The following is a 104,057-nucleotide window of genomic DNA, read 5'->3' as shown; positions in this document are numbered from 1 at the left end:
TGATCCCATCCCGAACTCAGAAGTGAAACAAGCCTGCGCCGATGGTAGTGTGGCACTTGCCCATGTGAGAGTAGGTCATCGTCAGACTCTTAATACCAAAAACCCCAGCTTCGTACGAGGCTGGGGTTTTTTCATTTCTGGGTGTCAGTCATAAGCTACTTCCAGTGTAAATAACCTCCCAGCCAGCCCGGGCTGCTGTTCTGGTGATTCAATGGTAGCGCACCGCCGTCGTCAATGGCGATGCACAGGGACCGAGCTTCGCTGTGGCCTGAATCACCTCAGTTGAACCATTCCTCGCTTACTGTGTTTGTTTCAGTAGCTTGTTCACCAGTGCTCTTAAAGCGGCTGGCTTAACGGGTTTATACAGAATCTGATAACCGCGATTAATCGCGTCTTCACGAACTTCTGGTGCCATATACCCGGTAATAAGTATTCCTGGGATCTGGGTTCCAAGCTCCGTTCGCACATTGTCCATCGCATCAAGACCGTTCTGGTTGTCATCGAGTTGGTAGTCGGCGAGGATGATATTCGGCTTGCGTCCTTCTAGTTTTTTTAGCGCCGTTTTCAAGCTCTCCGCAGCTGTAACATCACACTTCCAGTTACCCAACAGAGCAACCATGCCTTGCAGTATGGCAGAATCGTTGTCAATGCAGAGCACGTGCAGGCCTCCAAGGCTGGAAACGCGCCGTGATACTGGTTGGCTACGGCTTATCTCGGTGTGTGTTTTCTCCGCAGCAGTAAGGGGGACCGTTATGCCGAAAACGCTGCCTTTCCCCTGTGTTGATAGCACCGTTACCGGGTGATTAAGCATGCCGCTGATACGATCAACGATGGCTAGGCCTAATCCCAGTCCTTTTTTGTCTTGTCCATGCTGGAACCGACGAAACTCTTCAAAAATGTGGGTTAATTGATCCTCGGACATTCCGGGACCGGTGTCCCAAATCTCGATCCTGAGGTAGCCCCTTAGGCGGCGGCACCCCATTAGAATTCGGCCGCTATCGCAATACCTGATCGCATTAGACAGGAAGTTCTGAACGACCCGCCTGAGTAACTTTGCATCAGACCGAACCCAAGCCGAACTGGGCACCACATTGAGTTCGAGACCTTGGTCTTTGGCAATAGCAGAAAACTCGGTCGCAAGATGGCTCAGAAGGTCATTTACCGGAAACACGGTAATGTCGGGTTCCAAGGCGCCCGCATCGAGTTTTGATATGTCCAGCAACGTACTAATGATTTCTTCCGCAGCGCCCAGGGAGCTGTCGATGTGCTGAATCAGTTCGGACGTTTCGCCGTTTACCGCTTTTCCTGATAGGGCAGAGGTGAATAATCGAGCGGCATTTAGGGGTTGCAACAAATCGTGGCTGGCTGCGGCCAGAAAACGCGTCTTACTTTGGTTAGCCTGCTCTGCAACGGACTTGGCTTTGAGCATTTGCTCGTTAATTACTTGCAGTTCTTGTGTCCGTTCACGAACGCGCTGCTCGAGATAGATATTGGTTTCTTTTAGCGCCTGCTCGGTACGTCGCATTGGCGTGATGTCTTGGAAGGTCGTTACATAGCCGCCACCGGGGATGGGGCTGCCATCGATACGTATAACGGTGCCATCCGGGCGTTGACGCTCGTACGACATGGGTTCGCCTGCCCGCATACTGGTACAACGGCCCTCTATGATTTCATCAATACGACGAGCGGATAGGTTAGCGTTCATTAAGTTATAGCGTATCAGGTCTTCGACCGGACGACCGACCCTTATATAGCCTTTGGGGTAGCTGAAAAGCTCTTGGTAGCGTTGATTCCAGACAACTAATTGTTGCTGGTGATTGACGACTGACACACCCAAGCTGATGTTTTCTATGGCTGATTGCAGAAGTTCGCGGCTGAAGGTCATCGCCTGGGACGCTTCGTCCACGATGCTGACAACGTCTTCAATCTGCATGTCACGGCCGGTCAGGGTCGATTCAAGTACAACCCTAGCGGTGGATGCCCCAATAACCGAAGCCAGCTGTCGTTCAATGTATTTCCGCAGGTGGGTAGATGCTTCCCGGTGAGGGTAAAGTCGAATTGCGTTTCGGCGCTCGTAATTATGGAACACGCTTTCCGAGCGTTCCTCCCCCATAAAACGATCCGTCAGTGCCTGAAGGTCAGACACCAGCACTTCACCCTGCCAGCTGTGGTTGGCGGGGTTGTCATGTCGGGGATCAAATTCCTGGAAGAATGCGGCAAGCTGAATTTTTTCCCGAATACGTTGGCGGGTTATCACAGATAACAGTAAATAGGCTGCTGTATTGATTCCTAGACTCCACAGTATGCCGTGGGTCATCTGATCGAGTTCTGAACCAAATAGGGCTGTTGGCCGTGTCCAGCTCCAACCGAACAGGCCGTTGTTGATTAGTCCATCATCTATCCAGCCTGTAGAAACCAGTGCCGGTAATAGCAGGGTGTAACACCAAACGGAGAAGCCCAGGCCAAGCCCCCAGATAGCGCCTGTCGCATTACCTTGTCGCCATAGAATGCCACCGACTAGAGCGGGGCCGAACTGTGCGGCGGCGGCGAAAGATAGCAGCCCGAAAGCGGTCAGGCTGTAGTCTTGTCCCGCCATGCGATAAAAACCGTAGGCGGTTAACAAAACGACGAAGATAGCGACGCGCCGAATGGTTAGTAGCAGGTAGCTCAAGTCCGCTCGACGGTTCATCCTCGGTCTGAAGAATTTTAGAAGCCCGGGCATGATGATTTCGTTGCTTACCATCGTGGATATGGCAACCGAGCAGACAATCACCATCGCCGCTGCTGCAGAACCGCCTCCAAGAAAGGCGAGTATCGCAAGCCACTGCTGGCCGGCCATTATTGGCAGTTGCAGGATCACAACGTCGGGATTGGTACCCAGGCTGTCTGCATATAAAAGACCTGCTGCGGCAATCGGGATAACGAATGCGGTTGCGATGATCAAATACACCGGCATAGCCCATCGGGCAACATCGAAGTCTCGATGATCTGCGTTCTCAACCACCATGACGTGGAATTGCCGTGGCAGACAGATAATCGCCAGCATGGCTACCAGCGTTTGGGTGATGAACGCTGGTGCATCGAAGCTGCCGGTCGTGAGCGTTCCGATTAAGTCTGCATCGGCGGCTTTTTGGAATAAGTCGCCGAATCCATTAAACAATCCGTAGCCAACGAATAGCCCGACGGCGATGAACGCAACCAATTTAATCAACGATTCGAAGGCAATCGCCTGAATCATGCCTCGGTGATGTTCGGTAGATTCCAGGTGCCGGGTTCCAAATAGAACAGTAAATACGGCGAGGGTGAGGGTGATATACCATGCGGAATCGTTCCAGATCGTGCTGAGACCAGTCAGGGGGTGGCTATTATCTGACAAAACACTGAAACCAAGAGCGATCGCTTTGAGTTGTAAGGCTATGTAGGGCACGCTGCCGATCAGTGCGACTGCAGCAACCATGGCCGCCAGCAATTGGGACTTACCATACCGTGACGCGATGAAATCGGCGATTGAGGTACTGTTGTTGCGTTTGCTGATATGAATAATTCGGCGAAGCAACGGCGCAAAAAAGAGAAAAACCAGGAGCGGGCCGAGGTAAATCGACGCAAAGCCGAAGCCTTCCTGAGTAGCACGTCCCACAGCTCCGTAAAACGTCCAGGAGGTGAAATAAACCGCCAGAGAAAGGCTGTAGATATGTGTGCGGGCCAGAGTGTGGCGGTACAGCCTCGGATGCTTGTCGCCTGCCCAGGCAATGAAAAACAGCAGTGAAATGTAGGTGATCGATATTAAGACAAGCAGCCAGGCACTAATCATGTATTGCGTCTATCCAGTCAGATCTATCAGGCGCCACACACAGTGTTAAGTAGCGGATCGTTGATGTTGAGCCGTTTAAGGTTGTCCACCCGAGGGGTTCCATCGCTTGCCAAGGGGACTAGCTCTTGAGTTTGACAGTTGATCAGATGCACACGGTGGGAAACGGCATCCGTTACTGTTTGCTCAAACCGGTACAAGGTAAAGCGAACAATCTCGGCGTTCTCCGTATCCCGGGCAATGCTTTCGACATCTACTGCTGAAAATGCAGTGACGTAAGGAAACGCAAACGTCCATGGACGGAAGAATAATTGTTCCCGTTCAGTATCAACCACCACGGCTTCATCGGGCAATAGTGTTTGTTTGTGGTCGTACCAAGTGTATTCTCCGTAAACCAGATAACTCAGCATCCCGAGCCCTGCAAAAACCGGAATAATCCATCTGGGGGCTTTCTTAGCGGTGATGGCGCGAATGCCCAGTGCAATGCCAGCAGCGCCCAGGCCGCAAATAATCGTGGCCACAAAGTTCCAAAACATAAAACGGTATCCTCAATAAAGAACGGGCTTCCTCACTTGAGGAAGCCCGTTCGGTATCAACCTGTCATTATCAGTAACAAATCAGGTTGTCATGCAGTTCAGTGATCGTGGGCTGTACCGGCACCGCGAGGGTAACGGACGCTTTCAACCAATTCCTGAATTTCTACCGGCGGTTCAGCCGTCACTTTCGATACACTGAAGGCTACCGCAAAGTTAACGATTGCACCAATTGCACCAATAGACAGAGGGGAAATCCCCAGTACCCAGTTTTCAGGGGAGTCCGTCAGGGTGTTGGTGCCCGGAATGAACAGCCAGCCTTTGTAGGTGAAAATATACACCAAGGTAAAGGTTAGGCCCGCCAGCATGCCGGAAATTGCGCCCACATTATTTACCCGCTTGGAGAAGATGCCCATCATCAACGCGGGGAACAGTGAGGCTCCTGCTATCCCGAAGGCCAGCGCCACTACTTGAGCGGCGAAACCCGGGGGATTTGCGCCTAGCCATGTGGCAACCACAATCGCGACAGCCATTGAAATTCGGGCCGCGAGCAATTCGCCTTTATCGCTGATGTTGGGGTTAAGTCGGCCTTTGATTAAATCGTGACTCACAGCAGACGATATTGCCAGTAATAACCCGGCGGCAGTAGACAGTGCTGCAGCCAAACCGCCTGCGGCAATCAAGCCAATAACCCATCCCGGCAGGTTGGCAATTTCAGGGTTCGCCAAAACTAGGATGTCGTTGTTGACGACCAGTTCGTTGCCTGCCCAGCCACGCTCGGAAGCGGTAGCGGCGAAGTCTGCATTCTTATCGTTATACAGCTGGATACGGCCATCGCTGTTTTTATCTTCGTACGAGATCAGGCCAGTTTCTTCCCAGGTGGCAATCCAGCCAGGACGCTGATCGTATTCGATTGGCTGAGCCTGAGTGCCTTCAGGATAGATGGTCGTCATCAGGTTCAAGCGAGCCATGGACGCTACGGCTGGCGCCGTCAGATAAAGCAGAGCAATGAAGACCAGCGCCCAGCCGCCGGACCAACGCGCATCCGATACTTTGGGAACTGTGAAGAAGCGGATGATGACGTGTGGTAAGCCGGCGGTACCGATCATCAGTGACAGGGTGAACAACACCATGTTCAACTTGTTATCGACATCGGCGGTGTACTGGTTGAAGCCTAGATCGGTGATGACTTGATTCAGCTTCGTCAGTAACGGCAGGCCAGATTCGGTGTGAGTAGAAAACATACCGAGACCTGGAATCGGGTTGCCAGTCAGATGAAGGGAGATAAAGACCGCCGGAATGGTGTAGGCCACGATGAGCACACAGTACTGTGCGACTTGGGTGTATGTGATGCCTTTCATGCCACCGAGTACAGCGTAGATGAAGACGACAATAGCGGCGATAATCAAACCGTTGGTTGCTTCAACTTCCAAAAAGCGAGAAAAAGCGACACCTGCGCCCGCCATCTGGCCGATGACGTAAGTAACCGACGCAACAATCAAGCAAATAACAGCCACGAGGCGTGCATTGGCACTGTAATATCGGTCACCGATGAATTCCGGAACCGTGAACTTGCCGAACTTGCGCAAGTAAGGAGCCAGTAACATGGCCAGCAAAACGTACCCGCCGGTCCAGCCCATCAAGAACGTAGAGTTGGCGTAACCACCCGCAGCAATCAGGCCGGCCATGGAGATAAAGGAAGCCGCGGACATCCAGTCGGCGCCAATCGCCATACCGTTTGTAACAGGATGGACGCCGCCACCGGCAACGTAGAAGTCGCTGGTACTGCCGGCTTTTGCCCAAATGGCAATGCCGATGTAGATGAGGAAGGAACCCCCAACGAATAGCAAATTAATCGCAAATTGGCTCATGGGTGATTACTCCTCGTGTACGCCGAATTTTTCATCGATTTTGTTCATGCGCCATGCGTAGAAGAAAATCAGAATGATGAAAGTAATGATGGAACCTTGCTGGGCGAACCAGAAGCCTAGATCGGTACCACCTACTTCAATGCCGGCAAGCATTGGGCGTAGGAGAATTGCAGCGCCATATGAAACCGAAGCCCAGACGATCAGGCTTCCGAAGATTAGGCGAAGATTGGATTTCCAGTAGTTTTCAGCGTCGTAGCTATGTCCTGACATAAGCTCACTCCCATATTGTTTTTGTAAAGCTCGGCTGGCGATCTTTTTGGGTCATGCGGTTAGAGAATTTATTATTCATAGTGTTGTTCTCTGACTTGTTGTCGTTATCGACTTTACTCGTCAATGACATTATGGATATTGGCAAATGGTCTTATTAATTCGGCTACAAAGCCGCGCCGCGTCAGGCTTTTGGGCGGAGTGGGGCGGCGCTAAAATCTTTTCATTTTCTGTAAACGTCGTTGATAACGCAGCTTTTGAGAGAGATCTTTCAGTGTTTTTACGTCTAACCGCTTGGCCGCGTTAAGGGCGATCAAGGTGAGTTCGGCGGTTACCATCGCATCAGCAGCTGCGTGATGCCGTTCACTAACTTCCAGTCCGAAAAGGTCCGACCAATGATCCAGCCCCTTGCCTTTAGGATCCGCTTTCGGGAAAAAAGCAGGCATCAGTTCTGCAACGTCCATCCAAACGTGGGAGCGTGAGTAGCCGAGTTGGACTTTTAACGTTCGTTCAAGAAACCGTTTATCAAACTCGGCGTGATAGGCCAAGATCGGATCACCGTCCATCCATTCCAGCAGGTGCAGCAACGCTTCTTTTGTTTCCTGGCCCTGTGTGAGGGCTTCCGGGCCTATACCATGAATCAGCACGGTTTCACGGATGTCTAATTCAGGACGTCGAAGAATCAGATCGAACTGATCGTCCAGATGTATCGCGCCTTTCTCAATGGCCACCGCTCCAATGGCGATCACTTCATCCTTGGCCATGTTTAAACCGGTTGTTTCGAGGTCTAGAACGATCAGGCGAGAATGGAAAAGTTTTTGCTCTCCTACCGTTTTGGGTGTTGGCAGATTTTCCGTATCGATGGTTGTATCGGCGTTGCGTTCAGGAAAAAGCCAACGTTTAAAGTTCGAAAACATAGTGATGCCAAGCTCTATAATTGGTAAGCCAGTTCCAGCTTTTGCTGGAGCCGCTGGGCCTGACGAAAAGATTCCCTCAGGATACGCCGGTCGAGAGGGTTCAGGTCGTCCGGGTCAATGTAATTGGTGAGCGGTTCGTCATTGGCTAACATGTCCTGATGGGCTCGCATCCGTATTGCTTGAATCAGGCTGTAGGACTCTTTCCATGCACCGGCATCTTTGTCATCAAAAACGCCTTTTTTGGCGAGTTCACTCAGACGCTCAAGTGTGTTGGCTGCTTTGATCCCGTTCGCTAAGGCAAACACCCGGATGGATTCAACGAAAGGTGCCAAGCCTTGGCGTTTGAGATCCAGCACTTTCTTATTGTCGTCGTTCAGATAGCGGAAAGTGCGGAACATGGTAAGGGGCGGTTTGCGCTGAAGAGCGTTACCGGCCAACATTTTCTGAAACAGTGCGTTTTTCTGAATGCGTGCCAACACCTTGCTAAACAATCGCCTGAGCGGCTCCTCCGGTCCGAAAACCGCCCGCATGTCTAAAAAGATGGAAGAATAGACCAGGTTTTGAGGTGTGGATGCGTCGATAAAACGCTGAAACCAGTCGTCCCACTCCGCTTCACTGAGGCACAGCTTGGGATTGCTGGCCATAATATTGCCTTTGCACAATGTGAAGCCGCATTGAGCCAGTTCGTCATTGACCTTGCGGGCAAACGGCAATAGCTTTCCGCGGACTTGGTCTTCGGTCATGTCGTCGGGAGTATCGAACAAGATGCCATTGTCTTGATCGGTCAGAAGGGTCTGTTCCTGACGGCCCTCGCTGCCAAAGGTCAGCCAGGTGAAGGGGATTCCTGGGTCATTTTGCTTTAGATTTAGTTCTAGTACGCGGCGCACAGTAACATCGTTTAGCGTGGTGATGATTTTGACAACCTGACCAGAATCCGCGCCGTGGGCAAGCATAGTGTCAACCAGCCTAGACACATCATGGCGCAGGCTAATTAACGTGCTTAATTGTGGAGCCGTACTGATGGTTCGAGCCAGGTGCACCAAATCGACTCGCTGTAATGAAAACAGGTCACGTTCCGAAACCACACCGATTAAACGATTATTGTCATCCACCACGCACACGTGAGCAAAATGCCGTTCAGCCATCACCATGGCCGCGTCAAAGGCATCCTCAGTGGCGAGTAAGCGGCATGGCTCTGGTGTCATCACTTGGCTGATGGGCGCGCTGAGAGAGTCCACTCCCTCGGCAATCAACATGCGCAAATCTCTGAGCGTGAAGATACCGGTAGGTTGTTGACGATCGTCAGTGACCACTATGCTGCCGACATTGTTCTCATGCATCCGGGCAACGGCTTCGTTAACCGGAAGGTCCGCCGTACAAACGATCGGTGCGCGCAGTGCGTAACGCTCGAGTGGCGTGTCCAAACTGCTGCTAGAGCCTATGGATGCCATGGCTGTGGACTGAATGCGTTGGTTTACCTGATCGAGCAGGCTGCTCACACCGCGAAGACAAAAGTCCCGGAAGGGCTCGCTCTCTGCAAACAGGGTCACAAAAGCCGGCTGATCAATGCTTAAGCAAAAGGTGTCACCTGCTGCCCGGTGAAGCGTGCGGGTAGGGCGCTCGCCTATCAGTGCGGCAAGCGGAAAGCATTCACCTTTGCTGATTTCGAAGGTGGTTTCGGCACGATTATCCTTCTCACTGAAACGCTCGCCTCGAATACGACCTTGTTTAACCACCCAAAAATCTTTAACGACGCCACCATCGGGGGAAAGAACTTCTTCTCCATCACTGAAAAACGTCAGCTTTGCGTTCTCCGCGAAATGCGCCAGATGCGGATCGTCCATATTCGAAAAAGGCGCGTGTTCTCTCAAAAAAGTCATGATCGCGCGGGTGTTCTGAGGAAGCGTGGTGTCGGGACTGTCTGTTTTCATAAAGAGATCCATCGTGCCGTGCAGGGGTGGGTGCTTGCGCCGCCTCACCATTCTTATGGGCTGTTCGAAGTGTAGTTCAGTAACTGTAGACGACGCCCTACGATTTTCGTCCTATGTGATAACGAGCTTTGCTTTATGGGATCCCGGTGCAGTGATAGAGTTCCGTTACTCGTCAACGTGGATTCGTATGTGTTATGACCTCCAAAGATGAGCGCCTGGCTTTCCTAGAAGAAATGAAAGACGTGCGGCGCATACGTAAACCGAACCGTGCCGACGTCGTGGCACGCACGGAGCTTACTCCTGGGCATCTGATGCGCCAGCAAGCCGCGGTAGAGGCTCAGGTCCGTGATGTTAATCCCTTAACGGCTGACGTGGTCGAGCCGCTAACAGCGCACGATGTTTTAAGTTGGCAGCGGCCCGGGGTTCAGCATGGCGTGTTTAAAAAACTCAGGTTGGGGCAGTATCCCATCGAGGCTCGGCTTGATTTACACCGAATGACGGTCGAAGAGGCCCGAAAAGAGGTGTTCCAGTTCATCAATGAGTGCGTAAATTACGGGCTGCGTTCTGTCATCATTCTTCATGGTAAGGGAGAGCGCAACCCGGATGGCATTGCCCAACTAAAAAGTTATCTGGCGAAATGGTTGCCCGAGTTGGGCTCGGTACTGGCATTCCATTCGGCACAAAAACGGCATGGTGGAACCGGGGCTGCGTACGTGATGGTTCGCAAAAGCGACCACGAAAAACAGCAGAACAGAGAAGTGCATGGAGGCTCCTGAGCAGGCGTTGTGCGCCGACCAACGATTCCTTCATACATAAAGGTGGTAATAATGAACAAGCGTTCTTTTGCAATGGTGGCGATGATCGCGTTATTCACATTGGCGGGCTGTAAAGACCGCGTGATCTGGAATGACAACGGTAAAGTAGAAGAAGCGACCCAGGATCGTAAGGTTTGGGATTCCAACGGAAAAATGGATTCTGGGAATCGTGAAATCTGGGTGGATAAAAACGGTAACGAAGTCGTTAAATAACGGTTATCGACGGCCGGATTAAAATAATACGGGAGTGGAACATGGCGTTAAGCCTGACAGTAAATGGCCAGCACTATAGTTTGGACGTAGAACTCGATACCCCTTTGTTGTGGGTGCTGCGGGACGAGCTTAATTTAAAAGGAACCAAGTTTGGTTGTGGCGCCGGCTTGTGTGGCGCGTGTACGGTGCATGTTAACGGCCAACCAACTCGCTCCTGCTCCACGCCTGTTGAGTATTTGGATGGTGCCGAGATAACCACCATCGAAGGGTTGTCTGAAAACGGCGAGTTGCATCCGCTTCAAAAAGCATGGGTGGCCGAAGGTGTCCCGCAGTGCGGTTACTGCCAATCTGGCCAAATTATGACCGCTGCCCATTTTCTGGCGAACACATCATCCCCCTCTAGAGAAGACATTGTAACGGCTATGTCAGGTAATCTGTGCCGCTGTGGCACATACTCCCGCATTGTGGCTGCCGTTGAATCCGTTGTCGATGGCGTAGGCCATTTCGAGCCAGAGCAGGAGGAAGTCTGAAATGACGATGAATCGCCGTGACTTCATGAAAGTCAGTACTGCCGCGTCTGGCAGTCTGATGCTCGCTGTATCACTTCCCGGATGCTCGACCATCAAAACCGGTTTTGAAAAAGAAAGCGGACAATGGTCGCCCGACGTTTGGCTTGAGCTGACGACGAACGACGAAATTTTCTTCACGTTGGCACGAGTTGAAATGGGGCAGGGAACCTACACCGGTTTGACCACGCTGGTTGCCGAGGAGTTGGATGTCGATCCAGCCCGAATCAAAGTGAAGTTTGCGCCAGTCGCACCGGAATATCGCAACCCGTTGTATGGTTTGCAGGCTACAGGCGGAAGTACCAGTGTAGCCATTAGCTGGAAGCCACTGCGAGAAGCGGGTGCTTCGGCAAGACAAATGCTGGTAATGGCAGCTGCTCGTGTCTGGAAGGTAGACGACGCTGAGTGCAGTACTCAAGACGGTCGGGTTGTTCACCCCAATGGCATCGACTCGCTACGTTACGGCCAGTTGGTTGAGTTGGCGGACAAAGAGATTGTGCGTGGTGATGTTGCTTTGAAGCCACGCTCCGAATGGAAATACATCGGGCGCGAAGGCGGAAAGTTGGATAGCGAAGCCAAGGCAACCGGTAAAGCGGTTTATGGTATCGATGTTGAGTTGCCCGGGATGGTTTACGCGGTGATGACGCGTTGCCCGCGTTATGGGGGTAAAGCTACCGGTTTTAACCGGAGCGACGTGTTGGCGTGGCCGGGTGTGCTGGACGCTTTCATCACCGAACGCGGTGTTGCCGTGGTCGCCGATCGGTATTGGCGGGCGCGAAAGGCGCAGAATGCTTTGAAAGTTGACTGGGATTTCTCAGAAGCGATTGACTTAAATAACGATCAGGTCTTCGATAGCTATCGCGAGGCGGCCAACGAAGACGCGGGCGCTCAGGAACGGTCCGACGGTGATTTCGATGATGCCGTTGAAAGCGCTAGCCGTGTGGTTGAGGCGGAGTATGAGCAGCCCTATCTGGATCATGCTGCCATGGAACCCATGAACGCAACGGCTTGGTACCGTGATGGCAGCATGGAAGTTTGGGCATCGACCCAAGCTCCGGATTTGGCGCGTATCGCTGCAGCACGGCACTCAAGCCTGTCGCCGGGTGATGTCACCGTTCACACCACGTTTTTAGGTGGTGGTTTTGGACGACGTTTGACTCAGGATTATGTCGAAGAAGTTGCCATCGTTGCGTATAAGATCAAAAAGCCGGTTAAGTTGATCTGGTCTCGTGAAGAAGATGTGCGTCATGGCTTCTGGCGACCGGCGATGTTGCACCGAATGAAAGCCAGTTTCAAAGGTAATGAGTTAACCGGCTGGGATCACCAGATTGTTGGGCCTCAGATTCTTGATTGGTACGTTCGGAATGCTGCGCCGGCACAGTACCCTTGGGCACCCAAATTTCTATACGGAACCTTGGGCCGCGTGGGTTTGATGGCTGAAGGGGTTGCGACACCTAAAGACATGTCCGCGATTGAAGGTGCCATCGGGTACCCGTATCAGGTGGAGAACGTTAGTGTTCGCCATACTCATACAGATCCGGGTGTGCCGATTACGTGGTGGCGTTCTGTCGGGTACTCCCATAATGGTTTTGCGGTAGAAACCTTTATGGACGAGCTGGCTCACGAGGCCGGGCAAGAACCACTGCAGTTCCGAAGAAAGCTCCTCGCCAACGAGCCGCGTCATCGTGCAGTGCTTGATCGGGCAGCTGAACGGGCTGGATGGGGAACCCCGCTAGGCGAAGGCCGGGCCCGCGGTATATCCCTGTTCAAATCGTTCGGTACCTACGTTGCTCAAGTGGTTGAGGCGAGCATCGAGAACGGTGAAATCAAAGTTCATAAAGTTACCTGCAGTGTCGATTGTGGCCAGGTGGTGAACCCACGAGTGGTCCAAGACCAAATTTCCGGTGGTATCCTGTTTGGGCTTAGCGCTGCACTGTTCGGAGAAATTACCTTCAAGAACGGAGAAGTTCAGCAGAGCAACTTCCACGACTCGCGCGTGTTGCGTATGCACCAAGTGCCGGAAGTGGTGGTGGATATTGTGGATAGTGACGTTGAACCCACGGGTGTGGGTGAGCCGGGCGTACCAGCGGTGATTCCGGCGCTGGGTAATGCTCTGTTCGCGCTGACAGGAAAACGGCAGCGTAGGTTGCCGCTTACCGCAGGATAAAGCGGTTTGCCGGAGCGATCGGCCGCCCTATAATGGCGGCCGATATCCGCCCCGAAGGGCCAACTCTAACCGGGAGTGAGCCAATGTTTGATGTTACCCAATACGCCACAGCGGCTCAGGCTATTGTTGATGCCGGGCGTTTTCTTTACGACCGAGGCTGGTCACCTGCCACCAGCAGCAACTATTCCGCGCGTCTGGATCACGACCACGTTGCTATTACTGTCTCGGGACGGCATAAGGGTCAGCTCTCCACGAACGATGTCATGGTAGTGGACCTTAACGGAAACCCTGTCCAGAGCACGGCGAAATCCTCTGCTGAAACCCTCCTGCACACCGTTCTTTACCAAATCTATCCGGATGTCGGCGCTGTATTGCATACGCACTCCGTAAAGGCGACAGTATTAAGTCGATTGATTGAAGCCGGCGCGCCGTTCGAGGTGGAAGGGTATGAGCTGCAGAAGGCGTTTCCCGGCGTAGAGAGTCACGACGGCCGGTTGAGAATTCCAGTCTTTGAAAACACCCAGCATATTCCTGCGCTGGCGGAACGAACACGAGAGTGGTTCCAGCATCATCCGGAGCAGCCCGGTTATCTGATTCGGGGCCACGGTCTTTATACCTGGGGCGAGACTATGGCGGATTGCCTGCGTCATGTGGAAGCGTTTGAATTCCTTTTTGAATGTGAACTTGAAACTATGAGAGTCTGCCGATGACCACTCTGAGCATTTTCAACCAGAACCAGCCCGACACCGCTCATACGGTCACGTCTGACCCGGAAGTGATTCGCAGCGCTCTGAAGGAGCATGGTGTCCGCTTTGAGCGTTGGCCTACCCGTGATCTCTCGGCGGGCGCCGATCAAGAGCAAATTTTGGCGGTTTACGCCGATGAAATTAATCAGCTCAAACAAGAGAGCGGCTTCCAGACGGCCGACGTGGTTAGCCTAACTCCAGATCATCCCCAGAAGGCAGAATTCCGTAAAAAGTTTCTGGACGAGCACACCCACAGCGAAGACGAAGTGCGGTTTTTCGTACACGGCCAAGGGTTGTTCTATCTGCATTTTGACGATCAGATCTTCGCAGTGATGTGTCAGAAAAACGATCTGATCAGTGTGCCGAATGGCACCCGTCACTGGTTTGACATGGGGGCAGAGCCGGAATTCACCTGTATTCGCTTGTTCACCAATCCCGAAGGGTGGGTAGCCAGCTTTACCGGCGAAGACATTGCTACACGCATTCCAAGGTATGAGGCCTTGGCAGGAGTGACGGCATGATCCGCGTTATTTTGACCGACATCGAAGGCACCACCAGTTCGATTTCATTCGTACACGACGAGTTGTTTCCCTACGCCAGCAAACACCTGCCGGACTTCGTGCGGGAGCATCACCACACTACCCGCGCAGTATCTGAGCAGTTGGCGATCGTGGCAGAAAAAAGCGGAGTCGATAGTAAAGATGTCGAAGGGTTGATTGATGTTCTTCAAAACTGGATTGCCGAAGATCGTAAAGAAGGTTCCCTGAAGGCACTGCAAGGCATGATCTGGGAGCAAGGCTACCGAAGCGGCGAATTGAAAGGGCATATCTATCCGGATGCGGCGGACTATCTGCAGCGATGGCATGACCGTGGTTTGCGGCTTTTCGTGTATTCGTCCGGGTCGGTCAAAGCTCAAAAGCTGATTTTTGGTCACAGCAATGAAGGGGATTTTACCCCTTTCTTCTCCGGCTACTTTGACACCGCGGTGGGGGGCAAAAAAGAAGCTCAATCCTATCACAATATTTTGTCTGAACTTGGCGTTGACCCTAAGTCGGTGCTATTCCTGTCGGATGTGGAGGCCGAACTCGAAGCAGCTGAACAAGCGGGCTTGAAAACAGCCTGGCTGATCCGGGACGGTGACGTGCCCGATACCGATCGTTTTGCTGCCCGTGATTTTTCGGAGGTTGATGCACTCCTGCGCATACGTTAGGAGGTAGACATGATGCCCGGCGATAGAAGAAAACAATGGCTGATTCCGGGTGTTCTTCTTCTATTTTTGGCGGGTTGTAATCCGTTCACTGGAGCCGAACCGATGATGGAAGAGTACCTGAGCCGGCTGGCTCGGGTGCTCGATACCTCCGTTGCACCCCCGCCTTCAGATCTGCCCACCGCTACCACCCTGCCCAAACGCCGTGATCGTGTTCTCCACATTCCCGAGTTGGAGCTGGGCATGCTCGATTTTCTATCTCTGTATGGCTGTGAGCTCCAATACGTGGTGGGCGAAAGAAATTCGGTGATGGGCCGGGTTATGCAACCAATCAACCGATTACGGTATGAGATTCGTTTTATCCAAAGCGCCAAACGTTGTGTGCGACAGATTGACGACGAAGAGCTGCAGGCCACGCTGGAGCAGGCCATTGAAAGCAAGCATCAGACGCTACCGCTTGCGGTGTGGAATGCTACGTGGGGCACCGAAGAGATCGAAAAGCTGTTTACCTTGTCAAAGGGCTACTACCCCGTGGCGGTCGAGCAGAATTTGTTGACCGATCTCGCTCTGGACTTGGATCAGCTGAACCAGATGGTAAAAGCCTTGAACAACCAGCAGTTGGACGTGCCGTTGAATGATCTCGGGCAGATACACCAGCGCTGGCAAGCGCAGTTTCTGGCGGGGCAGGTGATTAACAGCGCCCGTTTGTTGATTGCGACGCTGAACTCGGGCACCGATACGCTGAAGACGAGGCTTGAAGAGCGGCCGCTGTGTTTGAACGGTAAGCCCAATAATCAATCCAACATCGTTCAGAGTTTCTTTTTCAAGGTGTATATCGGCGAGGTTCAGCCGTATATGAGTGGCGTTAGTCGGGCCCGAGACAGCTTAATTCGCGGTTTTTCCCGTTTGGCGGAACAGCAAAAGGCCGTGATGCCGGATACCTTTGAGCAATGGTATGACCGACACCTTTCCGAGGAAACAAGTGAAAGTCTATGGAAAGAGCTGGACCAAGCGATGATGCGTCATACTCGTCATTGGCAGGACTTGCTGGCCCAGTGTGGTCTGCGACCCGGAGCTTGATCAGCGCTGGCTTTCCGGCGTTACCCGAAGGATTTCTTCAACGGTGGTTTGTCCTGCCGCTACTTTCTGGGCGCCGCTTAATCTGAGTGATTTCATGCCCTCTTTGTAGGCGTCTCGCCTCAACGCTTCGAGCTCGCAGCGGTCATTTATCTGCCCGGTCAGATTATCTGACAGGGTCATGATTTCATACACTCCTGAACGGCCCATATATCCGGTGTTTCGGCACTCCAGGCAGCCCACCGGGTGGAAGAACTGCCGGGGCGCGGGGGCTTTCCATGGCCGGGTCAGAGTTTGCCAGGCTTGCTCGTCGGCTTCGCCCGGTTGTTTGCAGTGAGGACAAAGATTCCGGGTTAGGCGTTGTGCCATGACACCGAGCACCGTGGCTCGGATCAAGTAGGGTGGAATGCCCAATTCCATCAACCGGGTAATGGCGCTTGGTGCGTCATTGGTGTGCAGTGTCGAAAGCACCAAATGACCAGTCAGTGCGGCTTGTACTGCCATCTCGGCGGTTTCTAAATCCCGTATTTCACCAATCATGATGATATCAGGGTCTTGGCGTAGAAGGGCTCTTACGCCGTGAGCGAAAGTAAGGTCAATGTTGTTCTGTACCTGCATCTGATTGAAAGCTGGCTCGACCATTTCGATCGGGTCTTCGATGGTGCAGATATTCAGTTCCGGTGAGGCCAGCTGCTTCAAGGTAGAGTAAAGCGTTGTGGTTTTGCCAGAACCTGTTGGGCCGGTTACCAGCACAATGCCGTGAGGGCGTGACGTGATGCTGTGCCAGCGGCTGCGGTCTTCTTTACTGAAACCAAGCTGTTCAAACGATTTCAGTAGGACTTCCGGGTCAAAAATCCGCATCACCATTTTCTCGCCAAAGGCGGTGGGCATGGTGGCTAAGCGGAGTTCCACTTCTCGATTGTCCGGTTTTCGGGTTTTTATGCGTCCGTCCTGTGGGCGCCTTTTTTCGGCAACGTTCAGGCGGCCCAAAATTTTCAGGCGACTGGTAATGGCTGTGCCGACGTGCTCCGGAAATTCGTAAACATTGTGCAATACGCCATCGATGCGGAATCTTACCTGAGTGACGGCTCGCCGCGGTTCAATGTGAATATCCGATGCGCGTTGCTCGAAGGCGTATTGCAACAGCCAGTCGACAATTTTAACCACATGTTGGTCGTTGGCATCCGCGCTATCACTGGTGCCAAGGTCTAGTAGTTGTTCAAGGTTTTGGTTGCCGGCGGGCCCTGATTTCGCGCCGCCACTGGCTTTGCTGACAGAAGCTGCAAGCTGGTAAAACTCCACAGTGTATCGGCGGATGGCTTCCGGGTTGGCGACAACGCGTCGAATGTCTTTACGAACCGCTTGGCGAAGGTTGCTTTCCCATTCCCGTTTGAACGGCTCACTGCTGGCGATCACCACGTCGTCGTCGGTGATCTCGACCGCCAGAATGCCGTGGCGCTGAGCAAAGGCGTAAGACATGACTCGGGCAATGGCCGGAGTATCAATCTTAAGTGGATCTATGTGGTAGTAATCTTGCTGGCCCCAAGTTGCAAGCCAATGGGTTAAGCGGTCCAGATCCAGCGTACGGCCGTCGGTCTGGCTGCTCAGGCCGGCAATGGCAACCAGTTCCAGTGGGTGCCTGGGCGTTGTGTTCGTGCCCTCTGAGGCTGCCCCCAAATTTGCGGTGAGGACCTTTTCCGCATCTTGCTGACTGATTTCCTCGCTCTCAACCAGCGCAGTGCACACGTCTCTCAGGGTGAGCGTGCGATGGTGGGGCGGTGCTGGCATTGCGAGTGTTTGATCAGCCATCCTTTTTTGCCTCTCAAGTGGGGTGTATTAGGCGCTAACCGGGCGGTTCACCTTCAGGTGAATCATGGCAACCGTAAACAGCAGGAAGGTGAGTGCCGTCATGATGACCGGTCCGATAGCGCCTTCGCTAAGCCACGCTGAAACAACCGCTTGGGTGAAGTAGAAAATCAGCACAAACGACATCCAGATATAACTGCGGTTGTGGCCGCGGAATACGGGAACTATAAACGCCAGCAGAGGCAGCAGCTTGACCGAAAGCATCAGAACGATGGAAACCCCCTCAACCGGCGCCGGATAGAACGTTGTCAGAACCAGTGTAGCCAATACGGCAAGATAGAGCCCGCTGGTCACACGAGCGGTGGATTTGGCTTTGTCATTGTGAAGCATAAAAGGGTCCGAGTAGTTAACGTCGTTGACTGCGTCAGTCAGACAGTTTTTGAGCCAAGCGAGCCAGCCGTTCGCCGAATGCTTGGCATAGGATTCGTTCGTGTTCGCTGAGTGCTTGTTCTGCCCCTGTACCGGCCCAGTGGGAAGGTCCGTAGGGCGTTCCACCGGTGGTGGTTTCATTCAGCGCGTTTTCTGAGTAGGGCAGGCCGCACAGTACCATTCCATGGTGTAACAGAGGCAGCATCATTGTTAATAGAGTGGTTTCCTGCCCTCCATGCAGGCTGCCTGTTGAAGTAAAGGCGCCTCCCGGTTTGCCGGCTAACTTACCGTTCAGCCACAAATCTCCGGTGCCATCCAGAAAATGTTTGAGCGGTGCCGCCATGTTACCGAAACGGGTAGGGCTGCCCAGAGCCAAGCCGGAACAATTGGCCAGTTCTTCTCGCGTAGCATAGGGCGCGCCGGTGTCTGGCACGGCAGGTTGACTGGCCACCGTATCCGGAGAAACAGGGGGGACGGTGCGAATTTTCGCTTCCAGCCCGGTTACCCGGGAAACGCCGCGCCCGATTTGTTTGGCCATTTCAGCCGTTTGGCCATTTCGGCTGTAATAAAGAACGAGAATATAAGGGCTGAGATGGCTCATGCCTGGCTCCTGGAGAGGGCTCCGTTAAAGAATGTCGAGCACCGATTCTGGCGGTCGTCCGATGGCGGCTTTGTTGTTGGCTAGAACGATAGGGCGCTCGATAAGCTTGGGTGTGGCTATCATCGCTTGTACCAACTGCTCACGGGTCAACTCCGGGCTGTCTAAACTCTGCTCTTTGTATTCGGATTCCTTGGTGCGCATGAGCTCCCGGGGTTCACAGCCTAGCAGGTCAAGAATATGTAGTAGCTCTTGCTCTGTCGGAGGCGTCTCCAGGTAGCGTATAATCTCCGGTTCGATGCCTTTTTGCTGAAGCAGCTCAAGGGTCTGGCGTGATTTTGAGCACCGTGGGTTATGGAAAATGCGGGTTTGTTCTGTCATGGTCATGCTCGATTAACAGTCGTGATTACGGTCTAATTTGGGGCGTAGTCTAACAGGAGGAAATCCCTTGCAGTACCCTCGGTACTTGTCCATTCCACGAATCCCCTCGTCTTTATATCGCCCGCAATGGTTAGCGTTCTTGGCGCTGAGTGTAGGGTTGGCTCTGTCCGGTTGTAGCAAAGTGGAGATGGAAAAGGCCGATGGAACCCTTAAAAGCTGGGACAGTTATCGCGGGCAATGGGTGTTGGTGAATTATTGGGCTGAGTGGTGCAAGCCCTGTCTTGAAGAAATCCCTGAACTGAATCAGCTCGACAAAGCACCAGACATATCGGTGTTGGGAGTGAATTTCGATGGTGTAGAGGGTGAAACCCTGCAGGATCTCGGCGCACGAATGGGGATTGAGTACACCATGTTGGCGAAAGACCCCGCACCAGAATTTGGTTGGAATATACCGATGGCCCTTCCGGCTACTTTTGTGGTCAGCCCGGACGGCGATCTGATTGAAACTCGGTTCGGTCCGCAAACCGAAGATGACATTCGCACAGTGATCGGCAATTGAACATGGCAAATACTTTCGTACACCTGCGCGTACATTCTGAATATTCCATGGTGGATGGCCTGGTTCGGGTCAAGCCGCTGATCAATCGGGTGGCTGAGTTGGGGATGCCAGCCGTTGGACTTACCGAACAGTCCAACATGTGTTCGCTGGTTCGGTTTTACCAGGGAACCATGGGAGCAGGTATAAAACCGATCGTGGGCGCTGACCTGTGGTTGGAAAACCCGGATGAGCCCGAAAACCCGTTCCGCCTTACTTTGCTCGCGCGTGACAACGACGGCTACCTGCACCTAACGGAAATTATTTCCTTGGGCTATACCGAGGGGCAAAAATACGGCAAACCGATTGTTCGAAAAGAATGGTTGGAGGCTCGTGCTGGCGGCTTGATCGCTTTGTCGGGCGCAAAAATGGGTGACGTTGGAAAGGCATTGCTGGCGGAAAAACCGGATCTAGCCCGGGAGCGTGCGCAGTACTGGAAAAATTTGTACCCCGCTAGCTATTACCTGGAGTTGCAGCGTACCGACCGGGCCGGTGATGAAGATTGTTTGCACTTGAGTGTTGAACTGGCGGCTGAGATGGGGTTGCCAGTGGTAGCGACCAACGATGTGCACTTCCTGACCGCCGATGATTTTGAGGCGCACGAAGCTCGAGTGTGCATTGGTGAAAGTCGCACCTTGGACGATCCGAGACGGGATCGCCGGTTCAGTGACCGGCAGTACCTGCGAAGCGCCGAGGAAATGATCGAACTGTTTTCGGATATTCCCGAAGCGATCGAAAATACCGTCGAGATTGCTCGTCGCTGCTCGGTAAAAGTTCGACTGGGTGAGTACTTCCTGCCGAATTATCCGATCCCGGATGGCATGACCATGGATGACTACTTCCGCAAAGTGTCGGAAGAAGGTCTGGATATGCGTTTGGAATCCATCCTGAGCAAGGATGACCCGGACTACGATCAAAAGCGTGCCGCCTATGACGAACGCTTGAAGTTTGAACTCGACATTATCATCCAGATGGGGTTCCCGGGTTACTTCCTGATCGTTATGGACTTCATCAAGTGGGCCAAAAACAACGGGGTGCCCGTTGGGCCGGGTCGTGGTTCCGGTGCCGGCTCGCTGGTTGCTTATGTGTTGTTAATCACCGACCTGGATCCGCTTGAATACGATTTGCTGTTTGAGCGATTCCTGAACCCGGAGCGGGTATCCATGCCCGACTTCGACGTCGACTTCTGCATGGAAGGCCGGGACCGGGTCATTGAATACACCGCGCAGAAATACGGCCGTGAAGCGGTGTCCCAGATTATTACCTTCGGTACCATGGCTGCGAAGGCGGTGGTGCGAGACGTGGCGCGAGTTCAGGGTAAGTCCTATGGCCTGGCAGATAAGCTCTCCAAGCTGATTCCGTTCGAAGTAGGCATGACTCTGAATAAGGCCATCGAGCAGGAGCCCCAGCTTAAAGAGTTTCTGGAGCAAGACGAAGAAGCTCAGGAAATCTGGGAAATGGCGCTCAAGCTCGAGGGTGTTTGCCGGAACGCCGGTAAGCACGCCGGGGGTGTCGTCATCGCGCCCACCAAGATTACCGACTTTTCGCCCTTGTATTGCGATGACGAGGGCGGAAGCCTGGTCACCCAGTTCGATAAAGGTGACGTTGAAGAAGCCGGATTGGTGAAATTCGACTTCTTGGGTCTGCGGACTCTGACCATCATCAAATGGGCTCTGCACATGATCAACCCGCGCCGGGAAAAGCGCGGGGAGCCGGAACTCGATATAGCGACGATCCCTCTGGACGATAAAGCCTCGTTCGAAATGCTGAAGAAGGCTGAGACAACGGCCGTATTCCAGCTTGAATCACGAGGCATGAAAGATCTGATTCGGCGGCTGCAACCGGACTCGCTGGAAGACATGATCGCACTGGTAGCACTGTTCCGGCCTGGCCCGCTTCAATCTGGCATGGTTGACGACTTTATCGACCGGAAGCACGGCCGGCAGCCGATGTCCTACCCACATCCGGATTATCAATACGAAGGCCTGAAACCAGTATTGGAGCCCACTTACGGGGTTATCCTGTATCAGGAACAGGTCATGCAGATCGCCCAGGTCATGGCGGGATATACCCTGGGTGGCGCCGACATGCTTCGCCGAGCGATGGGTAAGAAAAAACCCGAGGAAATGGCCAAGCAGAAAGCGTTGTTTCTCGATGGTTGTGAAGAAAACGGCATCGACAAAGCGCTGGCTGAGAACATCTTCGACCTGGTTGAGAAATTTGCCGGCTATGGCTTTAACAAGTCTCACTCCGCAGCCTACGCCCTGGTGTCGTACCAGACATTATGGATGAAGGCCCATTACCCTGCTGAATTTATGGCAGCGGTACTGACAGCGGATATGCAGAACACCGACAAGGTGGTCACGCTGGTCGAAGAATGCCGGAATATGAAGCTCGACCTGCTGGTGCCGGACGTGAGTCGTTCTGAGTACACTTTTACTGTTAACGATGATGGCCAGGTCGTCTACGGGCTGGGTGCCATCAAAGGTTTGGGTGAAGGCCCTATTGAAAGCGTGGTTGCAGCAGCCAAAGAAGGGGGTCCGTTTCAGGATATCTTTGACTTCGCTCGCCGGGTTGATCTGAAGAAGGTTAACAAGCGTGCCATGGAGGCGTTGATTCGCGCCGGTGCGATGGACAAGCTCGGAGCGACTCGGGCTCAGCTTATGGCCAGCATTGATAAGGCTATACAGCAAGCTGGTCAACAATCTCGAAACGATGCTGTTGGCATGGTGGATATGTTCGGGGAAATGCTCGGTGGCGGAGATGACGAAGAGGTGTATGCCGACGTCGCTGGTGTCCGCGAATGGCCTGAAAAGCAGCGCCTTAAAGGTGAAAAAGACACGCTGGGCATTTATCTTACCGGCCACCCCTTCGATGAGTACGAAAAAGAGGTGCGCCGCTTTGTGCGTTCGTCGATTTCGGAGCTAAAACCCAACAAGTCCCCTCAACGAGTGGCGGGCTTGGTGGTGGCGCAGCGCACGATGAAGACTCGCACAGGTTCAACCATGTGCTTCATCACCTTAGACGATCGCAGTGCCCGAATTGAAGCGACCCTGTTTTCGGAAGCCTATTTTGAAAACAGGGAGTTGTTGCAGTCGGATCAAGTGATCGTGTTGGAAGGGCAGGTCAGCCACGACGATTACTCCGGGCAGATGAAGATGCGTGTGAGCTCGGTCACCGATGTGGCTACCGCGCGTCAGCAGTTCAGCCGAGGAATTCGATTAGCATTGCATGCTGATCAGTTGCAAAACGGTCTACTGGATAAAATAGATGACACGCTACGGCCGTTCCGTAACGACGGCAGCCCGGTATGGATTGAGTATAGTAGCGCAGAAGCCCGCACCCGCATTGAGCTAGGAGAATCTTGGCGTGTGCAGCCGGATGACGATCTTCTGTTTGAGCTGAAGCATTTGGTGGGCGACCAAGCTGTAGAACTGGTCTATGATTAAGACCAATGTCCGCTTTTGCTCCGCGGCAAGCACTGCTATCTTTGTCCCAAATTCTGGTTTGGGTGGGCATTTGCCCGCCTGGCAATCAAATGATGGAACATCATGAACCCTAATTACCTGGATTTCGAACAGCCGATCGCCGACCTTGAGGCCAAAATTGAAGAGCTTCGAATGGTTGGTAACGATACCGATATCAATATTACGGATGAGATCAGTCGCCTCAAAAAGAAGAGTGTTAGTCTGACCGAGAGTATTTTTTCTGATCTCAAACCCTGGGATGTAGCCCGCTTAGCTCGGCATCCTCGCCGGCCCTACACTCAGGATTATATCGATTTCATTTTTGATGATTTTGATGAGCTTCACGGCGATCGTCGCTACGCAGACGATCACGCCATCGTGGGCGGTACTGCTCGCTTGGGCAATCAGCCGGTCATGGTCATTGGGCACCAGAAAGGGCGAGAAGTGCGTGATAAAGTTAAGCGTAACTTTGGCATGCCTCGCCCGGAAGGTTATCGGAAAGCCTTGCGTCTGATGGAAATGGCAGAGCGGTTCAAAATGCCGATTTTGACGTTCATTGATACCCCGGGTGCCTATCCGGGCATCGGAGCCGAAGAACGCGGACAAAGTGAGGCTATCGCATTCAACCTGGCCGTGATGTCGAGGTTGAAAACGCCGATTATTTCCACGGTCATTGGTGAGGGCGGTTCCGGTGGAGCTCTCGCTATTGGCGTATGCGATCAGTTAAATATGTTGCAGTATTCAACCTACGCCGTTATCTCGCCGGAAGGCTGCGCTTCCATTCTTTGGAAGAGTGCTGAATATGCGTCACTAGCCGCAGAAGCCATGGGTGTGACCGCCGATCGACTAAAAGAGCTGGGTGTTGCCGACAACGTGATCGAAGAGCCGTTAGGGGGCGCGCACCGGAGCCCCGAAAATATGGCTGCAACGCTGAAAGTACAGCTGGAGGCGAGCTTGGCTGAGTTATGCCGTCTTCCTCTGGATGAGTTAACTGCACGCCGCTACGAGCGTTTGACCAAGTATGAAGGCGGGCGGTAATCCCGCCCGGCATGTTGATTGGCCGAAAGACCTACTTAGGCCACTTAACACGCTCCCCGAACATTCCCGTCTCTGGGTCGCCTTTAGCGGCGGTCTAGATTCGGCGTTGTTGCTCCACGTGGTGGCGTCCTGCCATTGCGATGTGACCGCGATACATATCAATCACCAACTGCAAACAAATCATCGGCAGACAGAGCAGTTTTGTCGCGATGTTTGTGAGCGTTTGGGTGTACCTATTGTGGTTGAGCCCGTTGATGTCGCGGTCTTCGATACAGGTGCTGGCGGTTTGGAAGAGGCCGCAAGAAACGCCCGCTATCAGGTTTTCGAGCGGCGCTTGGGCGATGGCGATTTGATCCTGATGGCTCACCATGGTGATGATCAGGCTGAAACAGTCTTGTTCCGGTTGCTGCGAGGTTCTGGAGTGAGGGGGCTTGCCGGAATGCCGGCAAGCCGCACCTTGGGGCGGGGGAGCTTGTATCGGCCATGGTTGGCGGTTGGTCGTGACCGGCTGCAAGACGTGGCTGGTAGTGCAGGGCTGCGCTGGGTCGAAGACCCGAGCAATATTAGCCAAGCGTATGATCGCAACTTTCTCCGCCATGCGATCATACCCGATCTCAAAAAACGTTGGCCGAGTTTGCTGAAGCGAATGGGGCACAGTGCCGGTGCATGCAGGGAAAGCGCAGAGTTAAATCAGCGCTTAGCTGAGTTGCACTGGCAGTCTTGTTCATATAACGGTCGGCTGATCTTGGCTGAGTTACGAGAGCTGAGCGCACTCGAACAGCGAAATCTGGTGCGTTGGTGGCTGCAATTGCGTCGTTTCAAAGTACCCGCGAACGCGAGTTTGGATCAAGGTCTTGCGGATCTGTTGAGCGCGGCAGAGGATCGTGCGCCGGAAATACGAGGTGTCGGATTTAGTCTGCGCCGGTATCGAGACTATCTCTATCTCGTGCCCGATGTAATGGTACCGGAGCGGCCAATCAGTCTTTCCCCGAATAAAGTGTCGGTATGGGGAGGTTGGGAGCTCAGCTTGATACCGGATTCTCCCGCAATTACCTCAAAGAATCCCCCGCCGCCAATACGGGTATCTACGAGGCAGGGCGGAGAGCGGGTGAGATTTCACCCCGAAGGTCCCTCTCGAGCGCTGAAAACGTGGCTTCAAGAACAAGGCGTTCCTTCTTGGGAAAGAGCCTTGCTGCCCTTGGTTTTCAGGCAGCGTAGCGAGGGGGATGAGTTGGTTGCGGTTGGCGATTTGTGGTGTTCTGACCAATACTCGGGAAGTGCCCCTGCAAGCGGTTGGCGATTGATTGTGGCACGGGATTTTAATTGAGTAGGTGAGGGCTTTCTGGTAGTCTGATGTCCCATCTTGAGATGAACAATCTCCCCCCTTTACCGAACCAGATAATCATGGAATCTGCATGACGCGTTATATTTTCGTCACCGGCGGTGTTGTGTCCTCTTTGGGCAAAGGTATTGCGTCTGCCTCATTGGCAGCCATCCTGGAGGCACGCGGCCTGAAGGTCACTATTCTCAAGCTGGATCCGTACATCAACGTGGACCCCGGCACCATGAGTCCGTTCCAGCACGGTGAAGTGTTTGTCACTGAAGATGGTGCTGAAACCGACCTTGATCTTGGTCACTACGAGCGTTTCATCCGTACACCGATGAGCAAGCGTAATAACTTCACTACCGGTCGGGTGTACGAGGAAGTCATCCGCAAAGAGCGTCGTGGCGATTATCTGGGTGGCACTGTTCAGGTGATTCCGCATATCACTGATGAAATTAAACGCCGCGTTATCGAGGGTGCTGCCGGTTCTGACGTGGCCATGATTGAGGTTGGCGGAACCGTAGGTGATATCGAATCTCTGCCGTTCCTCGAAGCCTGTCGTCAGCTGAAAGTGGAAGTGGGTGCTCAGCGTGCGTTGTTCATGCATTTAACGCTGGTTCCGTACATCGCTACCGCTGGTGAAATCAAAACCAAGCCAACTCAGCATTCTGTTAAAGAAATGCGCTCGATTGGTTTGCAGCCTGATATTCTGTTGTGCCGTTCTGAGCATGAAGTCGATGCCAGCTCTCGCCGGAAAATTGCTCTGTTCACCAACGTGGAAGAGCGCGCAGTCATACCGATGCAGGATGCCAAATCTATTTATGCGATTCCGCGCATGCTGCACGAATACGGGCTGGACCAGCTGGTTATTGACCGTTTCAATCTCGATGCCCGCGAAGCAGACCTGGGCGAATGGGACGAAGTTGTGGAATCCCTGATGAATCCGCAGCAAGAAGTCACCATCGCGATGGTAGGCAAGTACATGGAGCTTTTGGAGGCTTATAAGTCTCTGATCGAGTCATTGCTGCACGCTGGTATCAAAACCCGTACCAAGGTCAATATCAATTACATCGACTCCGAAGACATCGAGCGTGAGGGCACGCAAGTGCTCGAGTCTGCTGATGCGATTCTGGTGCCCGGTGGATTCGGTGAGCGTGGCGTAGAAGGTAAAATTCGCACGGTTCAGTACGCCCGTGAAAACAAGGTTCCGTACTTGGGTATTTGCCTGGGAATGCAGGTGGCCGTTATCGAGTACGCCCGCAATGTGGCCGGGTTGACAGATGCTCACAGCACAGAGTTTCGTGAGCACTCTCCGGCACCCGTTGTTGGGCTGATAACCGAGTGGCTCGACGCCAGCGGCAACACCGAAGAGCGAACCGAAGCGTCTGACCTGGGTGGTACCATGCGTTTGGGCGCTCAGGACTGCGTATTGACTGACGGCTCTACTATTGCGGCCTGTTACGGCAAGAAAACCATCCGTGAACGCCATCGTCACCGTTACGAAGTTAACAATCATTATCTGCCAAAACTGGAAGAAGCTGGCTTGCGGATCTCTGGCCGCTCCACCGATGGCCGGCTGGTCGAGGTTGTAGAAGCGCCCGATCATCCGTGGTTTGTGGCGTGTCAGTTCCACCCAGAATTCACCTCAACACCTCGCGACGGCCACCCGCTGTTCAAAGGTTTTGTTGAAGCCGCGTTGGCGAAAAAGAAAGGATCGTAAGCATGGCGAAGAGCGTGGTTAACGTCGCTGGCATTGAAGTCGCTAACGAAAAGCCGTTTGTGCTTTTTGGTGGCATGAACGTATTGGAGTCACCAGAGTTGGCCATGGAGGTTGCAGAAGCCTACGTGGAAGCAACCAGCAAGCTGGGCATTCCGTACGTATTCAAGGCCTCCTTTGACAAAGCCAACCGCTCGTCCGTGAATTCGTTTCGTGGCCCGGGTTTGGATAAAGGCTTGCAGATACTGGCGGACATCAAAAGCAAATTTGGTGTTCCCATTATCTCGGACGTCCACGAGCCCGCGCAGGCGGCACCTGCCGCAGAAGTGTGCGACATCATCCAGCTGCCCGCATTCTTGAGCCGTCAAACCGATCTGGTGGTTGCCATGGCCGAAACGGGCGCGGTGATTAACATCAAAAAAGCCCAGTTCCTCGCCCCTCAGGAGATGAAGCACATCATCACCAAGTGTGAAGAGGCGGGTAACGACAACATTATTCTCTGTGAGCGGGGCAGCAGCTTCGGGTATAACAACTTGGTTGTCGACATGCTGAGCTTCGGCATCATGAAGTCAATGGATGTTCCAGTGATGTTCGACGTTACCCACTCCCTGCAGATGCCGGGTGGACGCGCGGATTCCGCTGGTGGCCGCCGTGCACAAGTGACCGACTTGGCTTTGGCTGGCATGTCACAAGGACTCGCCGGTTTGTTTTTAGAAGCGCACCCTGACCCTGATCAAGCCAAATGCGACGGCCCATGCGCACTGCGCCTGAGCCAGCTGGAGCCGTTCCTTCAGCGGGTGAAAGCCGTAGATGATCTGGTAAAAAGTTTTAAACCTATAGACACCGCCTGATTGGCGGTGTCCGCACTTTGAAAGCCCGTATATTCCTGACGCCGATACGCTAAGGGTAATCTACGGGCTCGAAGAGCGATCGACTGGAAGAGCCTGGTGAAAATTTCGTAGGCCATGGATGGCCGGAGAGAAGCGCACAGGGATGTGCTTGTAGCGGTTTTCGCCAGGCTCTTCCAGTTGATTGCTCCAGCACCGAAATTGATAACCGGTACAGTGTTTAGAAGATAAAATCTGGAGAAATTTACGAATGACCAAGATTGCCAACATCAAAGCTCGTGAGGTTCTGGATTCACGCGGTAACCCAACCGTTGAAGCCGATGTAATTCTGGAAAACGGAACCTTGGGCCGTGCCTGTGCACCGTCTGGTGCTTCTACCGGTTCCCGCGAAGCGCTGGAACTGCGTGACGGCGACCAAACCCGTTACCTTGGTAAAGGTGTACGCAAGGCCGTTGACGCTATCAATGGTCAGATTCGTGACGCTCTAGTAGGCAAAGATTCTGCAGACCAGCGTGGTCTGGACAAGGTCATGATCGACCTTGACGGCACCGAAAACAAGGCCAACCTGGGCGCCAACGCCATTCTGGCCGTATCTCTGGCCGCCGCGAAAGCAGCTGCTGTCTCCTTGGGTAAGCCTCTGTATGAGCACATCGCTGATGTGAACGGCACGTCCGGAAAATTCTCTATGCCTGTTCCGATGATGAACATTTTGAACGGTGGTGAGCACGCCGACAACAACGTCGACATTCAGGAATTCATGGTTCAGCCAGTCTCTGTAACCAGCTTCGCTGAAGCCCTGCGTGTAGGGGCGGAAATCTTCCACAGCCTCAAGAAAGTTCTGAAAGCCAAAGGCCTGAATACAGCAGTAGGCGACGAAGGTGGTTTTGCGCCAAACCTGCCATCCAACGAAGCCGCGTTGGCTGCTATCCAAGAAGCCGTTGAGCAAGCCGGTTACGAACTGGGTAAAGATGTTACCTTGGCACTGGACTGTGCTTCTTCAGAATTCTACAAAGACGGCCAGTACCAGTTGACTGGTGAAGGCAAGAGCTTCGACTCTGAAGGCTTCGCGGATTATCTGGCTGGGTTGTGCGAGCGTTACCCAATCGTATCTATCGAAGACGGTATGGATGAAAGCGACTGGGATGGCTGGAAAGTGCTGACAGACAAGCTGGGCAGCAAAGTTCAGTTGGTTGGTGATGACCTTTTCGTAACCAACACCAAAATCCTCAAGCAGGGTATCGAGAAAGGCGTTGGTAACTCCATCCTGATCAAGTTCAACCAGATCGGCAGCCTGACTGAAACTCTGGATGCTATCAAAATGGCTCAGGATGCAGGCTATACCGCGGTTATCTCTCACCGTTCCGGTGAAACCGAAGACACCACTATCGCTGATCTTGCTGTAGCGACTTGCGCTGGCCAAATCAAGACCGGTTCGTTGTGCCGTTCTGACCGTGTAGCCAAGTACAACCAGTTGCTGCGCATTGAAGGTGATCTGGAAGGTAGCGCACCTTATCGTGGCCTGATTGAAATCAAAGGCCAAGGCTAAACACTAGACTGCGGTAGACCTGACAGGGTTATTGTCAGGTAACAAAATGTTTAGGCCATCGCGTTCTGCATGAAAATTCAGACACGATGGCCTTTTTGCCCAATAAGTTGGGGCATTTTCTTGTTAATCTACCTGAGCGTCTATACTTACCCTCTGACGCAATAAAATTAACTGGTTATTTTCTGAGCTAATCTGCATGAAAACGCTTTGGGCCATTCTTGCTGTGCTGATACTCCTGCTACAGGTTCGCCTGTGGGTCGGGGAGGGTAGCTTTGCGCAAGTTTGGGCACTGGAAGAGGCGATTGCTAAGCAGCAAGCTGAGAATGCCGGGCTGGCGGCTCGGAATGACCGGCTTTATGCAGAGGTTCGTAACCTGCGGAATCAGCAGGGGGCGGTGGAAGAGCGGGCCCGCATGAACCTGGGCTTGATTCGGGACGATGAGACGTTTTTCCTCGTTGTCGAAAAGTAAGTTGTAGTTTGGGTGCTTCGAGCGCCGGGGAGTGTCTCTTCGGGAACCGCTACGAGCACTTCCATGTGCGCTTCTCTCCGGCCATCCATGGCCTACGACATTCCCGGAGAGACACTCCCCGGCGCTCTTCTAACATGGTGCGGGTTTTCCGATGAAACATTCTGATCTTTGGCTTGTGGTTCCTGCCGCCGGTATCGGCCAGCGCATGAAAGCCGAATGTCCCAAGCAGTATCTGAAAATCTCTGACCGCTTTATCCTCGATATAACCTTGTCCCGTCTGCTGGATAGCGCACCGTTTAAAGGTTGCATGGTGTCATTAAACCCACAGGATAGGTGGTGGTCCGACAGCGAGTGCGCAAAGGATGATCGCATCCAGACGTGTAACGGTGGTAAGGAGCGGGCCGACTCGGTGCTTTTTGCGCTCCATGCTCTGGAAGAGCAGGCCGATGATAACGATTGGGTGTTGGTGCACGATGCCGCGCGACCGTGTTTGCATGCTCACGACCTTTCCAATTTGATTGATACGCTGTTTGAGCATCCGGTAGGTGGGCTGCTTGCAACGCCAGTCGCAGACACTTTGAAGCTGGCTAGCAAAGGATCGGAGCCAGAGGTTCAAGAAACCGTAGATCGCAGTCAGTTATGGCGTGCGTTGACGCCGCAAATGTTCCGCTTTGGTGCTTTGAAGTCAGCGCTGGAATTGTGCCTCAAAAACGGTCATGGCGTTACGGATGAGTCCTCTGCTATGGAGTTTTCCGGTAATATGCCTCTTTTGGTGGAAGGCCGGGCGGATAATCTGAAGATTACGGTACCGTCGGATCTTGATTTGGCCGAGTTTATTCTGAACCGGCAGTAAGGTTTGCTTCCCCGTACATTCCTGTTTTGATTCGGAGATGACCATGCGTATTGGCCAGGGCTTTGATGTCCATGCCTTTTGTGAGGGCGATTTTGTCATTTTGGGAGGGGTTGAGATTCCCTTCAATCAAGGGTTAAAAGCCCATTCGGATGGCGACGTTCTTTTGCACGCGTTGGCAGATGCGCTGCTAGGAGCGGTGGCATTGGGTGATATTGGTCATTTGTTTCCGGATACCAGTGATGAGTGGGCAGGGGCTGACAGCCGCGAACTGCTGCGAACGGTGATGCAGAGAGTGCAGGATGAGGGATTTTCGGTGGTCAATATTGATACAACGATTATTGCTCAAGCTCCGAAGATGGCGCCTCATGTTGAAACGATGCGTTTGAACATCGCTGCTGACCTGGGAGTGCCAGTTAATCGGGTGAGCGTTAAGGCTACAACTAGTGAGAAACTGGGGTTCACCGGTCGGGGTGAGGGCATAGCCTGTCAGGCGGTGTGTTTGCTCGAGCCGGTGACTCTGTGAGCTCATCATCGGAAGTTTCATCACGCTGGCGTCTTGATTGGCCGACTTCTTCGGGTGGTCGGCCTGCCGCCGCGTTGCTAAAGGTGAGCGCGGTGGATTTCCGGGTGACGGAGTATCTATGGCCCGATTGTGAAGGTCTACAGGCTGAGATAGCAGGTGCCGGTGAGCATTTGTGTGTTCGGATAGAAAAAACTGGCGACAACACAGAGTACGTTGCCCGTGAGTTGTCTGTTTTGGCGGGTACGAAAGCCTTTGAGGTGGGCTTTTGTGGTTTGAAAGACCGTCACGCCGTAACGGTACAGTGGTTCAGTTTATACCGCCCGGGCATGGAGTCCGAGGATGCTGTCTTACTGTCAGCGATCGCTGAGCGCTGGCCGGTTTTGGCTCACCGCCGGCACGCGCGAAAACTTCGTCGCGGTGAGCATGAGCAGAACGGCTTTGAGGTGGTCTTGCGGGAAGTCAGCGGGAACCGGGCTCAGATTGACGCGGCGTTAAGTCTGTTAGCTGAGCGCGGCGCGCCCAATTATTTCGGTCCGCAGAGGTTTGGCCTCGCTGGCGGTAATCTGGATAAAGCGGTCACCCTTGATCCAACTCGTCTAAACCGAAAACGCGGCGGGCGCCGTGGCGGTGGCGGAAGTGCCTCGAAAAACGTATTGTACTTTTCGGCGGCACGTTCTTGGTTGTTTAATGAAGTGTTGGCGGAACGAGTCAGTGCTGGTAACTGGTTTGCACAGTTACATGGAGAGCCTTCTGAAAACGGCGAACCAACGGGCCCACTTTGGGGTGACGGTGGTACCCAAGCTGCCGAAGAGCAAGAGAAATTAGAACGAGCAGTTGTTGCGAGGCATCCGGAGTTTGAACAGCTTTTTGCAAGCACACGTATGAAACCGGAACGTCGCGCGTTGGTCACTCGGGCTGTTCAGTTGCGCTGGGAATGGATTGAAGAGAATACTTTGCGGCTTCATTTTTTACTGCCGCCAGGTCAGTACGCAACGACTGTGTTGGGTGACGTATTTGAGCTGAAGGACATGAGCCTCAGCCGTGATAATAAGTAATAAGCGAGCTAGCTGGAGATCATTTTGCGAATACTACTGTCTAACGATGACGGCGTTCACTCGCCGGGCTTGGTGGCTTTGCATGAAGGGCTGCAGGGCTTGGGGGAACTGGAGGTCGTTGCGCCGGACCGGGATCATAGTGGCGCCAGTAACTCTTTGACTTTGAGTCGTCCGCTGACTGTTGAAAAACACCCTAACGGATTCCAGTCTGTTGACGGCACGCCCACGGATTGCGTTCATCTGGCGGTCAACGGCCTGTTCAGTCGCCCTTTCGATCGTGTGGTTTCGGGCATTAATACGCACGCCAACCTCGGCGACGACATTATCTATTCGGGTACAGTCGCAGCAGCCACTGAAGGGCGCCATCTTGGGTTGCCCGCGATTGCCGTTTCTTTGGTGAACGACGGGCGTTTTCATTACGAAACCGCCGCGCAGGTTGTTCGTTGTTTACTTGAAAATCCTCATACATTAACCCTGGGGCCCAGATCCATACTCAACGTCAATGTGCCCGATGTGCCTTGGGAGGAGCTCGCCGGTTTCTGTATCACCCGTTTGGGGCATCGTGAGCGTGCTGAGGGGGTTGTTCCGGTGACCTGCCCGAGAGGTAAGAAACGTTACTGGATAGGGGCCGCAGGCCGTGGTGGCGATGCTGGACCGGGAACCGATTTCTATGCGATCAGTAAAAAGTGTGTGTCGATTACGCCTGTGCATACTGATATGACCCGTCACGCAGCGCTTCCTGAACTCAAGGGCTGGCTGGATGGATTGGACGGAGTCGAGGTTGTCGATCAATGAACGCACAGATCGAAGGTATTGGAATGACTTCCCGGCGTACGCGGATGCGCCTTGTTCAACGGTTGCGGGAATCGGGCATTGAATCCGATCGGGTACTGGAAGTAATCGGACAAATTCCCCGTCATATTTTTCTCGACGAGGCATTATCGCACCGGGCTTATGAAGACACGGCGCTGCCGATAGGTTATAGCCAAACGCTATCACAGCCTTATATCGTTGCCCGTATGACAGAACTGCTTTTGGCTCACGAACCGATCAGGGTGTTAGAGCTAGGCACGGGGTCTGGGTACCAAACGTCGGTGCTCTCCCAGCTGTTTAAAGAAGTCTACAGTGTTGAACGCATTCGTCCTTTGCAAGAGCGGGCTCGCGATAGGCTTCGTCAACTGAATATACGGAACGTTATGCTCAAGCACGCCGATGGCGGGATGGGGTGGCCAGACCGAGGGCCCTTCGATGGCATTATCGTCACCGCGGCGCCAACTGATGTGCCTAAAGAATTACTGGATCAACTTGCCGATGGCGGAGTTCTGATTGCGCCAGTGGGTGAGCACGACCAACTGTTAGTGGAAATTGTCCGCAAGGGCGATAGCTTTGAGCGCCGAGAACTTGAGCCGGTAAAGTTTGTTCCCCTTTTGGGTGGAGTGGTTCGTTGATGTCCGATGTGAATGAGCATAGTCGAACCCATCATCCGGTCGGTATTTTTTTTAGAGGCATGGCGATGGGAGCTGCGGATATCGTTCCCGGTGTCTCCGGCGGGACCATCGCCTTTATCACAGGCATCTACTTTCGGTTGTTGGAGGCCATCAGTGCCGCCCCTGTCGCTTTTGTCCGACAGCTAGTCCGTGGCGATTTTTTGGGCTTCTGGCGAGCCATTGATGGCTTTTTTCTGATTTCGTTGCTGGCGGGTATCCTGACTAGCATCGCCAGCTTGGCATCGCTTATTACCTGGCTGTTAGACCAACACCCCATTCTAATCTGGAGCTTTTTCTTCGGTTTGATTGTCGCGTCGGTTTGGCATGTTGGCCAACAGGTAAAGCGTTATTCGACGGTGTTGTTGGTTCCTTTGCTCGCGGGGGCGGTTTTTGCCTGGTGGGTAACCACTTTGCCTGCCAGTGAAGTTGACCCTTCTGCATTAGCCTTTCTCGGTGCTGGGGCCCTCGCTATTTGTGCCATGATCTTGCCGGGTATTTCTGGCAGCTTTCTGTTGCTGATTATTGGTATGTATGCGCCGGTCCTTTCGGCCATAAAGACGGCTGCGATCGGCGATTTGGCTGTGTTCATGGTAGGTTGCCTGATCGGCCTGTTGTCAGTAGCTCGGCTCATCACTTTAGCTTTCAAGCACGCTCATGACACCGTGTTGGCCTTGTTAACCGGATTTATGATCGGAGCACTGGTGAAGGTTTGGCCGTGGCAGGAAACCTTGAGCTGGCGAACCAACAGTTCCGGGGAGAAGGTGCCGTTAACCCAGTTGCCTGTGAGCCCCGATACCTGGGCTATGCTTTACGATCAGGAACCGTTAGTGGGCTTGGCAACGCTGATGGCCTGTGTGGGCTTGATGTTTGTTGTAGGGCTCGAAATAGTGGGTCGTCGGCGCACTGGTGCCCAGAATTGAGTAGCTTGTCGAACGATAAATGTTACTTGGCGTACAAAAAACGTGTTCCGGAAGGTAACAAACCTGAGTCAGCAGTAACTTGGAATCACTGCCGAAACGTGCAATATATTAAAAGGTTAGTCCTGAAACATAAGAATGTGCGTGCAGCACGTCCAGTTTCTTAGATGGATGCATTATAATCAGGTGTTGGCTTATTTGTGATTTCTAATATCAGGCGCCACTATACAGCGAGCCCCAAAAAGCACCGCCCAATAGGCGGTCGCTCAGGGGGTGGCCGTTCGAGAACAAGCTACCTGCCGACCATTCTGATCTTTCTCCTTTCTGCGATTTTTCTTTCCGGTTGTAATACTGCTGCCATCTATAACGACGATCGTTATAACCCACCAGTTTATTGGGGAAGTCATGTAGTGAAAGGCGGTGAAACCTTGTATGGCATCGCTTGGCGCTATGGCCGGGATTATCGTGAGCTGGGGGATGCCAATGGCTTGAGGCCGCCTTGGAATATAAAAGCGGGGCAGGTGCTCAGACTGGATCGGAAGGGAACAATTAGGCACAGGGCCGATTCGTCGGCCCAGAGCCGCCGAAAGCCGGTCACGAAACCTTCGGCATCGAGAACCTCGCCGAGAAAAGCTGATTCAGTAAAGGGGGTATCTAAAGCCCCTACGGTTCGGAGTTCCAGGTCGAAAAATAGCCAGAGCGTGGCGAATATCAAGTGGCGGTGGCCGCATGCTGGCACTGTAATTGCTTCGTATTCTACGTCGGGGAAAGTCAACAAAGGCATTGATATTGTTGGCCAACCCGGGGATGCTGTTAGAGCAGCAGCAGATGGGAGTGTGGTGTATGCCGGGGACGGGTTGCTTGGTTACGGTAACCTCATTATCGTAAACCACAACGCACACTATTTGAGCGCCTACGCACACAACCGCAAGATTTTAGTGCAAGAAGGAGAGGGAGTAAAAGCAGGGCAGGCAATTGCTGAACTGGGCAGTAGCGGAACGGACAAGCCGATGTTGCATTTTGAAATTCGAAAAAATGGCAACCCGGTGGACCCCTCCCGATATCTGCCGAGACGTTAGGATAAGGTTCCCGAAGGGAGCCGGGATGTACCAAGAAGTAAAACAAGAAAAACGGCAACGGAAATTGCCAACTGAAACGTTAATATCCTGAATTGAAGCAAAATCGATGGGCCCGAGATAATAAAAAGAGGTATCGGGCGATCACAGGATTATTGAGAGGCGGGATGCATCATGTCACTAGCACAAGAAGACGTCATTGATCGCGTAGCAGAAGTAGACGAGTTGGACGAGTCGATGTTGACCGAAGGTAAGCCCGGCAAAGCGCCAGCTACCAAACCGGCAGTCGATAAAGAAGATGGCCTTACTTACCGCGGGAAGTTTCTTGCTTCCCAAAAACAGCTAGACGCAACACAGCTATACCTAAACGAAATTGGTTTTTCCCCCCTACTGACTCCCGAAGAAGAAGTGTACTTCGCACGCCTGGCTCGCAAGGGTGAGGAGTCTGGTCGCAAGCGCATGATTGAAAGTAACTTGCGGTTGGTGGTTAAAATTGCCCGGCGCTATGTTAATCGTGGGCTCACGCTTCTGGATTTGATCGAAGAAGGTAACTTGGGTCTTATAAGGGCGGTTGAAAAGTTTGACCCGGAGCGTGGGTTTCGATTTTCGACCTATGCAACTTGGTGGATTCGCCAGACAATCGAACGGGCGATCATGAACCAGACCCGAACGATTCGCTTGCCCATTCACGTAGTAAAAGAGTTGAACCTTTATTTGCGTGCGGCACGGGAGCTCACTCAAAAGCTGGACCACGAACCAACGGCTGAAGACATCGCCCAGTTAGTGGATAAGCCAGTCAAAGACGTTAAACGCCTGCTCGGACTTAACGAACGGGTGGCCTCCATGGATACGCCTCTCGGCGCCGGAAGTGACAAATCGCTTCTGGATACCGTGGCAGACGAAGGGGCGTCGGACCCCTCTGATGTATTGCAAGACAATAACATGAGCTCGTGTCTCGAGAATTGGATCGACCAGCTGAGTGACAAGCAGCAGGAAGTGTTGTCACGCCGCTTCGGTTTGCGTGGTTATCCGATCAGTACTTTGGAAGAAGTGGGCCAAGAGATCGGTTTGACACGAGAGCGTGTTCGTCAGATTCAAGTGGAAGCCCTGCGCCGTTTACGAGAAATCCTTGAAAAAGAAGGTCTTTCTAGTAACCTATTGTTCGAATAGGTTACGCTCGATCTAAGGCGATAGAGAGCCGGCCATGGAAACGTGGCCGGTTTTCTTTATGGGCACCAGCAAATGAGAACCAGGTGCCGATGATGTGTTCAGCTTCATTGCTAGAATGTGGACTCGGTTGTAGGCCGGGTGTCGGCCTCGATAAAACACGTTCGACAATAATGATTGAAGGAAAGGACGATGAAGAAGACTCTTACAACAGGATTTGCCTCTTTGCTTCTGGCGGGGGCATTGGTAACCCCCGTGCACGCTCTCGAAGTGGCTGGCGTTGATATTCCTGATACCTACACCGCAGCGGGCCAGGAGCTTCAGCTGAATGGTGCAGGCACTCGTTCGAAATTTTTTATGGACCTCTATGTGGGTGGTCTATACGTTCAAAACAAAATCAGCGATGGCAGCACGGTTATAAACGCTGACGAGCCGCAGGCCATTTCTTTGCACATTATTTCAGGCATGATTACGAGTGATCGAATGACTGAAGCAACGATGGCTGGCTTCGAAGCCGCAACCGATGGTGATCTGTCTTCTATCCAGTCCGATGTTGATCAGTTCTTGGGTGTATTCAAGGACGAAATCAAAGAGGGCGATGTTTTTGAATTGGTATACGTTCCTGACAGCGGTGTTCAGGTGCTCAAGAATGGAGAGCAGAAAGACACCGTGGGAGACTTCGAATTTAAAAAAGCGTTGTTTGGAATTTGGTTGTCAGATGAACCTGCCCAGAAAGACCTGAAAGCAAAGATGCTTGGTAAAAGCTAGGTGCAGCTCGGGTAAGAAAGGCAAAAGAAAACCGGCTGTTGCCGGTTTTTTTTGGCCTGAGATAAGGTTCTGCACCGCTTATTGGTAATCTCGTTTCTGTTTAAATTCACAGAGATCTTCAATCAAACAGGCGCCACATTTTGGTTTTCTGGCGACACATGTGTACCGGCCGTGGAGAATGAGCCAGTGGTGCGCATCCATCAAGAACTCTTTGGGGATTAACCGCAGCAATCGGTTTTCAACTTCCAGTACAGTTTTACCTGGTGCGATGCCCGTGCGGTTGGAAACGCGGAAAATGTGGGTGTCTACCGCCATCGCGGGTTGCCGGAACGCGGTGTTCAGAACCACATTAGCGGTTTTTCGGCCGACACCGGGCAGGGCTTCGAGGTCTTCACGATTGTCGGGGACTTCGCTATGGTGTTTGTCGATAAGGATTTTGCAGGTCTTAATCACGTTTTCGGCTTTGCTGTTAAACAGGCCGATGGTTTTAATATATTCCTTCAAGCCTTCAACGCCAAGCGCGTAAATCGCCTCTGGCGTATTGGCCACTGGGTATAGTTTGTCGGTGGCTTTATTCACGCCAACATCGGTGGCCTGTGCCGATAGAATAACCGCAATCAACAACTCAAAGGAGGAGCTGTAGTTTAGCTCCGTTGTCGGGTTAGGGTTTTCGTCCCTGAGCCGGGTAAAAATTTCGATGCGCTTATCTTTGTTCATGATGTTCCTGAAATAGAGCCCTGCACAAAAATTAGGAAATACTGCCGGTTACGCGAACCCGTTTGCTGCCTGCTTCAGCTTGCTCAGGCGCTGCGGCGAGCCGCTTTTCTTGCAAGCGCTGATCAATGCCATTCTTAAGCGCAATAAGAAGCCCCAAACCAACGAATGCGCCCGGAGGCAGGACCATAAACAGCATGTCAGGGTATTGCTCGAAGGGGCGGATGGTCCAGTTTGCGGTCGCGGGCCCTAATAGCAGGTGCATGTCCGCAAACAGCGTACCCTGGCCGAGCAATTCCCGCATACCGCCGAGAACGATCAATACTAGCAAGAAACCTAGCCCCATCATGGCACCATCAAGCAGAGCGGGCAGCGGGGCGTTTTTGGAGGCAAATGCATCCGCGCGGCCAAGGATGGCGCAGTTGGTGACAATTAGTGGAATGAATATCCCGAGAATCTGGTAGAGCTCATAGGTGAATGCCTGCATCAGCAATTCGGCGCAGGTTACGAACGAGGCGATGATCATCACGAAAGCCGGAAGGCGGACTGACTCGCCAACAAAATTACGGATCAGAGATACCGACAAATTAGAGCCGATCAGTACCAGTAAGGTTGCAAGGCCCAAGCCGATGGCGTTGACAACCGTGCTGGTGACGGCCAGAAGAGGGCAGAGCCCGAGCACTTGAACCAAGGCAGGGTTGTTGGTCCAGAGGCCGTCTTTGATGATCTCAGAGGAAGTTTTAGTGGCCATAATCACGAATGCTCCGCAGAGTTGAATTCACCCGCAATGACTTCGGGGCGCTGCGTTTTAGGAGCGCCTGGTGAGCCTTCCTTCAAGCGCTCCCGAATGTCTTGTCGGTGTTTCTGGAAGTAGATCAGCGATTTTTGAACGGCTTTCACGATAGCCCGGGGCGTGATGGTGGCACCGGTGAACTGATCGAAGACGCCGCCATTCTTTTTGACGTTCCAGAGTTTTGGGCGCGGATTTTTGAGGGAGCGCCCTTCGAAGTTGTAAACCCAGTCTGATTTGCGAGTTTCTATCCGGTCACCAAGCCCCGGTGTTTCCCGGTGATTGGTGACCCGAACGCCCAAAACTTCGCCATTCATATCAATGCCAACCAGTAAGCGGATATCCCCCGAGTAACCATCCGGAGCCGTCGTGGGCATGATAATCCCGACCGGCTGACCGTCGCGCCGGGCGACCCATACAAATACAGGTTCCTGATTGGGTTGCTGGGCACTGGATGGTAGCGCTACCACATCCTTAAGTAAGTCGTTATCGTGCTGGTTTTCCGGGATGATTTCGAACAGTGCTTTGGCTTCTGCGCGTTCAGCTTGTTCGATAATCCGGTCTTTAGTAATGCCTTGGGTCAGCGCGATGGTCCCACCTGTAATGACGGCAAACAGTCCCAAGCCGGTAGCGCTTCGGCGAATGGAGGTCATCATTGCATTCATGACTTGGCTCCGTTCTTACTGGGCAAGCCTCTGCGTGACTTGTGGTGGCCATAGGTGCGCGGCGGTGTGTAGTGATCGATAAACGGCACTGCAAAGTTCATTAAGAGCACGCTAAAGGCGACCGCATCCGGGTAGTTGCCCCAAGTTCGGATCAGATAGATCAGAATGCCGATGCAGGCACCGTAGATCAACTTGCCTTGATGGCTAGTGGCGGCAGAAACGGGGTCCGTAGCGATGAAGAATGCACCGAGCATGGTGCCACCGGCTAATAGATGAAGTTGTAAAGGGGCGTACTGGTCGGCGTTGCTGCCAAACGCGAGGCTCATAATGCCAACGCCGGCAAGGAAGGCGACAGGAACGTGCCAGGTAATGATTTTCAAGCCGATAAGGATCAATCCGCCGAGGAGAAAGGCTAAGTTAACCCATTCCCACCCCCGGGCGACCTGGTCACCAAAGGTAGGATGCTGAAGCACTTCAGCGGCCGTGTGTGTGGCTATTTTGTGCTTGTACTCATCCAGTGGTGTTGCCATGGTCCAGCCATCAATAGCGGTTTGGCTGGCGGAAAAAATAGTCGAGAGTGTCTCGCTAAGCCCCGGCGCGCCAGCCCAAAGGGTGGCTGGCTGGGCCCAGTTTGTTGTCATGGCCACCGGAAATGACACCAACACCAGGGCATACCCCACCATGGCTGGGTTGAACGGGTTTGAACCAAGCCCACCGTATAACTGCTTTGCCACGACAATAGCGGTAATCACGGCAACGCCCGACACCCACCAAGGTGCGAGCTGGGGAAGGGACAAACCCAGCAACAAGCCGGTTACCGCTGCGGTATTGTCACGGAGGAAAAAGCCAATCGGCTTGTTGCGCATCTTGAGAATGGCTGCTTCGGTCGACATGGCAAGTGCCACACACCAAATAACATTGATCAAATTACCCCAGCCAAAGAATAACGTCTGTGCGAGCAAGCCCGGAAGCGCCGCCAGAATGACCCAAAGCATCACGCGAGACGTTGGGCGAGCTTTGTGGGCGTGGGGTGAAGACTGTTGGATTAATGCCATGAACGATCAGCCTGAAATAAGTTATTCGGACGACGGAGTTTCGGGTTCAGCCGGGACATGCTTGCGAGCTTCGGCGAGTGCGTCTTTTGCACGCTTGACGCGGTCATGGTTTTTGGCAACCGCACGCTCCAGCTTGTCTACGTTATCGGCTTGTTCAGCTTTTGCTTCGTTCAGCATCCCTTGCATCGTATTCAGCTTGGCTTCGGCTTGGGTTACCTGTTTCTCCAGAGTTTCGAGGTCGGGTTGTTCCTGAACGGCTGAGGATTCCGCTTTCGTTTGTGCTGCTTTGGCCTTTTTGCGTTCCAACGCCTGTTGCACCAAGGCCGCTTTGGCTGAGCGGTCGTCAACGACCTCGCCGTCAGCGGCGGCCTGTTCGGCTTCGGCCTTCTTTTTCGCCTGCGCTTCGGCAGCCGCCTTTGCGCGTTCTTTGCGGCGCTGTTCTTTTTCTTGTTGTTCCCGTTCAAGACGCGCCTGGCGCGCTTCGAACCGCTCTCTTGCCCTGTCAGATTTGAGCTGTTCTTCGCGCTGGGTCCGAATTTCGCCTTTGGCAAAGCGGTAGTACTGCACCAAGGGAATCGAGCTTGGGCAAACGTATGAACAGGCACCGCATTCGATACAATCGAACAGGTTAAGGTGCTCGGCTTTCTCGAACTCTTCGGCCTTCGAGTACCAGAACAACTGTTGAGGTAACAATTCCATCGGGCATGCTTCTGCACATTCGCCACAGCGAATACAGGGCTGCTCGGGGGGCGGAGCCTGCAACTCTTGTGCTGTAGCCGCGATCACACAGTTGGATGTTTTTACGATCGGAACCGAGTCGGTGGTGAGTGTGTAACCCATCATAGGACCACCTTGCACTAACCGGTTAAGTAAATTCGTTTGCAGGCCGGCTTCGGATAGCAGCGCTCTGACCGGTGTACCAAGCAGGGTGTCGAAGTTGCCGGCTTCCTGAACCGCGTCACCGGTGATGGTCACGATTCGTGAGATCAGCGGTTTGCCTTCAAGGATCGCGCGGGAAACTGCGACTGCTGTGCCCACGTTTTGGCACATCACGCCAATGTCTGCAGGAATGCCACCGCTGGGCACTTCCAGGCCGGTCAGAATCTGAACTAGCTGTTTCTCACCGCCAGAAGGGTACTTGGTCGGGATCACCGAAACTTCGATTTGGGTGCCTTGAATCGCTTCGCGCAGGGCGGCAATCGCTTCCGGCTTGTTGTCTTCGATACCAATAACGCAGCGGGATGGCCGGAGAATCCAAGCCATGACTTGCATGCCGGATACCACTTCGGCAGCGCGCTCACGCATGGTCATGTCGTCAGCGGTAATGTACGGCTCGCATTCCGCACCATTGAGAATCAGCGTTTCGACTTTACGATCACGGGGTGGTCTTAATTTGATGGTGGTCGGGAAGCCCGCGCCACCCATGCCAGATATTCCTGCGTCGCGGATCAGTTGCAGCACCTCGTCGCGATCGTGTTTCTGATAGTTTTCGACGGGATACAGGTCTACCCATTCATCTTTGCCATCCGGCTTCAGGATCACGCACAGATCCGACATGCCTGATGGGTGAGGAACGGGCCGCAGTTCAATAGCTTGGATGATGCCAGATGTTGGTGCGTGAACTGGCACGCCCATGCCAGCCGTTACATCGCCAATTTTCTGTCCCTTAAGAACCCGGTCGCCCTCGCTGACCATCGCCTCGGCCTGTACGCCAATATGCTGCTGTAAAGGCAAGATCAAACGTTCAGGAATGCACGCCGTCCGGATCGGGCGGCGGGTCGATTGAATTTTGTTTTCAGGCGGATGAATGCCGCCTGAAAAATCCCACAACTGGCTCATCAGACAGTGGCTCCCTGGCGGTCAGTGGCGATGATGCTTGGTGCTGGCGGTGTCCAGGTACGTATATCCGCTTCAACGGTGATCATATCAATGCAGTCAACCGGGCAGGGTTCAACGCACAGGTCGCAACCTGTGCATTCGCTTTCGATCACGGTGTGCATGTGTTTGGCTGCGCCGAGAATGGCATCGACCGGGCACGCCTGAATGCATTTGGTGCAACCAATGCATTCGTCTTCCCGGATCACGGCAACGCGAACGGCTTGTTCGGCTCCGTGTTCGGCATCCAGAGGCTGAGGCTCCACATCGAGCAGGTCTGCCAGTGCTTTGATGGTACTTTCACCGCCCGGGGGGCATTTGTTGATGGCAGCGCCGTCAGCGATCGCATCGGCATAGGGGCGGCAACCCGGATAGCCACACTGGCCGCATTGAGTTTGAGGCAGAAGAGAGTCGATCTGATCGACGAGAGGGTTGCCTTCAACTTTAAAACGCTCAGAGGCAAAGCCGAGCAGTCCGCCAAACACCAGCGCCAGAGTAAGCAGCACGGCAACAGCAATCAGGAAGCTAATCCACATAATGCGTGCTCCTTAAACCGCAACCAGGCCAGTAAAGCCCAGAAATGCCAGTGCCATGAGGCCTGCGGTGATCAGACCGATGGACGCTCCACGAAACACGACGGGGACATCGGATACAGCAATACGTTCACGCATCGCTGCAAACAGTACCAACACCATAGAAAAGCCAGCCGCTGCACCAAAGCCGTAAAGAACAGACTCAATAAAGTTGTTGTTCTTATTGATGTTCAGCAAGGCAACACCCAGTACCGCGCAATTAGTGGTGATCAATGGTAAGAAAATACCGAGAACCCGATACAGCAAAGGGCTGGTTTTGCGCACAACCATCTCGGTGAACTGAACCACGACGGCAATCACCAGAATGAAGGTTATGGTGCGCAAAAACGCCAGATCCAGTGGCTCCAACAAGTAGGTGTAGGCCAGATAACTGCAAACAGACGCCAACGTCAGCACAAAGGTAGTTGCCAGCGACATGCCCATGGCGGTTTCCAATTTTCCGGAAACCCCCATGAAAGGGCATAGCCCGAGGAACTGAACCAGCACGAAGTTGTTTACCAAGATCGTACTGACCAAAATAAGCAAATACTCTGTCATCGGGAGCGTCTCTGCCTGTTGCTGCTTACATCACCCGCATGCCCGGCGTCGCGCCGGAATCGGGGGACAGAATAAAAATGTCTTTACCGCCGGGCCCTGCGGCCAGAACCATGCCTTCAGACATGCCAAACTTCATCTTTCGTGGCTTCAGGTTTGCAACCATCACCGTTAGGCGGCCTTCGAGTTCTTCCGGTTTGTAGGCAGACTTAATACCCGCAAACACGTTGCGTTCGCCATGTCCCACGTCAAGAGTCAGTCGGAGAAGCTTGTCGGCACCTTCCACATGCTCGGCCTTGACGATTTTCACCACTCGCAGATCGACCTTCGCGAAATCGCCGAATTCGATTTCATCCGCGATGGGTTCCAGATCAGACGCGGGCGCCTGCTGCTGGCCGGTGGCGGCGGGCATTTCTTCCTTGGAGGCGTCCAGCATTTTCTCAACATGGGCCATATCGACACGGCTCATCAGCGGTTTGAACTTGTCGATGCCGTGATTTTCCAGCAGATTCGCCCGCTCATTCCAGGTCAGGCGATCATTCAAGAACGATGCGGAAGCCTTGGCTGTTTCCGGCAATACCGGTGTTAGATAGGTCATCAGCAGACGGAACATGTTGATCGCATTGGTACAGATCGCCTGCAGTTTATCGTCCTGACCTTCTTGTTTGGCAATGATCCAAGGCTGTTCGTCGTTCACGTACTGGTTGGCAATGTCGGCCAACTCCATGATCCGACGCATCGCACGGCCAAATTCGCGGGTTTCGTAAAAATCGGCAATTTGTTCGCCAGCGTCGATGAATTCTTGCAGTTTTTCTTTCTCAGTCACTTGGCCGAGCTGACCATCGAAGCGTTTGGTGATGAAACCGGCGCTGCGGCTGGCGATATTCACCACCTTGCCAACGAGGTCAGAATTCACACGTGCTGCGAAGTCTTCAAGGTTCAAGTCCATATCATCAACGCCACCAGTAAGCTTGGCGGCGAAGTAATAGCGCAAATATTCTGGATTTAAATGATCCAAATAGGTGCGAGCCATGATGAAGGTGCCACGAGACTTCGACATCTTTTTACCGTTAACGGTGACAAAACCGTGCGCCCAAACCGCGGTTGGCGTGCGGAAACCGGCATCGTGCAGCATCGATGGCCAGAATAAAGCGTGGAAGTTGATGATGTCTTTACCAATGAAGTGATACACCTCGGCCGTGGAATCTTTCTTCCAGAAGTGTTCGAAATCGATACCTTCACGGTTACACAGGTTTTTGAAACTGGCGAGGTAGCCAATTGGCGCGTCCAGCCAGACATAGAAAAACTTGCCCGGTGCGTCCGGAATTTCAAAACCGAAGTAGGGCGCATCACGGCTGATGTCCCATTCCTGCAGCCCTGCATCCAGCCATTCGGCCAGCTTGTTGGCCACCTGTGGCTGCAGAGCGCCACTGCGAGTCCACTTGCTCAGAAAATTGTGGAACTCCGGCAATTTGAAGAAGTAATGCTCAGACTCTTTCTCAACCGGCGTGGCGCCAGAAACGGCCGAGCGAGGGTTGATCAGCTCTGCGGGGGTGTAAGTGGCGCCACAGGCTTCACAGTTATCGCCGTATTGATCGTCTGTCTTGCATTTCGGGCAGGTACCCTTAATAAAACGGTCTGCCAGAAACATCTCTTTCTCGGGATCAAAAAACTGCTTGATCTTGCGAGTCGCGATGTTGCCGTTGGCTTGAATCTGACGGTAGATGTATTCGGAGAAATATTGGTTTTCTTCCGAATGGGTTGAGTAATAATTGTCGAACTGGATGTGGAAACCAGAAAAATCTTCCTGATGCTCCTGACGAATCCGGTCAATTAACTGCTCAGGCGTAATACCTTCACGCTCGGCACGCAGCATGATCGCGGTACCGTGGGCATCGTCGGCGCAAACGTAATAGCAGTTGTGGCCACGCATTTTCTGGTAGCGCACCCAGATATCAGTCTGAATGTATTCCAGCAGGTGCCCAAGATGGATGGGCCCGTTGGCGTAGGGCAGAGCGCTGGTAACCAGAATGTCGCGCTGTTGATTGCTCGCTTGCGTCATGGTGATGTCCGAACCTTATGTTGATACGGGATGGAAAGCCAAATAGGGTTTTGAAGACAATCAGAATTGATTGTTCCAGACGAAGACCCCATATGGTCAGAAACGGCCACAGATGATACCTTCCAAGCCATCAATTTTCACCTGCATTCAGGGTGATAAGCATATTCCGGAGACCCCGATGACCCAGATCACCCAAAAGGCACTCGAAGACGCCGTACGCGAATACCGTGACCCGTACTTGAACAAAGACCTGTATGAACTGGGCGCGGTGAAAAATCTGACGGCAGACGAGCAGGGAAATGTCACCTTGATGGTCGAACTGCCATACCCCTCAAAGGGAATTGCTGGCGGCTTGAAACAAATCGTCGCCAATGCCATTGAGTTCGTTGACGGCGTAGAAAGCGCCGAAGTGCACGTGGCACAAAAAATCCACGCCTGCAAAATCAACAAAGAAATTGCCACTGTCCCTGGCGTGAAAAACATCATCGCCGTCGCCTCCGGCAAAGGCGGGGTCGGAAAATCTACCACCGCCGTCAACCTGGCATTGGCGCTACAGGCTGAAGGTGCCCGGGTAGGCATCCTCGATGCCGACATCTACGGCCCCAGCATCGGCATGATGCTTGGCGTACCGGAAGGCAAGCGCCCCGACGTGCGCGAAAACAAATACTTCGTACCCATGCAGGCCCATGGCTTACAAGCCAACTCCATGGCCTTCGTCACCACCGACAAGACCCCCATGGCCTGGCGTGGCCCCATGGTCAGCGGTGCCGTCATGCAACTGCTGCAACAAACCTTATGGGATGAGCTCGACTATCTCGTAGTTGATATGCCCCCGGGCACCGGCGACATCCAGCTGACCCTCGGCCAAAAAGTCCCGGTCACCGGCACCGTCATCGTCACCACCCCGCAAAACATCGCCTTGCTGGACGGTAAAAAAGGCATCGAAATGTTCCGCAAAGTGGACATCCCGGTGATCGGTGTTATCGAAAACATGAGTGTCCACATCTGCAGCAACTGCGGCCACGAAGAACACCTGTTCGGCTGCGAAGGCGGCGCACGCATCGCGGAAGAATACGACACCACCTTGCTGGGCCAGCTGCCCCTGCACATGACCATCCGCGAACAAACCGACAGCGGTTCGCCAACCGTCGTTGCCGAGCCGGATTCTGAAGTGGCACGCCGCTACCGCGATATTGCTCGGAGGGTAGGTGCGGAGCTGTCCACTAGGGAGCGGAATCTAGGCGGAACGATTTCCAGTGTTTCGGTAGTTGAGCCATAAAAACCAGAGGCTTATTGGAACAGCTTTCACCAAAGTTTGAACGCGGAATCGGGCACGCCTTCCAAAAATGTCGTAGGCCATGGATGGCCGAAGAGAAGCGCACATGGATGTGCTAGTAGCGGTTTTTGGAAGGCGTGCCCGATGCCGCAGTCGCCTGAGTTAGATCTTTTGACAAGGCCGCTCTCGCAGCTGAGATCACCAAATCCAAAAGCGTGACTGATAAAAGCCCAAGCCTTCGACACAACCCCAAGGACAAGGTAAACTACGCCCCAATTTTTCCCAGCTGGAAACGAGAATTCCCCATGAGCATAAAGTCCGATAAGTGGATCCGCCGGATGTCCGAAGAGCACGGCATGATCGAACCCTTCGAAGCCGGGCAAGTTCGTGAAAACGAAAAAGGCCGCGTCATTTCCTACGGCACCTCAAGCTACGGGTACGACGTACGTTGCAGCAACGAATTCAAAATCTTCACCAACGTACACAGCGCCACCGTAGACCCGAAGAATTTCGACGAAAACAGCTTCGTCAACGTCACCAGCGACGTCTGCATCATACCGCCGAACAGCTTCGCACTGGCGCGTACCGTTGAATACTTCCGCATCCCTAGAAGCGTGCTCACCATCTGCCTCGGCAAAAGCACCTACGCCCGTTGCGGCATCATCGTCAACGTAACCCCGCTGGAACCGGAATGGGAGGGTCAGGTGACTCTGGAGTTTTCCAACACCACCAACCTGCCAGCGAAAATTTACGCCAACGAAGGCGTCGCCCAGATGCTGTTCTTCGAATCCGATGAAATGTGCGAAACCAGCTACAAAGACCGTGGCGGAAAATACCTTGGCCAGACAGGCGTGACCCTGCCGCGGACATGAACGCCAACCAGTTTTTGAAAGCCGTTTCACAACTGCAGGGCTGGCGCGAATGCGCCTACCTATTGGCCCTTGCCGAGCGCGCCTTCCCCAACTACGCTCTGTTCGCAGACGCAGTAGGCATGAAAAGCGGTGGCAAAATGCGCCAACTGCTAGATCTTGCTTGGGGAACCTTGCAGCTGGACACCTCTGAAGCTGCGATCCCACAATTGCTTAGCAAACTCGAAACTCTAAGCCCGAACGTCGATGAATTCGATGCCTATGGTGTGTACCCGGCTTTCGATTTCTGTCAGTTGCTTGAGCAAGCCCTGCTGAATCGCCTGAACCCGAACAAGCACCGGGCAACCGACGCTTCGCAATTGGCCACCAAAACCGTCATGGACTTCGTTGAAATGTCGGAAGGTGAGGGGATGGACGACGACGAACTTATCCGATTGTTCGAACAGCATCCCGTGCTCAAAGAAGACAAAATCTTCCAGCGCGACACAGTGCTTGCTCTGAAGCGCCAGCGCGTGCCCAGTGAAGACTTCATTGAAGAGTTGCGAAACGACGCGTCGAACGAAGGTGTCAGCAATCTGGGTATCTCGCTCGATACCTGATTGCCGCATCCCGCAGTAGAATTCGCCTAAACCTCCTTAATCGCTTTTGAACGGATAAGAGACATGAAACTCTCTGCTTTTGGTCGTAAGTTCACCGCCGATGCCGGCATTACTTCACTGATGGATGACTTAGGAAATGCCATGGCATCTGGTGAAGATATGATCATGATGGGGGGTGGCAACCCCGGCCACATTCCTGAGGTTCAACAGAGAGTGCAGGAGATTCTGGCGAATATGGCCACCGATGAGAGTCAGGTGCGCCGCTTGGTGGGCGTCTACGATCCCCCTCAGGGTGAAAAACAGTTTATTGCCGCGTTGGCAGAGTTGCTGAACGAGGAGTACGGCTGGGGGCTGACGCCCGAGAACATCGCGCTCACCAATGGTAGTCAGGCAGCTTTCTTCATGCTGTTTAATATGTTCGGTGGTGAGTACGGCAACGGGCAGCGCAAGCACATCTTGCTACCGCTGGCGCCGGAATACATCGGTTATGCCGATGCGGGCATTGAGCAGGATTTGTTCCATGCCGTGCAGCCGGATATCTCGTTCACGGATGCCCACGAATTTAAATACCGCGTGGACTTCGATGCGGTTGAAGTGACCGGTGAAACGGGCGCTATCTGCGTGTCCCGTCCCACCAACCCGACGGGTAATGTCATTACGGATGAAGAGCTGGCTCGGCTGGAAGGTATGGCTCGTGAGCACGACATCCCGCTGATTGTGGATGGAGCCTACGGCACGCCTTTCCCGAGCTTGTTGTTCGTGGATGCAAAGCCCACCTGGAACGAGCAGATTATTCTTTGTCTGAGTTTGTCCAAGCTAGGGTTGCCGGCTGCTCGCACCGGTATCGTGATCGCCTCTGCGCCGGTTATCAAAGCCTTGTCCGGTATCAACGCCATCATGAATCTGGCAACCGGTAGTTTTGGTGCCATGTTGGCAGAGCCGCTGGTTAAGTCTGGTGAAATACTGTCACTGAGCCGTGAAGTGATTTGCCCGTTCTACAAGGCGAAAATGGAAAGAGCCGTTGAGGCATTTCGGGTGGCGATGGGTGAAGACAGTTGTCGCTGGTACATCCACAAGCCGGAAGGGGCAATGTTCCTGTGGTTGTGGTTTCCGGATTTGCCGATTTCAAGCCTGGAGTTATATCAGCGCCTGAAAGAGCGGGGCGTGTTGGTGGTGTCGGGCCATTACTTCTTCCCGGGCTTGCCGGACGATGACTGGAAACATCGCCATGAGTGTCTGCGGGTAACCTACTCCCAGGACGATGAGCAGGTTGCAAAAGGGTTGCGCATTATAGCTGATGAAGTGAGGGCGGTGTGGGCCGAGCACGGTGTCGCGGGTCAGTCTTGAACCCGCGCATCTTTCAGGCGTAACTCATATTCGCTGCCATCTGGCTCGACCTGAAGCAGGCGGGCCAGCAAATAATTTTGCTCCGGATCAAACCACATCAAGGTTTGGCGTTTGGAATCTTCTTCGCGCACCTTTTCCGCTTTCAGTGTTTTCATAGTGTGGCCGCGGTCGCTTAGGCTTTCTTCGGCAATAACGGCAAAGCGATCGGTGTCGTAGTCCCCTTTATCCAGCACTCGGTAAGCGAGGTCACGCTTTCCGGCCTTCAAATCCTGGTGCAACTGCAATTGGTAGCCCAAGGGGTCCAGAGTGCCTTCCTCTAGCTTCACCTCAAATGATTTGCCACGATTTTTTCCGGTTGCTACGCCTTTTTGCCAGTCGAAATCAATGGACTGCTTCCGGTCTTTGATTAGAAAGCCAGACAGGCGGTAGCGGTAGCGTAAAGGGATGACGTGCCCGTTCTCCCATTTGAAAATGAGGGATTCATTGATGTCGGCGATGAAAGAATCAACATCGGTGCGGTACAGCCAAATGTTGTTGCCCTGAGCTGTGAGCGTGCGGATGCCTTGACCATTCAGGCTTACGCCTTTGGACATAGAGGCGGTGTAGCTGGCCTCGTAGGGGGTCAGTTCTGAGGTGGTGGAATTGTCAGTTGAAGCGCTGGCTGCGAGGCTAAAAAACAATAGCCCCGCGAGCAGCGAAAAAATTCTAATTGGCGCTTTACAGCTTTGCATTCGAAGGCCTCTTCACGGTCTGTGCATGTCACAGTCTAGCCGTTCTTGGTTCCGAGAGGATGACAATCTGTTCAGCTATCCGAGAGGCGCATGGGTCTCGGTAGCAGCGACCCGTCCAATTGAACGCCATCGGCTGCAAGCTGGATGCGACCTTCGCAGAACCAGCGCAGAACGATCGGGTAGAGCAGGTGTTCCTGCTGTTGGACACGCTCCGCCAGTGATTCCGGGGTGTCGTCTTCGTTTACCCGAATTTCGGATTGTGCGATGACGGGGCCGCCGTCTAGCTCTTCCGTGACAAAGTGAATCGAAACGCCATGAACTTTGTCGCCGGCTTCCAGCACCCGTTTGTGCGTGTTTAGGCCGGTATAAGCCGGCAGAAGCGAAGGATGAATGTTCAGCATCCTGCCCCGGAATGCGCGAACGAAATCGGGCGTCAAAATGCGCATGAAGCCAGCAAGTACGATAACGTCCGGATTGTGCCTGTGCAGCTCAGCCATCAGAGAGGCATCGAAAGCCTCCCGTGAATCCGACTTCGTATGATCAATGACGAAGGTGGGGATATTGGCTTGAGCTGCGCGCTCCAGTGCAAATGCACCGGGGCGGTTGCACCCAACAGCAATGATTTCCCCGGGAAAGTCTCGTTCACGGGTGGCTTCGATCAGAGCTTGCAGGTTGGTTCCGCTGCCTGACGCCAGAACAACAATTTTCGGTAGCGGCGCTGGGTCTGCCATCATGCTTTAAGCAGCCCTGGTGCGTAACGAACGGCTGATGCAGTGTCGTTGGAGTCTGCGTTTTCGATCACACCCACCTGCCACACGGTTTCACCCATCGCGTTCAGTGTGTCGATCGCCAGATCTTTTTGATCTTCAGGCACGCAGACAATCATGCCAATACCGCAGTTAAACGTGCGGTACATTTCTTCTGCCGCTACGCCGCCGGCATCTTTCAGCCACTGGAATACAGGAGGCAGTTCCCAGCTTTCCGTATCGATTGCCGCAACTGTGTTGTCTGGCAGAACACGGGGAATGTTTTCTGGCAGTCCGCCGCCGGTGATGTGTGACATGGCGCGAACGTCTACGTCACGAATCAGCTTGAGCAGGTTCTTCACATAGATGCGAGTCGGAGCCATAAGAGCGTCAGCCAGCGTGGTGTCGCCTAAAGGTTGGCTCAAGTCCGCTCCGCTTACTTCGATGATTTTGCGAATCAGCGAGTAGCCGTTCGAGTGCGGGCCTGACGAGCCTAAGGCCAGCAGTACGTCGCCGGACTGAACGCGGCTACCGTCAAGAATGTTTTCACGTTCAACAACACCAACGCAGAAGCCGGCGAGGTCGTAGTCATCGCCTTCATACATGCCTGGCATTTCAGCAGTTTCGCCGCCTACCAGTGCGCAGCCGGAAAGCTCACAGCCTCTGCCGATGCCTTCAACAACATTCGCTGCGATGTCGACGTTAAGTTTGCCCGTGGCGTAGTAATCCAGGAAGAACAGAGGCTCGGCGCCACCAACGATCAAGTCGTTCACGCACATGGCAACAAGATCAATGCCGATGGTGTCGTGCTTTTCGAGTTGCATGGCGAGGCGAAGCTTAGTGCCTACGCCATCAGTGCCGGAAACCAGTACGGGCTCTTTGTAGCCGGCTGGGATGGACACCATGGCACCAAATCCACCAAGGCCGCCGAGTACTTCGGGGCGGCGGGTTTTGGTCGCGGTGTTCTTAATGCGGTTGACCAGCTCGTTGCCGGCATCAATATCAACACCCGCATCGCGGTAGGTGAGGGAGGGCTTCTGTTCGCTCATGGAAAATAACCATTGGACTGTGGGTCTGGCCGCGGATTTTAACAGGTGCGCACGGGGGGTCCAACTGGTATTCCGCGATCCGGCCACTATTCGTTGGTTAATCTACGGTTATCACGTAGAGCGGTGGCTGGCTTGCTACTCAGCCGACAGGTGATGGTGTATCCTGTGCGCCAATCATGGGAACGGCAGGGTACTACATCTACATGACGAATTCAGTCAACGGGTATTCAGCGAAAATGAAGCGGGCGGTGCTGGTAATAATCGCGATGGTGTGTGCCTTGTTTGCAGGGTCGCCAGCCACAGCCGTTACAATTACCGGACTCTATAATGCGGATGTGCCGATCTCTGGCTCCAGCAGTTCGGGGGTTAAAGCGGGTTATGAGGCTGGGTTGCGTGAGGTGTTAGTGCGCGTTTCGGGTAGTCGGGACGTGCTAGAGCTGGAAGGTGTGGATCAGCTTTTATCTAAGGCAGAGTCTTTGGTGTTGGCGTACCAGGTTGGCGAAAGCCAGGGCCAGAGTCGCATGCAGATGAGTTTTGGCGCGGTTGGCGTGAACCGTGGCCTTGCTGCGCTCAATGCGCCGGTGTGGGGCGCTAATCGTCCGCTTACATTGGCCTGGATTGCGGTAGAAGATCGAGGCCAGCGTCAATTGATTACTGCTAAAACCAGCGCTTCGGCACAGTCGGACGGTGCGGCTGAGTGGCGCGCGCATTTGGTGGAGGTCGCATCTGAGCGCGGGTTGCCGATGGTTTTCCCAGGCGAGGGATTTTCGGACGACCGCTCGTTGTTATCCGACTTGTGGGGCCAGTTTGTTGACCGCATTGAGGCTGCTTCCGAGGGGCAGGCATACGATGTGATCACCTTGATGCGCATTAGCCGTTCAGGAGGGCAATGGCGTGCGGGCTGGGTATTTGAAGGTATGGGGATGGACGCCAGCGAGCGTTCAGCCAGTGCAGGTACACCAAGAGAGCTGGCAGAAAAAGTTGTGGATCAGTGGGCAGAGCTCTATGCCGGCCGTTATGCTGTTTCTGCCAGCAGTGTTGCCGATTCACCGGCAGTAGACGTGGTTGTGGACGGTGTGTCCTCGCTTGCGGATTACGGCAACGCGGTGAAGGCACTCGAAGGTATGACGCCCGTGCGCGCTGTCGGAGCATCGCGCATCCGGGGTGAGCGTTTGACTCTGGAGGTGGCTTTTTCAGGCGAGTTGAATCAATTGCAAGAATACATTGCCCTTGACCCGCGGTTTGTTGCCCAGAACGCAGAGGATGCAACGACAATCGTCCAGGCAACGGAGGTGGTGCAACCAGCCGCGTCTGTTGACCAGGGCGAGCAAGAAGTTGAAGCAGAGGCGTCGGAAGCCTCCGGCCCTGCCTACCAGTCGTTGCCGGAAGGTGATGAGCAAGACGCAGCTGACGCCTTTGAGTCCCTCTACGAAGTGCTTTACTACCGCTGGCAGAGAACTCCCGGTCGTGGTGGAAGCAACTCATAAACTGACGGAGACTAATACGTGAGATCGCAGCAGTGGCGTTGGATTCCCAATGCACTGACGTTTTTGCGGATCGTGCTGATCATTCCGTTCGCCGGTGCTTTACTTGACGGTGGGTACCGCTTTGCGCTGGTCATCTTTGTGGTTGCAGCGCTGACTGATGCGATCGATGGTTTTCTTGCCCGTTCATTTAATTGGAAGAGCCGGTTAGGGGCGATTGCGGACCCTCTGGCCGATAAAGCGCTGTTGATCACGGCGTATCTGATGTTGACGATTACAGGCGTGTTGCCCGTTTGGTTATTTGCCTTGGTGCTTGGGCGTGATTTAATTATTGTGTGCGGAGGGCTTGCGTTCCATTACGGCGTGGGGCGTTTTGAAATGGAGCCGAGTATACCAGGCAAAATAAATACCTTTATTCAAATTCTGGCCGCCTTGTTGATCATTATTCTGATGGCGGGTTTGTCGATGGAACCGTGGATCCTGACTGCTAGTATCTGGGTTGTTGCTGTTTCCGCAGTGTTAAGCGGCGGCCATTACATGTTGGTTTGGGGTGTGCGGGCATGGAGGGCAAAACGGTCGTGATACCGTCTCAGATGATCCTCGGGGTCAAACTCAGGGATGATGCTCGTTTCGAGAATTTTCACGGCGACAGGAATCGCGAGGTTGCCCGTCGTCTTGAGGCCATTTGTGACGCACCACAGGGGCTGCCCGTGGTTGTAGTCTGCGGAGATTCTGATACCGGCAAGAGTCATTTGCTACAGGCTGCCTGCAACAAAACGGATCAGTTTGGCCGGGCGGGTGTGTGTATCAGCATTGGCGAATTGCTCCCCTTTGGCCCGGATGCGCTGGATGGGCTTGATGTGCACCCGTTACTTTGTCTCGATGATCTGGACAAGATTGCGGGTAAAGCCGATTGGGAAGAGGCAATTTTTCATCTATACAACCGTGTGATGGACCGGGGGGGGCTGCTGCTTGTAAGCCTGTCGGAAGTGCCCGGATCCTTGCCGTTTGGTTTGCCGGATCTGGTGTCTCGGTTGTCCCACGGGTTATTGCTTCAGCTGGGCTTGTACCGGGACGAAGACCGGATGCACATATTGATGGCCAGGGCTGAGCAGCGTGGATTGGTTGTGAGCGACGATGTGGCCAACTTTATCATGCGGCGAGCACCACGAAAGCTCGGAGATCTGTTGGGTATTCTTGATACTCTTGATGAAAACTCGCTGCAAGCCCAGCGTCGCCTAACCATCCCCTTCGTAAAAACGGTAATGGGTTGGTAGTGGCACAATAACAAAGAACTCAAAACGATAATGACAATTGGAGAGACGACATGAGACGGGTTGTATTCAACCAAAAAGGTGGTGTGGGCAAATCCAGCATTACCTGTAATCTTGCGGCCATCAGTGCTGCCCGGGGAAAGCGGACTCTGGTTGTTGATCTTGATCCCCAAGGGAATTCCACCCATTACCTGTTGGGCAAGGCTTCCTCTGAACTGAAGGACACAGTGGCAGACCTGCTGGAACAAACAGTTGCGTTCAGTATGTTCACCCGTCGCCCAGATGAGTTTGTGCACGCCACGCCTTTTGACAACCTGTTCGTGTTGCCCTCCAGCCCAGAGCTGGATTTCCTGGAGCGTAAGCTGGAGGCCAAACACAAGATTTACAAACTGAGAGAGTTTCTGAAGAAGTTGGGTGATAGTTTTGATGAGATATTTATCGATACCGCGCCGGCTCTTAACTTTTACACCCGGTCTGCGCTGATTGCAGCCCAACGTTGCCTGATTCCGTTTGATTGCGACGATTTCTCGCGGCAGGCGCTCTACAATATTTTGCATGAGATTCGGGAACTTCAGGAAGACCACAATGAGGAGTTGGTAGTTGAAGGTATTGTGGCAAACCAGTTCCAGCCGAGAGCGAGCCTCCCAAAACAGTTGGTACGTGAGTTGATTGAGGAGGGTTTGCCTGTACTGCCGGTACGTCTGTCCAGTTCGGTGAAAATGAAAGAATCGCATCAAGCACGAAAGCCGCTGATACACATGGCGCCCAAGCATGCGCTTACTCAGCAGTTCGAAAATTTGTACCGGGTGCTGTACGGTGAGTCGGTCGAATTGGAGGCGTTGGCGGATTGATGGGGCGATCGACTATGACCAACAATCAAGAACATGCGAGTCATGTTGCCGACAGTCTGCTTCAGATAGAAATCGCACTCAGAAGCATGGATGCTTGGCAAGAACAACCGATGCCGCCAGAAGCGTTCGAAAGCACTCAGCCGTTTTGTTTGGATACCATGAACTTCACGCAGTGGCTGCAGTTTGTATTTGTCGCGCGTATGAAACTGCTGCTTGAAACCGGGCAAGCGTTGCCTTCGGTGTCGGGCATTGCTCCGATGGCCGAGGAGTACTACCGCGGGCAGAGTGAAAGTGGCGCCAACCTTATTCAGGCATTGGCGCGCATGGACAGCTTGCTCTCGGGGGAGTGATTGAGGAGCGTCTGGATTAATCCAGACGCATAGACAGGTCGATGGCTTTCACATCTTTGGTGAGCGCTCCAATCGAAATGTAGTCAACGCCGGTTTCTGCAATGGACACCAATGTGTGCTCGTTGATACCCCCTGAAGCTTCGAGTTTAGCGCGACCACCAACATAATCTACCGCTTGCTTCATATCTGCCATCGAAAACTCATCCAACATAATAATGTCAGCGCCCGCATCCAGGGCCTGCTTTAGTTCGTTCAGTGATTCCGTTTCGACTTCGACGGGCTTTCCTGGAGCAATACGATGCGCCTCGGTGACGGAGGCTGCGATAGAGCCGCAGGCGGCAATGTGGTTTTCCTTAATCAGGAACGCATCCCACAAGCCGATGCGATGGTTATTGCAATCGCCGCAGGTTACTGCGTATTTCTGTGCAAGCCGCAGCCCGGGCAGTGTTTTACGAGTATCCAGTAGCTGAACTTTGGTATGGGACACCTTGGCCGCAAACTCGGCGCACTGGGTTGCCACACCTGAGAGCATTTGAAGCCAGTTAAGAGCGGATCGTTCGGCGGTCAGAAGCGAGCGGGCTTTTCCTGACATCCTGAAGATAACGTCATTCGCCTTCAGCTGATCGCCATCTTCGTGGAACCATTCCAGCTTCACGTCGGGGTCTACCTGGCGGAATACTTCGTTCACCCATGCTTTACCTGCCAGCCGAGCCGGCTCTCGCGTAATAACCCGGCCGTCAGCATGCTTGTCAGCAGGAATCAGCATGGCGGTGATGTCGCCGTCGCCAATGTCTTCCCGGAGGCTTTGAGCAACGGATTCAATGCGGGCCTGTCGAAGCAGTTCTGGGGTGATCATGGTGAAGTTCCGGAAAAGTGAATGTGGATTGATGGGCAGCAATTCTACTGCGCGGGAGAGAGTATTCAAAATGCCCTGCGCAAGTTGGTGTAATGTGATGGAGTTCCGCGGTAAACAAAAGGTGACAAATTCTGACAGAAGGTGACAGGCAATGCCTATATGATGTAATGACACCGTGTTTTACATTGTTTAACAGGTTTGGGACGGAGCAACTCCATGGCGCAGCACAATAAGGTCGTTCACTTGGGTGGCCAGACATCGGTAGGCAAATTTTCGCTACCGGTGGCGCTAGTGCGACTTCGCGATACGTCGGGCCAATCTCTGAACGCAGTGCTCGCAGGTTTCTTCGAAAAGGCGGATGACAGTTTGTTTTCGTTGGCTGACAGCGCAGGCTCGAATCAGGATCAGACCTCCTACTTTGATGCGATGCGCGAACTGCGTTTGCGGCGCAAAGCCATGACGGTTTCGATTCTTCAGTACATTAGCCAGGCCTTTAACGAACTCGGGCGTTTTAATCCCGCCCATAAGAGTAAATCGTTGGAAGAAATTGATCGAGACTCGCTGAGTCTGATGGATCACGCGGATCTCGAACAGCAGGTTGCGCTGGACAATCTGACCAACCGTTTGCGGAATCGGTATTCGGAAGTGCTGAGCTTGTTGGCGGCCAGAATTCGTCACACTGTTTCCGACCTGTCTTTGACTGATGCCCAGATTCCCTTGAGCCCCGAGGTGTTGTGCGGGGCGATAGCTGAAGCCTGCGCTGATCTGGATATCGATATTCGCGCCAAGCTGGTGGTGCTTAAACTGTTCGAACGGATGTTGACGGAACAGCTCGGAGCATTTTATCAAGCATGTAACCAAACCCTGATCACGCAAGGTGTATTGGCGGAGATGAAAACACCGCCGCTAGCTGGTGCTAACGTTCCGCGTTCAGTACCCGCATCAGAGAGTGCCGGGCAGGTAGCGGGGGGGAGGCATGAGCCCCAACACCATCAGACGGAAGTAACACCGACGTTAAGTGAGCTAAGCGAATTGCTGCATCAAGCCGATCATAAGACCGCACCGGCGGAAAAAGCCGGAACAAGGGTATTAGATACGCAGCAGTTAATTTTGCAGTTGAGTCAGCTTCAGTCGTCTGCTCAGAACGTTGAGAGCGCGCAGGCTGTGCCTTTGCGGGATCAGTTAAAGCCTGTGTTGGGCTCCGAGGAAGGGAGAAGTACTTCGGTCGGTCAGGTGGATGGTGATGTCATCAATCTTGTATCGATGCTATTCGAATTTATTCTTGAAGATCGCCAATTACATCCGGTGATGAAGGCGCTGATTGGTCGACTTCAAATACCGGTACTCAAAGTGGCTTTGAGTGATCAAAACTTCTTCAATCGTGGCGGGCATCCGGTTCGTAAGCTTCTCAATGAGTTGGCGTTGGCCGCAATAGGGTGGAGTGAAAAGCGTCCGGGTGTGAGGGATCCGCTGCGCGACAAAATTGAAGAAGTAGTTGAGCGTGTGTTGTCTGAATACACCGAGAATGTTGGGCTGTTCGAGGAGCTCGGGGAAGACTTTGGTCATTTCATGGATCTGGATCGCCGCCGCAGAGAGCTGGTGGAACAGCGGCTCAGGGATGCAGAGGAGGGGCGCGCGAAGCATGAGCGGGCTCAGCAGGCTGCGACTGACTTAATAAGTCAGTATACCGAAAACCATGAGCTACCAGAGCCAGTTTTACAGATTATCCATGACCCGCTTGCACGTTACCTTCAGTGGGTGGTTTTGCGTCATGGAGAGGATAGCTTGCTATGGGCGACTGCCAGTGAGTTGGCCGGAAGCCTGGTATGGAGTGTTGATCCACGACCGGTGACTCCAGACACGCGTTCGGATCTGTTGCGAACCATCCCGGTTGTGGTCGAGGGGCTAAGAACAGCGTTGCAGGAAATTTCCTGGGACCCCTTTGCGACAGATTCTGTGATCCGGGATTTGGAGCTGGTGCACGTTGATGTTTTGCAGAATCTGGTGACCGCGCCGCTTGAGCCTGCGGAAGATATTGCCGAGCGTTCGGAGGTCGAATTCGATGCCGATGTTGCGATTGAGTCATCGCTCCCTGCAAGTGAAGAGCGTTTTGAAGTGCCGGAGCAATCTGAACTCGACGAGAACAAAGAGGGTTCAGTTGAAATTGTTGACCAGACTGCACCAACTGGTGAGCCGGTAGCGGTTGCTCTGCAGTGGCTGGATGCGGCCGATCAGCTGAGCGTGGGTTCGTGGCTGGAATTGAATAAAGATGATGTAAGAGTTCGTTGTAAGTTGGCGGCGTTCATTAAAGCAACCGGGAAATACATCTTCGTTAATCGCAACGGCGCCAAGGTAGCTGAATATTTTCGTGACGAGCTTGCGCTTGCGATGCAGGAAAAGGCGATTACGTTGTTGGACGATGGTTTGATTTTCGATCGCGCGCTCGAATCCATTATCGATAACCTGCGGCAAAATCGAAACGATTGAGGTTGGCGCTGGCGTTGTAATTCGTGGCATCTGCAGGCGCTTTGTGATTCAATCAAATGACTTAAATCACTCATTGCCGCTACGGATGAGCCTTGCCTAACACACGATCTGATCTTATTGAGTCGCCTATTTCTTCCGCTGAATTTATTGAACAGGTTAGCGTCTTACGAGCGACAGGGCGTTTCCCCGATAGCCGTTGGTGCCCCTCGCCCAACTTCGGTGCCCGGCCTGACGATGCTGATATTACCTTACTGGTCGTACATAACATCAGCCTGCCTCCCGGGCAGTTTGGTGGTCCCTACATTGAAGATTTTTTTTGTAACCGCCTTGATCGGCATGCCCATCCTTACTTTTCCGAAATCGCCGATATGCAGGTGTCAGCGCACGCTTTGGTAAGGCGGGATGGGGCGATTGTGCAGTTTGTCAGCTGCCTCGATCGCGCTTGGCATGCTGGCAGATCCTGTTTTGGCAATGAGGAAGAGTGTAATGACTTTGCGATTGGGATCGAACTGGAAGGCTCTGATGACATACCTTACACCGAGCAACAGTATCTCGCACTGGCATGGCTCACACGCTTGACGATGGCTGCTTGGCCCGCTGTAACCCATGAGCGAATCACCGGTCACAGTGATATTGCACCGAGACGAAAGACCGATCCGGGACCGGCTTTTCAATGGCCTTATTTTAAAAGCTTAGTGTGTGCCTCGGAGAAAAACTGAATGGTTTTAGTGATTTTTTTGTTGGCGTATGTGATACGCCGCAAGCTGGACCGACAAGAAGCACTGAGTAGTGAGGGTTTTTGGCGCCTCTGGTTTCAAAAAGGCGCAACAAGCAAGGCAGGGCAAGAGGAATCCCTGTTAAAGGGGTATTTTCTGGTGATATTGCCCGCCATTTGTCTGGTGGTAGTAACGGTGCTCGCAGACCAACTAGGGTTCCGCCTTGCACTCTACCCGCTGGAGATGGTGTTGCTTGTTCTGCTGATGGGCGTGCCGGGTTGGCAAGCTTCCCTTCAGGCCTATTCCGAAGCTTGGGGGCGAGGTGATATGCAAGGGGCATGGCATCACGTTAAAGACCGGCTGCCTGCTGATGAAAGGGGGGCTGCCTTTTCTCCGGAAGCGATGCATTTGTCGGCTTCCAAGGCGCTGATTCACACTGTATTTGACCGTTTTTTTCTGGTGGTGTTCTGGTATGTCGTGGGGGGTATAGGGGCCGCACTGTTGGCACGTGGTGCGTTGGCTCTGGCGGAACATTGGCCTCAGGCCGGAGCAAGACCAAGCTATCGAAAAACCGCCGATTGGATTGGTTGGTTGCCAGCGAGACTGCTGGCTTGTACGTTCGGTTTAGCGGGGGATTTGTCGGGTTGGTCTCGAAAAGTGAGGCAGGTTGTGCCCGGCTTGAAAAAAACGACGACGGAAGTGCTAATGATTTCCGCCAACGGGTCGTTAACCGGGTATGCACTTGATCTTGAACGGTTCTCGGAGTTGCATCCGGAAGACTGGCCACGTTTCGGTGGCCGCAGTCTGATCGCCATCAGGGATTTGTTGAACCGCAGCATGTTGGTTTGGATCTGTGTCATAGCAATGCTGGTTATTGCAGGCGTGATTTAAGTCCAATACCACTTTGGAGCGATTAAAACGTTCCAGATGTAGGTGAAAATCAAAAAAATAATATTCATGGTTCGGTTTTCGAATCTGGGCGAGGGCGCTTTGAACTACATAATTAATCCAGCGATTGCGTTAATGAACCGGCTGCCGATGGTTTATAAGTTCAGCCTCATCAGCTTTCTCTTTCTTGGTCCTATTCTGGTGTTGTCCTGGCTGGTCATCTCTGGCCTCAATCAGTCTGTACAAACCATGAACCGGAGTATTGACGGATTGGTGGAGCTTAAGAGCGCTGATCGGCTGTTAGCAGCGGCGATGGATTTTCGGGACTACAAGGCCCCGGCTATTCTTAAAGAAGACCCCGCGCTGGCTGAGAAAGCCGACCGGGCTGCGTCAAAAATCGATGCACTGCTGACAAATCTGGCCGAGCCCCGCCGTTTGTTTGACTCCTCGGGCTCCTGGCAAGAGCAGATTCTCGCGTTGCAAAAAGACTGGCGTTCACTTCTCAACAGTAACAGTTATCAGGGCAGTATGGACGCGCAGTACAAGTATTATCAGGAGTTTGTACAGAAAGCCCTGGCGCTGTTGCCGGCAACAATGGAAGTGTCGGGGTTGGGGCAGAATGCGTCCCGTGAAAACCAACTGTTGCTTGGTTTGGTGCGAGATGTTTTCCCTGATGCACGTAACGCCATTGGTAGCGCTCGTTCCTACGGCATCTTCGCATTGGTAGAAGGGCAGGTGGGCTACGCCATGAGCGAGAACCTGAACGAAATCTTCGACCGTTTAACCAATCGAAGCTCACTGCTCTCTCCCGGTTTGATGGTGGCAAAAGAAGCCTCTTCAGAATTAGCTGAGGCTTCTGCTCTGACTCGTGTAGATGGAAGTGTGCTTGTGGTGCGGGATGCGTTGGACACGCAGGTGATCACGCCGATGCGTTTGGAAACACCGTGGCAAGATTACGACGCAACGGTGGCAGCCCAAACAAAACATTTCGATGCTTTGACCGAGACGATCTTTGAGGTGGTTGGAGCCAATCTTGAACGCCGATTGGCCAGTGAAACCCGGCAGCGCACGATCATTGTTGTTTCTTTGATCGCGGTGATGCTGGTGGTGGTGTACCTGTACATTGGATTTTTTATGTCGGTCAGGGTTGCCATCAACCGGTTCAGTTCGGCGGCCAGAAACGTCGCAGCTGGTGATATGACTACCCATATCGAGCTTTCCAACCGGGATGAATTGGGTGAGCTCACGTCCGAATTCAACAATATGACGGACAAAATTGCGGAGCTGATCCGGTCTGTCAGTGCGACCACAGCCGATGTGGACATGCAAGCTGTTCGGGTTAACGATACTGCCGCGGCGAACAGTGAAGCGGTGGCACGTCAGATGGATGAAAGCAGCCAGATCAATGAAGCCATGGGCCAAATGGTGGCAGCGGTCAACGAGGTCACTGAAAGCGCCCACCGGGTCGCTGACAGTGCCGGTAGTGCTGAGCGTGATACCGAAACGGGCCGACAGGTGGTTGCGGGCACGGTTGAGACCATTCACAAGCTTGCCAGCGAGATTGCCGGCGCTATGGAGGTTATCAATCGGGTCAACAAAGACAGTGATAACATCAGTCAGGTGTTGGTTGAAATCAAGGCTATTGCGGAACAGACCAACCTGCTTGCACTCAACGCGGCTATTGAGGCTGCGCGTGCGGGCGAATACGGGCGTGGGTTTGCTGTCGTGGCGGATGAAGTGCGTTCGCTATCGCAGCGTACTCACAAGTCTACAGAAGAGATTGAGGACATGATCTCTCGTTTACAGGGCGGCGTGAAAGAAGCGGTATTCGCCATGACCAGCAGCCATGGTGCCACAGAGTTGACCGTGCAGAAATCGACAGAAGTGACCCAGGCACTGGACAGCATCGCGAACGGCATTTCAGAAATTGTTGATATGAGCCATCAGATCGCCCAAGCCGCTGAAGAGCAGTCTGCAGTGGCGAAAAACGTCAATGCCAATGTTGAAAGCATTGGCGAGCTGGGCCAGAGCACGGCTGAAAACGCTCAGGAGACATTGGACTCCTCTCGCCAGATGTCAGACCTGACCGCTTCGCTTCAAAAGCTGGTTGAAACGTTCAAAGTCTGAATTTGACGTTCATTGAGATTATAGAAATCCGGCCCTTAGAGGCCGGATTTTTGTTGCTCCCAAAGAATTTCTTTTGCGCCTTCCCGACGAGCTAATACCCGAGATACGACGAATAGCAGATCCGAAAGACGGTTGAGGTATTGTCGTGCACCGGGATTAATCTCTTCTTCCTGGCTCATGCCAACGACAATCCGCTCAGCACGCCGACACACTGCGCGAGCCAAATGACACTGCGCGGCAGCGGGAGAGCCTCCGGGCAGAATGAAGTTCTTCAAAGGGGGGAGACCTTCGTTGTGTTCGTCCAGCACTTGCTCCAGCCAACTGATGTGTTTTTCGCTAATCACCAGGCTATTGGGAATGGCAAACTCACCACCAATGTCGAAGAGATGGTGTTGGATGCGGCGAAACAGATCAATCATGGCATCGTCAGCGGGTAAGGTTTCAACCAAAATGCCGATATGACAATTCAGTTCGTCAACGGTGCCCATGGCTTCAACGCGCAGGGCATTTTTTACCACACGATTGCCGTCTGCCAGCCCGGTTGTACCGTCGTCGCCTGTTCGGGTGTAAATTTTGGAAAGGCGGTTGCCCATAGTGGTCGTACTCCTGGTGAAAGCGGGTTATTTCAGTTGTTTAACTTGATCGGTAAGCATTTGGTTTACGGGGGTGTCGATGCCGACTTCGGCCCCTAGACGCGCCAAATAGCCGTTAATGAAATTGATTTCTGTTGTCCGTCCGGCCAATCGATCCGCACGCATAGACGAGGTATTGGCGGCAGTGTTTCTCGCAACCGCTTCAATGGCCTCTCGTAGTGCCTCGGGAGATTTCGAAGATTGGCCGCTGGCGGTCTGCAGTTCACAGATCTCATGGCACAGGGGAGCGATCCACTGTTGGTAAAACGGATGAGTCAAGATCTTGCCATTCGGGCAGTCCAGGATGGCGGTGAAGGGATTTATGCCGGCGTTGATGATCAATTTCTGCCAGAGCCTGCTAAGAATGTCGGTTTCAGCGTTAACGCTCAGACCGCTTTCGGCGAGTTTGGCAACGGTTTCGGTAAGGTAAGTGTTGCCAGCGGGTGTGAGCGCGCCGACCCAGGTTTCACCTTGCCCGGCATGGACAACCAGAGCGGATTCGGGGCGATTTGCCCCTTCGGTGGTCGTGGCTGCAAGAACAGGGTGGTTCGGCCAGGTTTCAGCCACACGTTGCTGGCTGCCGAGGCCGTTTTGAAATAAGACAATCGGAGAGGTTTCGGGCAGTCGAGGAACTACCTGTTTCAGTGCGTCCAAGGTATCGCCGGCTTTGGTGGTCACGACCAGCAAGGATGGTGATTGAGTGTGGGGTAACCAAGGAATCTGAATCGATAGCTCCGGCCCTTTCAGGGGCCGGAACTGGTAAGCGAGTGATTCGAGCGATTGCTCTGGGCGGGGCACAAAAGCCACCTGTCTGGCAGGAAGCTTGGCCGCCCAAAGCCGGCCCATCGAGCCGGCTCCCAGAATCGCAATCATAGCCTTACATGGCCTCGATTTCGGCTCGCTGTGTACTCAACCGCTGCAGGCTGCCTTGGGCATCGCGCAGCTTGCCTTTCTCTTTTTCGATCACTTCAGCCGGAGCCTTGGAGGTGAACTTTTCATTGCTTAGCTTGCCTTCAACGCGGCTGATTTCTTTCTGCAACCGATCCAGTTCTTTGTCCAGGCGCTTGAGTTCGGCGTCTTTGTCAATCAAACCGGCCATGGGCACCAGGACTTCCATTTCACCAACCAGTTGGGTGGCACTCATTGGCGCTTTTTCTGAGCCTAGCCATTCGAGTTTCTCAAGCTTCGCCAAGGACATCAGGAACTGACGGTTGGCGTTCAGCCGTTGCTCGTCTTCGCTGTTGCCGCCTTTGAGGAATACGGGCACGGGCTTGCCCGGGGAAATGTTCATTTCACCGCGAATGTTCCGAACAGCCACAATGACACCTTTCACCCACTCGATATTGGCTTTGGCGCTGGCGTCCTGTTTGCTTTCTTCAGGCTGCGGGAACGGCTGCAGCATGATGCTGTCGCCGCTCTTGCCAGCCAATGGAGCAATACGCTGCCAGATTTCTTCGGTGATGTACGGCATCATGGGGTGTGCCAGACGCAGGATAGCTTCCAGAACACGCACCAGTGTGCGACGGGTGCCACGTTTGGCTTCAACGCTGCCGCTGTCGTCGCTCAGACAGGGCTTGGCCAGCTCAAGGTACCAGTCGCAGTATTCGTTCCAGATGAACTCGTACAGCGCGTAAGCCGCCAGATCAAAACGGTATTGTTCCAGATGGCGGGTCACTTCCTGCTCACAGTGCTGGAGTTCGCTGATGATCCATCGATCCGCCAGGGATAGTTCTACCGGCTCGTTATTTACACCACAGTCTTCGCCTTCGGTGTTCATCAGTACGTAGCGCGCAGCGTTCCACAGTTTGTTGCAGAAGTTGCGATAGCCTTCCAGGCGCTTCATGTCCCAGTTGATGTCACGGCCGGTGGTGGCCATGGCGGCTAGGGTGAAGCGCAGGGCGTCGGTGCCGTGGGCTGCGATGCCTTCTGGGAATTCTTTCTGGGTGCGCTTGCCGATTTTTTCAGCCAGCTTGGGCTGCATCAGGTTGCCGGTACGCTTTTCCAGCAGTTTGTCCAGGGCGATGCCGTCGATCATATCCAGCGGGTCGATGACGTTGCCCTTGGATTTGGACATTTTGTCGCCGTGCTCGTCGCGGATCAGGCCGGTCACGTAAACGGTTTTGAATGGTACCTGTGGTGTGCCGTCTTCATTCTTCATGAAGTGCATGGTCATCATAATCATCCGGGCAACCCAGAAGAAAATGATGTCAAAACCGGTCACCAAAACATCTGTGGGGTGGAAGGTTTTCAGGCGCTCGGTGATTTCCGGCCAACCCAAGGTGCCGAAAGTCCACAAAGCAGAGCTGAACCAGGTGTCCAGAACGTCGTCGTCTTGCTTCAGTTCCAGATCCGAGGTCAGGCTGTGTTTCTTGCGCACTTCGTTTTCGTCGCGACCAACGTAAATGTTGCCTTCAGCGTCGTACCAGGCCGGAATCCGGTGGCCCCACCACAGTTGTCGGGAGATACACCAGTCCTGGATGTCGCGCATCCAGGAGAAGTACATGTTTTCATACTGCTTGGGCACAAACTGAATGCGGCCGTCTTCCACGGCTTCAATGGCAGGCTTGGCCAATGTTTTGGCGTCAGCAAACCATTGGTCGGTGAGCATCGGTTCGATGATCAGGCCGGAGCGGTCGCCGCGGGGTACGCTGAGTAAATGGTCTTCAACCTGTTGTACCAGACCTTCAGCTTCCATGTCCGCAACAATTTGCTTGCGGGCGACTTCGCGGGTCAGGCCAGCGTAGGCTGCCGGCATGCTGCCGTCGATGTCGGTATTCTCGGTGCCGTCGCTGTTGAAGACTTCGGCGGTTTCACGAATGTTGGCGTCTTGAGTCAGGACGTTGATCATCGGCAGGTTGTTGCGTTTGCCGACGGCGTAATCGTTAAAGTCGTGGGCCGGAGTGATCTTCACGCAGCCGGAGCCTTTTTCCGGGTCGGCGTGGTGGTCGGCCACGATCGGGATTCTGCGGTTTACCAGCGGCAACGTAATGTGTTTGCCAATCAGGTGCTGGTATCTCTCGTCGTCCGGATGCACGGCTACAGCGGTGTCGCCGAGCATGGTTTCCGGACGGGTAGTGGCGACGACGACGTAGTCTTTGCCGTCTTGGGTGGTTGCGCCATCAGCCAATGGGTAGCGCAGGTGCCAGAAGAAGCCTTTTTCTTCTTTGTTTTCCACTTCCAGGTCGGAAATGGCGGTGTGCAGTTTCGGGTCCCAGTTGACCAAGCGCTTGCCGCGGTAGACCAGGCCGTCTTCGTATAGGCGGATGAAAACTTCTTGTACAGCTTTGTAGAAGCCTTCGTCCATGGTGAAGCGTTCGTTGCTCCAGTCTACGGAGTTGCCAAGGCGGCGCATCTGACGGGTGATGGTTCCGCCGGACTCTTCTTTCCAGTTCCAGATACGTTTGATGAATTCGTCCCGGCCGAGGTCGTGGCGGGTTTTGCCTTCTTCTGCGGCGAGTTTGCGCTCAACCACCATTTGGGTGGCGATACCGGCGTGGTCGGTGCCGACGGTCCAGACAGTGTTGTTGCCCTGCATGCGCTTGTAGCGAGTGAGGGTGTCCATGATGGTGTGCTGGAAAGCATGGCCCATGTGCAGGCTGCCGGTCACGTTAGGTGGCGGAATAGCGATGCTGTATGACTGGCCTTCTCCGCTGGGGCGGAAGTACCCTTTGGATTCCCAGTTTTCGTACCACTGGCGCTCGATGTTTTCTGGCTGGTAGGTTTTTTCCATGGGTTTCTGCAGTGACCGTTGGTTGATTCACGATGGGGAAGTTTGAAACCGGCCATTATACATGGTCGCTTTGGTTCGGGCGAACGTTCAGCTTCCGGTGCTCGTATATTCTTGGCCTGCTCGTTTCGGTGTTGGTCAGCGTTTTCGCATGTCATGTACCCGCGCTTCTATGCCCAGCTTTCGCAACTGTTTGTAGTGGCCGCGAGCTTGATTCAGTACCGCCGGATCGTTTTGGGCGACTAGTGCCAGTCTTCGGTATTGGTCAGCCTGTTCGGGCAGGTCGGACGTAAGGATGATGACGGTGTCCCAATCGGTAGCGGCCGGTGGGTAGAGCAGGATGCCGACCGGGTCGGAACAAGGGGAACTTGGGTCGGTTGCGATGCTGTGGGGGATGAAGGCGTCCGGGGTGAAGTTCCAGAGTAGGTCATCGAGTTCTTGCGCTTGTTGTTGGTTTTCACAGAGCACGCACACACGGTCGCCCTGCTGCCAGGCTTTGTCCACGAGTTTGGCTGCGTGGAGGTTGCGGGCAACTGGGGTGTTTTGGGCGAGGATGTGAAACCAGTAGCGCTGGTTTTTGGTGTCCTGACCGGAGGAGTCGGCAGCTGGGCTGCCGGGCTCCGGTGGGTTGGTTGGGTTGCTACCCTGCATGGGACATCAGGTAGTTGACCAGTAGGGGAACCGGGCGGCCGGTCGCGCCTTTGGCTTTGCCGGAATCCCAGGCAGTACCCGCAATGTCCAGGTGGGCCCAGCGGTATTCTTTGGTGAATCGCGACAGGAAGCAGGCGGCTGTGATGGTGCCTGCGGGGCGGCCGCCGATGTTGGCTATGTCAGCGAAGTTGCTATCGAGCTGGCTCTGGTATTCGTCCCACAGGGGCAAGCGCCAGGCTCGGTCGCCGGTTCTTTCGCCTGCGGCCAGCAATTCGTTGGCTAGTTCGTCGTCGTTGGCCAGCATGCCGGTTGCCTGATGGCCCAGGGCGATGATGCAGGCGCCGGTGAGGGTGGCGAGGTCGATAACGGTTTCAGGGTCGAATTTCTTCACGTAGGTGAGGGCGTCGCAAAGTACCAAGCGGCCTTCGGCGTCGGTGTTGAGGATCTCAACGGTTTTGCCGCTCAAGGTGGTGACGATGTCGCCCGGGCGTGTCGCGGAGCCGTCGGGCATGTTTTCAGCGGCTGCAATGACGGCCACTACGTTGATGTTGGGCTTGGTTTCGGCCAGCACTTTCATGGTGCCGAATACGCTGGCGGAGCCACCCATGTCGTATTTCATTTCGTCCATGCCGGCGCCGGGCTTCAGGCTGATGCCGCCGCTGTCGAAAGTTATGCCTTTACCGACCAATACGTAAGGTTTTTCGTCAGCTTTGCCACCGTGGTATTCCATAACAATCAGGCGGGGAGGCTGTTCGGAGCCTTTGCCTACAGCCAGGATAGTGTTCATGCCCATTTCGGCCATCTGCTTTTCATCCACTACTTCGGTTTTGATGCAGTCGTGCTCTTTGGCCATGTTTTGCGCTTGTTCGGCCAGCCATACGGGGTGACACACGTTTGGCGGTGTGTTGCCGAGATCGCGGGTGTAGTTCATGCCGCGTCCGGTAGCCAGGCCCAGGTTGAAGGCGTCTTTCTGAGATTGGTCTGCGTCCGACGCTTGCGCAACAACTTTGTTGAGTTTGCGGGCTGGTGGCTGCTCGCTCTTGAATCCGGTGAAGGTGTAAAGTTGCTCTTCCAGCGTGCGGCCAAGCAGGTTCAAGCGCGCGTCTTCTGAAGCGATGGTTTCTGAACCCTGAATTTGGGTGTCGGTCAGGCAGATGAGGGCACTGTTGGATGGGCCGTCTTTGAGTGCGCCTACGGCGGCGATCAGGGCTTTTCGGTAGTTGGCTTGATGGCGCTCGTCGTCTTTGCCTGTGCCGATAACAATCACGCGCTGCCAAGGTTGCTCGGTAAGAGGTAGGGTGTTAACCGTGGCGTTTTTGCCGGTCAGGTCACCGGCTTGTTTCAGTTGTTTGATCAGCCCTCCCAATGCCTGGTCTGCTGCTTTGGTGGTCTCCGGCCATTCACCGTTTTCGGGCAGTCCGATGACGAGGCAGTCGGTGTTGGTCGCCGTGATGGCTTTGCTGCTCAGGCTGAAATTCATGACAACTCCTGTTGAGTGATTCAAGTGTTGGGCTTAGCCCAGAGTTTTGTATGTTCTCTAGGATTGGGGCTAAGGCGCGAATAATCAAGCAGACGGCCTATATTGCTTGAATGGCTTTAATGGTTGACTGCTTTACTGTCAATCAGTGGCAAGGTTACATAGAATACGCGCAGTTTCCTGTATCCACCATCTTCTAACCGGGCGCCACCAGAGAGACTGATTTGACTATCATTTTCCGTTACCTCATTCGCCAGATCATGGTGAGCATGTTCGCCGTTTCCGGCATTTTGTTGCTGGTTTTCATGAGTGGCCGGTTCATTAAATATCTAGGCAGTGCCGCCGAGGGTGAAATTGCCGCAGGTGTTTTGTTTGCCATCATGGGTTACCGATTTCCGGGATTTCTTGAGCTGATTCTTCCGTTGGGTTTGTTCATCGGCATATTGTTGGCTTATGGCCGCATGTACCTCGAAAGCGAGATGACCGTGTTGTTTGCATGCGGTGTGAGTGAGCGTCAATTGCTGGCGAAAACACTGCTGGGTGCGTTGCCTGTCATGTTTGTGGTGGGTGCGATGAGCCTCTACGTGTCGCCTTGGGGGATGAAGCAGGTTGAGCAGATCTTCAACGAGCAGCGCAAGGCCACGGAGTTTGAAATGTTGGCGCCGGGACGCTTTCAGGATCTTAGCTCCGGTACCCGCGTGACTTATACCGAGTCTTTGAGCGACGACAAACGCCAGCTGCAAGGTGTTTTTATCGCGGAATACGGTCGGGATGGCGAAGGGATTACGCTGATTACGGCAGAAACGGGTTCGCAACTGATTGATGAAGAAACCGGTAGCCGGTTTTTGATTCTTGAAGAAGGAGGGCGTTTTCAGGGCGTGCCCGGACAGCTTGATCACAGCGTGACACTTTTTGATGCCTACGGTTTGAAAATTCAGAGCGGTGAAGCGGGCACGAAAGAGCTGGAAGAAGGTATTTCAACACTCGATCTCTGGAATTCGGATGATCCGGAAGATCGCGCGTTATTGCATTGGCGTATTTCTCTGCCGTTGATTGTCCCTATCATCACCCTGTTGGCAGTGCGTCTGAGCCGTGTGAATCCGAGGCAGGGTCGATTCTTCCATTTGTTGCCAGCCATGTTGGTGTACATCACCTATCTCGGTTTACTGATTGTCGCAAGGGATGCGCTGGCGGATGGCAAAGTGCCGGAGTGGCTGGGCATGTTGTGGGTTCATGCACTGTTCTTGTCGCTAGGCTTGTGGCTGCAGTTTGGCCCGACTTGGCTAAATCGCCGTCGCCTCGAAAAGGAGACGAATGCCCATGCGTAAGATCGACAACTATGTGATGACCACCGTGGGCGGTGCCATGTTTTTGGTGATGGTAGTGGTGCTGTCGCTGGATTTAATTTTTGCCTTCATCGCCGAGCTTGAAGATACCCGTAATGGCTACCAGACCATGGAGGCGCTCTGGTACGTGGCGCTGACGTTACCTCGCCGAATTTATGATTACCTGCCCTTGGGGGCCTTTATGGGGTGCCTGGTTGGGCTGGGAACCATGGCCAGTTCGTCGGAACTGACGGTGATACGGGCCGCTGGCGTCTCTTTGAAGCGCATCGTCTGGTCGGCCATGAAGCCGGCGTTGATTGTAGTGTTGTTGGGTGTGTTTATTGGTGAGTATGTGGCGCCAGCCACCGAGCGCATTGCTCAGAGCGATAAAGCGGTTGCGATGGGGGGCGGTAAGAATGTCGCCGAAGCCCATGGGGTTTGGCATCGGGAAGGGAATACCTTCATGCACTTGAACGCGGTGCAGCCTGACGGTGTATTGATAGGCGTGTCCTTGTTTGAATTTGACAACGAGCGGCAGCTGACCCAATCCAGTTTTGCACAGAAGGCAGCCTTTCATGGCGATCACTGGATTCTTGAGAACGTGGTCACCACTCGCATTGAAGAAGACCGCACGGTTCGTGATGAGCAAGCATCACTGCGGTGGGATACCGGTTTATCGCCGGAAGTGCTCAGTGTACTGATCGTGAAGCCCGAAAACCTATCAATGACCGGGTTGTTCACTTACGCCCGATACTTGGGGGAGCAGGGTTTGACTGCCGCCCAATATTGGCTGGCATTCTGGAAAAAAGCGCTAATGCCCTTAGGAACGGCCGTCATGGTGTTGGTGGCTATTTCGTTTGTATTCGGACCGCTGCGTTCGGTCACTATGGGTTTTCGCGTGTTTACCGGTTTATTGGTGGGGCTGCTGTTCAAGTATATGCAGGATCTTCTGGGGCCGATGAGCATGGTTTACGGTTTTAATCCGATGATTGCCGTGCTGGCTCCAATACTGATTAATGCTGCGGTAGGGGCTGTGCTAATGAGGCGGGCCGGCTAAGCCGGCCCAAGGCTGGTTATTTCTTGGTGGGTTTGGGTAAGGTTACAACCACGCTGTCGGAAATGCGGTCAGTGATCGAAAGACCGTTGATCGGGTAAAACAGTGCGATGATGGCTGGTACGGTCAGCAGCAATGTGACCGCGCCCAGGTAGTGGCCGCCGAGCATGGCCAGAAAAACCACGGCCGATGCGGTGCCGTAGCGGAGCAGAGACTGCGTCCAACTTACCGATGTGCCGTTCAGATTTTCGATGCGTACGCGCCAAACCTGCATACCAAGTGTCTGGCCTGCGCGAGTCCAGAAATAAGCAAAGAACAGATACAGCACAAGGAACAGGACAAACGTTAGCCCGGGATCTCCGGAGAGCTGGCCTGCTTCCGCCATTTGTTCGTAGGTATCCCAGCCTGTTATCCAGCCGGCAACCATGGTGTAGGCCCAAGTGGCCACCAATAGCACTGCAATGCTGATCAAGCCGTCGTAGATAATGGCGAGTGCTCGCTTTAATGCTGTGGCTGGCGGCAATAGTTCCTCGGCGTCGTGGAAGCGGCGGGGCATGGGTTCTCCTATGAGGTTTCACGTTTTTCATGTTCTCAGCGTGTGCTAGAGTAGCGGATTTGCACACGCATGTAAGTATTCGTATTCAATCGCGGACCTGCCGGCTTCTCGGTGGGTTTCTGGAAAGGTATCAAAGGGCTATGAAAACCGCAGAGTTGCGACAGACGTTCCTCGATTATTTCAAACAGCACGGTCACGCTATTGTTCCAAGCAGTTCGCTGGTGCCAGCGGACGATCCAACCTTGCTGTTTACTAACGCGGGCATGAATCAGTTCAAGGATACCTTCCTTGGTCGGGAAGAGCGCGATTACACTCGCGCAACTTCAACCCAGAAGTGTGTGCGCGCTGGCGGCAAGCATAACGACCTCGAAAACGTCGGTTACACCGCGCGTCACCACACTTTTTTCGAAATGCTGGGCAACTTCAGCTTTGGTGACTATTTCAAGCGTGAAGCCATCAATTTTGCCTGGACTTTCCTAACCGGAGATCAGTGGCTGAACCTGCCGACAGAAAAGCTGTGGGTGACCGTTTACGCGGATGACGATGAAGCTTTCGATATCTGGAATAAAGAAGTGGGTGTGCCAGCAGAGCGCATAGTTCGCATTGGCGATAACAAGGGCGCCCGCTATGCGTCCGATAACTTCTGGCAGATGGGCGATACCGGTCCGTGCGGCCCTTGTACCGAAATTTTTTACGATCACGGTCCGGATGTTGCGGGTGGCCCTCCCGGTAGCCCCGAAGAAGACGGCGATCGCTACATTGAAATCTGGAACGTGGTGTTCATGCAGTACAACCGTACTGCCGATGGTGAAATGCTGAACCTGCCAAAGCCTTCTGTTGATACAGGCATGGGCCTTGAGCGTATCGCCGCGGTATTGCAGGGGGTGCACAGTAACTACGAAATCGACCTGTTCCAGGATCTGTTGAAGGCAGCCTCTGAAGTTCTTGGCGGCGCAGCAAGCACTGAGGCGTCACTGCGTGTCGTCGCAGACCACATTCGTTCTTGCTCGTTCCTGATTGCGGACGGCGTAATGCCGTCGAATGAAGGTCGTGGTTTTGTTCTGCGCCGGATTGTTCGACGTGCGGCTCGCCACGGTAACAAGCTGGGCGCGAACGGGCCTTTCTTCCACAAGTTGGCCAAGCCTTTGGCGGACCTGATGGGAGGAGCATTCCCGCAGTTAGTCAGCAGTTTGAAGCAGATCGAGAAGGTGCTGCTTCAAGAAGAGGAACAGTTTGCTAAAACGCTCGACAAAGGTCTGCGTTTGCTTGAGCAAGACATTGCCGAGCTTAAAGGCAATGAGATCCCTGGCGAAACGGTGTTTACGCTTTATGACACCTACGGTTTCCCGGTAGACCTCACCAACGATATCGCACGTGAGCGTGGTCTGACTCTGGACTACGCCGGATATGAAAAAGCTATGGAAGCCCAACGTGAACGGGCGCGGGCTGCCAGTAAGTTCGGCATTGATTACAACGCTGAAGGGCTCAGCATCGAAGGGGATACCGAGTTTACCGGTTATGACCATGTCGATGGTAAAGAGCGCGTGCGCTTGGTGTTGGTTGAGGGCGAAGAGCGCAAGGCGGTTGCCGGTGATGATTGCGTAGTTGTATTAGAGCGCACACCTTTCTATGCCGAGTCTGGCGGTCAGGTGGGGGACACGGGTCTGCTGACTTGGAACGGTGGCCGTTTTGAAGTAGCGGATACTCGAAAGGACGGGGATAACCACCTGCACGTGGGTAAACTCGTTGAAGGAGAGTTGAGCTCTGGCCAAGAGGTGGATGTTTGTATCGATCACGAACGTCGCGAGCGCACCAAACGTAATCATTCTGCTACGCACCTGTTGCATGCCGCACTTCGCAAGGTGTTGGGTGAGCATGTAAATCAGAAGGGCTCATTGGTTGATCCGGACAAGTTGCGTTTCGACTTTTCCCATTTTGAAGCGGTTACCCCTGAGCAGCTTAAAGAGATTGAGCGCCAGGTGAATGAACAGGTTCTTCAGAATACGCCGGTTGAAATAGACGTTACAGACATGGAGACCGCACAGGAAAAAGGCGCCATGGCACTATTTGGTGAGAAGTATGGTGATGTGGTGCGAGTGCTAAGCATGGGTTCTGATCGATATTCGGTGGAACTTTGTGGCGGTACTCACGTCTCTCGTACAGGCGATATCGGTATGATGCGAATCACCTCCGAGAGCGGTATTTCCTCGGGTGTTCGTCGTATCGAAGCGGTCACTGGCTTTGGCGCGCTGGCGTGGGCAGATGAAACCGAGAGCACGTTGCGCAAAACCGCCAAGCTGGTGAGGGCGACTCGGGAAACGTTGGTAGACAAAGTCCAGCAAACTGTAGACCGCAATCGTCAGCTGGAAAAAGACATTGCTGCTATGAAAGCGAAGTTGGCCAGTTCTGCTGGTAGTGATCTGGCGGCTTCTGCCGTGCAAGTGGGTGACCTCAAAGTCGTTGCGGCGCAGATGGATGGAGCAGATCGCAAGGGGCTGATGGAAACTGCCGACCAGCTGAAGAACAAGCTGGGTGAAGGTGTGGTGGTATTGGCCACTGTCGAAGATGGCAAAGTTGTTTTGGTTGCCGGTGTGACCAAGTCCGCGACAGGTAAGGTTAAAGCGGGTGATTTGATGAAGCACCTGTGTGCCCAAGTGGATGGAAAAGGCGGTGGCCGTCCGGACATGGCGCAAGGTGGTGGCAATGATGCGTCGAAGCTGGTCGACGCTCTGGCGGGTGTGCCTGCCTGGGTTGAAGGAAATATCCAGTAAGGCGCTGTTTTCCGCAGTGGGCACGGGTTTATAATCCGCCCGCTTTATACGATGGCGGAGCCTTAGGGCTCCGCTTTGGGTCCCCGGTTCGGAGTTTGGCAAAACATGGCTCTGTTGGTTCAAAAGTTTGGTGGTACATCCGTCGGCACAACCGAGCGGATTGAGGCGGTAGCCGACAAGATATGTCGGTTCCGCAAGGAAGGGCACGATATCGTTGTCGTGGTCTCGGCAATGAGCGGTGAGACAAATCGCCTGATCGCATTGGCCGGCGACATTATGGAAGAGCCTACACCACGGGAAATGGACGTACTGGTTTCCACCGGTGAGCAAGTGACCATTGCTTTGCTGTCCATGGCGCTGCAAAAACGTGGCTGTGACGCTCGTTCTTACACGGGTGGCCAGGTTCGGATTTTGACTGATAACAGTCACAACAAGGCTCGTATCAAAGACATTGATGCGCATCGGATGCAGTCAGATCTCGATGCAGGCCGAGTGATTGTGGTGGCCGGCTTTCAGGGTGTGGACGAGCAGGGAAATATCACCACGCTTGGTCGTGGTGGTTCCGATACCACGGCTGTTGCACTGGCTGCAGCGCTGAAGGCCGATGAATGCCAGATCTACACCGATGTAGACGGTGTTTATACGACTGACCCGCGTGTTGTAGACAGCGCACGTCGGCTGGATCGTATTACATTTGAGGAAATGCTCGAGATGGCGAGTCTGGGTTCAAAGGTTCTCCAGATCCGTGCTGTCGAGTTTGCAGGTAAATACAACGTTCCGTTAAGGGTGCTCTCCAGCTTCCAGGAAGGCGAAGGAACCCTGATCACTTTTGAGGATGATACGGCCATGGAACAACCGGTTGTTTCCGGCATTGCTTTTAATCGTGATGAAGCCAAGCTGACTATTTCCGGCGTGCCGGATACCCCAGGCAGTGCGCTGAGTATCCTGAAGCCAATCAGCGATGCCAACATTGAAGTCGACATGATCGTTCAGAACGTCGGTCAAGATAATAAGACTGCCTTCACGTTCACGGTGAACCGTCCTGATTTGAAACGCGCTCAAGACATCTTGCGCCGTATCTCCGACGACATTAATGCAGGTGAAGTTATCGGCGATAGCAAAATCGCTAAAGTCAGCATCGTAGGTGTGGGTATGCGCTCTCATGCGGGTGTTGCCACCCAAATGTTTGAGGCGCTGTCAAAAGAAGGTATCAATATTCAGATGATCTCCACATCCGAAATCAAGGTTTCGGTGGTGATCGATGAGAAGTATCTCGAGCTGGCGGTTCGCGCGTTGCATAGCACGTTCGGATTGGAAAATGCTGAGATAGATGAGAATGCTTGAAAGCAGGATGCTGAAGGGTGTAGTTGAGGGTCATTGGTTATTTCTATCAGGAACTATTTTGGCATAAGTGTTATTGCGTCTATAGTTTGATAGGTGATCCCTTTATAAAAGCAATAAGTAAAAAGTAGTGACAGTCGGAACAGGTAGCCTTGCAATAGGGAGTATGGAACATGCTTATTTTAACTCGCCGTGTTGGCGAAACTCTGATGATCGGTGACGAGGTAACCGTTACCGTTCTGGGAGTTAAGGGGAATCAGGTTCGTATCGGGGTAAATGCTCCTAAAGACGTAGCGGTTCACCGTGAAGAAATCTATCAGCGCATTCAGTCCGAAAAAGGCTCCGATGAGCCAGAACCGGGCAATAGTTGATCAGAAATAAGCCGTTCAGCGATAGCTTGAGCGGCTTTTTAATTTTTAGGGAAAAATGATTAGAAAAATATCGTGTCAACCCTATGAAAACAGAAAAGTTGTGGTAGTATACGCACCGTTCTCAAGGAGAGGTGGGTGAGTGGCTGAAACCAGTTCCCTGCTAAGGAACCGTACGAGCAATCGTACCGAGGGTTCGAATCCCTCCCTCTCCGCCATTCTTTCTCGGAAGAATGAGAACAGGTTGAAGTTGCTTTCAACCACATGCGACTAGATGTGCGGCTGTAGCTCAGCTGGATAGAGTACCTGGCTACGAACCAGGCGGTCGGAGGTTCGAATCCTCCCAGCCGCGCCATTATTAAGTTGTTGAGAGGCAGCTAAAGACCCAGCCTAAGTGCTGGGTTTTTTTATGCCTGAAATTTTCTATCTGCCTCAGAGGCGCTAGTTGCCAATGACTACGTCTGTTATATAATGCTTGCATGAATAATCCCATCATTAATCGTCGTGGACGAAAAACAAGTAAACGCCAGTTGGCCGAAGGCGAGTACACCATCGACGACCTCGCGCGCCGTGGCAGTACCACAGTGCGCAACATCCGTGCCTACCAGGATCGGGGAATTCTCGAGCCTCCTGAAAAGCGCGGACGTTTGGGCATCTACTTTGATTCGCATGCCGCTCGGCTCGACATTATCAATAACTTGCTAGATCGCGGGTACTCTATTGATAATATTCGTGAATTGCTTGCCGCATGGACCGATGGACGTCATTTAGAGGAGATCTTGGGCCTGGAGAAGGCGATCACGCTTGCTTTCTCATCTGAAACGCCCCGAGAGTACAGCCTTACGGATCTCATCAAAATGTTCGGTCTGAATAGCGCCAGCAAGAGCATGATCGATGACGCGGTGAAGCTGGGCCTGATAGAACGCAAGCGCACCAAGTTTGTGGCTCCAAGCCCGAGGCTTATTGAAGCCGGTGCGCAGTTGGTCAAGTTGGGTATGTCCTTTGAAGAAATCGTCGATTTGTTGCGCCTTTTGCGGGGCAATGTGCAGCGGGCAGCGGACGGTTTGGTGAAGGTTGCTGTTGCCCACTTCGATGAGTTTGGCGATGAGCTACCGCCCTCTGAGACCATTCGTGAGCTTTCTCAATTGATTTGGGAGCTTCGCCCGCTCGCTCATCAAACAATTCGTGCTGAAGCTGAGCTTGCACTTAACCGTTCCCTGCGTAATTTCTTGGGCGATCGTCTCTCTGCTGTCATAGAAAATATGCAAGAGGAGCGATAAAGAATCTGTCTCCACTCGACAGCTTCTTTAGTCATATCTCGTTTGTTGAAGCTATACGGACTTCCTCTCCGGCGTGCTGCTGCCGGGAGGAAGATCAGGCGTAGTATTTGTTAATTCTGAAACTTCACGCAGATGCGGCGGTGGCTTTCGTCTCCGGTTTCTGCGTGGCGAGATAGGCGGGTGAGTCGTTCAGATAATTCAAGGCCAGTTCTGTTGATCCTTCGTTAGAGGGGTTATAGAGCGGTGATAGGAAGGATAGCTCTTTCAGGGTCAGCCAGGTCAGGCTGGGCAGGTGCCCTGTTTTCGCAGCGCGACTCCATTCACGCCAAATCCACGGCCGGAAAATGCTGGGTCGTTTTTTGGCGAAGCGTGAGTCCTGTTTCATCAGGTGTGCTGCGCCGTCGGCCCATAGCCCGAAAATAAGAGGGAAGGTAATCAGCGCCAAATAGGAGCGAGATGCGTAGCTGCCGCCCAGGTGCTGATATAAATCAAAGGCCACACAGCGGTGCTCGACCTCTTCAGCGCCGTGCCATCGCAGCAGATCGAGAAGCACCTCATCTGCACCAGCATCGTCCCACGTTTTGTTTTCCAGCGCGTACATGCCAAGAACGCATGTCATGTGTTCGACAGCTGCGACTAAACCTAAGCGAAATATCAGCCAGTTCCGTTCTAATCGTTTGGGGATTTTTTGTCCAAACGGGTTGTCGGCCAGGGCTACCTTGAACAGGTTGTCCATAAAATCGGTGTTTCGGGCCGTTTCTATGTTGTGGTTTTGCAAGTATTCCTCGATGGCGCCGCCATGAGCGCGTGCATGCATGGCTTCCTGTCGGATAAAGGCTTTTACGTCCTCTCGGAGTTTCTCATCGGTGATGTGTGGAAGGGCCTTGTTAAAAAGTCGGCAAAACCAATGTTCTCCAGCGGGCAAAATCATATTGATTTGATTGATGAAGTGACTCGCAAACGGTTGCCCGGGAATCCATTCCAGCGGTGTGTCTGCCCAGTTGAATTCCACGCGACGCGGAGTAAGAGAATGCGGACTTGAAGAGCCTTTTTGCTGCTTTTGGAAGCGCGGCCAGTTTATCTTGCTGACTTTTGAAGCGGTGATTGTTGCCATTGTTAATCTCCTGTTGTTGTTAAGCCAGCTCTAGCTTTGCCAGCCAGCGGCTCAGTGACGGAGAGGCCCGTCCGATGAGGTTCAGGCCGTATGCTTCCGGGCCAACCAGCACTTCATCTTGGTCATTTTCCAATGCCTTAATAATGCTGGAGGAGACGGCTGCTGGGCTGAGGTTTCGACGGGCATACAGCTTGGATGCCCTGGTTCGGTCTTCGCTTTCAGCTTCGGCGCTTTTGCCCACAAATCGTGTGCGATCGGTAATTCCACTGTTCACAATGCCCGGGCATACAGTGATGACTCTGACACCGTGATGAGCCAGATCGGCCCGCATACAATCGGAAAGCATGCGAACAGCGGCTTTGGTGGTGGAATAGGCGCTCATGGAACGGTTAGGTGAGAACGCTGCTGCAGACGAGACGTTGATAATGACGCCATTGTTTTGAGCTTCGGCCATTTGTTTGCCGAAGAGCTGAGAGCCGTGAATGACAGACCAGAGGTTCACATTGAGAATCCGTCTCCAGTCTGCGCGGCTGGTTTGCAAAAAGGGGCCAGCCATCCCGATGCCGGCATTGTTGATCAGGATATCGGGGACTTCATCTTTCTTGGCTAGCTCGCGTGCGAGTTTATCCCAGCTACCGGCGATTCCTACGTCCATGGTATAGCTCGTTGCTCGAGCACCGAGAAGGCCTGCGAGTTCAGCGGTGCGCGCAGCGGCATCAGTGTCAATGTCGATTGCGATGACATCTGCGCCGGCTTTAGCGAGCTCGAGCAGCGTCTCTCGTCCAATGCCATTTCCTGCTCCGGTCACAACCGCCAGTTTACCGCTGAATACTTTTCGCGTTCCCTGAACGCGGTGGCGATCCAGTCCGGATGGGGCATCGCTATCGGCTGCGCCGGATTCAATGAAATCAACAAAGCGACAAAGACGATTCGCTACGACCTCCGGATGGCTAACCTGTATCCAGTGCCCGCCATTGATTTCTTCGCACCAAAGTCGCGGAACCCACTTATGCAAGTCTTCAAATAGCATTGGGGTTACAAATTTGTCTCGTTTTGGAACAATAAGTTGTACGGGAAGCTGTGTGGACTTCTCTTGTGGCGAGGTGATTCGCGGGATTACGTTGGCGCGGTACAGGTGAACTCCCATCGCGCCATCTTTCCGCTGACTGTCAAAAGGCGGGCATTCTTCCATGCCTTCAACGTGCTGAAGCAAGCGAGGCCAAAGTTTATCCAATCCCGATTTCCATAACGTGGGGGCCAAAACGGGAAGGTGAAACGCTGCGATGTACCATGAGTGAGCAATTTGTTTGGCTATTTTGTTAATTTGGGCTGGTTTTCCGCTTTTCAGGCCTTGTTTTAACCAATGGCCAACGTGGTCCAGGCTGGGGCCTGAAATTGAGGTGTATGACTTTATGCGCTCTTGAAGGTTGGGGTGAGTGGCAAACTCCCAGCATTGTATTGAGCCCCAGTCATGGCCAACAAGATGCACAGGCTTTTCGGGGCTAACTGCGCTGAGAACGGCACGAAAATCAGCGGTTAGATGCTCCAGGGTATAGTCCTTGGTGCGGCAGGGGGCGTCGGATTTCCCCGCACCGCGAACATCGTACACGGCGACATGAAAGCGCTTTGCAAGCTCGCTTATTGTGGTGTCCCAAATATGGCTGCAATCGGGATAGCCGTGGACAAGCACGATGGTTGTATCGGCGTTTTTGTTCCACTCGCGGACATGGAGGCGAAGCCCTTTGTTCTCGATGAATTGGCTACTTTCGTTCATGCTTTGAACTCTGTCGTTATTGATACATTGGAAAATGTAACAATAAGCGGTGGGCTGGTCAATAAGGCGTGAAGTTTGGGTCGGATGCGTTTTGATTTATACAGACGAAAATTACGTGTGCTCAAAAAAAGCCCCGCATTGAGCGGGGCTGATGGTTGCCATTACCACATTAAGTCATCGGGTATTTCGTAGCCGGCATAGGGGTCATCATCACCTTGATCTTCTGCCGTGCGATCGTGCAGAACCACAACCGCTGATTCGTCCCGCTCCATGATCTTGCGGGCCACGGCCTCTGCGACCAGCTCGTAATCGTCGTTAACAAAAACAACGGCCAGCCGGCCTCGTGACAATTGATCCACCATCTGGTCGTCGACAAAAATCTTTTTTATCTTTTTCTCGTGCACAAACTGATAAGACGTTTCACCGCGACTGCGATCCAGGCGGTTTGTTTCTACCAGCTGGCGAATCTGGGCCTGGATGGCTTTCTTGTTGGCTTCTTTTTGGTGCTCCAGATTCAGTTGCCGATCGCGCTCGGCCTGCTCTTGGCGAGCCTGGCGTGCCCGCTCTTCAACTTCGTTGACTTGGGCGGCACCTTTAGGCTGCTGTTTACGTTGCTTGCGCTTCTCAGAGCGAATGGTGCGGGCCTTTTTTTCATCGGCGAGCCCGGCTTTTAGTAATTGGTCCTGCAAAGACGCCATCAGTGACTCCGTAGATTCGTGATAAACTTAATCAAATTATCTCTAGTATACGCCGTCAGAGCGAACTCAATAACCCACGATTATTTACCCCACGGATTTTTCTATGTCTTCTTTTAAAGAGCTTGGCCTTTCTTCGACCATGCTGGCTAACCTTGAGCAGCTGGGCTTCACGCAGGCTACTGGCATTCAGGTAAAGGCGTTGCCACCGGCTTTGGCGGGCAAAGATGTGATTGCCATGGCTCAAACGGGTAGCGGAAAAACGGCTGCTTTCGGTATTCCTCTGGTTGAAAAGCTTCAGCCCAAGCGGTTTTCGGTTCAGGCGTTGGTGCTTTGCCCAACGCGTGAGCTGGCGGATCAAGTAGCCAAAGCACTGCGGGAACTGGCGCGTGCGAAAGACAACGTGAAGGTGCTGACTTTGTGCGGTGGTGTATCGATCGGGCCTCAGATTGGTTCGCTCAGCCATGGCGCTCACATCATCGTCGGCACGCCGGGGCGGGTTGAAGACCACCTGCGTAAAGGAACCTTGTCGCTGGAGCATCTGAATACGCTGGTGCTGGATGAAGCGGACCGCATGCTTGATATGGGGTTTGAGGATGTTGTGGCCGGTATTCTTGCGCAAACACCTTCCTCGCGGCAGACGTTGCTGTTCTCCGCAACATGGCCGATGCCTATACGGACCCTAAGTGAGCGTTTTCAGGTGGACCCGGAAGACGTGCGGATTGAGGTGAACGATTCAACCGCCACGATAGAGGAGCTGTTTTACGAGATTTCGCCCGGGCAAGAAGTGGAAGCTGTTGCAGCATTGCTCTCCCGATTCCAGCCGACGGCGAGTTTGGTTTTCTGTACCACCAAACGGGGCTGTGACGATCTTGCAGACGCGCTCAGGCAGAAGGGTTTCGCCGCTTCGGCATTGCATGGTGATTTGGAGCAGCGGGAGCGTGACAGCACGCTGGTGCAGTTTGCGAACCAAAGTTGCACGGTTTTAGTCGCGACCGATGTGGCGGCTCGTGGTCTGGATATCAAAGGCTTGCCACTGGTTATTAATGCGGAGCCCGCTCGGGATCCCGAAGTTTATACGCATCGGATTGGTCGCACAGGGCGTGCGGGTGAGCAGGGGCATGCGGTGACTTTGTGTACACCGAAGCAGGGTCACAAGATCTCTCGTTTGGAGAGCGCGCGCGGCATGACAGCTGAGTGGGGCGATTCCGGACAACTGCTTTCAGAGCCTGTAAGGCCTGTTGCCCCGCCCATGAAGACTCTCTGTCTGGCTGGAGGGCGTAAGGAGAAGGTTCGCCGCGGCGATGTGTTAGGGGCTTTGACCGGTGAAGCCGGGATCCCCGGTACTGCGGTAGGGAAAATCGATCTGTTTGATTTTCAGTGTTTTGTTGCTGTCGACGTGGCTTGGGCTAGTAAGGCGCTTTCACGGCTTGAGCAAGGGCGGGTGAAAGGGCGAAAAATACGCGTGCGTTATGTTTAACCGGGTTGGTTGCTCCGAGTGTATAGAACCGTTTGTTTTGATTGTCGCTCGGGAAATCCCTATAGAAAAATGTGCTTTTGGTTGCTCCAGAACAATGAAACCGGTAAATTACGCAGGATTTTGCCTCCCGTTTTGAATTTGCACGCTATTAGACTTTTGTCTGAATAGGGTGTGATCGAGGCGGGGAAATCACAAACCAATACAGGTAGCTGTTCATTATGAATGAGCTGATGTCACACGCCGTAGATTTGATGATCGCCGGTATGGGCTTTGTGTTCGCGTTTCTGGTTATTCTGGTATTCGCGACTGGCCTGATGTCGAAAATCATTCTGCGGTTTGCTCCGCCAGAGCCGGCAACCCCGGCCAGAACGCCACGTGCCAAGCCGAAGGCGCCAACGTCGGTTGACCCTGACACCGCCGAGGCCATTAAGAAGGCGATTGCACAATACCGGTCACGCCACAAGAAGTGACCCGGGAACGGAATTAGAACCTTTTAACAGAAGGCTGACACGATGACTGACACAAAAAAACCGCTGGGGATTACGGACGTAATTCTACGTGACGCCCACCAGTCCCTGCTTGCCACCCGCATGCGTCTTGACGACATGCTGCCGATCGCCGAGAAACTCGACCAAGTCGGTTTCTGGTCGTTGGAATCCTGGGGTGGAGCTACCTTTGACTCCTGCATTCGTTACTTGGGTGAAGACCCATGGGAGCGTATCCGCGAACTGAAAAAAGTAATGCCTAACACGCCACAGCAGATGTTGCTGCGTGGCCAGAACCTGCTGGGCTATCGTCATTACGCGGATGACGTGGTAGAGCGTTTTGTAGATCGTGCTGCCGAAAACGGCGTTGATGTGTTCCGCATCTTCGATGCGATGAATGATCCTCGCAACCTGGCGACTGCTATTAAAGCGGTTCGCAAAACAGGTAAACATGCTCAGGGCACCATTTCTTACACCACCAGCCCTGTGCACACTCTTGATATGTGGGTTGAGTTGGCAAAAGAAGTCGCCGACATGGGTGCTGACTCCATCGCCATCAAAGACATGGCAGGTATCCTGAAGCCATACGTCGCCTACGATCTGGTCAGCCGTCTGAAGAAAGAATTGGATATTCCGATTCACATGCAATGTCACGCTACGACGGGCATGTCCACTGCGACTGCCATTAAAGCAGCGGAAGCGGGTATCGACAACGTAGATACCGCGATCTCTTCCATGAGTATGACTTACGGTCATTCGCCCACCGAAGCGGTGGTTGCGATTCTGGAAGGGACCGACCGCGACACCGGTCTGGACCTGAACCTGCTTGAAGAAATTGCTTCCTACTTCCGCGAAGTGCGTAAGAAGTACGCTAAGTTTGAAGGTAGTCTGAGAGGCACTGATTCCCGCATCCTGATTGCTCAGGTTCCGGGTGGCATGTTGACCAACATGGAAAACCAGCTGCGCGAGCAGAACGCTACCGACAAGTTTGATGAAGTTCTGGCCGAGATTCCGAAGGTCCGTGAAGATCTGGGTTACATCCCGCTGGTAACGCCGACTTCGCAGATTGTTGGTACTCAGGCTGTACTGAACGTACTGACCGGTGAGCGCTACAAGTCTATCTCCAAAGAAACCTCTGCCATCCTGAAGGGCGAGTACGGTTCTGCACCGGCTCCGTTCAACAAAGAACTGCAAGAGCGCGTTCTGGATGGTGCCGAAGCGACTACTTGCCGACCGGCAGACAACATTGAGCCAGAAATGGACAAGTTGACTGCTGAACTAAAAGGCCTGGCCAACGAGAAAGGTATAAAGCTGGCAGAACAGGAAGTGGATGATGTTCTGACATACGCTTTGTTCCCACAGATTGGTCTGAAGTTCCTTGAGAACCGTGGCAATGCAGAAGCCTTCGAGCCAGTACCAAGTGCTGATGATGTCGCTCCGGCCAAAAAATCTGCAGGTCCTGAAAACTACACGGTAGAGGTTAACGGCCAGAAATACGTTGTAGCCGTTTCCGAAGGTGGTGAGATCAGCCAGATTGAAGGTCAGGGCGGTTCTGCTGCACCTGCGGCCGCTCCAGTACCTGCTGCTGGCGACGGTGAACCTGTTAATGCGCCATTGAGCGGTAACATCTGGAAGGTTCTGGTTTCTCCGGGAGACACGGTTGAAGAAGGTGATGTGCTGATCATTCTCGAGGCCATGAAAATGGAAACCGAGATTCGCGCATCGAAGGCCGGAACCATCGGTGAAGTCTTCATCAAAGTCGGTGATGCCGTCTCTGTTGATGATGAAATGCTGACAATCGCATAAGGGCCAGCATTCCATGGATAAGATAATGACACTCTGGACAGGCAGTGGCCTGTTCAACATAGAGTTCGGTCAGATAGTGATGATCGCTATCGGCCTGCTGCTACTGTTCCTTGCGATTCGTAAGGGCTTTGAGCCACTGCTGCTGGTGCCAATTGGTTTCGGCGGTATCCTGGCGAACATCCCGGAGGCAGGGTTGGCCCTGACTGCGGCGGAAAATGCGATTCACTTTGCGCTGAAGAGCGATGCTACGCAGATTCTGGCGGCACTGGCAGTGCCACTGGATGTGGCTTATCAAGCAGGACAGGCGGTAACACCTGAACTGAAGGAAGCCTTCAAAGTAGCGGTGAAAGAGGCCAGCTATTCCGAAATGGCAATGGCGAACTCGCTTGCCCAAGACTTCGGTTACGGCAACGGCATGCTGTATAACTTTTACTCCGTTGTTATCGGCAGTACTGTTGGCCCGCTGTTGATCTTTATGGGCGTTGGCGCGATGACCGATTTCGGTCCTCTGCTGGCGAACCCGAAGACCATGTTGCTGGGCGCCGCCGCTCAGTTTGGTATCTTTGGTACGGTTCTTGGTGCCGCACTGCTGGACTGGACTGGAGTGCTGGACTTCAACATCCTTGAAGCAGCTGCGATCGGTATCATCGGTGGCGCAGATGGCCCAACCTCTATCTACGTAGCCAGTGTATTGGCTCCGCATCTTCTGGGTGCAATTGCTGTATCTGCATACGCATACATGGCAATGGTTCCGATGATTCAGCCACCAATCATGAAGGCGCTGACCAGCAGTGAAGAGCGGGCTATCAAGATGAGCCAGCTTCGTCCGGTCAGCAAAAAGGAAAAGATCGTTTTCCCGCTGGTTGTTCTGATTGCTGTAGTGCTGTTCCTGCCAGACGCAGCACCGCTGCTGGGCATGTTCTGCTTCGGTAACCTGATGCGTGAGTGTGGCGTGGTTGAGCGCCTGAGTGATACGGCTCAGAACGCGCTGATCAACATCGTAACCATCTTCCTGGGTTTGTCGGTTGGCTCCAAGCTGATGGCAGACAAGTTCCTGGATGGCCAGACGCTGGGTATCTTGGGGCTGGGTGTTGTTGCGTTCGGTGTGGGTACTGCATCAGGCGTTCTGATGGCTAAACTGATGAACAAGTTCAGTAAAGACCCGATCAATCCGCTGATCGGTTCTGCCGGTGTGTCTGCGGTGCCAATGGCAGCGCGGGTATCCAACAAGGTTGGTCTTGAGGCTAACCCGCAGAACTTCCTGCTGATGCACGCTATGGGCCCGAACGTGGCTGGTGTTATTGGCTCTGCGGTTGCAGCGGGTGTGATGATCAAGCTGTTGAGCTGATCTTCACTTCTTGCTGTACAAAAAAACCCGCTTCGGCGGGTTTTTTTGTGTTCAGTGAAAATCCCGGGAATTGACTGGCAACGAGTTAATCAGGTGGCTCAAATCCGAGAGCTTTCCAGCCATCACATGGACGATCTCTCCCTCTTTTTCGATAACCCCTTTCACGTGTAATAATCGCGCGGTGAGTAACGGTTTGCGTTGTTGGCGGGCGGTTGCCAGCCAGACGACGACGTTAATATTGCCGGTTTCATCTTCAAGGGTGACAAAAGTGACGCCAGCAGCTGAGCCTGGCCGCTGACGGCCGGTGATCAGGCCGGCTACTTGTACCGGTATGCCGGGGCGGGTGGCCTTAAGTTGTTCTGCAGTTAGGCAGTGCTGGAGATGGCCTTGTTCGCGAAGCAGAGCCAGAGGGTGTCTTTGTAGTGTCAGACCTTGGCTGCGGTAGTCGGCCAGTACATTTTGGCCTTCCGTGGGGGTGGGTAACTGGTTACAAGGCTTGGGCTGGTAATCCACTTCGGGCTCTTGGGCGAACAGTGCTGAAGGTTTTTCATATTCCAGTAATTGCCAGTAGGCTTGATGACGGTTATCGGTGAAGTCGGCCATGGCGTTTGCGCCGGCCAGTAACTCCATGTCCCGTTGATTCAGGCTGGCGCCAGTGCGCAGTTCGCTGGCGGAACGGTAGCCGTTCTGTGGTCGGTTTTCGTGAATGCGCTGGCCACCTTGGAGGGATAGGCCTTGTACGATTCTCAGGCCCAGACGCAGGTGTTGTGGCTGTTCTTCCAGTGTGTGCTCCCAATGGCTGAAGTTTACGTCGGGCGGCAGAACGGTTACGCCATGGCGATGGGCGTCTTGCACCAATTGGCTTGGGGAGTAAAAACCCATGGGCTGGCTGTTGAGTAAAGCGCAGTAGAATGCGGCCGGATGGTGGCGCTTGATCCATGCGGAGACATACACCAGCAGAGCAAAGCTGGCGGCGTGGGATTCCGGAAACCCGTAACCGCCAAAGCCGCATATTTGTTGGTACAAGCGTTCGGCGAATTCCGGATCGTGACCACGTTCCAACATGCCGCTGATCAGCTTGTCTCGGAATGGGGATAGGTCCCCATCGGATTTCCAGGCGGCCATGGCGCGACGGAGTTTGTCGGCTTCACCGGCGCTGAAACCGGCTGCCACCATGGCCAGTTTGATCACCTGTTCCTGGAAAATGGGAACCCCCAGCGTGCGCTCCAGCACCTGACGAATTGCATCGTTGGGGAATTCTACAGGCTCCAGTCCGTGTTTTCGGCGCAGGTAAGGGTGCACCATATCGCCCTGAATCGGGCCCGGGCGGACAATAGCGACTTCGATGACCAGATCGTAGTAAGTCTCAGGCTTCAGCCGGGGCAACATATTGATCTGAGCGCGGGACTCCACCTGAAACACTCCGATGCTGTCGCCTTTTTGCAGCATGGCGTAGGTGTCGGGGTCTTCTTGAGGGACATCCTGGATAGTAAAGGGGGTGCCTTTTTCCGAACTGATCAGCTCCAGAGCCTTTCGGATGGCGGTTAACATGCCAAGGGCGAGGACATCTACCTTCATTAGCCCGAGGCTTTCCAGGTCCTCCTTGTCCCATTGGATGACGGTGCGTTCTTGCATGGCGGCGTTTTCTACCGGCACCAGTTCCGACAGCGGCCCTGCACTAATGACAAAGCCACCGACGTGTTGGGACAAATGTCGGGGAAAGCCCAGTAAGGTGTTCACCAGTGTAAAAAACTGGTTGGCCATATGTGGGTTCTGAGTCAGACCTTTCTCCAGAATCTGCTGGCGCCAGTTGGTAGTCTTGTCGCGCCAGTCGATACCGTCCAGCAGCTTTTCCACTAAAGCGGCATCAAAGCCCAGAGCTTTGCCAACATCTCGGATGGCACTGCGGGGCCGGTAACGAATCACCGTTGCCGCCAGTGCTGCTCGCTCGCGACCGTAGCGTTGGTAAATATACTGGATGACCTCTTCGCGCCGTTGGTGCTCGAAATCCACATCGATATCCGGTGGTTCGTCCCGGTCTTTCGAGATGAAGCGCTCAAACAACAGTTCGACCTTGGCGGGATTTACCTCGGTGATGCCCAGGCAGTAACAAACGGCTGAGTTGGCAGCAGAGCCTCGGCCCTGACACAAAATACCTTGGCTTCGGGCAAACGCGACTATGTCGTGGATGGTCAGAAAGTAATGCTCGTACTTCATTTCCGAGATTAGCCCCAGCTCTTTGCGAATCAACGTTTGAACTTTCATGGGGGTGCCATCGGGATAGCGGCGACGTTCGCCTTCTTGGGTCAGTCGTTTCAACAGGCCCGCAGGTGTCTCATTGGCGGGGACTAAATCAGGTGGGTATTCGTAGCGCAGGCTTCCGGGTTTAAATTGGCATGCGTTGGCAATCTGAACTGTCTCGCGTAGCCAGTTTTCCGGAAACAGCTTTTGCAGCACCGAGAGTGGGCGGAGATAACGCTCGCCGTTTTGGAACAGACAGCGCCCGGCATTCTCCAAGGTTCTGTGGTGGCGCAGGGCGGTGAGTACGTCTTGCAGGGGCTGGCGTTCTCGGCTGTGCATGTGAACTTCGCCGGTAGCTACAATAGGGCAGCGTAAATGGTCGGCCAATTCCCGGATCTGGGCCAGTTGTTGTTCCTCGCCAATTTCCAGAGTGCGGCTGGTGGCAATTCGTAACCGTTGCTCGAACAATCGATGTAACCATTCACCGCAAGCGCGGGTTTCAGTGAAGGTGACGTTTTCCTGAATGGCTGGGAGCCACAAACAAAAACAGTGGTCCAGTTCGTGGGTTTCAATATCTCGCGCGAAGAGCTGGTATTGCCCTTTTTCAGCGCGGCGCCGGCCTGTGGTTATCAGTTTGCAGAGCTGGCCATAACCCTGACGGTCTTTGGCCAATAGGATAAAACGTGGAACGGCAGAGTCAGTAGGGGCATCGTCCAGTTCGAACCAACTGCCGGTGATGAGCTTCACCGGGCTGTCTTTCAGAGCGGCCCAGGCTCTGGGAATGCCGGCTACAGAGCAAGCATCGGTGATGGCGATGGCGCTATAGCCTAATTCCAACGCTCGTTCGGCCAGCTCATGGGGATGCGAGGCCCCAGTCAGAAAGGTGAAGTTACTGAAGCAGAACAGCTCCGCATAGCCTGTAGCCATCAGCCAAACCACCCATGAATGAACCATCCATCTTGATGATCTCGGAAAACCCAAGCCATCTCGCTGCCCGGCAACTGTGCGATGTAATAATCCCGATGAACTCGTTGGCCGTCCCACCAACCACTGCTGATGCGCTCCGGGCCGGAGTGCCAGTGCGTAGGTGTTTGATCTAGGGGCCAGGGGTTTTTCAGTAGCCATAAAGGTCGGTGAGGGAAGGCTGTAGGCTCTGCCGCCGTTTTTTTAGAGGGGTTGCGAACCTCCTCGGCAGACCAAGCACATTCTGGCCGGTGGTCTTCAGAGGGAGACAGTTGTTTTAAAGCCTGGTCTCCCAACCGGGCCTGAAGACGGCTGATCAGCGTGTGCCAGGCTTCGTTCAGATCCTGAGTTTCACCGAGCAAATCTTGCCCTGTTGGGGCTTCACGGCCGATAAATCGCTTGACGGTGAAAGTGAGCGCAATAACCGGCGCGCTCAAGGGTTGCTGAGCAAGCTTCAGGCGGATCAGCTTTAAAAACACGTCGGCCCGATGTTCTGGCCCCGTGGTTCGAATTCGAAACCGTGTCGGTTCTTGGTGCCGGTGCTGCAGTGTCAGCAGTAGAGTGTCGGTATCTTGCTGGCGCCAACAAAGGTCTTCCTCCAACTCTGACAGAATTCGCTGCAACGAGAATAAAAGCCCTTGAGTGTGCTCCACTTCCTGAATGAAATCCGCCCGCTGCCTGAAAATATGGGGTGGCTGCCAAGGTGCTTTGGGGTCTGCGCGGGTGCCCTGAATTTTCTGGATGGTGTTCAACAGTTCTGGTGATAGTCGCCGAGCCAATTCATGAGCGGGCAGAGCGAATACATCCGCAAGTGTGTTAAGCCCCAAGCGTTGCAGACGAGTGCAGGATTTCTTGTCAAAACCGGCGGCTTGCAGCGGTAAGTTGCCAATCGCTGCGAGAATATGGCCTTTGTCTGCTGTGCATTCGCCTTTGCCGGTGAGGGCTAATAACCGAGCCGTCAATGGCGTGTGCCCAATGGCGATCCACGCAGAGAGTTGGCGGTCGGTCAAGGCTTGTTCCACGGTTTGCCAGATGGCTGGTAGACCGCCGTAAAGCTTTTGCAGGCTACTGACTTCCGCCCAAAGACCATCAGGTGGTGACAAAGTAATGTGGGCGGCGTAGTGATACAACCAGCGTGCCTGATCTTCCAGAAGCCATGCTTCCTGTTTCTGATCTGCTTGCATAATATGCAAGTTGGGCGCTAAACCGAGCGCGGTTTTCAGACGCATGCCCACTTCTACACCCAGCTCCCGTGCGGTTGCGCAGGCCTGTTTGATGGTTTGCCCAGCACCATCCACGATCACAATAACGCCCCCGGAATCCTGATTCCGTTGGATGTGGTCCAGTAATAAATGTGGAAAATGCAGGTATAGCCAGAGCATAAGGTTACCGTGTAGTCCCGGCCCACGGGCCCTGAACGATGCGGGTGGAATCGTGGCCGGCAAGGTTGGCCCGGTGTCCCATCGCCAGTGAGCAACGTTGGCCGGGCCAGCTACCACGGCGCTTAATGATGTTAATTTTAAGTTCCTGGCGATCACTCGGAACAAGCTCCAGCCGTAAAGCGGCCGGAGAGTTCTGATCGACATGGCGGCGGCTTCGGAAAAGCACGCACACATTCCCCCCAGCCTCAGAAGCCAGCTGCAACCGGCGAACATCCCGACTGGCCAGTGTGCCCGGCCATGCCAGAACCAGCCCAGTAACGGGAGAACGAAGACAGTTTTCGAGTGTCCATAAAAAGTCGTTTTGGTCTTGAGTAGTGACCATTACCACATGGTCCAGATTAACCCCCTCCCGGGCCAAAGCGGGGGCGTAGGGTGTGTGTGGCGGGTTTAACCAGAAGATGGTTTTGCCCTCGCTGGACACCCGTTGCATGAGCGGCAGCACCAGGTGCAGCTCGCCGATACCACAGGTATCCAGCAGGCATTCGCTCAACGCGCCCTTTGGCCATCCCAAACCGCCGAGTTGATTGTCCAGCGCCTGATACCCGGTGGGTTCCGCGGGTTGAGTAGTCTTCTTGTGTTGGTGGCCCTGCCACACGCGGGCATCCTGAAGAAGGTTGCTCAGCAATTCGCTCATGGGAAATTCTCTGAATACTGTTTATATATACAGTATTCTTAAGAGGTGCCGATTTCAACCGAGCAGAGTGAATGTTTTGTTCTAAAACGTTTCAGGCTCAAAACAGTTTGGTGCGGTTATGACGGTGTTGGCTTCGGAGGGTGTTGAGGTGTTTCTGCAGGATGAAAGGGCTGTATAGGCTAGATGGGTAAGCGCTGCTGAACTGATCGAATCAACAGTCCAGCAGCTAAGTGTTTTACTGGTTTTTCAAAAACGAAATATATTCCTGAACCACTTCATAGACATATTCCTGGTTCGCCGCTGCTGTGTCTGGATTGTAAGCACCGTCATTTGTTTTGTTATTGGACAAGATGCGAATCGCCAAAAATGGGATGCCGTATGCTTTTGAAATCATCGCTGATGAGGCCGATTCCATTTCTTCGACGGAAGTACCGTAGTTTTTATGGAACCAATTGATGCGATCTACCTCGTTGTTCCATAAATCTGCTGAACCAATGGTTCCTTCAACCACATTGCCTTTTTTGTAGCGGTTTTTTACTTTTTTCGCTATTGCGAAAAGATCAGGATCTGCTTCGTAGTAACGTGCTTTTTCAGCGTTGGGGTCTTCACCAGCGCTTCCTTCCGAAGCCATAACATCCATGGGCAACCAATCCGTCGCAACAATGCCGTCTCCCTCTGCACGATCGCGGGTTTTCATGGAGCCTATGTTAACCGTGCGCTCACCCAAAACGATGTCAAAAACATTGAGATCGGGATCATGACCGCCAGATGTGCCTTGGTTGATGATGGCAGCCGGGTTGTATTTGAGGATCGCAACGGCGGTTGCGGCTGCCGTGTTCTCCATACCTTTCCCGGTTTTAGAAACAATGACGGGATAGTCATCTACGGTGCCAATATAAAACTCAAACGTTGATCCCGATTTTTCGGTTTCAACGTTCTCGAGACGAGCCGCAAATTTTTCAGCCTCGATTGGCATGGGCCCCTGAATCAATATAGGGCGTTTCGTACCTTCTTTGGTGTTGAGGTCGTTTGCTGAGACTCCTCCTGCCAATGCCAATATCGAAACCACGGTTATTAGCACGCGTTTGCTCATCTTCATTGCCATTTTTCTGACCTTGTTTTTTGCTTGAGGGGTTATGGGCCCTTGGATTGCTTGGGCACAAAATAAGATTCGGAAAGGTTCGATGGTGAGATTTTAGGTGCCGAAGCCTATCTATCTAGACCTTGGGTTTCAAGTGTATCGCGAAGGTGGGAGAGGGGGGGATGTTGATGTGGCTGTTTGTTTCCAGCTATCTGTCTAATAAATAGGTGCAATTTCCGGCTCATGGAGAAGTTCATGCTTCACTCACTTGCATGAGCAATGAGCTACCCCAAGAGCCGTGTGATCAATAAAGGCTTTGTTCAAACCCTTCAATACAATCAACCAAGCCCTTCTGTTTGTACTTCACCGCGAATGACGATCTGGCCGCTGTAAGGCGCCGGTTCCGCATTTTTGTGTTCGGCAAACCCTTCCCTGATCTCTCCCCGAATGACAGTTTGTCCGCTGTAGGGAGATGGCTGGGACTGCTCCAGGCTGGTCTGATCTGATTTGCGATCCGCCAAGCTGGCATTTGCGGGCAGGGCGGCAACGGCAAAGAGGGAAGCGAAAGCAACGAGAGCAAATTTACGCATGTCTGTATCTCCAGAATAAGTTGGTTTGAATCATTCTCTGAATCGCCCGGTGTATCCGGATCAGATGCAGCGAAGTATGCGCCTCTGGAGTACGCCTGAATAATTGCCAGTCGGCATGGGTCACATCACTCACAGTGATGTTTTCTGGAAAATTCTTTAGAATATTTTTCTAAAGATAGATTTTGTTGTCCGTAAAACTGCTTACATATAATTACTGATGATGTTTTGGTGCGTCGTTTTGATTGGTTCTGTGTGAAAAACTTTATAAAGTTACACACTAACTTGGTTCGGGTTCTTACTTCTCGGAGTTGGCGGTGTCTACCGATCTTGGGGAGGCTTGGTGTTCAGCTAGCGTTTGTAATGCAGACCATAAAGCATTGTCAGTGAATGCGGTGAAGATGGGGTACCTTCACCGTATTGGATGGCATTAAATGAATGTCCAGGCCAGCACTCTCGTCACTTTGTGTCCTTGTTTCATTTCTATTTCCCGAAGATCTACTGCTCCGAGCTTACGAATCAATTTCTGTGCAGGCTTAATATTGTCAGCCTTTGAAATCAGGCTGGTAAACCATCGGCATTGTGTGGAGTACGCTAAGCTCTCTTTTATGAGCTTTTTAAGAAACAGCTGTTCGCCGCCTTTGCACCACAGCTCTGCTCCCATGCCGCCGAAATTCAGGGTAGGGGATTGGCTTTGTGATTTTTGTTCACCGCGGCTACGAGCCAGGTTATTAAGCTTGAGTTGACTCCCTTTCAGGGCTTCCTCGCGCGAGGCATGAAACGGCGGGTTGCATACGCTGATGTCAAAGAATTCTCCAGCCTGAATGATTCCTTCAAAAATGTGGTTTTTATCGGGCTGTGTGCGCAGTGAAATCTGTTCTTTGAGTGATGGGTTGCGGGCGATGATTTCGGACACGTTCGCCAGCGACTGGGTGTTGATGTCGCTGCCGACACATTGCCAGCCGTATATCTGGCAGGCCAATAGCGGGTATATCCCATTCGCACCCGTTCCTATATCGAGCAGCTTGATATTGTTTTTTTCAAGCCCGGGTAAGTCGGCCACGTAATGGATGTAGTCGGCCCGGCCCGGGATAGGAGGGCAAAGTGCGCCTTCAGGAATATTCCAGCCGACGATGTCGTAATGGTAACTTAGCAACGCAGCGTTGAGGGTTTTTACCGCTAGGGGGTCTGCGAAGTCGATGGACAGGTTGCCGTGAGCATTTGGTTTTACATAAGACGCTAGTGCCGGGTGTTTTTTTACCAGAGCAGGGAAATCGTAGCCTTGGTTGTGCAGGTTTCTTGGGTGCAAGTTCTTGCGAACAGGTTTGGTTTGGTTTTTACGTCTATGATGGCTGCTCACAGTAATCGGCCCGGGGCTTTAAAATTAAATGTAGACTGGGTCTGGTTTCGGGCCCAATTATAAGCTGCGTTTGTCAGTCCTCCAATGGCGTTAGGTGTTCGGCGATTCAATCTGCTGTATTTGCTTAAAAACCTCTGCGGCTTCTGCAGAGAGCTCAGAATACGTTCGAATATCTCCGTTTCTTTGGGCTTTCATGGCCCTCTCGAGCAGTGTCGAGTATTGTTTTTTTAGCTTTTTAGCCGGATCTTTCTTGAAAAAGGGCAGCATAGACTTCTCCTCTAGTGTTCGATGGAAAGTGTATACGGCATGTTTGTAAGAACAGGTCATAACCGGCATGCCGCATTGAATATAGACAAGGAATGCGGAGTGCGCTTTAACCTATACTTTGAATAAATGCTGGTTGCTGACGCGGGGCGAATGATGAAAATATCACAATACATCTTGTATCTACTCCTTATAGGAGTTGGGTTTTGCGGCAACACCTACGGCGAGCGAACGGAGAGCGTGGTTCAGGGGAATGCAGGTTCGAGCCTAATCGCCGACAGCTATGGCGAATTTGATGAACCTTGGGCCATGACCTTTCTCCCGGATGGGCGGCTCCTTGTCACTGAAAAGTCAGGTGCTTTGTATCTCGTTCGCTTGAAAGACCGCAGCAAACTGCCCGTCCAAGGCGTGCCAGAGGTGGCCTATGGCGGGCAGGGCGGTTTGGGGGACGTTGTTCTTCATCCGAGCTATCCGGATAACCGCTGGATTTATCTGTCGTATGCGGAGCAGGGTTCCTGGCGGAAAAAAGGAGCCGTTGTTGCTCGAGCCGAGTTAAATGTCGAGGCAGACTCACCATCACTCGAAAACCTCGAAATCATCTGGCGACAAACTCTGAAGGTTTCCGGCGCAGGGCATTTCTCTCATCGGCTGGCCTTCGGGCCTGAAGGGCATTTGTTTATCACCTCGGGTGATCGGCAAAAGCTGGAGCCGGCTCAGCATTGGGATCAGAATCTGGGTAAGGTGATCCGGATTAATCCGGACGGCTCCATTCCAGAGGACAACCCGTTTCAGGATAAAGGAGAGCTCGCAAAATCCTTTTGGTCGCTCGGACATCGCAATGTGCTTGGCATTGCATTCGACAAACAAGGGCAGCTGTGGACCCACGAAATGGGCCCCAGACACGGCGACGAATTCAATCTGACAGTGGCTGGCGAGAATTACGGCTGGCCCCTGGTTTCTTGGGGGGATCATTACTCCGGCTTTCCCATTCCCGATCCTGACACGCGCCCTGAGTTCAAAGCGCCGGCGATTTACTGGGTGCCAACGGTAGCCCCTTCCGGGCTGGCGTTTTATTACGGTTCGATGTTCCCCGATTGGCAGGGCCAGGCTTTTGTGGGCGGTCTACGGTCAGAATCTCTGTTGCGGATCAGAATTGATGGTCAGGACCCCTCAGAGGCAGAGCGTTTCGCAATGGGTGAACGTATCCGAGAGGTGGAGATTGGGCCGGAAGGTGCATTATGGGTGCTGGAAGACGGAGTTGGTGGTCGCCTGCTGCGCCTCGTTTGCAAATGCTAGAATGTTCGCAAGCATCGGTCACTACAGGAGAAAATCATGATGAATACGGCCCCTGACCCTTACCCAGTTGGTACACCTGGCACGTCGTGGGGCGACGAGGAGCGTGCTGAGTGGCTGTCACAACAGTCCCGGCAGCGCAGCTATGAATCTGAAGTCTTGAGCGTCATCGAGCGCCTGAAATCGAACTTTGACGTAGAAGAGTACGGGTGCTTGGAGTATGGCTCTGATCGCTTTCCGCTGATGGCGATTCGCAGTCGCGACTGGAATGACGATCTGCCGGTTGTGCTGATCACGGGCGGAGTGCATGGCTATGAAACCAGCGGTGTGCATGGCGCACTGCAGTTTGTTGAGCAGTATGCTGCGGATTACGTGGATCGCGTGAACCTTTTAGTTGCACCGTGTGTCAGCCCTTGGGCATACGAGCGTATTCATCGTTGGAATGCAAACGCGGTTGATCCGAACCGCTCTTTCCACAACAACAGTCCTGCGGAGGAATCGGCGGCCCTTCTGCGCTTGGTAGCACCGATTCGCGATCGTGTGCTTTTGCACATGGACTTGCATGAGACGACTGATACCGACGAAACCGAGTTTCGTCCGGCGCTGGCTGCCCGGGACGGTAAGCCGTTTGAGCCGGGTGATATCCCCGACGGTTTCTATTTGGTAGACGACAGCGAGAGCCCCCGACCAGAGTTCCAGCAGGCCATCATAGAAGCAGTGGAGCGGGTTACGCATATTGCTCCTGCTGACGATAAAGGAGAAATCTTCGGCTCTGCCGTGGCTTCTCGAGGTGTTATCCAGTATCCGCTCAAGAAGCTTGGGCTGTGCGCCAGTGTCACTAATGCCCGATACCGAACCACGACCGAGGTTTATCCCGACAGCCCGCGGGCGACTCCGGAGCAATGCAATGCAGCACAGGTTGCTGCAGTGTGTGCGGGCATTGGCTACGCGCTCGTGAATCGATAAGAGAACGACGCTCAGGGAGAACAGCTATGAGCAAATTGGCTGATCAACACTGCGAGGCGTGCCGTAAAGGCACACCCAAGGTGACCGACGATGAGAAAGAGTTCTTGCACGGCGAAATCCCGGACTGGAGCCTTGTGGATGAGGAGGGCCAAGAGAAGCTCAAGAAGGTCTTCAAGTTCAAAAACTTCGCCCAAGCTCAGGCATTCGCTAATCAAGTAAGTGACCTGGCCGAAGCGGAAAACCACCATCCGGCTATTCTTCTGGAATACGGCAAAGTGACTGTCAGCTGGTGGACTCACGCTATCGGTGGCCTGCACCGAAATGATTTTATTATGGCAGTTAAAACTGACGCTGTATTTGCCGTTCCAGAGTAGCTTGCCTTCGGGTAGGCAGCGGTGCTGATCTTGGGCTAGCCTTGTTATGTGGCCGTTAGGCTGCGTAGTCTGTATCAACAAAGATGGCAATAAACGGAGATAGAGGAGAGCGGTATGAAGAAAAGCACAATGACATTATTGTCGGCTTTGCTGGTCGCACCGATGATAACGTTCGCCGGAAGCATGACTTCTGAAGCTCCGGCCGATGCGGAAGTTTACTTTGTACAGCCCAGCGATGGGGATACGGTTGGGCAAAATGTGAACGTGGTTTTTGGTCTTCGCAATATGGGCGTAGCACCAGCCGGTGTTGATAAAAAAAATACCGGGCATCACCACCTTTTAATTGATACCGATGTACCGGCTGATTTAAGTAAGCCGTTGCCGGCCACCGATAAGGTCAAGCACTTTGGCGGCGGCCAGACGGAAACCGAAATAGAGCTTGCCCCCGGTACTCATACCTTGCAGTTGTTATTGGGTAACCACGCCCACGTGCCTCATAGCACGCCGGTGGTATCCGACGTAATCACAATTACAGTTGAGTAGCACAAAACAGTGGTTGGCGGGTGTTTCAATGCACCTGCGCCACTGACCGTTTTTTGAGTAAATGAGCATGATGCCATAATGTCATGTTGGGCCTTTGTTTCAGGCTGAGGGAACGAGTTTGCCTGTGCCACGTGCTCCTTATTGGGTTAACAAAACACAATAAGGAGAACAAACGATGCCCTCCTGTTTCACATTTCTTCCTACTCGCTTTGCTCTGGCACCCATCGCCTTAGCGCTTGTTGTCACCGGTTGTATCGATTCCAGTTCTGATAAGGATCGTTCTGATAGGGGCGCGGAGCGTAGTAACTCGCCGGATCCGGCCTGCGACAATCCCGGCAACAGTCAGGCACCTCAGTGTGAACTGCCTAACCCTGTGCTGGTTTCTTGTGTGGATGGTTCGCCCCGAGAAGGTGGTCGCAGTTATTCCGTTGCTCTTAATTCAGCCAGTGGAGAAACCATCACCTTTCAGGTGCTTGAGCCCATGGGCGGTATTGATTGCGATGCCGGGCACCCGCTTGTTCTTGAAGGACATGGTTTCGGTGGATCACGAAAGACCAGTGGTTTTGAACGGTATCGCGAAGCGGGCTTTGCAGTGATTTCCATCGACCAGCGTGGCTTTGGGCAAAGCACGGGCACCGTGCGGGTCATGGACCCGGAGTTTGAAGGGCAAGATCTAGTGCAGATTCTTGATTGGGCGGAAACCAATCTGGATTACCTTCAGTTTCGCGATGAGGCCGACCTTCCCGACGCATTGAATCCGAATCTGGTAACCGGTGCCGTAGGTGGAAGCTACGGGGGCGGTTACCAATTTCTGCTTCATGGCCTGGATCCGAAACAACGGTTAGATGCCTTGGTGCCGGATATGACTTGGAACGACCTGCGGTACAGCTTGAATCCTGGAAATGTGATCAAAACAGGCTGGGATCTGGGGCTGGTCGGCATCGGTGAAAGCGGTTCTTACAGTAACGGAAACAGCGGCCTGGACCCGATCCTGAAAGAGACATTGGCGCAGGGCGCATCGCTGAATAGATTCCCCGAGGCGGGTCTGGATTTCATCTATTATCACAGTCCCGCCTATCGCTGTGCGGGTACATCGCTCTCTGTGTCAGAGGATGCAGACCTCGTTTCCTACCAGACGAACCCCCCGGCCTACGACGTGCCTCCGGCACCTTTCAATAATATCGATGTGCTGCTGACGCAGGGCATGAAAGACACGCTGTTTAACTTCAACGAAGCGTGGCGCAACTTCTCATGTTTGTCGGCGCAAACAGAAGGCGATATTCGGCTACTGACTCATCAGACTGGCCATGTGCTACCTGTCGAAGCACCGGATGAGGCGCAACCGGGCACTCACATTGACCCGACGGCGGGGTTGCTGGAAATTCCGGGCTTTCAGGGAGCGGCTGGCAAATTTCACTGCGGTAGCATTTCGATTGCCGATGCCACGTTGAATTGGCTGGAGCATCATCTGCTGGGTAAGCCGTTACCGGACTATTTTGACGGCACCGAATCCAATGTGTGTTTGTCGCTTGCGGATGATCAGTCGGTATTAGTTCCCATGAATGGCTTCCCCGCGCCCGCCAGTGAAGATCAGTTGCTGACCGGCCGCTATGCGATTGAGCGGGCGTTTGCGTCGGATTTGCCTGTGGCATCCGGATACGAGGCCGCTGCCACTGTAACCCAGCCGCCCCAGGCCATTATGCTGGGCAAAGTTGGCGAAGAAGGTGCCGTATTGGGTGGCATACCGACCATGCAACTGACGGTGTCGGATCTGACCGGAAAAACAGCATGTGATAACGAGATGGGCCCCTACGCTCCGGGCTGCGATCCGATTGTTTTTGTCGGCTTAGGTAAGCGCTCGGAAGGGGAAAGCCGCTGGGATCTGATTGACGACCAGGTGATGCCGGTACGCGGCTTGAAAGATCAGGCCGTTATTCAGATGGTCGGCGTGGCAGAGTCCTTGGAACCAGGCGATGAGCTGGCGTTGTTGGTAACCGGTTACCATTTACAGTACCCCGCTAGCTGGTCCCGGGATCCGTTGGTTCCCTTTGTCAACGTGTCGGGTACGGTACAGCTTCCGATGCTGGAAGGAACGTTGACCGACGCACTGTAAACGGTTTGTTCTGGAGCGGCCGACGTTGGCCGCTCCAGACTCCCTCGCGGGGCCGCGAATCAGTACGCGCCCTCACTGTAGATCAGCTCATAGCTGTGGCTGTAGATTTCCAGAATGTTTCCGAATGGATCTTCCATGTAAATCATGCGATAGGGTTTTTCGCCCGGATAGTAATAGCGTGGTTTCTCCATGCGGCGTTTGCCGCCAGCGGCCACGATGCGATCCGCGAGCTCCTCAACGTTCGGATCTTGCACGCAGAAGTGGAAAATGCCGGTCTTCCAGTACTCGAAGTTGTCTTCAGGGTTGGTTTGGTTTCTGAACTGAAACAGCTCTACACCAATTCGGTCGCCCGTGGATAGGTGCGCGATCCGGAAGCTTCCCCAGCCCTTTCCGAATACTTCTGTGCACATCTCACCGATGGCGCTATCGTCTTCTTCGATATCGGTTGGTTTCATAATCAGATACCAGCCCAGAACTTCCGTGTAGAACTTAACGGCTTGCTCCAGATCCGGTACGGATATGCCAATGTGTGAGAAATTTCTTGGGTAAACGTTGTTCATGTCTTGTCCTCCGCTTGTGAAACTAATGGCACGTTACATTCCGAATCTGATCACGTAAAATTATCGTTTGTCATAGTTTTTATTAAGGTTTTTGATGATCAATGTTCGGTGGTTGCGCAGTTTTTGCACGCTCGTTGAAGAGGAACATTTCACGCGCACGGCGGAGCGTCTCCACATGACTCAGTCAGGCGTAAGTCAGCATGTGCGTAAATTGGAGGAGCAGCTCGGCACAGAATTGCTGTTGCGACAAGGCAAGCAGTTTTCACTGTCGGGTGCAGGTGAACGGCTATACGCCGAAGCTCAGGGTGTTCTTCTCGCTTTGTCGAATTTGGAGCAGATTGCCTCAGAGGATCCACCTTATGAGGGCAGTGTCCGTATTATGTCGCCGGGGAGTGTGGGGCTTAAGTTATATCCTCAGGTGTTGGCCCTACAGCAGAAGCACTCTAAGCTCATCATCGATTACCGGTTTGCGCCAAACACCGATGTGGAGCAGGCAATCGCTGAATCTAACGTTGATATTGGGTTCATGACCACGAAATCCACATTGGCTGAGGTAACCTGTACACCCGTTGCTGAAGAGTCTCTGCTGTTGGTCACGCCGGCGGCCATTGAGCACCCCGAGTGGGAAACTTTGATGGCCCTTGGCTTTATTGATCATCCGGATGGCGGTCATCATGCGGACCTGCTACTCGGCGCGAACTACAGTGAGTTCCAGCACAGTAACTTGTTCATGAAGAAAGGGTTTTCTAACCAGATTGGATTGATTCTCGAGCCGGTGAGTAGGGGGCTGGGTTTTACCGTCTTGCCTGCCCATGCGGTCGAGGCATTTGCCAAGCCCGAGCTCATCAAAGTACATCAACTTGCCCGGCCGGTAAGGGAAACACTCTTCCTTTGCGCCCTTCGCCACAGACCTCTCCCAAAAAGAATGGAGACGGTCATAGCTGAAGCCAGGCGGTGGCTCTAAACAGAGATTCCTATCTATAAGTAAATCAATGCTCTTCGGTATTTTCTCGTACCTTCTTGGTTTGATTGGTCAGAGCGAGTCGGAATCTCCCTGTGTATCAGTGGCCCATTGAGGCATTCCAAGGTTTGCTTTTTACGCTAGTGTGGCCGGTGGGTGTTTTGAAAGTCTGGGATTTTTTTGCCGCGGCCCTCAGTATTCTGATCGTGCTTGTCTTGCTGTTTGTGGCTGGGAAAAATGATTTCGAGGTTTTTGGATTCAAACTTGCAAACTTTCCGGTAAAAATTCATGAAAAAAGTAATGCCGAACGCAAAACGGCGCATTGCGGCGGTTCAGCTTGAAGCAGAACTGGGCGATGTGTCTGTTAATCTGGAACGTGTTGAGCGGCTTGCCAAAGAGGCGTTAACGGCAGGGGCTGAAGTTGTGGCGCTTCCTGAGTTCTTTACCTCCCGCATCGCTTTTGACCAGCGTGTGCACGATGCCGTTTTGCCCCCTAACAATGAGGCGGTGGATTTGCTCGTAAGCCTGGCGAAACAGTATGGCTGCTGGATCGGTGGCTCCATGTTGATTGCGGAGGAAGCAGAGGTTTATAACCGCTACTACTTCGTCGAGCCTGACGGAGAGATACATACCCATGATAAAGATTTGCCCACCATGTGGGAAAACGCATT

General features: G+C 53.4%; 95 protein-coding genes, 2 tRNA genes and 1 rRNA gene (1 of these 98 cut by a window edge). 59 read left to right on the top strand and 39 right to left on the bottom strand.

The genetic code is table 11. From position 1 onward, the window contains the following. A 5S ribosomal RNA gene (gene rrf / locus K5L82_RS02125) occupies positions 1 to 87 on the top strand; the annotation flags it as partial. Positions 88 to 298: 211 nt separating this feature from the next. Here the strand turns inward: rrf and K5L82_RS02120 are convergent. The 6 genes from K5L82_RS02120 to K5L82_RS02095 form a co-directional block, all read right to left on the bottom strand. Next, positions 299 to 3,811: a PAS domain-containing hybrid sensor histidine kinase/response regulator gene (locus K5L82_RS02120; RefSeq protein WP_223132981.1), complete on the bottom strand. Its 3,513-nt coding sequence runs from the start codon at positions 3,809 to 3,811 to the stop codon at positions 299 to 301. A 26-nt stretch (positions 3,812 to 3,837) separates the two neighbouring features. Next, positions 3,838 to 4,344: a hypothetical protein gene (locus tag K5L82_RS02115; protein WP_133005159.1), complete on the bottom strand. Its 507-nt coding sequence runs from the start codon at positions 4,342 to 4,344 to the stop codon at positions 3,838 to 3,840. Between the two features lie 98 nt (positions 4,345 to 4,442). Then, complete coding sequence (locus K5L82_RS02110; RefSeq protein ID WP_133005160.1) at positions 4,443 to 6,212, bottom strand: sodium:solute symporter family protein; 1,770 nt, start codon at positions 6,210 to 6,212, stop codon at positions 4,443 to 4,445. A gap of 6 nt (positions 6,213 to 6,218) precedes the next feature. After that, on the bottom strand, positions 6,219 to 6,482 hold the full coding sequence (locus K5L82_RS02105; RefSeq protein ID WP_133005161.1) for a DUF4212 domain-containing protein: 264 nt from the start codon (positions 6,480 to 6,482) through the stop codon (positions 6,219 to 6,221). Between the two features lie 209 nt (positions 6,483 to 6,691). After that, positions 6,692 to 7,396 (bottom strand): PolC-type DNA polymerase III, encoded by a 705-nt coding sequence (locus K5L82_RS02100; RefSeq protein WP_223132980.1) that lies wholly within the window; start codon positions 7,394 to 7,396, stop codon positions 6,692 to 6,694. 14 nt (positions 7,397 to 7,410) lie between these two features. Next, positions 7,411 to 9,327 carry a putative nucleotidyltransferase substrate binding domain-containing protein gene (locus K5L82_RS02095; protein WP_223132979.1) on the bottom strand — a complete coding sequence of 639 codons (1,917 nt, stop codon included), beginning with the start codon at positions 9,325 to 9,327 and terminating at the stop codon, positions 7,411 to 7,413. 194 nt (positions 9,328 to 9,521) lie between these two features. Between K5L82_RS02095 and smrA the strand changes: the two genes are divergently transcribed. From smrA to K5L82_RS02055, 8 genes are all read left to right on the top strand, one after another. After that, a complete protein-coding gene (gene smrA, locus K5L82_RS02090) occupies positions 9,522 to 10,103 on the top strand; it encodes a DNA endonuclease SmrA (RefSeq protein ID WP_223132978.1) in 582 nt (193 codons plus the stop codon). A 51-nt stretch (positions 10,104 to 10,154) separates the two neighbouring features. Further along, positions 10,155 to 10,355 (top strand): hypothetical protein, encoded by a 201-nt coding sequence (locus K5L82_RS02085; protein WP_223132977.1) that lies wholly within the window; start codon positions 10,155 to 10,157, stop codon positions 10,353 to 10,355. A gap of 41 nt (positions 10,356 to 10,396) precedes the next feature. Further along, positions 10,397 to 10,885, top strand: coding sequence for a (2Fe-2S)-binding protein (locus tag K5L82_RS02080; RefSeq protein WP_133005166.1), 489 nt, complete (start codon positions 10,397 to 10,399; stop codon positions 10,883 to 10,885). A 1-nt stretch (position 10,886) separates the two neighbouring features. Continuing rightward, the gene (locus tag K5L82_RS02075) at positions 10,887 to 13,088 is read left to right on the top strand and encodes a xanthine dehydrogenase family protein molybdopterin-binding subunit (RefSeq protein WP_223132976.1); all 2,202 of its coding nucleotides are present in this window, start codon (positions 10,887 to 10,889) and stop codon (positions 13,086 to 13,088) included. 83 nt (positions 13,089 to 13,171) lie between these two features. Next, a complete protein-coding gene (locus K5L82_RS02070) occupies positions 13,172 to 13,798 on the top strand; it encodes a methylthioribulose 1-phosphate dehydratase (protein WP_223132975.1) in 627 nt (208 codons plus the stop codon). Then, positions 13,795 to 14,355, top strand: a complete 561-nt coding sequence (locus K5L82_RS02065; RefSeq protein ID WP_133005169.1) for a 1,2-dihydroxy-3-keto-5-methylthiopentene dioxygenase — start codon at positions 13,795 to 13,797, stop codon at positions 14,353 to 14,355. Before K5L82_RS02070 ends, K5L82_RS02065 begins: the two co-directional genes overlap by 4 nt. Then, the gene (gene mtnC / locus K5L82_RS02060; protein ID WP_223132974.1) at positions 14,352 to 15,044 is read left to right on the top strand and encodes an acireductone synthase; all 693 of its coding nucleotides are present in this window, start codon (positions 14,352 to 14,354) and stop codon (positions 15,042 to 15,044) included. The genes K5L82_RS02065 and mtnC overlap by 4 nt, the downstream gene beginning before the upstream one ends. 9 nt (positions 15,045 to 15,053) lie before the next feature. Beyond that, positions 15,054 to 16,121, top strand: a complete 1,068-nt coding sequence (locus K5L82_RS02055; RefSeq protein WP_262492464.1) for a DUF3080 domain-containing protein — start codon at positions 15,054 to 15,056, stop codon at positions 16,119 to 16,121. Here the strand turns inward: K5L82_RS02055 and K5L82_RS02050 are convergent, their stop codons facing one another. From K5L82_RS02050 to arsC, 4 genes are read right to left on the bottom strand one after another with little or no spacing between them, the layout of a single operon-like run. After that, positions 16,122 to 17,927, bottom strand: a complete 1,806-nt coding sequence (locus K5L82_RS02050; protein WP_133005171.1) for a GspE/PulE family protein — start codon at positions 17,925 to 17,927, stop codon at positions 16,122 to 16,124. 27 nt (positions 17,928 to 17,954) lie between these two features. Continuing rightward, positions 17,955 to 18,314, bottom strand: a complete 360-nt coding sequence (locus K5L82_RS02045; RefSeq protein ID WP_133005172.1) for a DUF2069 domain-containing protein — start codon at positions 18,312 to 18,314, stop codon at positions 17,955 to 17,957. A 34-nt stretch (positions 18,315 to 18,348) separates the two neighbouring features. After that, complete coding sequence (gene wrbA, locus K5L82_RS02040; protein WP_223132973.1) at positions 18,349 to 18,954, bottom strand: NAD(P)H:quinone oxidoreductase; 606 nt, start codon at positions 18,952 to 18,954, stop codon at positions 18,349 to 18,351. Between the two features lie 24 nt (positions 18,955 to 18,978). Then, the gene (gene arsC, locus K5L82_RS02035) at positions 18,979 to 19,332 is read right to left on the bottom strand and encodes an arsenate reductase (glutaredoxin) (RefSeq protein WP_133005174.1); all 354 of its coding nucleotides are present in this window, start codon (positions 19,330 to 19,332) and stop codon (positions 18,979 to 18,981) included. Between the two features lie 67 nt (positions 19,333 to 19,399). Between arsC and K5L82_RS02030 the strand changes: the two genes are divergently transcribed. The 17 genes from K5L82_RS02030 to K5L82_RS01950 all read left to right on the top strand — a co-directional run bounded on the left by K5L82_RS02030 (position 19,400) and on the right by K5L82_RS01950 (position 38,182). After that, positions 19,400 to 19,891: a TlpA family protein disulfide reductase gene (locus tag K5L82_RS02030; RefSeq protein WP_262492463.1), complete on the top strand. Its 492-nt coding sequence runs from the start codon at positions 19,400 to 19,402 to the stop codon at positions 19,889 to 19,891. 2 nt (positions 19,892 to 19,893) lie between these two features. After that, a complete protein-coding gene (dnaE, locus tag K5L82_RS02025) occupies positions 19,894 to 23,376 on the top strand; it encodes a DNA polymerase III subunit alpha (RefSeq protein WP_133005175.1) in 3,483 nt (1,160 codons plus the stop codon). Between the two features lie 102 nt (positions 23,377 to 23,478). Next, positions 23,479 to 24,432: an acetyl-CoA carboxylase carboxyl transferase subunit alpha gene (accA, locus tag K5L82_RS02020; protein WP_133005176.1), complete on the top strand. Its 954-nt coding sequence runs from the start codon at positions 23,479 to 23,481 to the stop codon at positions 24,430 to 24,432. Then, complete coding sequence (tilS, locus tag K5L82_RS02015; RefSeq protein ID WP_223132972.1) at positions 24,416 to 25,759, top strand: tRNA lysidine(34) synthetase TilS; 1,344 nt, start codon at positions 24,416 to 24,418, stop codon at positions 25,757 to 25,759. The genes accA and tilS overlap by 17 nt, the downstream gene beginning before the upstream one ends. An 88-nt stretch (positions 25,760 to 25,847) precedes the next feature. Next, the gene (locus K5L82_RS02010) at positions 25,848 to 27,476 is read left to right on the top strand and encodes a CTP synthase (RefSeq protein WP_133005178.1); all 1,629 of its coding nucleotides are present in this window, start codon (positions 25,848 to 25,850) and stop codon (positions 27,474 to 27,476) included. 2 nt (positions 27,477 to 27,478) lie between these two features. Beyond that, positions 27,479 to 28,324, top strand: coding sequence for a 3-deoxy-8-phosphooctulonate synthase (kdsA, locus tag K5L82_RS02005; protein ID WP_223132971.1), 846 nt, complete (start codon positions 27,479 to 27,481; stop codon positions 28,322 to 28,324). A 247-nt stretch (positions 28,325 to 28,571) separates the two neighbouring features. Further along, positions 28,572 to 29,867 carry a phosphopyruvate hydratase gene (eno, locus tag K5L82_RS02000; protein ID WP_223132970.1) on the top strand — a complete coding sequence of 432 codons (1,296 nt, stop codon included), beginning with the start codon at positions 28,572 to 28,574 and terminating at the stop codon, positions 29,865 to 29,867. Between the two features lie 196 nt (positions 29,868 to 30,063). Next, positions 30,064 to 30,336, top strand: coding sequence for a septum formation initiator family protein (locus tag K5L82_RS01995; protein WP_114335729.1), 273 nt, complete (start codon positions 30,064 to 30,066; stop codon positions 30,334 to 30,336). A 151-nt stretch (positions 30,337 to 30,487) separates the two neighbouring features. Beyond that, positions 30,488 to 31,189, top strand: coding sequence for a 2-C-methyl-D-erythritol 4-phosphate cytidylyltransferase (gene ispD / locus K5L82_RS01990; RefSeq protein WP_223132969.1), 702 nt, complete (start codon positions 30,488 to 30,490; stop codon positions 31,187 to 31,189). 43 nt (positions 31,190 to 31,232) lie between these two features. Then, positions 31,233 to 31,712, top strand: coding sequence for a 2-C-methyl-D-erythritol 2,4-cyclodiphosphate synthase (ispF, locus tag K5L82_RS01985; RefSeq protein WP_133005182.1), 480 nt, complete (start codon positions 31,233 to 31,235; stop codon positions 31,710 to 31,712). After that, entirely contained in the window at positions 31,709 to 32,767 is a 1,059-nt protein-coding gene (truD, locus tag K5L82_RS01980; RefSeq protein ID WP_133005183.1) for a tRNA pseudouridine(13) synthase TruD, read from the top strand. Before ispF ends, truD begins: the two co-directional genes overlap by 4 nt. A gap of 24 nt (positions 32,768 to 32,791) precedes the next feature. Then, complete coding sequence (surE, locus tag K5L82_RS01975; protein ID WP_223132968.1) at positions 32,792 to 33,562, top strand: 5'/3'-nucleotidase SurE; 771 nt, start codon at positions 32,792 to 32,794, stop codon at positions 33,560 to 33,562. Next, positions 33,559 to 34,215: a protein-L-isoaspartate(D-aspartate) O-methyltransferase gene (locus K5L82_RS01970; protein ID WP_223132967.1), complete on the top strand. Its 657-nt coding sequence runs from the start codon at positions 33,559 to 33,561 to the stop codon at positions 34,213 to 34,215. Before surE ends, K5L82_RS01970 begins: the two co-directional genes overlap by 4 nt. Continuing rightward, a complete protein-coding gene (locus K5L82_RS01965; RefSeq protein WP_262492462.1) occupies positions 34,215 to 35,174 on the top strand; it encodes a DUF368 domain-containing protein in 960 nt (319 codons plus the stop codon). Before K5L82_RS01970 ends, K5L82_RS01965 begins: the two co-directional genes overlap by 1 nt. 293 nt (positions 35,175 to 35,467) lie before the next feature. Beyond that, positions 35,468 to 36,250, top strand: a complete 783-nt coding sequence (locus K5L82_RS01960; RefSeq protein ID WP_207924364.1) for a peptidoglycan DD-metalloendopeptidase family protein — start codon at positions 35,468 to 35,470, stop codon at positions 36,248 to 36,250. 171 nt (positions 36,251 to 36,421) lie between these two features. Continuing rightward, positions 36,422 to 37,417, top strand: a complete 996-nt coding sequence (gene rpoS, locus K5L82_RS01955; protein WP_133005186.1) for an RNA polymerase sigma factor RpoS — start codon at positions 36,422 to 36,424, stop codon at positions 37,415 to 37,417. Between the two features lie 189 nt (positions 37,418 to 37,606). Then, on the top strand, positions 37,607 to 38,182 hold the full coding sequence (locus K5L82_RS01950; protein WP_223132966.1) for a chalcone isomerase family protein: 576 nt from the start codon (positions 37,607 to 37,609) through the stop codon (positions 38,180 to 38,182). A 78-nt stretch (positions 38,183 to 38,260) separates the two neighbouring features. Here the strand turns inward: K5L82_RS01950 and nth are convergent, their stop codons facing one another. The 8 genes from nth to metG are packed head-to-tail and all read right to left on the bottom strand — an operon-like array spanning position 38,261 to position 46,470. Further along, the gene (gene nth / locus K5L82_RS01945; RefSeq protein ID WP_223132965.1) at positions 38,261 to 38,899 is read right to left on the bottom strand and encodes an endonuclease III; all 639 of its coding nucleotides are present in this window, start codon (positions 38,897 to 38,899) and stop codon (positions 38,261 to 38,263) included. 31 nt (positions 38,900 to 38,930) lie between these two features. Next, on the bottom strand, positions 38,931 to 39,647 hold the full coding sequence (locus K5L82_RS01940; protein ID WP_223132964.1) for an electron transport complex subunit E: 717 nt from the start codon (positions 39,645 to 39,647) through the stop codon (positions 38,931 to 38,933). Between the two features lie 2 nt (positions 39,648 to 39,649). Beyond that, entirely contained in the window at positions 39,650 to 40,351 is a 702-nt protein-coding gene (gene rsxG / locus K5L82_RS01935) for an electron transport complex subunit RsxG (RefSeq protein WP_223132963.1), read from the bottom strand. Next, a complete protein-coding gene (gene rsxD, locus K5L82_RS01930; RefSeq protein ID WP_223132962.1) occupies positions 40,348 to 41,406 on the bottom strand; it encodes an electron transport complex subunit RsxD in 1,059 nt (352 codons plus the stop codon). Before rsxD ends, rsxG begins: the two co-directional genes overlap by 4 nt. Before the next feature lie 21 nt (positions 41,407 to 41,427). After that, the gene (gene rsxC, locus K5L82_RS01925) at positions 41,428 to 43,245 is read right to left on the bottom strand and encodes an electron transport complex subunit RsxC (RefSeq protein WP_223132961.1); all 1,818 of its coding nucleotides are present in this window, start codon (positions 43,243 to 43,245) and stop codon (positions 41,428 to 41,430) included. Next, positions 43,245 to 43,817, bottom strand: a complete 573-nt coding sequence (rsxB, locus tag K5L82_RS01920) for an electron transport complex subunit RsxB (protein ID WP_133005193.1) — start codon at positions 43,815 to 43,817, stop codon at positions 43,245 to 43,247. Before rsxB ends, rsxC begins: the two co-directional genes overlap by 1 nt. Positions 43,818 to 43,829: 12 nt before the next feature. Then, positions 43,830 to 44,411 (bottom strand): electron transport complex subunit RsxA, encoded by a 582-nt coding sequence (gene rsxA, locus K5L82_RS01915; protein ID WP_114335715.1) that lies wholly within the window; start codon positions 44,409 to 44,411, stop codon positions 43,830 to 43,832. A 25-nt stretch (positions 44,412 to 44,436) separates the two neighbouring features. Further along, positions 44,437 to 46,470: a methionine--tRNA ligase gene (gene metG / locus K5L82_RS01910; protein WP_223132960.1), complete on the bottom strand. Its 2,034-nt coding sequence runs from the start codon at positions 46,468 to 46,470 to the stop codon at positions 44,437 to 44,439. Positions 46,471 to 46,648: 178 nt separating this feature from the next. Between metG and apbC the strand changes: the two genes are divergently transcribed. From apbC to K5L82_RS01890, 4 genes are all read left to right on the top strand, one after another. Then, entirely contained in the window at positions 46,649 to 47,749 is a 1,101-nt protein-coding gene (gene apbC, locus K5L82_RS01905; RefSeq protein WP_223132959.1) for an iron-sulfur cluster carrier protein ApbC, read from the top strand. 302 nt (positions 47,750 to 48,051) lie between these two features. Continuing rightward, complete coding sequence (dcd, locus tag K5L82_RS01900) at positions 48,052 to 48,618, top strand: dCTP deaminase (protein ID WP_133005196.1); 567 nt, start codon at positions 48,052 to 48,054, stop codon at positions 48,616 to 48,618. Next, on the top strand, positions 48,615 to 49,214 hold the full coding sequence (locus K5L82_RS01895) for a YjaG family protein (protein WP_133005197.1): 600 nt from the start codon (positions 48,615 to 48,617) through the stop codon (positions 49,212 to 49,214). The genes dcd and K5L82_RS01895 overlap by 4 nt, the downstream gene beginning before the upstream one ends. A gap of 63 nt (positions 49,215 to 49,277) precedes the next feature. After that, complete coding sequence (locus K5L82_RS01890) at positions 49,278 to 50,561, top strand: valine--pyruvate transaminase (protein WP_133005198.1); 1,284 nt, start codon at positions 49,278 to 49,280, stop codon at positions 50,559 to 50,561. On the opposite strand, the gene K5L82_RS01885 is transcribed toward K5L82_RS01890, so the two are convergent. From K5L82_RS01885 to purM, 3 genes are all read right to left on the bottom strand, one after another. Further along, positions 50,552 to 51,292, bottom strand: coding sequence for a DUF3108 domain-containing protein (locus tag K5L82_RS01885; protein ID WP_223132958.1), 741 nt, complete (start codon positions 51,290 to 51,292; stop codon positions 50,552 to 50,554). The two genes, K5L82_RS01890 and K5L82_RS01885, sit on opposite strands and share 10 nt — an antisense overlap. A 71-nt stretch (positions 51,293 to 51,363) precedes the next feature. Then, positions 51,364 to 52,026: a phosphoribosylglycinamide formyltransferase gene (purN, locus tag K5L82_RS01880; RefSeq protein WP_133005200.1), complete on the bottom strand. Its 663-nt coding sequence runs from the start codon at positions 52,024 to 52,026 to the stop codon at positions 51,364 to 51,366. Beyond that, entirely contained in the window at positions 52,023 to 53,087 is a 1,065-nt protein-coding gene (gene purM / locus K5L82_RS01875; RefSeq protein ID WP_133005201.1) for a phosphoribosylformylglycinamidine cyclo-ligase, read from the bottom strand. The genes purN and purM overlap by 4 nt, the downstream gene beginning before the upstream one ends. Before the next feature lie 203 nt (positions 53,088 to 53,290). Between purM and K5L82_RS01870 the strand changes: the two genes are divergently transcribed. The 5 genes from K5L82_RS01870 to K5L82_RS01850 are packed head-to-tail and all read left to right on the top strand — an operon-like array spanning position 53,291 to position 57,046. Further along, positions 53,291 to 54,574, top strand: coding sequence for a DUF2066 domain-containing protein (locus tag K5L82_RS01870; RefSeq protein ID WP_223132957.1), 1,284 nt, complete (start codon positions 53,291 to 53,293; stop codon positions 54,572 to 54,574). Positions 54,575 to 54,592: 18 nt separating this feature from the next. Next, positions 54,593 to 55,153 carry a CDP-alcohol phosphatidyltransferase family protein gene (locus K5L82_RS01865; RefSeq protein ID WP_223132956.1) on the top strand — a complete coding sequence of 187 codons (561 nt, stop codon included), beginning with the start codon at positions 54,593 to 54,595 and terminating at the stop codon, positions 55,151 to 55,153. Continuing rightward, positions 55,132 to 55,848, top strand: coding sequence for a DnaA regulatory inactivator Hda (hda, locus tag K5L82_RS01860; protein WP_165950588.1), 717 nt, complete (start codon positions 55,132 to 55,134; stop codon positions 55,846 to 55,848). The genes K5L82_RS01865 and hda overlap by 22 nt, the downstream gene beginning before the upstream one ends. A 50-nt stretch (positions 55,849 to 55,898) precedes the next feature. Further along, the gene (locus tag K5L82_RS01855) at positions 55,899 to 56,696 is read left to right on the top strand and encodes a ParA family protein (protein WP_133005204.1); all 798 of its coding nucleotides are present in this window, start codon (positions 55,899 to 55,901) and stop codon (positions 56,694 to 56,696) included. A 14-nt stretch (positions 56,697 to 56,710) separates the two neighbouring features. Then, the gene (locus K5L82_RS01850; protein WP_223132955.1) at positions 56,711 to 57,046 is read left to right on the top strand and encodes a YqcC family protein; all 336 of its coding nucleotides are present in this window, start codon (positions 56,711 to 56,713) and stop codon (positions 57,044 to 57,046) included. Between the two features lie 16 nt (positions 57,047 to 57,062). Here the strand turns inward: K5L82_RS01850 and nadC are convergent, their stop codons facing one another. Beyond that, the gene (gene nadC / locus K5L82_RS01845) at positions 57,063 to 57,902 is read right to left on the bottom strand and encodes a carboxylating nicotinate-nucleotide diphosphorylase (protein WP_133005206.1); all 840 of its coding nucleotides are present in this window, start codon (positions 57,900 to 57,902) and stop codon (positions 57,063 to 57,065) included. Positions 57,903 to 58,118: 216 nt separating this feature from the next. Here nadC and K5L82_RS01840 point away from each other — a divergent pair, with 216 nt between their 5' ends. The 4 genes from K5L82_RS01840 to K5L82_RS01825 all read left to right on the top strand — a co-directional run bounded on the left by K5L82_RS01840 (position 58,119) and on the right by K5L82_RS01825 (position 64,120). Then, positions 58,119 to 60,389, top strand: a complete 2,271-nt coding sequence (locus tag K5L82_RS01840) for a DUF1631 domain-containing protein (RefSeq protein ID WP_223132954.1) — start codon at positions 58,119 to 58,121, stop codon at positions 60,387 to 60,389. Positions 60,390 to 60,535: 146 nt separating this feature from the next. Then, positions 60,536 to 61,108 carry a 1,6-anhydro-N-acetylmuramyl-L-alanine amidase AmpD gene (gene ampD, locus K5L82_RS01835; protein WP_228259078.1) on the top strand — a complete coding sequence of 191 codons (573 nt, stop codon included), beginning with the start codon at positions 60,536 to 60,538 and terminating at the stop codon, positions 61,106 to 61,108. Further along, positions 61,109 to 61,996, top strand: coding sequence for a histidine kinase (locus K5L82_RS01830; protein WP_223132953.1), 888 nt, complete (start codon positions 61,109 to 61,111; stop codon positions 61,994 to 61,996). Between the two features lie 99 nt (positions 61,997 to 62,095). Next, positions 62,096 to 64,120, top strand: a complete 2,025-nt coding sequence (locus K5L82_RS01825) for a methyl-accepting chemotaxis protein (protein ID WP_223132952.1) — start codon at positions 62,096 to 62,098, stop codon at positions 64,118 to 64,120. Between the two features lie 35 nt (positions 64,121 to 64,155). Here the strand turns inward: K5L82_RS01825 and K5L82_RS01820 are convergent, their stop codons facing one another. The 5 genes from K5L82_RS01820 to K5L82_RS01800 all read right to left on the bottom strand — a co-directional run bounded on the left by K5L82_RS01820 (position 64,156) and on the right by K5L82_RS01800 (position 70,610). Further along, the gene (locus tag K5L82_RS01820; RefSeq protein WP_133005211.1) at positions 64,156 to 64,713 is read right to left on the bottom strand and encodes a cob(I)yrinic acid a,c-diamide adenosyltransferase; all 558 of its coding nucleotides are present in this window, start codon (positions 64,711 to 64,713) and stop codon (positions 64,156 to 64,158) included. 27 nt (positions 64,714 to 64,740) lie between these two features. Further along, positions 64,741 to 65,625, bottom strand: a complete 885-nt coding sequence (locus tag K5L82_RS01815; RefSeq protein ID WP_223132951.1) for a ketopantoate reductase family protein — start codon at positions 65,623 to 65,625, stop codon at positions 64,741 to 64,743. A 4-nt stretch (positions 65,626 to 65,629) separates the two neighbouring features. Continuing rightward, the gene (locus K5L82_RS01810; RefSeq protein WP_223132950.1) at positions 65,630 to 68,482 is read right to left on the bottom strand and encodes a valine--tRNA ligase; all 2,853 of its coding nucleotides are present in this window, start codon (positions 68,480 to 68,482) and stop codon (positions 65,630 to 65,632) included. Positions 68,483 to 68,617: 135 nt separating this feature from the next. Further along, the gene (locus K5L82_RS01805) at positions 68,618 to 69,130 is read right to left on the bottom strand and encodes a DNA polymerase III subunit chi (RefSeq protein WP_223132949.1); all 513 of its coding nucleotides are present in this window, start codon (positions 69,128 to 69,130) and stop codon (positions 68,618 to 68,620) included. Continuing rightward, complete coding sequence (locus tag K5L82_RS01800; RefSeq protein ID WP_223132948.1) at positions 69,120 to 70,610, bottom strand: leucyl aminopeptidase; 1,491 nt, start codon at positions 70,608 to 70,610, stop codon at positions 69,120 to 69,122. The genes K5L82_RS01805 and K5L82_RS01800 overlap by 11 nt, the downstream gene beginning before the upstream one ends. Positions 70,611 to 70,831: 221 nt before the next feature. On the opposite strand from K5L82_RS01800, the gene lptF reads away from it, so the two are divergent. Both lptF and lptG read left to right on the top strand, forming a co-directional pair. Continuing rightward, positions 70,832 to 71,935 carry an LPS export ABC transporter permease LptF gene (gene lptF / locus K5L82_RS01795; RefSeq protein WP_133005216.1) on the top strand — a complete coding sequence of 368 codons (1,104 nt, stop codon included), beginning with the start codon at positions 70,832 to 70,834 and terminating at the stop codon, positions 71,933 to 71,935. Beyond that, complete coding sequence (gene lptG / locus K5L82_RS01790; protein ID WP_133005217.1) at positions 71,928 to 72,989, top strand: LPS export ABC transporter permease LptG; 1,062 nt, start codon at positions 71,928 to 71,930, stop codon at positions 72,987 to 72,989. Before lptF ends, lptG begins: the two co-directional genes overlap by 8 nt. A gap of 16 nt (positions 72,990 to 73,005) precedes the next feature. On the opposite strand, the gene K5L82_RS01785 is transcribed toward lptG, so the two are convergent. After that, complete coding sequence (locus K5L82_RS01785; RefSeq protein ID WP_133005218.1) at positions 73,006 to 73,542, bottom strand: RDD family protein; 537 nt, start codon at positions 73,540 to 73,542, stop codon at positions 73,006 to 73,008. Positions 73,543 to 73,682: 140 nt separating this feature from the next. Between K5L82_RS01785 and alaS the strand changes: the two genes are divergently transcribed. From alaS to K5L82_RS01755, 6 genes are all read left to right on the top strand, one after another. Beyond that, positions 73,683 to 76,313 carry an alanine--tRNA ligase gene (gene alaS, locus K5L82_RS01780; protein WP_223132947.1) on the top strand — a complete coding sequence of 877 codons (2,631 nt, stop codon included), beginning with the start codon at positions 73,683 to 73,685 and terminating at the stop codon, positions 76,311 to 76,313. 105 nt (positions 76,314 to 76,418) lie between these two features. Continuing rightward, entirely contained in the window at positions 76,419 to 77,657 is a 1,239-nt protein-coding gene (locus tag K5L82_RS01775; RefSeq protein ID WP_223132946.1) for an aspartate kinase, read from the top strand. A 170-nt stretch (positions 77,658 to 77,827) separates the two neighbouring features. Beyond that, on the top strand, positions 77,828 to 78,025 hold the full coding sequence (gene csrA, locus K5L82_RS01770; RefSeq protein WP_133005221.1) for a carbon storage regulator CsrA: 198 nt from the start codon (positions 77,828 to 77,830) through the stop codon (positions 78,023 to 78,025). Between the two features lie 125 nt (positions 78,026 to 78,150). Next, positions 78,151 to 78,240: transfer RNA gene (locus tag K5L82_RS01765), tRNA-Ser, on the top strand. A 60-nt stretch (positions 78,241 to 78,300) separates the two neighbouring features. Beyond that, positions 78,301 to 78,377 (top strand) — tRNA-Arg (locus K5L82_RS01760). A 124-nt stretch (positions 78,378 to 78,501) separates the two neighbouring features. After that, positions 78,502 to 79,302 carry a MerR family transcriptional regulator gene (locus K5L82_RS01755; protein WP_223132945.1) on the top strand — a complete coding sequence of 267 codons (801 nt, stop codon included), beginning with the start codon at positions 78,502 to 78,504 and terminating at the stop codon, positions 79,300 to 79,302. 124 nt (positions 79,303 to 79,426) lie between these two features. Here the strand turns inward: K5L82_RS01755 and K5L82_RS01750 are convergent, their stop codons facing one another. From K5L82_RS01750 to K5L82_RS01740, 3 genes are all read right to left on the bottom strand, one after another. Further along, entirely contained in the window at positions 79,427 to 80,416 is a 990-nt protein-coding gene (locus K5L82_RS01750) for a metal-dependent hydrolase (protein WP_223132944.1), read from the bottom strand. A gap of 19 nt (positions 80,417 to 80,435) precedes the next feature. Continuing rightward, complete coding sequence (locus K5L82_RS01745; protein ID WP_223132943.1) at positions 80,436 to 82,190, bottom strand: SDR family oxidoreductase; 1,755 nt, start codon at positions 82,188 to 82,190, stop codon at positions 80,436 to 80,438. 161 nt (positions 82,191 to 82,351) lie between these two features. After that, entirely contained in the window at positions 82,352 to 82,888 is a 537-nt protein-coding gene (locus tag K5L82_RS01740; protein ID WP_223132942.1) for a DUF2058 domain-containing protein, read from the bottom strand. Between the two features lie 103 nt (positions 82,889 to 82,991). On the opposite strand from K5L82_RS01740, the gene dbpA reads away from it, so the two are divergent. From dbpA to K5L82_RS01720, 4 genes are all read left to right on the top strand, one after another. Then, complete coding sequence (dbpA, locus tag K5L82_RS01735; protein WP_223132941.1) at positions 82,992 to 84,365, top strand: ATP-dependent RNA helicase DbpA; 1,374 nt, start codon at positions 82,992 to 82,994, stop codon at positions 84,363 to 84,365. Positions 84,366 to 84,583: 218 nt separating this feature from the next. Beyond that, on the top strand, positions 84,584 to 84,835 hold the full coding sequence (locus tag K5L82_RS01730) for an OadG family protein (RefSeq protein ID WP_133005227.1): 252 nt from the start codon (positions 84,584 to 84,586) through the stop codon (positions 84,833 to 84,835). A gap of 42 nt (positions 84,836 to 84,877) precedes the next feature. Continuing rightward, a complete protein-coding gene (oadA, locus tag K5L82_RS01725) occupies positions 84,878 to 86,656 on the top strand; it encodes a sodium-extruding oxaloacetate decarboxylase subunit alpha (RefSeq protein WP_223132940.1) in 1,779 nt (592 codons plus the stop codon). A gap of 13 nt (positions 86,657 to 86,669) precedes the next feature. Next, positions 86,670 to 88,004 (top strand): sodium ion-translocating decarboxylase subunit beta, encoded by a 1,335-nt coding sequence (locus K5L82_RS01720; RefSeq protein WP_316933351.1) that lies wholly within the window; start codon positions 86,670 to 86,672, stop codon positions 88,002 to 88,004. 51 nt (positions 88,005 to 88,055) lie between these two features. Here K5L82_RS01720 and K5L82_RS01715 read toward each other — a convergent pair whose 3' ends face one another. From K5L82_RS01715 to K5L82_RS01685, 7 genes are all read right to left on the bottom strand, one after another. After that, positions 88,056 to 91,172: an error-prone DNA polymerase gene (locus tag K5L82_RS01715; protein WP_223132939.1), complete on the bottom strand. Its 3,117-nt coding sequence runs from the start codon at positions 91,170 to 91,172 to the stop codon at positions 88,056 to 88,058. Next, a complete protein-coding gene (locus K5L82_RS01710; RefSeq protein WP_223132938.1) occupies positions 91,172 to 92,590 on the bottom strand; it encodes a Y-family DNA polymerase in 1,419 nt (472 codons plus the stop codon). The genes K5L82_RS01715 and K5L82_RS01710 overlap by 1 nt, the downstream gene beginning before the upstream one ends. A 4-nt stretch (positions 92,591 to 92,594) precedes the next feature. Next, positions 92,595 to 93,284 carry a translesion DNA synthesis-associated protein ImuA gene (imuA, locus tag K5L82_RS01705; RefSeq protein WP_223132937.1) on the bottom strand — a complete coding sequence of 230 codons (690 nt, stop codon included), beginning with the start codon at positions 93,282 to 93,284 and terminating at the stop codon, positions 92,595 to 92,597. 235 nt (positions 93,285 to 93,519) lie between these two features. After that, positions 93,520 to 94,389 (bottom strand): 5'-methylthioadenosine/S-adenosylhomocysteine nucleosidase, encoded by an 870-nt coding sequence (locus tag K5L82_RS01700; RefSeq protein WP_223132936.1) that lies wholly within the window; start codon positions 94,387 to 94,389, stop codon positions 93,520 to 93,522. Positions 94,390 to 94,703: 314 nt separating this feature from the next. Continuing rightward, positions 94,704 to 94,955: a hypothetical protein gene (locus K5L82_RS01695; RefSeq protein ID WP_223132935.1), complete on the bottom strand. Its 252-nt coding sequence runs from the start codon at positions 94,953 to 94,955 to the stop codon at positions 94,704 to 94,706. A gap of 427 nt (positions 94,956 to 95,382) precedes the next feature. Beyond that, positions 95,383 to 96,312, bottom strand: a complete 930-nt coding sequence (gene rlmF / locus K5L82_RS01690; protein WP_223132934.1) for a 23S rRNA (adenine(1618)-N(6))-methyltransferase RlmF — start codon at positions 96,310 to 96,312, stop codon at positions 95,383 to 95,385. Positions 96,313 to 96,402: 90 nt separating this feature from the next. Next, positions 96,403 to 96,579, bottom strand: coding sequence for a DUF6435 family protein (locus K5L82_RS01685; protein WP_223132933.1), 177 nt, complete (start codon positions 96,577 to 96,579; stop codon positions 96,403 to 96,405). 153 nt (positions 96,580 to 96,732) lie between these two features. Between K5L82_RS01685 and K5L82_RS01680 the strand changes: the two genes are divergently transcribed. From K5L82_RS01680 to K5L82_RS01660, 5 genes are all read left to right on the top strand, one after another. After that, positions 96,733 to 97,872: a PQQ-dependent sugar dehydrogenase gene (locus tag K5L82_RS01680; protein WP_262492461.1), complete on the top strand. Its 1,140-nt coding sequence runs from the start codon at positions 96,733 to 96,735 to the stop codon at positions 97,870 to 97,872. Between the two features lie 36 nt (positions 97,873 to 97,908). Then, on the top strand, positions 97,909 to 98,835 hold the full coding sequence (locus tag K5L82_RS01675) for a M14 family metallocarboxypeptidase (protein WP_262492460.1): 927 nt from the start codon (positions 97,909 to 97,911) through the stop codon (positions 98,833 to 98,835). A gap of 26 nt (positions 98,836 to 98,861) precedes the next feature. After that, the gene (locus K5L82_RS01670; RefSeq protein ID WP_223132931.1) at positions 98,862 to 99,209 is read left to right on the top strand and encodes a 4a-hydroxytetrahydrobiopterin dehydratase; all 348 of its coding nucleotides are present in this window, start codon (positions 98,862 to 98,864) and stop codon (positions 99,207 to 99,209) included. A gap of 114 nt (positions 99,210 to 99,323) precedes the next feature. Next, positions 99,324 to 99,752, top strand: coding sequence for a DUF4399 domain-containing protein (locus tag K5L82_RS01665; protein WP_223132930.1), 429 nt, complete (start codon positions 99,324 to 99,326; stop codon positions 99,750 to 99,752). A gap of 175 nt (positions 99,753 to 99,927) precedes the next feature. Next, on the top strand, positions 99,928 to 101,865 hold the full coding sequence (locus tag K5L82_RS01660) for a CocE/NonD family hydrolase (protein WP_223132929.1): 1,938 nt from the start codon (positions 99,928 to 99,930) through the stop codon (positions 101,863 to 101,865). A gap of 59 nt (positions 101,866 to 101,924) precedes the next feature. Here K5L82_RS01660 and K5L82_RS01655 read toward each other — a convergent pair whose 3' ends face one another. Continuing rightward, a complete protein-coding gene (locus tag K5L82_RS01655) occupies positions 101,925 to 102,425 on the bottom strand; it encodes a lactoylglutathione lyase family protein (RefSeq protein ID WP_133005240.1) in 501 nt (166 codons plus the stop codon). Between the two features lie 94 nt (positions 102,426 to 102,519). Here K5L82_RS01655 and K5L82_RS01650 point away from each other — a divergent pair, with 94 nt between their 5' ends. From K5L82_RS01650 to K5L82_RS01640, 3 genes are all read left to right on the top strand, one after another. Continuing rightward, the gene (locus K5L82_RS01650) at positions 102,520 to 103,389 is read left to right on the top strand and encodes a LysR family transcriptional regulator (protein WP_223132928.1); all 870 of its coding nucleotides are present in this window, start codon (positions 102,520 to 102,522) and stop codon (positions 103,387 to 103,389) included. Between the two features lie 92 nt (positions 103,390 to 103,481). Further along, on the top strand, positions 103,482 to 103,727 hold the full coding sequence (locus tag K5L82_RS01645) for a hypothetical protein (protein WP_223132927.1): 246 nt from the start codon (positions 103,482 to 103,484) through the stop codon (positions 103,725 to 103,727). Next, a protein-coding gene (locus tag K5L82_RS01640; RefSeq protein ID WP_223132926.1) for a carbon-nitrogen hydrolase family protein crosses the window boundary here: on the top strand, positions 103,675 to 104,057 show its beginning. It continues 628 nt past the right edge of the window; only the first 383 of its 1,011 coding nucleotides appear in the window; its start codon is at positions 103,675 to 103,677; its stop codon lies beyond the right edge, outside the window. Before K5L82_RS01645 ends, K5L82_RS01640 begins: the two co-directional genes overlap by 53 nt.

The organism is Marinobacter sp. AL4B (genome assembly GCF_019916045.1).
Taxonomy (GTDB): Bacteria; Pseudomonadota; Gammaproteobacteria; order Pseudomonadales; family Oleiphilaceae; genus Marinobacter.
Note: the sequence above shows the minus strand (reverse complement) of the source record. Positions and strands in the feature narration are given on the sequence as shown.

Coding starts and splice junctions, on each gene's coding strand:
- K5L82_RS02120 (WP_223132981.1), bottom strand. CDS start 3,811: ATGATTAGTGCCTGGCTGCTTGTCTTAATATCGATCACCTACATTTCA.
- K5L82_RS02115 (WP_133005159.1), bottom strand. CDS start 4,344: ATGTTTTGGAACTTTGTGGCCACGATTATTTGCGGCCTGGGCGCTGCT.
- K5L82_RS02110 (WP_133005160.1), bottom strand. CDS start 6,212: ATGAGCCAATTTGCGATTAATTTGCTATTCGTTGGGGGTTCCTTCCTC.
- K5L82_RS02105 (WP_133005161.1), bottom strand. CDS start 6,482: ATGTCAGGACATAGCTACGACGCTGAAAACTACTGGAAATCCAATCTT.
- K5L82_RS02100 (WP_223132980.1), bottom strand. CDS start 7,396: ATGTTTTCGAACTTTAAACGTTGGCTTTTTCCTGAACGCAACGCCGAT.
- K5L82_RS02095 (WP_223132979.1), bottom strand. CDS start 9,327: ATGAAAACAGACAGTCCCGACACCACGCTTCCTCAGAACACCCGCGCG.
- smrA (WP_223132978.1), top strand. CDS start 9,522: ATGACCTCCAAAGATGAGCGCCTGGCTTTCCTAGAAGAAATGAAAGAC.
- K5L82_RS02085 (WP_223132977.1), top strand. CDS start 10,155: ATGAACAAGCGTTCTTTTGCAATGGTGGCGATGATCGCGTTATTCACA.
- K5L82_RS02080 (WP_133005166.1), top strand. CDS start 10,397: ATGGCGTTAAGCCTGACAGTAAATGGCCAGCACTATAGTTTGGACGTA.
- K5L82_RS02075 (WP_223132976.1), top strand. CDS start 10,887: ATGACGATGAATCGCCGTGACTTCATGAAAGTCAGTACTGCCGCGTCT.
- K5L82_RS02070 (WP_223132975.1), top strand. CDS start 13,172: ATGTTTGATGTTACCCAATACGCCACAGCGGCTCAGGCTATTGTTGAT.
- K5L82_RS02065 (WP_133005169.1), top strand. CDS start 13,795: ATGACCACTCTGAGCATTTTCAACCAGAACCAGCCCGACACCGCTCAT.
- mtnC (WP_223132974.1), top strand. CDS start 14,352: ATGATCCGCGTTATTTTGACCGACATCGAAGGCACCACCAGTTCGATT.
- K5L82_RS02055 (WP_262492464.1), top strand. CDS start 15,054: ATGATGCCCGGCGATAGAAGAAAACAATGGCTGATTCCGGGTGTTCTT.
- K5L82_RS02050 (WP_133005171.1), bottom strand. CDS start 17,927: ATGGCTGATCAAACACTCGCAATGCCAGCACCGCCCCACCATCGCACG.
- K5L82_RS02045 (WP_133005172.1), bottom strand. CDS start 18,314: ATGCTTCACAATGACAAAGCCAAATCCACCGCTCGTGTGACCAGCGGG.
- wrbA (WP_223132973.1), bottom strand. CDS start 18,954: ATGAGCCATCTCAGCCCTTATATTCTCGTTCTTTATTACAGCCGAAAT.
- arsC (WP_133005174.1), bottom strand. CDS start 19,332: ATGACAGAACAAACCCGCATTTTCCATAACCCACGGTGCTCAAAATCA.
- dnaE (WP_133005175.1), top strand. CDS start 19,894: ATGGCAAATACTTTCGTACACCTGCGCGTACATTCTGAATATTCCATG.
- accA (WP_133005176.1), top strand. CDS start 23,479: ATGAACCCTAATTACCTGGATTTCGAACAGCCGATCGCCGACCTTGAG.
- tilS (WP_223132972.1), top strand. CDS start 24,416: ATGAAGGCGGGCGGTAATCCCGCCCGGCATGTTGATTGGCCGAAAGAC.
- K5L82_RS02010 (WP_133005178.1), top strand. CDS start 25,848: ATGACGCGTTATATTTTCGTCACCGGCGGTGTTGTGTCCTCTTTGGGC.
- kdsA (WP_223132971.1), top strand. CDS start 27,479: ATGGCGAAGAGCGTGGTTAACGTCGCTGGCATTGAAGTCGCTAACGAA.
- eno (WP_223132970.1), top strand. CDS start 28,572: ATGACCAAGATTGCCAACATCAAAGCTCGTGAGGTTCTGGATTCACGC.
- K5L82_RS01995 (WP_114335729.1), top strand. CDS start 30,064: ATGAAAACGCTTTGGGCCATTCTTGCTGTGCTGATACTCCTGCTACAG.
- ispD (WP_223132969.1), top strand. CDS start 30,488: ATGAAACATTCTGATCTTTGGCTTGTGGTTCCTGCCGCCGGTATCGGC.
- ispF (WP_133005182.1), top strand. CDS start 31,233: ATGCGTATTGGCCAGGGCTTTGATGTCCATGCCTTTTGTGAGGGCGAT.
- K5L82_RS01970 (WP_223132967.1), top strand. CDS start 33,559: ATGAACGCACAGATCGAAGGTATTGGAATGACTTCCCGGCGTACGCGG.
- K5L82_RS01965 (WP_262492462.1), top strand. CDS start 34,215: ATGTCCGATGTGAATGAGCATAGTCGAACCCATCATCCGGTCGGTATT.
- rpoS (WP_133005186.1), top strand. CDS start 36,422: ATGTCACTAGCACAAGAAGACGTCATTGATCGCGTAGCAGAAGTAGAC.
- K5L82_RS01950 (WP_223132966.1), top strand. CDS start 37,607: ATGAAGAAGACTCTTACAACAGGATTTGCCTCTTTGCTTCTGGCGGGG.
- nth (WP_223132965.1), bottom strand. CDS start 38,899: ATGAACAAAGATAAGCGCATCGAAATTTTTACCCGGCTCAGGGACGAA.
- K5L82_RS01940 (WP_223132964.1), bottom strand. CDS start 39,647: ATGGCCACTAAAACTTCCTCTGAGATCATCAAAGACGGCCTCTGGACC.
- rsxG (WP_223132963.1), bottom strand. CDS start 40,351: ATGAATGCAATGATGACCTCCATTCGCCGAAGCGCTACCGGCTTGGGA.
- rsxD (WP_223132962.1), bottom strand. CDS start 41,406: ATGGCATTAATCCAACAGTCTTCACCCCACGCCCACAAAGCTCGCCCA.
- rsxC (WP_223132961.1), bottom strand. CDS start 43,245: ATGAGCCAGTTGTGGGATTTTTCAGGCGGCATTCATCCGCCTGAAAAC.
- rsxB (WP_133005193.1), bottom strand. CDS start 43,817: ATGTGGATTAGCTTCCTGATTGCTGTTGCCGTGCTGCTTACTCTGGCG.
- rsxA (WP_114335715.1), bottom strand. CDS start 44,411: ATGACAGAGTATTTGCTTATTTTGGTCAGTACGATCTTGGTAAACAAC.
- metG (WP_223132960.1), bottom strand. CDS start 46,470: ATGACGCAAGCGAGCAATCAACAGCGCGACATTCTGGTTACCAGCGCT.
- apbC (WP_223132959.1), top strand. CDS start 46,649: ATGACCCAGATCACCCAAAAGGCACTCGAAGACGCCGTACGCGAATAC.
- dcd (WP_133005196.1), top strand. CDS start 48,052: ATGAGCATAAAGTCCGATAAGTGGATCCGCCGGATGTCCGAAGAGCAC.
- K5L82_RS01895 (WP_133005197.1), top strand. CDS start 48,615: ATGAACGCCAACCAGTTTTTGAAAGCCGTTTCACAACTGCAGGGCTGG.
- K5L82_RS01890 (WP_133005198.1), top strand. CDS start 49,278: ATGAAACTCTCTGCTTTTGGTCGTAAGTTCACCGCCGATGCCGGCATT.
- K5L82_RS01885 (WP_223132958.1), bottom strand. CDS start 51,292: ATGCAAAGCTGTAAAGCGCCAATTAGAATTTTTTCGCTGCTCGCGGGG.
- purN (WP_133005200.1), bottom strand. CDS start 52,026: ATGATGGCAGACCCAGCGCCGCTACCGAAAATTGTTGTTCTGGCGTCA.
- purM (WP_133005201.1), bottom strand. CDS start 53,087: ATGAGCGAACAGAAGCCCTCCCTCACCTACCGCGATGCGGGTGTTGAT.
- K5L82_RS01870 (WP_223132957.1), top strand. CDS start 53,291: ATGACGAATTCAGTCAACGGGTATTCAGCGAAAATGAAGCGGGCGGTG.
- hda (WP_165950588.1), top strand. CDS start 55,132: ATGGAGGGCAAAACGGTCGTGATACCGTCTCAGATGATCCTCGGGGTC.
- K5L82_RS01855 (WP_133005204.1), top strand. CDS start 55,899: ATGAGACGGGTTGTATTCAACCAAAAAGGTGGTGTGGGCAAATCCAGC.
- K5L82_RS01850 (WP_223132955.1), top strand. CDS start 56,711: ATGACCAACAATCAAGAACATGCGAGTCATGTTGCCGACAGTCTGCTT.
- nadC (WP_133005206.1), bottom strand. CDS start 57,902: ATGATCACCCCAGAACTGCTTCGACAGGCCCGCATTGAATCCGTTGCT.
- K5L82_RS01840 (WP_223132954.1), top strand. CDS start 58,119: ATGGCGCAGCACAATAAGGTCGTTCACTTGGGTGGCCAGACATCGGTA.
- K5L82_RS01830 (WP_223132953.1), top strand. CDS start 61,109: ATGGTTTTAGTGATTTTTTTGTTGGCGTATGTGATACGCCGCAAGCTG.
- K5L82_RS01820 (WP_133005211.1), bottom strand. CDS start 64,713: ATGGGCAACCGCCTTTCCAAAATTTACACCCGAACAGGCGACGACGGT.
- K5L82_RS01815 (WP_223132951.1), bottom strand. CDS start 65,625: ATGATTGCGATTCTGGGAGCCGGCTCGATGGGCCGGCTTTGGGCGGCC.
- K5L82_RS01810 (WP_223132950.1), bottom strand. CDS start 68,482: ATGGAAAAAACCTACCAGCCAGAAAACATCGAGCGCCAGTGGTACGAA.
- K5L82_RS01805 (WP_223132949.1), bottom strand. CDS start 69,130: ATGCAGGGTAGCAACCCAACCAACCCACCGGAGCCCGGCAGCCCAGCT.
- K5L82_RS01800 (WP_223132948.1), bottom strand. CDS start 70,610: ATGAATTTCAGCCTGAGCAGCAAAGCCATCACGGCGACCAACACCGAC.
- lptG (WP_133005217.1), top strand. CDS start 71,928: ATGCGTAAGATCGACAACTATGTGATGACCACCGTGGGCGGTGCCATG.
- K5L82_RS01785 (WP_133005218.1), bottom strand. CDS start 73,542: ATGCCCCGCCGCTTCCACGACGCCGAGGAACTATTGCCGCCAGCCACA.
- alaS (WP_223132947.1), top strand. CDS start 73,683: ATGAAAACCGCAGAGTTGCGACAGACGTTCCTCGATTATTTCAAACAG.
- K5L82_RS01775 (WP_223132946.1), top strand. CDS start 76,419: ATGGCTCTGTTGGTTCAAAAGTTTGGTGGTACATCCGTCGGCACAACC.
- csrA (WP_133005221.1), top strand. CDS start 77,828: ATGCTTATTTTAACTCGCCGTGTTGGCGAAACTCTGATGATCGGTGAC.
- K5L82_RS01755 (WP_223132945.1), top strand. CDS start 78,502: ATGAATAATCCCATCATTAATCGTCGTGGACGAAAAACAAGTAAACGC.
- K5L82_RS01750 (WP_223132944.1), bottom strand. CDS start 80,416: ATGGCAACAATCACCGCTTCAAAAGTCAGCAAGATAAACTGGCCGCGC.
- K5L82_RS01745 (WP_223132943.1), bottom strand. CDS start 82,190: ATGAACGAAAGTAGCCAATTCATCGAGAACAAAGGGCTTCGCCTCCAT.
- K5L82_RS01740 (WP_223132942.1), bottom strand. CDS start 82,888: ATGGCGTCTTTGCAGGACCAATTACTAAAAGCCGGGCTCGCCGATGAA.
- dbpA (WP_223132941.1), top strand. CDS start 82,992: ATGTCTTCTTTTAAAGAGCTTGGCCTTTCTTCGACCATGCTGGCTAAC.
- K5L82_RS01730 (WP_133005227.1), top strand. CDS start 84,584: ATGAATGAGCTGATGTCACACGCCGTAGATTTGATGATCGCCGGTATG.
- oadA (WP_223132940.1), top strand. CDS start 84,878: ATGACTGACACAAAAAAACCGCTGGGGATTACGGACGTAATTCTACGT.
- K5L82_RS01720 (WP_316933351.1), top strand. CDS start 86,670: ATGGATAAGATAATGACACTCTGGACAGGCAGTGGCCTGTTCAACATA.
- K5L82_RS01715 (WP_223132939.1), bottom strand. CDS start 91,172: ATGGCTACAGGCTATGCGGAGCTGTTCTGCTTCAGTAACTTCACCTTT.
- K5L82_RS01710 (WP_223132938.1), bottom strand. CDS start 92,590: ATGCTCTGGCTATACCTGCATTTTCCACATTTATTACTGGACCACATC.
- imuA (WP_223132937.1), bottom strand. CDS start 93,284: ATGAGCGAATTGCTGAGCAACCTTCTTCAGGATGCCCGCGTGTGGCAG.
- K5L82_RS01700 (WP_223132936.1), bottom strand. CDS start 94,389: ATGGCAATGAAGATGAGCAAACGCGTGCTAATAACCGTGGTTTCGATA.
- K5L82_RS01695 (WP_223132935.1), bottom strand. CDS start 94,955: ATGCGTAAATTTGCTCTCGTTGCTTTCGCTTCCCTCTTTGCCGTTGCC.
- K5L82_RS01685 (WP_223132933.1), bottom strand. CDS start 96,579: ATGCTGCCCTTTTTCAAGAAAGATCCGGCTAAAAAGCTAAAAAAACAA.
- K5L82_RS01680 (WP_262492461.1), top strand. CDS start 96,733: ATGAAAATATCACAATACATCTTGTATCTACTCCTTATAGGAGTTGGG.
- K5L82_RS01675 (WP_262492460.1), top strand. CDS start 97,909: ATGATGAATACGGCCCCTGACCCTTACCCAGTTGGTACACCTGGCACG.
- K5L82_RS01670 (WP_223132931.1), top strand. CDS start 98,862: ATGAGCAAATTGGCTGATCAACACTGCGAGGCGTGCCGTAAAGGCACA.
- K5L82_RS01665 (WP_223132930.1), top strand. CDS start 99,324: ATGAAGAAAAGCACAATGACATTATTGTCGGCTTTGCTGGTCGCACCG.
- K5L82_RS01660 (WP_223132929.1), top strand. CDS start 99,928: ATGCCCTCCTGTTTCACATTTCTTCCTACTCGCTTTGCTCTGGCACCC.
- K5L82_RS01655 (WP_133005240.1), bottom strand. CDS start 102,425: ATGAACAACGTTTACCCAAGAAATTTCTCACACATTGGCATATCCGTA.
- K5L82_RS01650 (WP_223132928.1), top strand. CDS start 102,520: ATGATCAATGTTCGGTGGTTGCGCAGTTTTTGCACGCTCGTTGAAGAG.